Source organism: Paracoccus binzhouensis, assembly GCF_016446475.1.
Taxonomy (GTDB): domain Bacteria; phylum Pseudomonadota; class Alphaproteobacteria; order Rhodobacterales; family Rhodobacteraceae; genus Paracoccus; species Paracoccus binzhouensis.
On the sequence record NZ_JAEHFP010000002.1, the window covers coordinates 1 to 111708 of the forward strand.

The 111708-nt window shown below is 65.9% G+C and carries 120 protein-coding genes and 1 pseudogene (1 of these 121 only partly in view); 38 read left to right on the forward strand and 83 right to left on the reverse strand.

Annotation, left to right across the window (positions count from 1 at the left end):
* Nucleotides 1-23 precede the first annotated feature (23 nt).
* Nucleotides 24-805, forward strand: a protein-coding gene (locus tag I9P22_RS01005) for an IS5-like element ISPko5 family transposase (protein WP_152367113.1) whose coding sequence is annotated in 2 segments (ribosomal slippage) — nt 24-354 and nt 354-805 — 783 coding nt in all. Because the reading frame shifts where the segments join, the coding sequence is not laid out codon by codon here.
* Between the two features lie 88 nt (nt 806-893).
* Here I9P22_RS01005 and I9P22_RS01010 read toward each other — a convergent pair.
* Together I9P22_RS01010 and I9P22_RS01015 are read right to left on the reverse strand one after the other, a co-directional pair.
* Nucleotides 894-2276 (reverse strand): sensor histidine kinase, encoded by a 1383-nt coding sequence (locus tag I9P22_RS01010; RefSeq protein ID WP_018000059.1) that lies wholly within the window; start codon nt 2274-2276, stop codon nt 894-896.
* A 10-nt stretch (nt 2277-2286) separates the two neighbouring features.
* A complete protein-coding gene (locus I9P22_RS01015; RefSeq protein ID WP_018000060.1) occupies nt 2287-2958 on the reverse strand; it encodes a winged helix-turn-helix domain-containing protein in 672 nt (223 codons plus the stop codon).
* A 165-nt stretch (nt 2959-3123) separates the two neighbouring features.
* Between I9P22_RS01015 and I9P22_RS01020 the strand changes: the two genes are divergently transcribed.
* The 3 genes and pseudogenes from I9P22_RS01020 to I9P22_RS25010 all read left to right on the forward strand — a co-directional run.
* The gene (locus I9P22_RS01020; RefSeq protein WP_157403981.1) at nt 3124-4653 is read left to right on the forward strand and encodes an ArnT family glycosyltransferase; all 1530 of its coding nucleotides are present in this window, start codon (nt 3124-3126) and stop codon (nt 4651-4653) included.
* Between the two features lie 8 nt (nt 4654-4661).
* Complete coding sequence (locus I9P22_RS01025) at nt 4662-5666, forward strand: glycosyltransferase family 2 protein (RefSeq protein ID WP_081614999.1); 1005 nt, start codon at nt 4662-4664, stop codon at nt 5664-5666.
* Nucleotides 5660-5962, forward strand: a pseudogene (locus tag I9P22_RS25010) (GtrA family protein); the annotation flags it as partial. The gene I9P22_RS01025 and the pseudogene I9P22_RS25010, both read left to right, overlap by 7 nt.
* A gap of 34 nt (nt 5963-5996) precedes the next feature.
* Here the strand turns inward: I9P22_RS25010 and I9P22_RS01035 are convergent.
* From I9P22_RS01035 to I9P22_RS01065, 7 genes are all read right to left on the reverse strand, one after another.
* Nucleotides 5997-6236 carry a D-Ala-D-Ala carboxypeptidase family metallohydrolase gene (locus I9P22_RS01035; protein WP_018000064.1) on the reverse strand — a complete coding sequence of 80 codons (240 nt, stop codon included), beginning with the start codon at nt 6234-6236 and terminating at the stop codon, nt 5997-5999.
* Nucleotides 6237-6308: 72 nt separating this feature from the next.
* The gene (locus I9P22_RS01040) at nt 6309-6584 is read right to left on the reverse strand and encodes a DUF6127 family protein (RefSeq protein ID WP_026155384.1); all 276 of its coding nucleotides are present in this window, start codon (nt 6582-6584) and stop codon (nt 6309-6311) included.
* Nucleotides 6585-6609: 25 nt separating this feature from the next.
* On the reverse strand, nt 6610-6930 hold the full coding sequence (locus I9P22_RS01045) for a phage head closure protein (RefSeq protein ID WP_199257575.1): 321 nt from the start codon (nt 6928-6930) through the stop codon (nt 6610-6612).
* 2 nt (nt 6931-6932) lie between these two features.
* Nucleotides 6933-7472, reverse strand: coding sequence for a head-tail connector protein (locus I9P22_RS01050; protein ID WP_010399407.1), 540 nt, complete (start codon nt 7470-7472; stop codon nt 6933-6935).
* Nucleotides 7473-7526: 54 nt separating this feature from the next.
* Nucleotides 7527-7967: a hypothetical protein gene (locus I9P22_RS01055; protein WP_199257576.1), complete on the reverse strand. Its 441-nt coding sequence runs from the start codon at nt 7965-7967 to the stop codon at nt 7527-7529.
* 80 nt (nt 7968-8047) lie between these two features.
* The gene (locus I9P22_RS01060) at nt 8048-9334 is read right to left on the reverse strand and encodes a phage major capsid protein (protein ID WP_199257577.1); all 1287 of its coding nucleotides are present in this window, start codon (nt 9332-9334) and stop codon (nt 8048-8050) included.
* Between the two features lie 10 nt (nt 9335-9344).
* Complete coding sequence (locus I9P22_RS01065) at nt 9345-10211, reverse strand: head maturation protease, ClpP-related (RefSeq protein WP_199257578.1); 867 nt, start codon at nt 10209-10211, stop codon at nt 9345-9347.
* Nucleotides 10212-10360: 149 nt separating this feature from the next.
* Between I9P22_RS01065 and I9P22_RS01070 the strand changes: the two genes are divergently transcribed.
* On the forward strand, nt 10361-10804 hold the full coding sequence (locus I9P22_RS01070) for a hypothetical protein (protein ID WP_036747617.1): 444 nt from the start codon (nt 10361-10363) through the stop codon (nt 10802-10804).
* 30 nt (nt 10805-10834) lie between these two features.
* Here I9P22_RS01070 and I9P22_RS01075 read toward each other — a convergent pair whose 3' ends face one another.
* The 11 genes from I9P22_RS01075 to I9P22_RS01125 all read right to left on the reverse strand — a co-directional run bounded on the left by I9P22_RS01075 (nt 10835) and on the right by I9P22_RS01125 (nt 20965).
* Nucleotides 10835-12130 carry a phage portal protein gene (locus I9P22_RS01075; protein WP_233253124.1) on the reverse strand — a complete coding sequence of 432 codons (1296 nt, stop codon included), beginning with the start codon at nt 12128-12130 and terminating at the stop codon, nt 10835-10837.
* 27 nt (nt 12131-12157) lie between these two features.
* Nucleotides 12158-13930: a terminase large subunit gene (locus I9P22_RS01080; RefSeq protein WP_199257579.1), complete on the reverse strand. Its 1773-nt coding sequence runs from the start codon at nt 13928-13930 to the stop codon at nt 12158-12160.
* A complete protein-coding gene (locus tag I9P22_RS01085; RefSeq protein WP_062563244.1) occupies nt 13914-14384 on the reverse strand; it encodes a phage terminase small subunit P27 family in 471 nt (156 codons plus the stop codon). Before I9P22_RS01085 ends, I9P22_RS01080 begins: the two co-directional genes overlap by 17 nt.
* Nucleotides 14385-14435: 51 nt before the next feature.
* Nucleotides 14436-14681, reverse strand: coding sequence for a DUF7220 family protein (locus I9P22_RS01090; RefSeq protein ID WP_199257580.1), 246 nt, complete (start codon nt 14679-14681; stop codon nt 14436-14438).
* Nucleotides 14678-16054, reverse strand: coding sequence for a site-specific DNA-methyltransferase (locus I9P22_RS01095; RefSeq protein ID WP_199257581.1), 1377 nt, complete (start codon nt 16052-16054; stop codon nt 14678-14680). Before I9P22_RS01095 ends, I9P22_RS01090 begins: the two co-directional genes overlap by 4 nt.
* A 110-nt stretch (nt 16055-16164) precedes the next feature.
* On the reverse strand, nt 16165-16509 hold the full coding sequence (locus tag I9P22_RS01100; protein ID WP_199257582.1) for an HNH endonuclease: 345 nt from the start codon (nt 16507-16509) through the stop codon (nt 16165-16167).
* Nucleotides 16510-16647: 138 nt separating this feature from the next.
* A complete protein-coding gene (locus I9P22_RS01105) occupies nt 16648-17031 on the reverse strand; it encodes a DUF6362 family protein (protein WP_199257583.1) in 384 nt (127 codons plus the stop codon).
* Nucleotides 17028-17648 (reverse strand): crossover junction endodeoxyribonuclease RuvC, encoded by a 621-nt coding sequence (locus tag I9P22_RS01110; protein WP_456299605.1) that lies wholly within the window; start codon nt 17646-17648, stop codon nt 17028-17030. The genes I9P22_RS01105 and I9P22_RS01110 overlap by 4 nt, the downstream gene beginning before the upstream one ends.
* Nucleotides 17649-17658: 10 nt before the next feature.
* Nucleotides 17659-20016 carry a phage/plasmid primase, P4 family gene (locus I9P22_RS01115; protein WP_199257584.1) on the reverse strand — a complete coding sequence of 786 codons (2358 nt, stop codon included), beginning with the start codon at nt 20014-20016 and terminating at the stop codon, nt 17659-17661.
* Complete coding sequence (locus I9P22_RS01120) at nt 20013-20759, reverse strand: hypothetical protein (protein ID WP_199257585.1); 747 nt, start codon at nt 20757-20759, stop codon at nt 20013-20015. The genes I9P22_RS01115 and I9P22_RS01120 overlap by 4 nt, the downstream gene beginning before the upstream one ends.
* The gene (locus tag I9P22_RS01125) at nt 20759-20965 is read right to left on the reverse strand and encodes a DUF6511 domain-containing protein (protein WP_199257586.1); all 207 of its coding nucleotides are present in this window, start codon (nt 20963-20965) and stop codon (nt 20759-20761) included. Before I9P22_RS01125 ends, I9P22_RS01120 begins: the two co-directional genes overlap by 1 nt.
* A gap of 228 nt (nt 20966-21193) precedes the next feature.
* Here I9P22_RS01125 and I9P22_RS01130 point away from each other — a divergent pair, with 228 nt between their 5' ends.
* The 14 genes from I9P22_RS01130 (at nt 21194) to I9P22_RS01195 (ending at nt 37869) form a co-directional block, all read left to right on the forward strand.
* Nucleotides 21194-22384, forward strand: coding sequence for a hypothetical protein (locus tag I9P22_RS01130; protein WP_199257587.1), 1191 nt, complete (start codon nt 21194-21196; stop codon nt 22382-22384).
* On the forward strand, nt 22356-23513 hold the full coding sequence (locus I9P22_RS01135) for a hypothetical protein (protein WP_199257588.1): 1158 nt from the start codon (nt 22356-22358) through the stop codon (nt 23511-23513). The genes I9P22_RS01130 and I9P22_RS01135 overlap by 29 nt, the downstream gene beginning before the upstream one ends.
* A gap of 163 nt (nt 23514-23676) precedes the next feature.
* Entirely contained in the window at nt 23677-24288 is a 612-nt protein-coding gene (locus tag I9P22_RS01140; protein ID WP_199257589.1) for a sigma-70 family RNA polymerase sigma factor, read from the forward strand.
* A 176-nt stretch (nt 24289-24464) separates the two neighbouring features.
* Entirely contained in the window at nt 24465-24758 is a 294-nt protein-coding gene (locus tag I9P22_RS01145; RefSeq protein WP_199257590.1) for a hypothetical protein, read from the forward strand.
* Nucleotides 24755-25651, forward strand: a complete 897-nt coding sequence (locus I9P22_RS01150; protein ID WP_199257591.1) for an ATP-binding protein — start codon at nt 24755-24757, stop codon at nt 25649-25651. Before I9P22_RS01145 ends, I9P22_RS01150 begins: the two co-directional genes overlap by 4 nt.
* Before the next feature lie 2 nt (nt 25652-25653).
* The gene (locus tag I9P22_RS01155) at nt 25654-26283 is read left to right on the forward strand and encodes a hypothetical protein (protein ID WP_199257592.1); all 630 of its coding nucleotides are present in this window, start codon (nt 25654-25656) and stop codon (nt 26281-26283) included.
* Between the two features lie 11 nt (nt 26284-26294).
* Complete coding sequence (locus I9P22_RS01160; protein WP_199257593.1) at nt 26295-27977, forward strand: DEAD/DEAH box helicase; 1683 nt, start codon at nt 26295-26297, stop codon at nt 27975-27977.
* A gap of 196 nt (nt 27978-28173) precedes the next feature.
* Nucleotides 28174-28629: a DUF2924 domain-containing protein gene (locus I9P22_RS01165; RefSeq protein WP_199257594.1), complete on the forward strand. Its 456-nt coding sequence runs from the start codon at nt 28174-28176 to the stop codon at nt 28627-28629.
* Nucleotides 28626-29948, forward strand: a complete 1323-nt coding sequence (locus tag I9P22_RS01170) for a recombinase family protein (protein WP_199257595.1) — start codon at nt 28626-28628, stop codon at nt 29946-29948. The genes I9P22_RS01165 and I9P22_RS01170 overlap by 4 nt, the downstream gene beginning before the upstream one ends.
* Nucleotides 29945-30325, forward strand: a complete 381-nt coding sequence (locus tag I9P22_RS01175) for a hypothetical protein (RefSeq protein ID WP_068767562.1) — start codon at nt 29945-29947, stop codon at nt 30323-30325. Before I9P22_RS01170 ends, I9P22_RS01175 begins: the two co-directional genes overlap by 4 nt.
* 71 nt (nt 30326-30396) lie before the next feature.
* Entirely contained in the window at nt 30397-32835 is a 2439-nt protein-coding gene (locus I9P22_RS01180) for a type I restriction-modification system subunit M (RefSeq protein ID WP_199257596.1), read from the forward strand.
* Nucleotides 32832-34052 (forward strand): restriction endonuclease subunit S, encoded by a 1221-nt coding sequence (locus I9P22_RS01185; RefSeq protein ID WP_199257597.1) that lies wholly within the window; start codon nt 32832-32834, stop codon nt 34050-34052. Before I9P22_RS01180 ends, I9P22_RS01185 begins: the two co-directional genes overlap by 4 nt.
* A 30-nt stretch (nt 34053-34082) precedes the next feature.
* Nucleotides 34083-37169, forward strand: a complete 3087-nt coding sequence (locus I9P22_RS01190; RefSeq protein ID WP_199257598.1) for a type I restriction endonuclease subunit R — start codon at nt 34083-34085, stop codon at nt 37167-37169.
* Between the two features lies 1 nt (nt 37170).
* Nucleotides 37171-37869 carry a M48 family metallopeptidase gene (locus I9P22_RS01195; protein ID WP_332908984.1) on the forward strand — a complete coding sequence of 233 codons (699 nt, stop codon included), beginning with the start codon at nt 37171-37173 and terminating at the stop codon, nt 37867-37869.
* Between the two features lie 332 nt (nt 37870-38201).
* On the opposite strand, the gene I9P22_RS01200 is transcribed toward I9P22_RS01195, so the two are convergent.
* The 8 genes from I9P22_RS01200 to I9P22_RS01235 all read right to left on the reverse strand — a co-directional run bounded on the left by I9P22_RS01200 (nt 38202) and on the right by I9P22_RS01235 (nt 46041).
* Nucleotides 38202-38903, reverse strand: coding sequence for a VIT1/CCC1 transporter family protein (locus I9P22_RS01200; RefSeq protein ID WP_174033615.1), 702 nt, complete (start codon nt 38901-38903; stop codon nt 38202-38204).
* A complete protein-coding gene (locus I9P22_RS01205; protein ID WP_199257705.1) occupies nt 38900-40807 on the reverse strand; it encodes a heavy metal translocating P-type ATPase in 1908 nt (635 codons plus the stop codon). The genes I9P22_RS01200 and I9P22_RS01205 overlap by 4 nt, the downstream gene beginning before the upstream one ends.
* A gap of 5 nt (nt 40808-40812) precedes the next feature.
* Nucleotides 40813-41793 (reverse strand): FAD:protein FMN transferase, encoded by a 981-nt coding sequence (locus I9P22_RS01210; protein ID WP_199257600.1) that lies wholly within the window; start codon nt 41791-41793, stop codon nt 40813-40815.
* Nucleotides 41774-43981 carry a PepSY domain-containing protein gene (locus I9P22_RS01215; protein ID WP_199257601.1) on the reverse strand — a complete coding sequence of 736 codons (2208 nt, stop codon included), beginning with the start codon at nt 43979-43981 and terminating at the stop codon, nt 41774-41776. Before I9P22_RS01215 ends, I9P22_RS01210 begins: the two co-directional genes overlap by 20 nt.
* 11 nt (nt 43982-43992) lie before the next feature.
* The gene (locus I9P22_RS01220; protein ID WP_199257602.1) at nt 43993-44463 is read right to left on the reverse strand and encodes a DUF2271 domain-containing protein; all 471 of its coding nucleotides are present in this window, start codon (nt 44461-44463) and stop codon (nt 43993-43995) included.
* Between the two features lie 38 nt (nt 44464-44501).
* The gene (locus I9P22_RS01225; RefSeq protein WP_199257603.1) at nt 44502-44876 is read right to left on the reverse strand and encodes a hypothetical protein; all 375 of its coding nucleotides are present in this window, start codon (nt 44874-44876) and stop codon (nt 44502-44504) included.
* A 186-nt stretch (nt 44877-45062) separates the two neighbouring features.
* Nucleotides 45063-45734: a cytochrome b/b6 domain-containing protein gene (locus tag I9P22_RS01230; protein WP_199257604.1), complete on the reverse strand. Its 672-nt coding sequence runs from the start codon at nt 45732-45734 to the stop codon at nt 45063-45065.
* Nucleotides 45727-46041: a PepSY domain-containing protein gene (locus I9P22_RS01235; RefSeq protein WP_199257605.1), complete on the reverse strand. Its 315-nt coding sequence runs from the start codon at nt 46039-46041 to the stop codon at nt 45727-45729. The genes I9P22_RS01230 and I9P22_RS01235 overlap by 8 nt, the downstream gene beginning before the upstream one ends.
* Before the next feature lie 144 nt (nt 46042-46185).
* Between I9P22_RS01235 and I9P22_RS01240 the strand changes: the two genes are divergently transcribed.
* Complete coding sequence (locus I9P22_RS01240; protein WP_199257606.1) at nt 46186-46845, forward strand: response regulator transcription factor; 660 nt, start codon at nt 46186-46188, stop codon at nt 46843-46845.
* A complete protein-coding gene (locus tag I9P22_RS01245; RefSeq protein WP_199257607.1) occupies nt 46842-48200 on the forward strand; it encodes an ATP-binding protein in 1359 nt (452 codons plus the stop codon). The genes I9P22_RS01240 and I9P22_RS01245 overlap by 4 nt, the downstream gene beginning before the upstream one ends.
* Nucleotides 48201-48378: 178 nt before the next feature.
* On the opposite strand, the gene I9P22_RS01250 is transcribed toward I9P22_RS01245, so the two are convergent.
* The 15 genes from I9P22_RS01250 to I9P22_RS01320 form a co-directional block, all read right to left on the reverse strand.
* A complete protein-coding gene (locus tag I9P22_RS01250) occupies nt 48379-48636 on the reverse strand; it encodes a hypothetical protein (protein ID WP_199257608.1) in 258 nt (85 codons plus the stop codon).
* The gene (locus tag I9P22_RS01255; RefSeq protein ID WP_199257609.1) at nt 48633-49307 is read right to left on the reverse strand and encodes a YcbK family protein; all 675 of its coding nucleotides are present in this window, start codon (nt 49305-49307) and stop codon (nt 48633-48635) included. The genes I9P22_RS01250 and I9P22_RS01255 overlap by 4 nt, the downstream gene beginning before the upstream one ends.
* Nucleotides 49308-49376: 69 nt before the next feature.
* A complete protein-coding gene (locus tag I9P22_RS01260; protein WP_199257610.1) occupies nt 49377-49664 on the reverse strand; it encodes a DUF6127 family protein in 288 nt (95 codons plus the stop codon).
* A gap of 19 nt (nt 49665-49683) precedes the next feature.
* Entirely contained in the window at nt 49684-50760 is a 1077-nt protein-coding gene (locus tag I9P22_RS01265) for a DUF2793 domain-containing protein (protein ID WP_199257611.1), read from the reverse strand.
* Between the two features lie 10 nt (nt 50761-50770).
* The gene (locus tag I9P22_RS01270) at nt 50771-54736 is read right to left on the reverse strand and encodes a baseplate multidomain protein megatron (RefSeq protein WP_199257612.1); all 3966 of its coding nucleotides are present in this window, start codon (nt 54734-54736) and stop codon (nt 50771-50773) included.
* Between the two features lie 9 nt (nt 54737-54745).
* Nucleotides 54746-55192, reverse strand: coding sequence for an NlpC/P60 family protein (locus I9P22_RS01275; protein WP_199257613.1), 447 nt, complete (start codon nt 55190-55192; stop codon nt 54746-54748).
* Nucleotides 55189-56073: a DUF2163 domain-containing protein gene (locus I9P22_RS01280; protein WP_199257614.1), complete on the reverse strand. Its 885-nt coding sequence runs from the start codon at nt 56071-56073 to the stop codon at nt 55189-55191. The genes I9P22_RS01275 and I9P22_RS01280 overlap by 4 nt, the downstream gene beginning before the upstream one ends.
* On the reverse strand, nt 56070-56696 hold the full coding sequence (locus tag I9P22_RS01285) for a DUF2460 domain-containing protein (RefSeq protein ID WP_199257615.1): 627 nt from the start codon (nt 56694-56696) through the stop codon (nt 56070-56072). The genes I9P22_RS01280 and I9P22_RS01285 overlap by 4 nt, the downstream gene beginning before the upstream one ends.
* Nucleotides 56696-59113, reverse strand: coding sequence for a phage tail tape measure C-terminal domain-containing protein (locus I9P22_RS01290; RefSeq protein WP_199257616.1), 2418 nt, complete (start codon nt 59111-59113; stop codon nt 56696-56698). Before I9P22_RS01290 ends, I9P22_RS01285 begins: the two co-directional genes overlap by 1 nt.
* Complete coding sequence (locus I9P22_RS01295) at nt 59106-59264, reverse strand: DUF7697 family protein (protein ID WP_233253141.1); 159 nt, start codon at nt 59262-59264, stop codon at nt 59106-59108. The genes I9P22_RS01290 and I9P22_RS01295 overlap by 8 nt, the downstream gene beginning before the upstream one ends.
* Nucleotides 59265-59332: 68 nt before the next feature.
* On the reverse strand, nt 59333-59770 hold the full coding sequence (locus tag I9P22_RS01300; protein WP_199257617.1) for a hypothetical protein: 438 nt from the start codon (nt 59768-59770) through the stop codon (nt 59333-59335).
* 2 nt (nt 59771-59772) lie between these two features.
* The gene (locus I9P22_RS01305) at nt 59773-60714 is read right to left on the reverse strand and encodes a phage tail tube protein (RefSeq protein WP_199257618.1); all 942 of its coding nucleotides are present in this window, start codon (nt 60712-60714) and stop codon (nt 59773-59775) included.
* A gap of 24 nt (nt 60715-60738) precedes the next feature.
* A complete protein-coding gene (locus I9P22_RS01310; protein ID WP_199257619.1) occupies nt 60739-61158 on the reverse strand; it encodes an acyl-CoA transferase in 420 nt (139 codons plus the stop codon).
* A gap of 32 nt (nt 61159-61190) precedes the next feature.
* Nucleotides 61191-61718, reverse strand: coding sequence for a hypothetical protein (locus I9P22_RS01315; RefSeq protein ID WP_199257620.1), 528 nt, complete (start codon nt 61716-61718; stop codon nt 61191-61193).
* The gene (locus tag I9P22_RS01320; protein WP_199257621.1) at nt 61715-62956 is read right to left on the reverse strand and encodes a helix-turn-helix domain-containing protein; all 1242 of its coding nucleotides are present in this window, start codon (nt 62954-62956) and stop codon (nt 61715-61717) included. The genes I9P22_RS01315 and I9P22_RS01320 overlap by 4 nt, the downstream gene beginning before the upstream one ends.
* Nucleotides 62957-63105: 149 nt before the next feature.
* On the opposite strand from I9P22_RS01320, the gene I9P22_RS01325 reads away from it, so the two are divergent.
* Nucleotides 63106-63330, forward strand: a complete 225-nt coding sequence (locus I9P22_RS01325; protein WP_115981999.1) for a DUF2188 domain-containing protein — start codon at nt 63106-63108, stop codon at nt 63328-63330.
* 46 nt (nt 63331-63376) lie between these two features.
* Here I9P22_RS01325 and I9P22_RS01330 read toward each other — a convergent pair whose 3' ends face one another.
* From I9P22_RS01330 to I9P22_RS01365, 8 genes are all read right to left on the reverse strand, one after another.
* Nucleotides 63377-64006 (reverse strand): DUF6441 family protein, encoded by a 630-nt coding sequence (locus I9P22_RS01330; protein WP_199257622.1) that lies wholly within the window; start codon nt 64004-64006, stop codon nt 63377-63379.
* On the reverse strand, nt 64003-64314 hold the full coding sequence (locus I9P22_RS01335; protein ID WP_199257623.1) for a head-tail joining protein: 312 nt from the start codon (nt 64312-64314) through the stop codon (nt 64003-64005). Before I9P22_RS01335 ends, I9P22_RS01330 begins: the two co-directional genes overlap by 4 nt.
* Nucleotides 64314-64649 (reverse strand): DUF2190 family protein, encoded by a 336-nt coding sequence (locus I9P22_RS01340; protein WP_199257624.1) that lies wholly within the window; start codon nt 64647-64649, stop codon nt 64314-64316. The genes I9P22_RS01335 and I9P22_RS01340 overlap by 1 nt, the downstream gene beginning before the upstream one ends.
* Nucleotides 64650-64726: 77 nt before the next feature.
* Nucleotides 64727-66793, reverse strand: coding sequence for a prohead protease/major capsid protein fusion protein (locus I9P22_RS01345; protein ID WP_199257625.1), 2067 nt, complete (start codon nt 66791-66793; stop codon nt 64727-64729).
* A gap of 5 nt (nt 66794-66798) precedes the next feature.
* On the reverse strand, nt 66799-68355 hold the full coding sequence (locus tag I9P22_RS01350; RefSeq protein WP_199257626.1) for a phage portal protein: 1557 nt from the start codon (nt 68353-68355) through the stop codon (nt 66799-66801).
* Nucleotides 68355-68564 (reverse strand): phage head-tail joining protein, encoded by a 210-nt coding sequence (locus I9P22_RS01355; RefSeq protein ID WP_055456516.1) that lies wholly within the window; start codon nt 68562-68564, stop codon nt 68355-68357. Before I9P22_RS01355 ends, I9P22_RS01350 begins: the two co-directional genes overlap by 1 nt.
* A gap of 43 nt (nt 68565-68607) precedes the next feature.
* Entirely contained in the window at nt 68608-70614 is a 2007-nt protein-coding gene (locus I9P22_RS01360; RefSeq protein ID WP_199257627.1) for a phage terminase large subunit family protein, read from the reverse strand.
* Nucleotides 70562-71122 carry a hypothetical protein gene (locus tag I9P22_RS01365; RefSeq protein ID WP_113439569.1) on the reverse strand — a complete coding sequence of 187 codons (561 nt, stop codon included), beginning with the start codon at nt 71120-71122 and terminating at the stop codon, nt 70562-70564. The genes I9P22_RS01360 and I9P22_RS01365 overlap by 53 nt, the downstream gene beginning before the upstream one ends.
* Before the next feature lie 114 nt (nt 71123-71236).
* Here I9P22_RS01365 and I9P22_RS01370 point away from each other — a divergent pair, with 114 nt between their 5' ends.
* Both I9P22_RS01370 and I9P22_RS01375 read left to right on the forward strand, forming a co-directional pair.
* Nucleotides 71237-71461, forward strand: coding sequence for a hypothetical protein (locus tag I9P22_RS01370; protein WP_045449885.1), 225 nt, complete (start codon nt 71237-71239; stop codon nt 71459-71461).
* 98 nt (nt 71462-71559) lie between these two features.
* A complete protein-coding gene (locus I9P22_RS01375; protein ID WP_199257628.1) occupies nt 71560-72105 on the forward strand; it encodes a DUF3489 domain-containing protein in 546 nt (181 codons plus the stop codon).
* A 52-nt stretch (nt 72106-72157) separates the two neighbouring features.
* Here the strand turns inward: I9P22_RS01375 and I9P22_RS01380 are convergent, their stop codons facing one another.
* The 20 genes from I9P22_RS01380 to I9P22_RS01475 all read right to left on the reverse strand — a co-directional run bounded on the left by I9P22_RS01380 (nt 72158) and on the right by I9P22_RS01475 (nt 87230).
* Complete coding sequence (locus tag I9P22_RS01380; protein WP_133675938.1) at nt 72158-72382, reverse strand: DUF7220 family protein; 225 nt, start codon at nt 72380-72382, stop codon at nt 72158-72160.
* Entirely contained in the window at nt 72379-73704 is a 1326-nt protein-coding gene (locus I9P22_RS01385; protein WP_113439566.1) for a site-specific DNA-methyltransferase, read from the reverse strand. The genes I9P22_RS01380 and I9P22_RS01385 overlap by 4 nt, the downstream gene beginning before the upstream one ends.
* Nucleotides 73705-74173: 469 nt before the next feature.
* Nucleotides 74174-74692 (reverse strand): GNAT family N-acetyltransferase, encoded by a 519-nt coding sequence (locus I9P22_RS01390; RefSeq protein WP_199257629.1) that lies wholly within the window; start codon nt 74690-74692, stop codon nt 74174-74176.
* Entirely contained in the window at nt 74689-74964 is a 276-nt protein-coding gene (locus I9P22_RS01395) for a type II toxin-antitoxin system TacA family antitoxin (RefSeq protein ID WP_199257630.1), read from the reverse strand. The genes I9P22_RS01390 and I9P22_RS01395 overlap by 4 nt, the downstream gene beginning before the upstream one ends.
* Nucleotides 74965-75018: 54 nt before the next feature.
* Nucleotides 75019-75474: a DUF6362 family protein gene (locus I9P22_RS01400; protein ID WP_199257631.1), complete on the reverse strand. Its 456-nt coding sequence runs from the start codon at nt 75472-75474 to the stop codon at nt 75019-75021.
* A complete protein-coding gene (locus tag I9P22_RS01405; protein ID WP_045449863.1) occupies nt 75471-75668 on the reverse strand; it encodes a hypothetical protein in 198 nt (65 codons plus the stop codon). The genes I9P22_RS01400 and I9P22_RS01405 overlap by 4 nt, the downstream gene beginning before the upstream one ends.
* Nucleotides 75665-76198, reverse strand: a complete 534-nt coding sequence (locus tag I9P22_RS01410) for a crossover junction endodeoxyribonuclease RuvC (protein ID WP_233253126.1) — start codon at nt 76196-76198, stop codon at nt 75665-75667. Before I9P22_RS01410 ends, I9P22_RS01405 begins: the two co-directional genes overlap by 4 nt.
* Before the next feature lie 434 nt (nt 76199-76632).
* Nucleotides 76633-78951, reverse strand: a complete 2319-nt coding sequence (locus I9P22_RS01415) for an AAA family ATPase (protein ID WP_332908985.1) — start codon at nt 78949-78951, stop codon at nt 76633-76635.
* Nucleotides 78918-79685 carry a hypothetical protein gene (locus tag I9P22_RS01420; protein ID WP_199257632.1) on the reverse strand — a complete coding sequence of 256 codons (768 nt, stop codon included), beginning with the start codon at nt 79683-79685 and terminating at the stop codon, nt 78918-78920. The genes I9P22_RS01415 and I9P22_RS01420 overlap by 34 nt, the downstream gene beginning before the upstream one ends.
* Nucleotides 79672-80070, reverse strand: coding sequence for a hypothetical protein (locus tag I9P22_RS01425; RefSeq protein WP_199257633.1), 399 nt, complete (start codon nt 80068-80070; stop codon nt 79672-79674). Before I9P22_RS01425 ends, I9P22_RS01420 begins: the two co-directional genes overlap by 14 nt.
* Nucleotides 80070-80480: a DUF6511 domain-containing protein gene (locus I9P22_RS24445; protein ID WP_197052979.1), complete on the reverse strand. Its 411-nt coding sequence runs from the start codon at nt 80478-80480 to the stop codon at nt 80070-80072. The genes I9P22_RS01425 and I9P22_RS24445 overlap by 1 nt, the downstream gene beginning before the upstream one ends.
* A gap of 3 nt (nt 80481-80483) precedes the next feature.
* Entirely contained in the window at nt 80484-82187 is a 1704-nt protein-coding gene (locus I9P22_RS01435; RefSeq protein ID WP_199257634.1) for a DEAD/DEAH box helicase, read from the reverse strand.
* A gap of 7 nt (nt 82188-82194) precedes the next feature.
* Nucleotides 82195-82791 (reverse strand): hypothetical protein, encoded by a 597-nt coding sequence (locus I9P22_RS01440; RefSeq protein WP_199257635.1) that lies wholly within the window; start codon nt 82789-82791, stop codon nt 82195-82197.
* Between the two features lie 17 nt (nt 82792-82808).
* Nucleotides 82809-83696 carry an ATP-binding protein gene (locus I9P22_RS01445; RefSeq protein ID WP_199257636.1) on the reverse strand — a complete coding sequence of 296 codons (888 nt, stop codon included), beginning with the start codon at nt 83694-83696 and terminating at the stop codon, nt 82809-82811.
* Nucleotides 83696-83992: a hypothetical protein gene (locus I9P22_RS01450; RefSeq protein WP_199257637.1), complete on the reverse strand. Its 297-nt coding sequence runs from the start codon at nt 83990-83992 to the stop codon at nt 83696-83698. Before I9P22_RS01450 ends, I9P22_RS01445 begins: the two co-directional genes overlap by 1 nt.
* Entirely contained in the window at nt 83989-84477 is a 489-nt protein-coding gene (locus I9P22_RS01455; RefSeq protein ID WP_199257638.1) for a hypothetical protein, read from the reverse strand. The genes I9P22_RS01450 and I9P22_RS01455 overlap by 4 nt, the downstream gene beginning before the upstream one ends.
* A gap of 12 nt (nt 84478-84489) precedes the next feature.
* A complete protein-coding gene (locus I9P22_RS01460) occupies nt 84490-84699 on the reverse strand; it encodes a helix-turn-helix transcriptional regulator (RefSeq protein ID WP_050474479.1) in 210 nt (69 codons plus the stop codon).
* Nucleotides 84700-84866: 167 nt separating this feature from the next.
* Nucleotides 84867-85805 carry a hypothetical protein gene (locus tag I9P22_RS01465; RefSeq protein WP_199257639.1) on the reverse strand — a complete coding sequence of 313 codons (939 nt, stop codon included), beginning with the start codon at nt 85803-85805 and terminating at the stop codon, nt 84867-84869.
* Nucleotides 85789-86976 (reverse strand): hypothetical protein, encoded by a 1188-nt coding sequence (locus I9P22_RS01470; RefSeq protein ID WP_199257640.1) that lies wholly within the window; start codon nt 86974-86976, stop codon nt 85789-85791. Before I9P22_RS01470 ends, I9P22_RS01465 begins: the two co-directional genes overlap by 17 nt.
* A gap of 11 nt (nt 86977-86987) precedes the next feature.
* Nucleotides 86988-87230 carry a DUF2188 domain-containing protein gene (locus I9P22_RS01475; protein ID WP_045449871.1) on the reverse strand — a complete coding sequence of 81 codons (243 nt, stop codon included), beginning with the start codon at nt 87228-87230 and terminating at the stop codon, nt 86988-86990.
* Nucleotides 87231-87325: 95 nt separating this feature from the next.
* On the opposite strand from I9P22_RS01475, the gene I9P22_RS01480 reads away from it, so the two are divergent.
* The 6 genes from I9P22_RS01480 to I9P22_RS01505 all read left to right on the forward strand — a co-directional run bounded on the left by I9P22_RS01480 (nt 87326) and on the right by I9P22_RS01505 (nt 91953).
* Nucleotides 87326-87694 (forward strand): helix-turn-helix domain-containing protein, encoded by a 369-nt coding sequence (locus tag I9P22_RS01480; protein ID WP_233253127.1) that lies wholly within the window; start codon nt 87326-87328, stop codon nt 87692-87694.
* Nucleotides 87691-88623 (forward strand): ImmA/IrrE family metallo-endopeptidase, encoded by a 933-nt coding sequence (locus I9P22_RS01485; RefSeq protein ID WP_199257641.1) that lies wholly within the window; start codon nt 87691-87693, stop codon nt 88621-88623. Before I9P22_RS01480 ends, I9P22_RS01485 begins: the two co-directional genes overlap by 4 nt.
* Nucleotides 88624-89037: 414 nt before the next feature.
* Complete coding sequence (locus I9P22_RS01490; protein WP_199257642.1) at nt 89038-89547, forward strand: DUF2924 domain-containing protein; 510 nt, start codon at nt 89038-89040, stop codon at nt 89545-89547.
* Complete coding sequence (locus tag I9P22_RS01495) at nt 89544-90881, forward strand: recombinase family protein (RefSeq protein WP_199257643.1); 1338 nt, start codon at nt 89544-89546, stop codon at nt 90879-90881. The genes I9P22_RS01490 and I9P22_RS01495 overlap by 4 nt, the downstream gene beginning before the upstream one ends.
* Nucleotides 90878-91267: a hypothetical protein gene (locus tag I9P22_RS01500; RefSeq protein ID WP_199257644.1), complete on the forward strand. Its 390-nt coding sequence runs from the start codon at nt 90878-90880 to the stop codon at nt 91265-91267. The genes I9P22_RS01495 and I9P22_RS01500 overlap by 4 nt, the downstream gene beginning before the upstream one ends.
* 89 nt (nt 91268-91356) lie before the next feature.
* Nucleotides 91357-91953 carry a sce7726 family protein gene (locus I9P22_RS01505; RefSeq protein WP_050474486.1) on the forward strand — a complete coding sequence of 199 codons (597 nt, stop codon included), beginning with the start codon at nt 91357-91359 and terminating at the stop codon, nt 91951-91953.
* Here I9P22_RS01505 and I9P22_RS01510 read toward each other — a convergent pair.
* The 7 genes from I9P22_RS01510 to I9P22_RS01540 all read right to left on the reverse strand — a co-directional run bounded on the left by I9P22_RS01510 (nt 91907) and on the right by I9P22_RS01540 (nt 99903).
* Nucleotides 91907-92992 (reverse strand): beta family protein, encoded by a 1086-nt coding sequence (locus tag I9P22_RS01510; protein WP_199257645.1) that lies wholly within the window; start codon nt 92990-92992, stop codon nt 91907-91909. The two genes, I9P22_RS01505 and I9P22_RS01510, sit on opposite strands and share 47 nt — an antisense overlap.
* Nucleotides 92979-94256 carry an XRE family transcriptional regulator gene (locus I9P22_RS01515; RefSeq protein ID WP_199257646.1) on the reverse strand — a complete coding sequence of 426 codons (1278 nt, stop codon included), beginning with the start codon at nt 94254-94256 and terminating at the stop codon, nt 92979-92981. Before I9P22_RS01515 ends, I9P22_RS01510 begins: the two co-directional genes overlap by 14 nt.
* The gene (locus I9P22_RS01520; RefSeq protein ID WP_050474489.1) at nt 94253-94732 is read right to left on the reverse strand and encodes a DUF6932 family protein; all 480 of its coding nucleotides are present in this window, start codon (nt 94730-94732) and stop codon (nt 94253-94255) included. Before I9P22_RS01520 ends, I9P22_RS01515 begins: the two co-directional genes overlap by 4 nt.
* Nucleotides 94733-95451: 719 nt before the next feature.
* Entirely contained in the window at nt 95452-96894 is a 1443-nt protein-coding gene (locus tag I9P22_RS01525) for a GntP family permease (protein WP_148912982.1), read from the reverse strand.
* 6 nt (nt 96895-96900) lie between these two features.
* Nucleotides 96901-97983, reverse strand: a complete 1083-nt coding sequence (locus I9P22_RS01530; protein ID WP_148912981.1) for a patatin-like phospholipase family protein — start codon at nt 97981-97983, stop codon at nt 96901-96903.
* Nucleotides 97984-98032: 49 nt separating this feature from the next.
* Nucleotides 98033-99382, reverse strand: a complete 1350-nt coding sequence (locus tag I9P22_RS01535; protein WP_199257648.1) for an MgtC/SapB family protein — start codon at nt 99380-99382, stop codon at nt 98033-98035.
* Between the two features lie 128 nt (nt 99383-99510).
* Nucleotides 99511-99903: a hypothetical protein gene (locus I9P22_RS01540; RefSeq protein WP_148912979.1), complete on the reverse strand. Its 393-nt coding sequence runs from the start codon at nt 99901-99903 to the stop codon at nt 99511-99513.
* 385 nt (nt 99904-100288) lie between these two features.
* Here I9P22_RS01540 and I9P22_RS01545 point away from each other — a divergent pair, with 385 nt between their 5' ends.
* The 8 genes from I9P22_RS01545 to I9P22_RS01580 are packed head-to-tail and all read left to right on the forward strand — an operon-like array spanning nt 100289 to nt 107236.
* On the forward strand, nt 100289-100783 hold the full coding sequence (locus I9P22_RS01545; protein ID WP_199257649.1) for a Na+/H+ antiporter subunit E: 495 nt from the start codon (nt 100289-100291) through the stop codon (nt 100781-100783).
* Nucleotides 100770-101057 (forward strand): monovalent cation/H+ antiporter complex subunit F, encoded by a 288-nt coding sequence (locus I9P22_RS01550; RefSeq protein WP_199257650.1) that lies wholly within the window; start codon nt 100770-100772, stop codon nt 101055-101057. Before I9P22_RS01545 ends, I9P22_RS01550 begins: the two co-directional genes overlap by 14 nt.
* Nucleotides 101054-101353 carry a cation:proton antiporter gene (locus tag I9P22_RS01555; RefSeq protein WP_148912977.1) on the forward strand — a complete coding sequence of 100 codons (300 nt, stop codon included), beginning with the start codon at nt 101054-101056 and terminating at the stop codon, nt 101351-101353. The genes I9P22_RS01550 and I9P22_RS01555 overlap by 4 nt, the downstream gene beginning before the upstream one ends.
* On the forward strand, nt 101350-102294 hold the full coding sequence (locus tag I9P22_RS01560) for an MnhB domain-containing protein (protein ID WP_148912976.1): 945 nt from the start codon (nt 101350-101352) through the stop codon (nt 102292-102294). The genes I9P22_RS01555 and I9P22_RS01560 overlap by 4 nt, the downstream gene beginning before the upstream one ends.
* A 7-nt stretch (nt 102295-102301) precedes the next feature.
* Nucleotides 102302-102622, forward strand: a complete 321-nt coding sequence (locus tag I9P22_RS01565; RefSeq protein WP_148912975.1) for an NADH-quinone oxidoreductase subunit K — start codon at nt 102302-102304, stop codon at nt 102620-102622.
* A complete protein-coding gene (locus tag I9P22_RS01570) occupies nt 102619-104076 on the forward strand; it encodes a complex I subunit 5 family protein (protein ID WP_199257651.1) in 1458 nt (485 codons plus the stop codon). Before I9P22_RS01565 ends, I9P22_RS01570 begins: the two co-directional genes overlap by 4 nt.
* Entirely contained in the window at nt 104073-105551 is a 1479-nt protein-coding gene (locus tag I9P22_RS01575; RefSeq protein WP_148912973.1) for a complex I subunit 5 family protein, read from the forward strand. Before I9P22_RS01570 ends, I9P22_RS01575 begins: the two co-directional genes overlap by 4 nt.
* Complete coding sequence (locus I9P22_RS01580; protein ID WP_199257652.1) at nt 105548-107236, forward strand: complex I subunit 5 family protein; 1689 nt, start codon at nt 105548-105550, stop codon at nt 107234-107236. The genes I9P22_RS01575 and I9P22_RS01580 overlap by 4 nt, the downstream gene beginning before the upstream one ends.
* A gap of 239 nt (nt 107237-107475) precedes the next feature.
* Here the strand turns inward: I9P22_RS01580 and I9P22_RS01585 are convergent, their stop codons facing one another.
* From I9P22_RS01585 to I9P22_RS01605, 5 genes are all read right to left on the reverse strand, one after another.
* Nucleotides 107476-108150 (reverse strand): YcbK family protein, encoded by a 675-nt coding sequence (locus I9P22_RS01585; protein ID WP_199257653.1) that lies wholly within the window; start codon nt 108148-108150, stop codon nt 107476-107478.
* Between the two features lie 76 nt (nt 108151-108226).
* Nucleotides 108227-108514, reverse strand: a complete 288-nt coding sequence (locus I9P22_RS01590; RefSeq protein ID WP_233253129.1) for a DUF6127 family protein — start codon at nt 108512-108514, stop codon at nt 108227-108229.
* Nucleotides 108515-108533: 19 nt separating this feature from the next.
* Nucleotides 108534-109613: a DUF2793 domain-containing protein gene (locus I9P22_RS01595; protein ID WP_199257654.1), complete on the reverse strand. Its 1080-nt coding sequence runs from the start codon at nt 109611-109613 to the stop codon at nt 108534-108536.
* 75 nt (nt 109614-109688) lie between these two features.
* On the reverse strand, nt 109689-110069 hold the full coding sequence (locus I9P22_RS01600) for a hypothetical protein (RefSeq protein ID WP_199257655.1): 381 nt from the start codon (nt 110067-110069) through the stop codon (nt 109689-109691).
* A gap of 53 nt (nt 110070-110122) precedes the next feature.
* Nucleotides 110123-111708 carry the 3' portion of a baseplate multidomain protein megatron gene (locus tag I9P22_RS01605; protein WP_199257656.1) on the reverse strand. Its footprint extends 2380 nt past the window's final position, so the window shows 1586 of its 3966 coding nt (coding positions 2381-3966); the start codon falls outside the window, past its right edge; it ends in the stop codon at nt 110123-110125.

Consider the following 111708-nt stretch of genomic DNA (forward strand, 5'->3'; position numbering starts at 1 on the left):
TCAAGATCATCTCTACGTGGGAGGTGACCTTGGCACGCAATCTGATGTCCGACGACGAATGGGCATTCTTTGAGGGCTTCATCCGAGCCGTCCGGCATCCGAACGGGCGCAAGCCTGCGGACCATCGACTTGTTCTGGATGGCATTTTCTGGGTCGCGCGGACCGGTGCGCCCTGGCGGGACCTGCCAGAGGAGTTTGGCAAGTGGTCATCTGTCTACCGGCAGTTCCGGCGCTGGACGCTCGCCGGGCTGTGGGAGGACATCCTGGATGCCTTGAACCACGCGAAGCTCGCGCCCGACAAGCTCCAGATGATCGACAGCACTGTGATCAGGGCCCACCACCATGCGGCCGGCGCAAAAGGGGGACTCCGAAAGAGGCTCTTGGCCGTTCAAGAGGTGGGTTCTCGACCAAGATCCATCTCCGCGTCAACGGCGCTGGCCTCCCGATAAGGACCGAGATCACGCCCGGGCAGGATTCAGACTACACGGGCTATGATCTGGTGATGGCCGACAACCTTCCGCAGCCCGCCGTGTTGGTCGCCGACAGGGGCTATGACTCTGATAAAATTAGAGAAGACATCGAGAGCCGTAACGCGCTGCCCATGATCCCCATGCGAAAGAACCGCAAGGTGCGCAAGGTCGTCGACATGACCATCTACACCTTGCGCAACATGGTCGAGCGTTGTTTCAACAAGCTCAAGAACAGTCGCCGCCTGGCAACACGCTACGACAAAACCGCAGACAGTTTCCTCGGCTTCATCGACATCGCCTGCATCAGGCTCTGGCTTCGCCATTTGTCAACATGACCTAACTACGACAAAACCGCAGACAGTTTCCTCGGCTTCATCGACATCGCCTGCATCAGGCTCTGGCTTCGCCATTTGTCAACATGACCTAGTAATCTTCGCGAGCAACAGGCGGAAACGAGACCAGAACGCACAGGCCCGGATGATTATCGTTCAGTGTCAACACCGCGCCATGCAATTCGGCAATCGCCCTGACCATACTGAGGCCCAAGCCATTGCCCGGGGTCGTGCGACTCTTTTCGAGGCGAAAGAAGCGGCGGAAAACCTTGTCCCGTTCCTCAGCTGGGATGCCCGGACCATTGTCGGAAACCTGAAGCAGGGCGCTGTCATCCACCCTCGACAGCGTGACCTCGATCCGCGTGTCTGATGGACAGTGACGCAGGGCGTTTTCAACGAGATTTGCGATCATCTGGGTGAGGAGTTGCTGATCGCCCTGAACCATCGCGTCCTGATCTTCGATGTCAAACCTCAGCGTTTGACCGTTTTCTTCGGCGACGGGACCGTAGGCGTCTTCGATCCGGGCGAGGATCGGGGCAAGAGGGGCTGCGGTAAACCGACCTGACCGCTGACCGGCTTCGATCTGCGCGATCCGCAGCAGGGCGTGGAATGTCTCGATCAGATCGTCGGCGATCTCCACGGCTTGTTCCGCATCTTCCCTGATCTCGGAAGTCAGGTCGGGCGTATTCCGAAGCACATCCAGCCGTTGTTTGAGGCGCTGCATGGGCGTGCGAAGGTCATGGGCGATATCGGCTGAAATCTGTTTCTGGCTTTCGACCATCTGCTGAAGCTGTGTGATGGTGCGGTTGATTTCATCTGCCATACGGGCAAGGTCATCGCCATCGCTGCCAGTGGTGGGGACGCGTCGATCCAACTGCCCCAGTGCCACCGATTTCAGCGTCGTGGCGATCTGGGTCAGCCGCCGTTCGGTTTTGCGGCCGACAATGATCCCGGCCAGCAAACCGGTAAGCAGCAAGAGGATAAAACCTGCAACGAATCCGCGGCCTAAAACCTCGCGCAGCTCTTCAAGAAAATAGGTGCTTGTGCCCAATGTCAGCCGGTTCGGGCCGAGTTGCACCGAGTGAAGCAGATAACCCGTCACATCTTCATAGCGGGGCTTGTCGGCTTGGATTGCATTGACCGGGACGTAGTCGCTGCTGCCTTGCCGGTCGATGGCATTGACATTTCCGACCAGAACGTTGCCGTCCGCGTCCTGAAGCAGATAGATCCGATAATCCTCGAAGTTGAACCCGTCAAATCCGCCCAGCTTTGCCTGAACCGCATCCAGACCTTCGCTTTCGTAAAGATTGCCAAAACCGGCTGCATCGTCCGCAAGTTGGTCTAGCACCCACTCGCTGATTTCCCGATCCGCGAAGTGGTAAGTCAGACCAAAGACGAGGGCAGTGATGATGGCGTAAAGTGCGGCGAAACGCAGAGACAACCGCGCCGAGGTCGAGCGCAGGAAGTGAAACATGCCGAGATTCCTAGCCATGCAGGCTATACCCGGCCCCGCGGACGGTATGGATCAACTCGATCTTGAAGGGCCTGTCCACTTTGTTACGTAGCCGGCTGATATGGGTCTCGACGACGTTGGTTTTGGGATCGAAATGGAAATCCCAGACTGATTCCAGCAGCATCGTGCGGGTCAGTACCCGGCCAGCATTGCGCATCAGATATTCCAGTAGCTTGAACTCGCGAGGCTGCAGGTCCAGAGAAATGCCCGCCCGCGTGACCGTACGGCGGATCAGGTTCATTTCCAGATCGGCCACCTGTAAGACGGTTTCCTCGGCTTTCAGCGGCGGCCTGCGAGTCAGCGCTGCCAGCCGCGCTGACAGTTCCTGAAACGAGAATGGCTTGACGAGATAGTCGTCCGATCCCGCCTCAAGCCCCTCGACCCGGTCATTGATCCCGTCCATCGCCGAAAGGATCAGGATCGGCGTCTCGACTCCTGCGCCGCGCACGGATTTGATCAAGGTCAGCCCATCCAGACCTGGCAACATGCGGTCAAAGATCATCACGTCGTAACTGTTGTCCAGCGCCGACAGGAAACCATCGCGGCCATTGTCGCAGTGATCGACCAGATGCCCCTGCGCCCGGAGGCTGGAGGCAATGTAGTCGGCCGTTTCGGGATGGTCCTCGACCACAAGGACGCGCATGGCTGCTGCTTTCCGTATTCTGTCTGCCCGCAGGGATAGCCCACTGTGCGGTTGGGTCAAGACGTCGGGACATTACGGATTGGTATAGTTCCGGCAACGGCCCGGACAGATCGTTCCTGGTAGATAGCTGCTGACACGAACCGTCAGCCGATCGAGCAGGACAAGATGACAACAATAGACGAGGCCCATGTGCGCCAGCACGCGGCGGCGACCCGAACCCGCCCAAATGTGCGACCGACGCTGTGTGATATGCAGTTGGATAGCCCGACCCGCCGGTTTCTGGTGGCAGTTCTAACGGCGTTCGGGCTTCTGCGGCTCTGGGCAATGTTTGCCGTACCTTTCTCCGACACGACCGAGGCCCGCTATGGCGAAATCGCCCGCAAGATGGTTGAAACCGGGAACTGGCTGACACCGCAATTCGACTATGGCGTGCCGTTCTGGGGCAAGCCGCCGCTGCATACCTGGCTATCGGCAGGGGGAATGCAACTGTTCGGCGTGAACGAAGCGGCCGCTCGGTTGCCGATCATGCTGACCGCTCTGGCGGTTCTGTTTCTCGTCTGGCTGTGGGTGCGTGATACCGTCGGGCGCAATACGGCGTTGGTTGCGATGACGGTGCTTGCGACGATGGCGATGTTCTTTGGCGCTTCGAGTTTCGTGATGACCGACATGCCGATGGTTCTTTGCACGACGCTGGTCATGGTCGGATTCTGGCAGGCGGTCGGTGATGGCAACAGGCGTTGGGGTTATGGCGTCTTTCTAGGGCTGGCAATTGGAATGCTGGCCAAGGGGCCGGTGGCGGTTGTGCTGAGCGGCATTCCCCTGATGCTGTGGCTGGCCCTGACATGGAACTGGCACCTGCTGCGCTTGCTGCCATGGGCGCGCGGCATGGCATTGCTGATAGCGCTGGTCGCGCCTTGGTATGTCGCCGCCGAAATCGCCACACCCGGATTCCTGCGCTACTTCCTCATCGGAGAGCATGTTCAGCGTTTCCTAACCCCCGGCTGGCAGGGCGATCTGTACGGGTCTGGCCATCGGGAAGCCAAGGGCATGATCTGGCTGTTCTTGCTGATGGCAGCCCTGCCATGGAGCTTGGTTGCCACCTTGCTACTGACCCGCCTGGACAAGACGGTCACAATGTTCCGGCAGGATCGCTCGGGCTGGCTGGTTTATCTGTTGCTCTGGGCATTGTCGCCTTTGCTGCTGTTCACGCCCGCATCCAATATTCTCGCCGCCTATGTCCTGCCCGGCCTTCCAGCTGCCGCTGTCTTGCTGGTGGTGCTGTTCACGCAGGTGTTCGAGGCCCAACCGAGCCGTGCAACTCGAACAGGATTTGCCATCGCGACATCGGTAATCTTCGCGTTTTTCCTGGCGCTGATCTCGGGCGCGGTTTTCGCGCCGCAGAAGATCCGATTGAAATCCGACAAGCGGCTCGTTGCGGCCGCCAGCACAGCGATGCCCGATGCGCCGCTCTATACCCTCGGCGGGCGCAGCTACTCGGCCGAATTCTATTCGCGGGGCAAAGCGCGCGCCATTGATCCCGCAGATTTCGCGCGACTGGCCGGCAGCGGTGCATCGGCGGCTTTTTCGGTGCCTCCGACCATGGCGTTGGAGGCGGCGACATTGGGTCTTGAAAACTTGGGAGAATATGGGCGGCACGTCCTGTTCGTCACCCGACCGACGAACGAGGTGAAATGATGGGCCGCATGCAGGATATCAGTCGCGAAACGGCAAACATGAGGCCGCGCGCACTCGATTCAGGGCCATTGGCGCCCGATCTATCCTTTGTCATTCCGGCATATAACGAGGCAGAAACAATCGCGGAAACGCTGACACGGGTGTCGCGCAAGGCGCGCAGGCTGGTGCTGCATTCCGAGATCGTTGTCGTCGATGACGGCAGCAGCGACGAAACGCTGGAACTGGTCACATCCGGCCAATGGGACCTGCCGGTTCGCCTGCTGCGTCTGTCGCGCAATTTCGGCAAGGAACAGGCGATCATGGCTGGGCTGCGTCATGCGACGGGCAAAGCCGTGGTAATTCTCGACGCCGACCTGCAAGAGCCTTTGCGCTATGTCGATACGATGCTGGAGCGCTACCGAGAAGGCTATGAGATCGTCTACGCCGTCCGCGCCCATCGTGATGACGAAAGCTGGTTGAAGCGCCGCTGCACCGCCGCTTTTTACCGCTTCCTGAATATCGGCAGCGAGGTGTCAATGCCTGCCGGAGCGCGGGATTTCCGGCTGATGGATCGAAAGGTGGTCGATGCGCTTTGCGCCCTGCCCGAAAGAAATCGCTTCATGAAGGGGCTTTATGCTTGGGTCGGTTTCCGCTCGCTTGCCATCCCGGTCGAGTTGCAGCCACGCGGCGGGGGCAGCTCCAAGTTCCGCTTCCGCGGGTTGCTGAAACTGGGCATGACCGGGCTGACCGCTTTCACCGACTGGCCATTGCGCATGTGGACCGGCATCGGAATGATCCTTGCCATGCTGTCGATCCTCTACGGGCTGTTTCTAGCCAGCCGCACGCTGCTGCTCGGCCATGCTGTGCCCGGCTGGTCCACGCTGGCAGTGGCGATCTTCTTCTTCAGTGGTATCCAGTTGATGTCCATCGGTGTGTTGGGCGAATATCTGGCGCGGGTCTTCAGCGAGGTGAAAGGCCGCCCCGGCTATCTGATCGCCGAGGATGTCACGATTGCCGCGTCACGCGAATGTTAGGCGAGGTCGTGCGGTTCGCCCTGACCGGGGGTGCAGCAACGCTTGTCCATCTGGGCGCCGCGATTGGCCTTGTCCAGTTTGGCATGCTTCCGCTGATGAGCAACGCCGTTGCTTTCGTGATTGCCTTCATGGTCAGTTTCTTGGGTCACCATCTGTTCACCTTCGCCGGACATGGCTCGGCCGCGACCCAGACCTTCGGACGGTTCGCTGTGGTGGCGGCAATCGGATTTCTAGCAAATGAAACCGTCCTGTTCCTATTGCTGGGCATCGGCTTGTTTCGTCTCGAAGCTGCCGTTCTGATCTCGACCGTCTTTGCAGCTATCTGTACGTTCATCCTGTCGCGCACTTGGGCGTTTGCAGGGAGCGGTTGTGCTCGGGGCTGCGATAGGCCGAGCGGACGATCAGCGGCTTGCCGAGGCGATCACGCAGCGCCTGCAGTCTGTCGAGCGGCGGCGCGTTGACGAGCAGCTTGCCAGTGCCGCGGCAGGCGATTTCGGCTGGGCTGAAGTTCGGCCAGCGCCAGGCACCGTCGGGCACGTCACGCCAATGACGGTAGAAGGTCGTGGTCATACGCGTCCTCCAAACGGAAAAACCCGCCTTCGAGGGCGTGTGTTCTGAACAATTGATCGACGGCAACGCGCATTACGGCCCGCTGCCAAAGATCCTGAGCTTGAGAACGATGCCGGCGAGCAGCGTCAGCATCACGCCGGTTGTGATCATGCGGACTGCCGTCTGCATCGCGGTGCGGCGCACCAGTCGGATGCAGTCCACCAGGGAGCGGAGGTCGCGGATGTCGAGCGCGGCTTCATCGCCATCGAGGCCAAGGTCAGCGAGGGCCCGTTTCGCGCCTTGCTCGGCGGCCCGGACCAACAATGCTTCCAGTTCGGCATCCGACCGATCAGAACTGTGCGGTGTCATCGGCGCCTCCCGCATCCTACGCCTCTCACGCCTCGGCCAGCATCTCGAGATAGGCGCCGCCCTCACTGGGCCGAGGGTCTTCCTTCAGGTCGAAGATCACCGCATCGATGACGGCGCGCCATTCGGAGGTGATGGCGCGGGTCTCGGCGCTGGCACGGACCGTCAGGATAGCCGGCGACTTCGAGACCAGCCGTGCCTGCATGACGGCCTCGGAGCCGCGCAGATAATGAACATGGCACCAGAGGGTGAAGCGATCCTCCCACCCTTGGATCAGCATCCCGTCCGGATCGGGGATCATCACAGCCTGCTGGAAGGTGACCCGGCGCCGCAGGCGTCCGGCAACCATTCTCACAGCCGGATCCTGCGATAGGGGGCGAGCAGCGCATCGACCGCCATGGGCAGCGCCGATGGACTTGCCCCAAGGCTGACCGCCTCGCGATGCTCATACCAATGCGCGATCAGCAGCAGCATGGCCTGACGGATTGCCGCAGGCACATCGGCGGGGGCGCCATAGCCGGCGGTGAAGGTGATGGCCGCGGGGCGGCCGAAGCCGGCCAAGGGTCGCAGCAACAGCCGCTGGTCCTGCAGCGCGATATGATAGTCGAGATCAACGCCCGCGGCATCGGTGAACACCGCGCTGTCGATCTCGCTGTCCGGAAACGGCAGCAGGATCGGGCCGGTGAGGGCATCGAGGTCCATCTGCCAGGATTGCGTGACTAGGCAACGACCGAGAATGCCGGCAGGGCCGTCCAGCCAGGCGGTGGCCGCATCGATGCTGTGCTGGATCAACAGATCCTCGTCATCATGATCGACGCGGAGCTGGGCCTTGGCTTCGGCCAGCGTGATCGGCACCGCCGCAGGCGCCGTAATGCGGGTGAGCGTGAACATGGTGAAATCCCTGATGCAGAGCGCGGGCGGCCTTCACCGCCCGCGACATTGCCATCACGCCTGATCGGCCTGCGGGTTGATCTGGCCGTGGCCCTTGATCACCAGCGCGGCGACGGGCGTGCCGGTGGTATGGGTGCCGGAAAACGCCGCCAGCAGCTTGAGGTAGCGCCTGGTCCCGACATAGCCAAAGCGGTAGACTGCGGCGGTGGCATGGGCCGCGACCAGCGCCTTGACGATGCCACCTTCACCGACAGCCGCGACCCCCAGCAGATCATCCACGGTGACCGCCTCGTAGCTGCTGTCGTCATCGGAATGGATCAGGGTGAACTCGATCTTGTCGGTGTCGCTGAAGGTGATGCCGCCCGCGCCAATGGCGAGGATGATCTCGGCACCGTCATGACCGCGCAGATCAATGGCCACGGGGGTGCTGTCGTCGGTGAGCGTGGCCACGTCGATGGCCGCGGCCACCGAGAGACTGGAATGCAGATCCTTCATCGGATCCTCCTGTGCAGGAATGTGGGTGGGAAGACGCGGGCAGAACCCTGCCGCGCGCGCGCCTTGGTTCAGCCGGGCGATCAGCTGGCCGCGATCTTCAGCAGCTTGATGGCATCAAAATTCTGCACCCCGCCACCGACGCGCTTGGTGGTGTAGAAATGCACATAGGGCTTGTTGGTGAAGGGATCGCGCAGCACCCGGATGCCGAAGCGGTCGACGATCAGATAGCCGCGCCGGAAATCCCCGAAGGCGATCGGGAAAGCTCCGACGGCAATATCGGGCATGTTGTCGTCATCGCTGATCGGATAGCCGAGCAGCGTCGCCGGCTGGCCAGCCTGGACCGGGGGCTGCCAGAGATAGAGTTCCTCGGTCTTCGACTTCAGCTTGCGGATCGCCGCCTGCAGCGAGCGGTTCATCAGGAAGCGCGCATTCTGCCGGTAGCCCTGCTTCAGCCCGTAGACGAGGTCGATCAGCGCATCGACGCCGTTGTGGCTGGCATCGGTCAATGCGGCCGCGACGCCCGAGGCGGTGTAGCCGATCTTGCCCCAGGCGTAAGAGGCATTGGCGACCGTGTCATAGGCCAGGATGCCGCGGGGCCTGTTCACCCCGTCGCCGGTGATGAAGGCGGCAGCCTCGGCCTCGGCGAAGGCAGTCGAGACTTCTTCGGCCAGCCAGGCAGCGATATCGACCCTTGCATCGTCGAGCAGGGTCTGGGTCGCAGCCGGGTTGGCGTAGATCTCCATCGCCGGGAAAGCCAGTTCAGCGAGCCTCGGGGTGGCGGTCTCGGGGCGAGCCTGACGCTCGCCGACCCAGCCGGCCGCGGCGCCGCCCTGATTGACCAGCTTCTTGTAGCTGCCGGCCGAGATCGAGATGACACTGGCAATCGCGCGCATGGCCGAGACCGAGCCCAGCACCCGGTCGATAATCTGTTCCATCTGGTCGGGGACGACATAGCCACCGTCGGGATCGCTGTCGGTGCGGAGCGCGGCCTTCACCTCCAACTCCCGCAACCCGGCCTCGACGCCGCGGCGGAAGAACTGGTTGAAGGCGCGGGCGTGCTCGCGGGTCTCGGGGCTGTCCGCCCGATCTACGCTGCCACCACCGCAGCCGAGCCTGGCTGCCGCCAGCATGGCATTTGTCTCGTCGAGCGCGCCCTGAAGCCGGGTGATCTCGGCATTGATGCGTTCGACCTTCTCGGCCTGCACCACATCGGCGAAGCGGGCGTTGATGCCGTTGATCTCGGCCTGATGCTCGTCCTTGAAGGCGGCGAAGGCACGGTTCAGGTCGGCGAGGATGGCGTTCGCGTCGCCGGTCTCGGCGCGCACGCGAACGGCCCCGTGGATGCGGGGGGATTTCTGGATGCCCATGGGGGTCTCCTTATGAGCGGATGGTATCGATGAGCTGCCGGATGGCGCTCAGGGGGATGCCAGCGTTCTGCGTGGCGGGTTCGGCAGCGTTCCGCGTGCCGGTGAGGTCTCTCAGCATCGCGCGCCGCGCGGATCGCGGGATACCTTGCTGGGCCAGTGCCGCGTCTATGCGGCGCCGGGCCTGAATGTCGGGGCGCGACTGCGCGCCGCTCTGCGGTGACTGCGCGGGCAGGCCAGCGGCCGAACCCTCGACCATGCCGTCGGCCATCCCGGCCGCAATCGCCTCCTCGGCGCTGAGAAAGGTCTCGGCATCCAGCAACGCGACAATCTCGACCTGTGGCCTGCCACTGCGGGCGGCATAGATCCCGGCCAGCGCGGCATCGAATGTCTCGAAGAGCGCAGCGGCCTCAGCCATATCGTGGCGATTGCCGATCACCACGCCCCAGGCATTGTGCAGCATCAGGAAGCTGCCGGGGCTCATGCGGATCTCGTCGCCGGCCATGGCGATGATGGAGGCCGCCGAGGCCGCGAGGCCCAACACCTCAACGGTGACCGCGGCCGGATGGGCGCGCAGCAGGTTGTAGATGGCAATGCCCTCGAACATGTCGCCGCCCGGCGAGTTGATCTGCACCGTCACCGCCTGCGGGCCGATCCTGCTGAGCGCCGCTGCGATCCGGCGCAGGCTCACCCCGCCGCCCATATCATCCTCGCCGATCACGTCGAAGATGGTGATGGTGCTGTCGCTCTCGGTGACGGAAGTGACCTGCACGGCGACCGGCGTTTCGGCCCAGCGGACCAGCGCGTCCGATGGCGCATCGGCCTGGAACGCCGCGGGGCGCGGCAAGACCGGTCCGGCCGGAAGATCACGCAGGCTCATCAGATGGTCCTTTCGGATGTGTGCGGCTCATAGCTGAGCAAGAAAGACCGGCAGTTTCCTGCCGCTCTCCGCGCCTCAGGCGCTTGTGATGGATAATCAGCGGCGGTTGTCGTTTATCTGTTCAACCAAGAGTATGACGGAGCAGACCCATGCGTATTTTCCAGAAACTGGCCGTATTGGCCGTCACCGCCGCCACCGTGGTCGCTGTGCCGGCCTCGGCAGACCCGGGACGGGGCAAAGCCCATGATCGTGACCACTTCCGGACCAGCCAGGCAAGACACTGCCCGCCGGGGCTGGCGAAGAAGAACCCGCCCTGTGTTCCCCCCGGCCAGGCCAGAAAATATGACGATCGCAGGGATTTTGATCGTCACCGGCACCATGAGCGTCGGCGGCACCATGACCGCTACGGGGTCCGGATCGGCGATATCCTGCGGATCGACGATTACCGGGTCATTCGCGATCCTCGCAGGATGAATCTCGAGACCCGTGACGACTGGCGCTATTACCGCGATGGCCATCGCGCCTATCGGGTTGATCGCGAGACCCGGAAGATTCTCTCGGTCATCGAGTTGATCGACGCCTTTACCAACTGAGGCAGCGCCGGCTGCATTCCGGCCCCGAGATCAGGGATCGGCTTGGGCGTCGGGATCGATAGATTCGTTCTCCGCCTTACCGGCTTCTGCCGTCATGTTGGGCGGCGGATAATAGATGTCGCCGCCGTCACGTGGATTCTGGTCCTCGAGCGCGCGGATCTCGTTGGGGCTCCACACACCCCATTGCAGACCCTTCACATAGGCCTCCCAGCGCGCCCTGATATCGCCCTTGACGAGGGCTGCGCGGTTGAACCGGGCATAGAGCAGATCATCCGCGCCGATCAGGTCGCGGTCGATCGCCTCCTCCCACATGGTCAGGTGATCCTCGAGCGTCCAGGCCACGAAGCCGATCGACTGCTGCTCGATGCCGGTGCCCCAGCTGGTGGACTTCTCGGTATCGCCGATCATATGCGGCGGCACCCCGAAGAACATGGCGATGTCGGTGCGGCTGAACTTTCTGCTCTCGATCCATTGCGCATCTTCGGCGGTCATCGCGATGCGGGCGTAATCCATACCTTCCTCAAGGATGAGGTGCTTGCCTTCCTGGTCACCGCCGGCGCGGAATGCCTCGAGCCCGGCCTTGAGATTGGCCACCGCCTCGGGTCCGAGCTTCTGCGGGTGCCTGAGCACGCCCGAGACCCGGGCGCCATTGCGGAAGGTGGTGGCGCCATGATCCTCCATCGCCAGGGCCAGCCCGATGGTCTCGCGGGCATAGGCGATGGGTGAGACACCTCGCACCCCATCCAGCGTCAGCCCGACCAGATGCAGCACCTCGTCCTGCGCCAGCCGCAGACGCCTTCCATCGGGGCGGGTATAGAGAAAGCTCAGCGCCAGGTCCTTGTCCTGCACCACCTCGACCCGATCCGGATGCAGCGGGATCAGCGCCTGCACGGTGCCGCGCGAGCGCACGATCATGGCATAGGCATTGCCGCGCAAGAGCAGATGCGCCTGCAGCATGCGCCGGAACTGCGATGGCGTTTGCCAGCGATTGGGCCTTCGCCGCAGCAGCTGCCAGATCGGGGCATCCGAGGCATCCTCGCGGGTCCGGGCATCGACCCGGCGCTTGATATGCAAGGGCAGCGTTGCCACCGCGCCGGAAATAATGCGCACGCAGGCATAGACTGCCGCCACCCGCATGGCACTGTCCGGCGTCACCGCCATGCCGGAGCCGCTGGCTGCGCCGGCCCGGAGCGCCGCATCCAGTTCGGCGGCAGAGGTGATGACCAGCCCGCCGCCGGCTTCATGGACGGACGCGCGCGGTGATGGGGCGTGCGGAGGCGAGGCCGCAGGCGGGGCGCCTGCAAACCAGCGGGACCAGAAGGACATGGGCATTCTTTCCGTAAGACGGGTAGCCTACAGCACCAGGATGCTGCGGCTGTCATAGACCGAGCGGCCGGCATTGACGTCGCGCAGGAGCGCCCGGCCGAGGGCGTTGCAGATCGCGACAATGCCGTCGATGCGCTCCGAGGAGCGTTCCTTGTCCGGCTTGATATTGCCGGCCGGATCATGGCGCACGGCGACATTCGAGGCATTCCAGCGCAGCACCGGATGGCCGCCATGCCACAAGAGCCGCGACACCGAGAGCCGCTCAAGTTCCGCGGTCGGCGCCGCCATGCTCAGAAACCCCTGACCGAACTGCACCAGGTTGATCCCCTCATCCTGCAGATGCTGGACGATCTCTCCGGCGAAGGTGCGGTCGTAAGAGAGCTCGCGCAGATCGTAGCGCCCCGCGAGTGCGATGATCTCCGCCTCGATGAAGCCAAAATCGGTGGCATTGCCGGGGGTGGCCACAAGGAAGCCCTGGTTGCGCCAGGTATCGTAGGGCACCCGGTCGCGCTTGCCGCGGCGCAGGATGTCCTCCTCCGGCACCCAGAAACGGGGCAGCACGATCCATTTCTCGGCGAGAACGCCGAGCGCAGGATCCAGCGTCGGCGGAAACAGCAGCACGAATGCCGAGAGATCGTTGACCCGGGCCAGATCCAGCCCGCCATAGCACTCCCGGCCCAACAGCTTTTGTTCCAGATCATCCAGCCCGACGCGGATATCTCGCCAATCAGCCCCGTCACCCGGCCCGCCCTCGGCCCAGACGCCCATGTCGAGCCAGCGGGTGACCTGTTCGGTCCATTCATTCAGCCGCAGCCGCCGGATGGCGTTCTGCTGCGCCGGCATCTCGCGAGCCTCGTCGATCTGGCGCTTCAGGTCGTCCGGCTTCACCGTCACGCCAAGACTCGGATTGGCCTTCACCCAGACCGCAGGATCAGTCCAGTCATCGCCCGCGTCGATGGTGGCGATATAGGCAAACCAGCTATCGGCCGTCTCATGCGGCACAGACCCTTCCAGCGCCTTGACCGAGAACTCGTGATGCTGGCGACAGACCGAATGGCGGTCATGGCCGGCGGTGGTGATCTCGACGATCAGCGGCTGGCGCCGGGCACCGGTGGCGGTGTTGAGCTTCTGGATGATCTCCGGTCCGGGATGTTCATGCACCTCGTCCACGGCGGCCAGATGCACGTTGAGCCCGTCCATCTTGCTGGCATCGGCCGAGAGCGGCCGGAACCACGACGCGGTGGGCAGCACCGCGAGGTTGTTCACGGTGCGCGTCACCCGCGCTGACAATGCCGGACTCGCCGCCACCATGCGCTCGGCCTCGCCGAACACGATGCGCGCCTGATCGCGGGTGGTGGCCGCGGCATAGACATGCGCGCCGGCCTCACCATCGGCGATCAGCGCGTAGAGCGCGATGCCTGCGAGCAGCGCGGATTTGCCATTCTTGCGCGCCACCTCGACATAGGCAGTGCGGAACCTCCTGAGCCCATCAGCGCGTTTCCAGCCAAAGACGGATCCGACCACGAATTGCTGCCATGGCTGCAGCACAAAGGGCTGGCCGGCCCATTCCCCGGTCGAGTGCCGCAGATGGGTGAAAAACTCGATCGCGTGCAGCGCGGCGGCGCGGTCCCAGGAGAGACTGCGGGTCTTGCCGGTCTTCAGGTCCTCCAGATGCCGTGCGCAGGCGAGCTTGACCAGCCGGCCGGCGGTGATCTTGTCGCCGATGACCGCCTTTGCATAGGCGGTGACCGGGCACGCCGGTGCCTTCCGAGCGGTACCAGATTTACGCGCTGCTGCCACGGTTCAGATAATCCTCGAACGGGTCGCGGGTGTCAGTCGGTTCAGCCATGCGCACCCGGGTGCGGCTGGATGGCGTCATCCCGAACTCACTCTCGATCTGGCCCATCTGCGCGAGGCATTTATTGGCCACCGCCAGGAACGGGTTCTGGATGATATTCCCGCCCACGGTCTTCACCACCGGGCCGCGGCGCTTGACCTCGGCCTCCGCCTCGAGCCAGCGGCGCCAGATCACCACGTAACGGGCCAGCGCGCCGACATCGAGTTCGGTCATCACCCCATGCCGCGCCAGCAGCGCGGCCATCTCGGTGAACTTCGCGGCAGCCGCTTCGTCGAGATGCTCGGGCGGGTCCGGGGTCGCGACCACCGGCTGCGGCTCATCCGGGTTCAGCCGGTGCGACCGGGCCGTGCCCTTGACCAGTTTGAGCTGCGTCGGCAGTGGCTTGCGACCCGCCATGATCCTTGTCCTTTCCGGCTGTTCTCCTCCCGCAATGCTGATGAATCGGGCTTATCCCCGAGAGTCGGACTCGTGCTCACCGCCACCGACCCGCATAGCCTCGAACACCCGCCGCAAGGCGAAGGAACGCACTATCGATACGATGGTAAAAATCCCGCCCATCGCCATGGTCTGCGTCAGCGTGACGTGCAGCCCGAAGAACGGGAAGATCAGGATCTGCGTGGCGACGGCAACGCCATATCCGACGATGACATTGGCGATGGACTCGACCAGCGACATGAGGCGTGATTGTTTCATGCTGCCTTGCTCCGGCGGCGCTTGCGGGGGGCGGCGTCACCCTCAGCGTCGTCATCCGCTTTCTCGGCCCCGGCATCATCGCCCAGCCGCTCGGTCCTCACCTGCGCGAAGGTCCGGCCGTCGCCATCGAGGATCGCGTCCTTGCCGGTCACGGCCTGCCAGCGTTCCACGGCGACATCGACATAGGCGGGGCTGATCTCCATCGCGAAGACGCGGCGGCCGTTGACCTCGCCCGCCATGATCTGCGAGCCCGAGCCCGAGAAGGGCTCGTAGCAGAGGCCGCCGCGCGCGACATGCTGGCGCATCGGGATGCCGAAGGCATCGAGCGGCTTCGGGGTCGGGTGATCGGGGCGCTCGTCCCTGGCGAAGGACGGCATCTCCCAGGTCGAGGGCAGCGTCTGATCGGCGACCTTGGGCGGCCGGTTCGGGCGACGCCAGCCCATGAAGCAAGGTTCGTGCTTCCAGAGATAATGCGACCGGGTGAGAACACCGCGGTCCTTCACCCAGATGATCTGCTGATGCACAAACGCCCCGGCCTTTTCCCAGCAGGCTTCCAGCATCGCCTGCCGGCGCGAGGCATGCCAGCAATACCAGGCCGCATCCTCGGTGATCGCCTCGGCCACCGCCGCCGCGATGAAACCGTCATAGAGTTCTGCCCCTTGGCTCGAGTCATCCCAGGTCGTGCCGTAGGACGCCGACCAGTCCTTGTTGCGGGTCGGATGATTGGAACCGTCGTAATCGACCAGATAGGGCGGGTCGGTCGCGAACAGCACGGCGCGCTCGCCATTCATCAGCCGGCGCACATCGTCGTGGGATGTGCTGTCACCGCAGAGCAGCCGGTGATCGCCGAGCAACCACAGATCGCCGGTGCGCGAGGCCGGATGACGCGGAGGCTCGGGGATAATGACGGGTGGCGTCGACGTCTCGTCCTCCGCTTCCGCGCCGGCCAGCAGTCGGTCCAGTTCGCCGTCCTCAAAGCCCATGATCCCGAGATCGAAACCAGCCTCCTTCAGGTCGGACAGTTCCAGCGCCAGCAGCGCCTCGTCCCAGCCCGCATTCAGCGCGATGCGGTTGTCGGCCAGCACCAGCGCCCGGCGCTGGCTCTCGGTCAGGCCGGTCAGCCTGATGGAGGGCACGGCGTCCATGCCAAGCTGGCGCGCGGCCAGTACGCGACCATGGCCGGCGATGATGGTGCCGTCCTCGGCGATTAGCACCGGGTTCACGAAGCCGAACTCGCGGATCGAGCCGGCGATCTCGGCCAGCTGCGCCTCGGAATGGGTACGGGCGTTGCGCGCATAGGGCACAAGGCTGTCGAGGCTGAGATATTCGACGGCAAGCTGACGATCGGACACGGCTGTATTTCCTTGTTGCATGGGCCGCTACCCCCCCCCTCGCCATTTTGGCCACGGATGCAGAAAGCTTGGCGCCTGGTCCGGGGCTGGAAGGCCCCAGAGATTTACCCTCCCCCCGGGGGGGCGGTGGTTTATGGTTGGCGGCGGGCGTTGCCGAAGCCGCCATCCTCGGCAGCGGTCTTGCGGCTGTGACAGGACGCGCAGAGCGCCTGCCATCCGTCCTGATCCCAGAACCGCTCGGGATCGCCCCGATGCGGGACGACATGGTCCACGGTGTTGGCCGGGGTCAGTCGGTCTCGGCGCTGGCACTCGGCGCAGAGCGGGTGGCGGGCGAGGAACATCCGCCGCGCGTGCTGCCAGCGAGCGGATTTGTAAAGCGCCCGGATGGCGGGGTCGCGTTTGCGGTCGGCGTCGCGATCGGCCTCACGCTTGTCACGCGTCCCCACCGGGCGATGGATGGGCGGGCGCACAGGCATGGGATGCCCTCGCAAGTCGGATGAAACGGGGAGGAAACGACCGGTGGCGCTCCGAGGCGCTCTTCTCCCGATCATATCCTGTTTATAGCACCGGCATGTTGCAGATGTCGAAGGAAAAAGTGTTGCAACACATTGGAGTCACTGCGCATTCAGGCGCGCGGCGATCTTGGTCAGCGCCAGCTGCCAGCGCCGCCACGCGGTCGTGCGGTCGCACCCCAGCTCGCCGCTGATCTGCTTCCACGGCACCCGGGCCGCCCGTGACCAGACCAGCTTGCGCTCGGACACCTCGATCCAGAGGACCCAGCCGAAGGTCTGCTCGAGCCTCGTGATCGCCGCGGCCGAGGGCCAGACCCGCATCGGCTCGGGTTCCATCGCCGCGATCTCGCGCTTCGTCCGCAGCACTTGCGGCCAGGCGCCGAAATACCCCCGTGCCTTCACCGGCGGCAGCTTGCGCAGCGTACGGAACGCTTCCTCGAAGTGATCCGCCACGTCATCGGCGGTCCAGGAACCGCGCCGGGTCATGCCAGGCCTCCGTTCGTCTCGATCGCCCAGAGCAGGATGGCGATGGCATCGGCCTCGTTGTCGCCCTCGGGGCTGAAGCCCTTCGCGCGGGCAGCATCGATCATGGCCTGCTTGGGCGCGTTGCCCTTGCCAGCGGCGTGGCGTTTGATCGTGCCGACCGGAACGCCCTCGTATGGCACGCCGCGCAGCTCGGCCCATGCGGTCAGTGTGGCCATCAGCCCGCCATAGACATGGGCCGCGTCGGTGCCGGCGTGACGGCGGACCTCCTCGAACCAAATTGTCGCGATGGGACCAGAGAGCCGGTCCAGTTCGGTCAGCCAGTTGGTGAAGCGCAGATAGCGCATGCCACCGCCGTCGAAACGGCCGGGCCGGAAGCTGACCGTGCCGCTGGTGATCAGACCGTCGTGGCCGCGCAGCGCCCAGCCGGTGGTGGTGCCGAGGTCGAGCGCGAGGATGCAGCGGTCCGCTCCATCAACGCCATGAAGACCGGGGGGAGCGGTGACGGGTGTGACGGATGTGACGGATGGTTCCCTATCCGCTCCACAGGCGCGCGCATGCGCGCGCGTAACGGTCATATAAGTATGATCCGTCACATCCGTCACACCATCTGGATTCATTGGCATTTTCCTATTCTCCCGAGAAAAGGTCAGAGTTGCTGTCATTGGGGGCGATGCCGCGAAACCCCTTGGCCGCACGGGTGTTGTGGCGCTCGAACCCACGCACGATCAGCGCCTCCGAGAACCGCTTGACCGAACCGGCGAATTCGCCGTTCGTCTCGGCCCAGGCCTTCCAGTCCGCGAACATCGTGGTGGTGGCCGCGCTCAGGTGCGATCCGAGCGAGCAGCGTTCATCGATCCAGCGACCGATGGCGTCCTCTGCCTCGAAGTAATCCTCGGTCGCGGCCATCACGGCGGGCGGTGGGCGCAGCCCCGTCCGCTGCCATTCGATGCAGCCTTCGAGCGCCCATGCGAGGATCCCGTCGCGTTCGGCGAGCAGCCTGTCCGCCAGGTGCTTGTCGCGCCGCGCGGGCGGGATGGTGACGGTGAACGGCACCATGTGCAGGCGCCGCTTCATCGCCTCGTCGACGTTGCGGATGGAGGGCTTGTGGTTGCCGACGATCAGCAGCTTGAACTGCGGGATGAACTCGAAGAAATCCTGCCGCATGAAGCGGGCGGTGATCTTGTCGCCCCCGGTCAGCGCCTTCAGCTTGCTTTCGGCCCAGCGGCTGCCCTGTTCGGTCTCGATGGAGGTCACGATCCGCGCACCACGCAAACCCGCCATGTCGGTCGGGTGGCGATCGCCCTGCGTGGCCATGAACATGTCCATCGGCGCGACGGTGGCGTAGTCGCCGAGGATGGCGGTCAGGGTGTTGGCGAAGACGGATTTGCCGTTGGCACCGGTGCCGTAGAGAAAGAACAGCGCATGCTCGGTCGTGACGCCGGTCAGGCAATAGCCCGCCATCCGCTGCAGGTAGGATTGCAGCTCGCCGTCCCCGCCGGTGACGGTCTCCAGAAAGCCCAGCCAGACGGGACAAGTGTCGGCGACGGACGCACCGGCGATCCTGGTCATGAAGAGGCCGGGATCATGTGGCCGGGATGCGCCGCTCTGGAGGTCGACCACACCGCCCGGCGTGTTCAACAGCCAGGGATCACGGTCCCACGGTTCGGTCGTGGTCGCGTGGCGGCGGTCGGAGCGGGCGAGCCGCTCCACGGCCGAAACCGTCGCCGCAGTGGAGAGCTTGGCCTTGAGCTTTGCGGATCCGGCGCGCGCGGCCGCCTCGCGGCAGATCATCCGCGCCAGATCGAAGGCCTGCAGCGTCTCCTCGCGCCGCCAGAGCTTGCCTGACCAGGTCAGCCACTGTCCCCAGCCCGCGACGTAGCGCCAGGTCTCGGCATGCCGGACGGCGAAGGTGGCGGCGAGCGCGTCCTCGGTGAAACGCACCGGCACGGGGCCGTCGTCGTCGCCACCGGCCGGGCCGCCGCCATCGCACCCGCCATCCTCGTCGTCGAGATCGCCGTTGCGGGCGGTGTCGCGTTTCCAGAGCCGTTCTGCTTCCTCGCGCAACCGGGCCTCCGGCCAGGGAGGCGAGACGCGGGCCGCGTTGTAGGAGACGATTTCTTCCCAGGCCTGTTCGCGCGGCACATGGCCTTCGCGGGCGCGGCGGATCCAGTAGCCCATCACCCGCGACAGCGCGTCGAAGCGCGTGGTGCCGTCCACGCCGCCTTCGCGGACCTGACGGCCGAAAAGCTCGGTGACGCTGCCGCGCTCGGGGGCGGCCATGTTGAAGTCGAGCCCGGCCTCGCCTTCGAGCGGCGGCATGGCAATGATCGCCTCCAGCAGTTCACCCAGATCGTAGTCGCGGGGATCGTGGTGCAGGATCTCCACCAGCCGACGTCGGCCCTGTTTGGCATGGATCGATCCGGCCACACGGATCGGCTGGTGGGCGGACCGGAAGGACGGATCGCCGCCGACTTTGGCGGCGATCATGTGCCGCGCCCGACAGACCGTGCCGATGTCCTCGCCTTCGGCGGGTTCGGACAGGCGCCAGTAGAGGTGCAGCTTGCGCTGGCCCTCGGCGGTGACTCCGCCGGACGCCACTTCAAGCGTCGGGCATCCGAGATGCTGCACGAGGTGGTCGCGTTTCGCGCCGATGTCGCCATGGTCGAGATCGACCAGCACGACCTGCGTCTGCACGATGCTTTCCGCCTTGGCGTCGCCGGGGGCGGACACCGTGCCGGGCGCCACGAACAGTGCCATGCCGACGCTGCTGGCCCATGTGGCCTGCAGCGCCAGTTTCGCGGCAAGCGTGGCGTCCGCTTCGATGAAGGGAACATGTGGCGGACCATCGCCCGCGCCTTTCTCGGCCAGAGCACGGACCGGCACCCAGCCGTCGCAGTAGCCGAACACGACGTCGGCATAGATCGCGATCATTCCGGCGTCGGGCGCGACGTCGTCGGGCGCGATGGTGTCGGACGGGACCGTCATGCCCAGCACCGTTCCCGCCACGCACAGAAGCGGCATTCGAAGTGGTCGGGATCGGCCGTGTGGCGGGGAAGAAGTTCGCCCGCATCACAGGCGCGCAGGATCGTCACCGCCTTGTCGCTGGCGGACTGGGCGAGTGCGGCATCGAACGGCACGAGTTCGTGCCAGATCTCGCACGTGTCCTTGTTGATCGCCGTGAAAAGCGCGGGCGCCTCGGTCAGGCCGAGATAGGCCTGGTAGAGCGCGATCTGCGCGGCATAGACCGGCTTGGCCTTTCCGACGCCGTGCTTCGCGATTTCCCGCCAGTTCTTGGCGTTCGCCGATTTGCACTCCCAGAGCGCCGGGACCGCCATGCCGTTCGGCGCGGCGACCACCACGCCGTCGGCATGCCCTTGGACCCGACCACCGACGACCGAGAAGCCGAACTGATCGCCATGGCGATTGCGCGTGCGAAGGTCGAAGCCCGCCTGGCGCAGCCATTCGATGGCCAGATCTTCGAGGACGTGCCCGAGCGCGAATATGCGCAGAGACTGGCCCGAGAATCCGGCGCCCGGGTCCTTCGGCGTCTTCAGGTATTCGTATTGCAGCCTGCGCTGGCAGATATCGCCGAGCCGGCTGCCGCCGAGGTAGTCGCGCGCGGAGCGTTCAGCCTGTTCCGCGACGAGGGCATTGTCGATGCAGGTGTTGACGGTATCCGCAAAACTGGGCGGCTTTTCCCGATGGTTGAAGTCGAAACCGGAGTCCATCAGAACGGCACCTCCGGATCGGGCCGGGGTGCGCTGGCCATCATCGCTTCCTGGAAGCCATCGACGGCGGCCGTTGCGAGTGCGAGCGCCTGTGTCTCGGTGAGATCGGCGAACCGCGTGGTCCAGCCGATCTCGGCCATCAGTTCGGCCATGTTCTTCAAGGCGGCGCGCAGCGCGGCCTGTTCACGTTCATCGGGATCGATCATGCGCAGCCCTCATGTGCCGGGGCCGCATGCGGGCATGGATGGATGTCAGCGCGGCGCGCGAAGGGGATTGTGGTCATGGGAGAGCTCCAGATGCTCTCCTCACCTACCGGCTGGCTGTCCTGACTGTCGGATGTGCGGTTCGGAACACTTCGGGAACATGGACTTGTGCGTTCACAACTCTGCCGATAGCCTGAAATTTCCCCGATTCACCCTGGAGCCGCGTCGCGCATGGCGTCATTCAACCCGAGAAGCTTCACCAACCCTGATCGCCTCAAGAGCATTTCGCCGAAGCACCTACTGAAGTTCTTCGCGACGTGGGCGGAATATTTTTCGGCGCGGGGTTTTGAACTTCCGGTCGAAGCGGATGAGGATTTTCCCTACGACGATCTTGCTGCAGTGTTGATGAAGCCCGACGAAAACGTGCCGCCCGAAATGGTCGACGCCCTTTTCTACGTGCACGAGACCGCGACCAAGGAAACCGCCGAGGAGTTGATCGAGGCGGCAGGACGGGCTGGTCTCACGATCGAGGCCGGTGAGGAACCATCCGATGCGGACATCGCCCTGCAGATCTGGCTCCAGAAACCTGATCTGCTGCGACGTCAGCATGCCGAGACCGTGGCATTCACACGTTCGCGTTTCATCTATTTCGCGGGGCACAGCGGCAAGCCGCGACCGGCTCCGGACCCGACTGGCGAACAGACCGCCATCATGCAGGAGCAGATGGACGAGTGGTTCGACCGCAAACGCCGCGGCAAGGGCTCGCGGGTTTTTGCTTTTCCACGCGGGACGAAGACGTGGTTCATGGTCCGGCATGGCGAGCCGATGCGGCGCGAGGGGCGACATCAGGATGATGGCGGATCGGGGATCGCCTACTACCGACCGCAGAAGCACGACGTCGTCATCTATGACGGCGAGTCTGACGAACTTGCCGTCAATGCAGGGACGAAAGGCGAGACCGAGCTCTACCTGCGGACGTTCGGCGGGGTCATCTTCGGGGACGAGGAGTACTTCGATCGCTCGAACCGCTTCACCCTTGATCCGCTGCTGGAGAAGGGCGAGAAATCGCTCGACAACGACACTGTCTCCGAGATCGTCAAGGTGCGCCTGATCGAAATCGAACGCTTCTGGGGCGGAAAGGCCAAGGAGAAGGAGGTGCGCAAGGCGAACGACCTCTTCATGGCCTGGGACGACAATTGGGAGCGGCGCCTTGCGGGCGGTTCCATCGACCGGGCCGTTTTCAAGGTCAAGTTCGATGGGGATGGCAAGGAGCGGACGGTTGCCATTCTCCCGCCGAGCCTCGCGCGCTATGACCGTGATGCCGACAGCGATCTGATCGACCGCTGGCTCAAGGATCAGGGATTTTGCCGCCCCAACGTCGGAGATGAGGACGATGACGTCGGCGTTCTGGAGGACGATTGAGCGCGTTCCCGGTCACGCGACCGACACGCGCGACTGGAAGGTGGACCTGACGGATTGCTGGACCCAGGTCGAACGCTACCTTCCGGAGACCTCCAAGTACGCAGAACGTATCGACTATCCCTGGCCCGGAGGGGAACATTGCCCGCGCCATGTCGTGCGACATGCCGGCGGCTCGGTCCGTGCCGTCTGCAGCGATCCGGGGCGACTCTGCGAAACCCTCGACATCAATTCCGACGATATCCGCATCCGTGAACTCGACCGCCGCAGACTATTCGCCGACATTGCCACGGCGCTTGGCCTTGTCGTTTCCACCGCGCCTTCGCGCGGGGCGGCCCTTCTGCACATCGGCGATCATGCCATTGCCGCCGGCCGGAGTTTTCCGGTGTTCGCTGCGCTCACAAGCCCGCGCGCGCCGCTCAGCCGGGCAGACGTCCTCGACATCGATCGCCGCAATCTACCATTCGTCCTGCTGGTGACATCGCTCGGCGCGATTGACCCGGACGTTTCGGCCTTTCTTGCGGCACGGCAAGGGCGTGTTCTGACGTGGGCCGAATGCCTCCATTTCGCCCTCGCACCGCGCAAGGGATTCGTCGCTGCCATGCCACTTGTCGATCTCTTCGCGCCCGAGATCGCGGCACTGGCGAACGCAGGTGACGTCGCCCAGCGTCCGGTGATGACTCTGCCTGCGAATGCACGGTGGTCCGATCTGCGCTTCGCGTTTCGCGAGGAGGCCGTGCTCAACGTCAGCTATCTTGGGCAGGCTCCGGCGCGCCTTGAACCGGACCAGATCGGCATGCGCGATGAGCGGAACGGCAAGCCGAACCGCCAGTGGCGGCTACTCCTTGTTTGCGCCGCACTTGGCGGGGCATTGCCTCGGTCCTTTCCGATTTCCACCATCAAGGGGCGCCGCCCGGCGAGCGATATCGTTCGCATTCTCGGGCAGTTCCAGCGTGGTTACGAAAAGCAGCGCCAACTTCTCGCCGCAGCACTGCGTGAGCGGTTCGGGATCGACGAGGACCCGTTCTCAGGCGCTGACGATTGTTACGAGGCACGGTTCCTAGTCGATGCAAGCAGTCTGAAGCAGGGCCGATCCGACCAGCGCGACCGAAATTTCGCCGACGACGACTGACTCTTTCCAAACTTTTTTCATCCCACCCAACCCCATGAAACCGCAAGGTTTCGTGGGGTTTTTGCTTCTCCGATCCCCCTGATTTCGAGGCCCTCCAACGAATTTTCGCCGGTCCCGGTCACTCGGGCCGCGTGCCCGTCCACCTGGACGAAGGCGAAACTTCATGGAGCGTTTCCACCCCATTTGCGACGCGCGCTCGCGCGTCTCCCGCAACATCACCATTCGCGCCGAACGGCTGGCCCGCTCGGGTTCCGTCCCCGGAATGGACGCCGAGGACATCAAGCAGGATCTGCGGCTGCATCTCTATCGCCGGGACGGGAAGTTCGATCCTTCCCGCGGTCAGTATGACACTTTCGCCGACCGCGTGCTGGCGAACCGCATCGCCACGTTGGCCGCACCGACCGAACGGCTGCGGGCCGAACGGGCTTGGATCGACTTCGACAGCCCCGCCGAGGGGCGCGGCGATGACGAGATGCTGCCGCTCGCGGAAACGCTGCCCGACAGCGCGATGCCGCATGCCGCCGTCACACGCGCAACGGACGAGGCGTTCGGGCTGGTGCGAGATGTCCAGCGGCTCCTTGCTGGCCTGACCCCGACCTGCCGCGCCCTCGCGCTGGCGCTGATCGACATGTCGCCGACGGAAGCGGCCGAAGCCCTCGGGATCCATAGGAGCACCGTCTACGCACGGCTCGCCACCATCCGGACGGCGGCCGAGGCGCTTGATCTCGCGGCATATCTCGGCACCGCCCCGACAGTCTCGGAAGCCCGCCGGTAGGTGACAACAGGACCGGCGATGACCCGGTCCGCCAGTTTCATGCCGGGCCCTCGGAGGAATGCAACACCCCCACGCGGGGAAACACTCCGACCGCAAGCTCCAGGGCGGCGTCAGGCCCGGCAGCAGTCTTCCCGACGATCCCTGGACAGCAACCGACGACAACACGGAGCGTCACCATGTTCAAGACTACCCCTCTGAAGCGCCTGCGCGAACTGCGCTGGCTGGAAATGCTTCCCGACAACATCGACGTCCCGGCGGTCTTCGACAGGCCGGACCAGGTCGTGCCGATCGAACGCGCCACGGTGGACGAGATCGAGTTTGCCCTTGTCGCCCTGGCGCGACAGCAATCCGACCTCTACAGCCTGACCGGCGCGCTCGGTGACGTGCTGAAGATGGCGCGCCGTCAGGGCGCCTGTGGAGCGGACAATGCCATCTCGGCGGCCGCGCGCGATCTGGAGAGCGGCAAGTGAGCGCCCCGTTCGGCGGCGGGCCGCTCCGCATCATCACGGCCGATGAACGCCTGCGCGAGGCGCGCGGCATCAAGGGGGTGCTCACGGGCACCTCCGGCATCGGCAAGACCACGCAGCTGCTGACCCTCGATCCGCAGCGAACGCTTTTCCTGAACCTCGAGGCGGGCGAGTTGGCCGTGCAGGGCTGGCCCGGCGACGAGATCCGCATCCGCGACTGGGAGGTCGCCCGCGATCTGGCCGCCTGGATCGGCGGCGCCAACCCGGCGATGCGGGACGACCAGTCCTATGGGCCAGGGCACTTCACGCGGGTCTGCGCGGCCTTCGGTCCCGCCAGCCAACTCGACAAGTACGACACGGTCTTCGTCGACAGCATCTCCGTCGCCTCTCGCATTTGCCTTCAGTGGTGCAAGGGCCAATCCCAGGCCCAGTCCGACCGCACCGGCAAGCCGGATCTCCGCGCGACCTATGGGTTGCTCGGCCAGGAGATGATCGGCTGGCTCACACATCTGCAGCACACGCCCGCCAAGAACATTTGGCTGGTCGGTCTTCTCGACCGCAAGCTCGACGACTTCGGCAAGCCCTTCTTCTCGATGCAGATCGAGGGCTCGAAGACCGGACTCGAACTGCCCGGCATCGTCGACGAAGTCGTGACCCTGACCGAACTGCGCCCCGAGAAGGGTGACCCGTTCAGGGCGTTCATCTGCACCACGATCAACGATTTCGGGCTGCCTGCAAAGGACCGCAGCGGCCGGTTGTCGATGATCGAGCCCGCTCATCTCGGGCGGCTCATGGCGAAGATCCGTGGTCCGCGCCCAGAGGGCGCCGCCCGCCTGAACTTCGATCTGCCCGCGGACGCCACCGCACCCAATCCCCCGACGACGAAAGGAGCATGACAATGGCGAGCGACATGGATTTCAACGGCGCGGACACGCAGGATGCCGCTTTCGACCTCATCCCGGCCAACACGCTGGTCAAGGTCTGCCTCACCGTCCGCCCCGGCGGCGCGGGCCCGGAAGGCTGGCTGACTCAGAGCAAGACGAGCCCGGCCCTCTACCTCAACACCGAGGCTGTCGTGATGGAGGGGCCGTTCGCGCGGCGTCGCATCTACACCCGCATCGGCTTTCGCGGAAAGGCTGCGGGCGGTCCCGGCGACGACACCTACGGCAACCGCGGGCGCGCCATGATCCGCGGCATCCTCGAATCCGCCCGCGGTGTGCGTGCCGATGACCAGTCGAACGCCGCCCGCGCCGCGCGGATGATCCGCAGCCTCGGCGAGTTGAGCGGGCTGGAGTTCGTGGCGCGCATCGGCATCGAGCGCGACAAGGACAAGCCCGACGACACCGGGCGCAACGTAATCAAGGCCGCGCTCGGCGCCGACCATGCCGAATACGCTCGGGTGATGGGCAGCGTACCCCAGCCAACGCAGCACGGTCAGTTCACCGCCTCGGGCCCGCAGCTTGCGGACAACGGCATGGGTCAGACGGGCGCGTCGTCCTCCGGCTCCGCGCCCTTCTGGGCACGCTGAGGGGGACGGCCATGATTCCACGCGACTATCAAAGGGCGGCGGTCGATGCCGCCCGCGACCGCACCGCCGCACATGGCAACACCATGCTGGTGCTGCCCACCGGGGCGGGAAAGACCGCCATCGCCGGTTTCTACATCGGCGAGGAGCTGGAGCACCGCAGACACGACCGCGTCCTGGTGCTGCAGCACACCGACGAGTTGATCGATCAGAACCGCAGCGCCATCGGCACTGTCACCGGACTGGCCACCTCGGTGGTCAAGGCCGAGCAGGACGACTGGGACGGCCGCATCGTCTTCGGAAGCGTCCAGACCCTGGCGCGCGCCAACCGGCGCGAGCGGATGGCGCCGGTCTCGCATCTCGTCATCGACGAATGCCACCGCTCCGCCGCGCAAAGCTACCAATCCATCATAGACGAGGCCCGGGCGCTCAATCCGGAGATCAAGCTGCTCGGGCTCTCGGCCACGCCGGGTCGCGGCGATGGCCGCAGCCTGCGCCGCACCTTCAGCAATGTCGGCTATCATCTGAAGATCGGCACGCTGATCGGTCGCGGTCTCCTGGTGCCACCGCGCACCTACACCATCGATCTCGGCGTCGAGGACGAACTGGCCGGGCTGGGCGCCACCGCGGGCGATTTCGACATGCGCGGGGCAGACAAGGTGCTGAACCGCTCAGTGCTGAACGAGGCCGTCGTCGAACACTGGCAGGCGAAGGCAGCGGACCGTCGCACCATCTTCTTCTGTGCGACGGTCGACCATGCCGATGCGGTTGCCGCGGCATTTCGCACGGCCGGCGTCACGGCCGAGACGATCTCGGGCGAGATGCCATCGCGGACGCGCGCCGACCTCATCGCCCGGTTCGACAGGGGCGAGGTGCAGGTGCTGACGAACTGCATGGTCCTGACGGAAGGGTTCGACAGCCAGCCCGTCGGCTGCATCGGCATCCTGCGCCCCATGCTGCACAAGGGCACCTTCATCCAGGCAGTCGGTCGCGGCCTGCGGCGGGTCGATCCCGCGCGTTTTCCCGGCATCGTGAAAACCGACTGCATCGTTCTCGACTTCGCGGGCGCGGCGCTCCGGCACGGGTCGCTCGAACAGGAGATCATCCTCGACGAGGACGATCCTGAGCCTGGCCAGGCACCGTGGAAACTGTGCCCGACCTGCGAGGCCGAATTGCCGCTTGGAGCATCGGTCTGTGATTTCTGCGGTCACGTCTTCACGCGGGAACGAGCAGAGGCTCGACTGCTGACCGCCTTCGACATGATGGAGATCGACCTGCTGGAGCGGTCCCCGTTCGCCTGGTGCGATTTGCATGGCGACGGCCAGGCGATGATGGCGAGCGGGTTCAATGGCTGGGCCGGGGTGTTCCATGATGGCGCGCTCTGGCACGGGCTCGGACAGCCGAAAGGCAGGGCGATCCGGCCGCTCGCCATCGGCACCCGGGTGCAGGCACTCGCCGCCGCAGACGATTTCCTGCGCGCCACCGAGACGGGGACCGCCTCGATCAAGAGCCGTCGCTGGCTGAACGACCCGGCGACGATGAAACAGATGGACCTGCTGCAGCGCGCGGGGCACGAGGCCAACGGACTGGATTTCAGCCTGTCGAAATACGCCGCCAACTGCCACCTGAACTTCCGCTGGAACCGTGGCGCGATCACCGCCGCCGTTCTTGGCCGTGCGGAGCGGTCGGCCGCATGAAACGCCCCAATCCGCTCCCGCCCGACCAGATGACGCCCGCAGAGCGCCGCGCCGAGCTGTGCGGCCTGCTGGCGCTCGGGCTGGTCCGGTTGCGGATGCGGGATGGGGGCGAAGTATCTGACGATAGTGGAGAACGTTGCCTACACTATCCGCCCGACCAGTGCCGTCATGCAACTCCAACGCACCGGAGAAATGCATGAACAAGCCCGATCCCATCCCCGCGCGCCTGGCCGCGCTGAAGACCACGCCGACGCCTGACCTGAAGAAGCAGTGGCGCGATCTGTTCGACAGCGAGCCGCCGCCGTTCAACCGTCGCTATCTCGAGTCCCGACTGGCATACCGCATCCAGGAACTCGCCTACGGCGGGCTGAAGCCCGAAACGATCCGGCGCCTGGAGCGGCTGGGCGAGGAACTGGATGGCGGGGACAAGAGGAAGCGCGGCATCCGCGCCGACCGTGACCGCCCGATCACGGGCACGCGGCTGCTGCGCGAATGGCAGGGTGTCGAGCAGGTTGTCACCGTCACCACCGACGGCTTCGAGTGGCAAGGTCGGCCGTACAAGTCGCTGTCCGCCATCGCCCGCGCCATCACCGGCACGCGCTGGAACGGGTGGACCTTCTTCGGGCTGAAGAACCACAGGGGGCGGACATGACGAAGCCGCCCGAGAAATCGAAGGTCGTCCGCAAGCTGCGCTGTGCGGTCTACACCCGAAAATCCTCCGAGGAAGGGCTGGAACAGGAGTTCAACAGCCTCCACGCCCAGCGTGAGGCATGCGAGTCCTACATCGCCAGCCAGCGCTCCGAGGGCTGGGTGCTCGTCCACGATCAGTATGACGACGGCGGCATCTCGGGCGGCACGCTCGAACGCCCCGGCCTGAGACGGCTGCTGGAGGATATCGAGGACGGGCTGGTCGATGTGGTCGTCGTATACAAGATCGACCGCCTCAGCCGCTCGCTGGCGGATTTCGCCAAGCTGGTCGAGGTGTTCGACCGGAACGGGGTGACGTTCGTCTCCGTCACCCAGTCGTTCAATACGACCACGTCGATGGGGCGGTTGACGCTGAACATCCTGCTCAGCTTCGCCCAGTTCGAACGCGAGGTCACAGCTGAACGCATCCGCGACAAGGTCGCCGCCAGCCGGAAGAAGGGCATGTGGATGGGCGGGGTGCCGCCCTTCGGCTACCGCGTCGAGAACCGAAAGCTGGTGGTCGACGAAGAAACCGCCGAGCATGTGCGCTGGATCTTCGCCCGGTTCCTCGAAATCGGCTCCTGCACGGAACTGGCGCGAGAGGTCGGCGCACGCGGCATCCGGACGCCGCGCGGCAACCGGATAGACAAGAAATACATCTATCGGATGCTCAGCAACCGCGCCTACATCGGCGAGGCGGTGCACAAGGGCGACAGCTATCCCGGCGAGCACGACGCCATCATCGACCGCGAGATTTGGGACAAGGTTCACGTCATCCTGCAGGAGAGCCCGCGCAAGCGCGCCGCGCGCACCCGCGCCGACACGCCCGCGCTGTTGAAGGGGCTGCTGTTCGGCCCCGATGGCGCGGCCTTCTCGCCGACCCACACGCGCAAGGGCGGGCGGCTGTATCGCTACTATGTCAGCCAGACGGTGCTGAAGCATGGCGCGGGGGCATGCCCCATCGGTCGCGTGCCAGCGGGCGAGATCGAAGCGGCCGTCATCGAGCAGTTGCGCGCCGTGTTCCGCCAGCCTGAGATTGTCGCGGGCACATGGAAGGCGGCGCGGGTGCAGGACGGTGAGATCACCGAGGCCGACGCGCGCGCGGCGCTGATTCGGCTCGACCCGCTGTGGGACGATCTGTTCCCGGCCGAGCAGGCGCGCATCGTGGCGCTGCTGGTCGAGCGGGTCGAGATCGTCACGGAAGGCCTGAACGTCCGGCTGCGTATGGACGGACTGGCCGGGCTGGCGCGCGAAATCACCGCCGACATAGGAGCAGCCGCATGACCCGCGCCACCCCGGTCCCCGATACTGTCACCATCCATGTCCCGTTCCGCCTCGTGAAGCGTGGGGGGCGTAAGGAGATGCAGTTGCCCGAAGGCGCGTCCACCCCGCGCCGCCCCGATGACGCACTCGTCAAGGCACTGGCCCGCGCGTTTCGCTGGAAGCGGATGCTGGACTCGGGCGAGTTCGCGTCGATTTCCGAACTGGCTGAGATGGAAGGGATCGCCTTCACTTACATGGCTCGCCTCTTGCGCCTGACCCTTCTGGCGCCAGATATCGTTGAGGCGATCCTGGATGGAAGGCAGCGGCCGGAGTTGACACTTGCGCGGGTTCTGGAGCCGTTTCCGGTTGAATGGTCAAGACAGACATCGGATAGATAGCGCAATCCCCTGAGCACCCTATCCAAACCGTGCTGCCAAGAGGGGGCATCAGAAATTGGCAGGGGCATCAAATGGCCATCAAGAAGAGCGACATATACCGATCCCTTTGGGAAAGCTGCGACCAGCTTCGCGGCGGCATGGATGCCTCGCTTTACAAGGATTACATCCTCACCCTCCTCTTTGTGAAATACGTCTCCGACCGCGCGGGCCAGCCCGACGCGTTGATCGAGGTGCCGCCAGGCGCATCCTTCGATGACATGAAGGCCCTGCGCGGGTCCAAGAACATCGGCGAGGGGATGGACACGATCATCGCCCGCATCGCCGAAGAGAACGACCTCAGTGGCGTGATCGACCGGGCCTTCTTCAACGACGCAGAGAAGTTCGGACGCGGCCAGAAGATGATCAACACGCTGACCGCGCTTATCAACATCTTCAGCAGAGAAGAACTGAACTTCTCGAAGAACCGGGCCGACGGCGACGACATCCTCGGCGACGCCTACGAATACCTGATGCGCAACTTCGCGACCGAGGCGGGCAAGTCCAAGGGGCAGTTCTATACCCCGGCCGAGGTCTCGCGCGTCGTCGCCGCCGTGGCGGGCGTCAGCCGCGCGACCAGCCCGAAGCAAACCGTCTACGACCCGACCTGCGGCTCGGGCTCGCTGCTGCTGAAAGCTGCCGAGACCGCCCGCGTGCCCATCACCATCTTCGGGCAAGAGATGGACATCGCCACCCGCGGCCTCGCGCGCATGAATATGATCATGCACAACCGCGCCACAGCCGAGATCGCGCAGGGCGATGTCATCGCCGAACCGCACTTCCTGGCCGACGCCCACACCCTGCAGACCTTCGATTTCGTTGTTGCCAACCCGCCCTTTTCGGCCAAGGCTTGGGCCGCCGGGCTGACCTCGGAAACGAAGTACGGCCGGTTCGACGATGGCGAACCGCCCGCCAAGAACGGCGATTTCGCCTTCCTCCTGCACATCCTCGCCTCGATGAAGGCCACGGGCTCGGGCGCAGTCATCCTGCCGCATGGTGTCCTCTTCCGTGGCAATGCCGAGGCGAAGCTGCGCGAGAAGATCCTGAAACGGGGCTACATCAAGGGCGTCATCGGCCTGCCCGCAAACCTATTCTATGGCACCGGCATCCCCGCCTCGATCATCGTGCTCGACAAGTCCGAGGCCACCGCCAACCGCCCCGTCTTCATGATCGACGCCTCCAGGGGCTTCATCAAGGACGGCAACAAGAACCGCCTGCGCGAGCGGGACATCCACAAGATCATCGACGCCTTCACGCGCGCCCAGACGATCCCCGGCTATTCCCGCCTCGTCCCCTTCGACGAGATCGCCCGTAATGACTTCAACCTCAACATTCCCCGCTACATCGACGGCTCCGACCCCGAGGATCTGCAGGACATCACCGCCCACCTGCATGGCGGCGTGCCGGAGAGGGACATTGACGCGCTGGGCGAGTTCTGGGCCGTCATGCCCACGCTGCGCGCCACGCTCTTCGGGCCGAACCCGCGCAAGGGCTACGCCGATCCGCTGGTCGTCCCCGATCAGGTGCGCACGACCATCCGCAACCACCCGGATTTCGCGGCCTTCCGCGCGCAGGTCACCGCCATCCTGAAAGGCTGGATCACGGCCAACACCCCCCTGCTTATGGGCATCCAACAGGGCGACCACCCGCGCGACCTGATCCATACGATTGCCGAGGATATGCTGGCCCGCTTCGACGCCGCGCCCCTGATCGACAAGTATGAGGCCTATCAGCGCCTGATGTCCTATTGGGCCGCCACCATGCAGGACGATGTGTTCATCATCGCGGGCGGCGGCTGGCTGGCGGCGCGTGATCTGCGCGAGGCGCGCAAGGAGACCAGCGACGACGGCAAGGTGAAGTGGCTGGAAGAGGGCGACCTGACGGTGAACAAGGTCCGCCTTGTGGCCGATGTGATCCCGCCCGCCTTGATCACGGCGCGCTTCTTTGCTGTCCTGAAGGCGACGCTGGATCAGGCCACCGCAAGGGCCGAGGAACTGGGGCGCGAGATCGAGGAACTGGCCGAGGAACACGGGGCCGAGGGCGGGCTGTTCGAGGACCTTCTGGCCGACGGCGGCAAGCTGACGGCGGGCGGGGTGAAGGCGCGTCTGAAGGACAGGACCATCGAGCCGGATGAGAAGGCCCTGCTGAAAGAAGCGGCCAAGCTGTTCGAGGGCGAGGCCGAGGCGAAACGCGCGGCGAAAGAGGCCGAGGCCCGGCTGACCGAAGCGGTGCTGAAGAAATACCCCACCCTGACGATGGGCGAGATCCAGACCCTTGTGGTGCAGGACAAGTGGCTGGCCGACATCACGGCGGCCATCGGGGCCGAGGCCGAGGCGCGGACGGAGACGCTGACCGCCCGGGTGCGGGTGCTGACCGAACGCTATGGCCAGACCTTGGCCCAGATCATGCAGGATCTGACCGGGCTGGAGGCGCGGGTGGCCTTGCATCTGGCGGCGATGGGGGTGGCGGGATGAGTGGGGCTGTTGCCTCGGGATGGCATGAAGTTCCCGTTAGAAAAATTGCATCAATCATAACCGGCCCTTTCGGCACTCTATTGAAGGCATCCGAATATGGTGGGCCGGATGGTGTGCCCGTGATCTCTGTGGGTGAAATTCGTGATGGCTTCCTGCGCGTAACAGACGAAACGCCTCGCGTAGAGGCAGAGGTTACAGGCAGACTGCCTCAGTATCTTCTTAAGGAAGGAGATATCGTATTCGGGCGAAAGGGCGGAGTCGAAAGGTCGGCACGGGTCTTACCCGAGCATGTAGGCTGGTTTCTCGGCTCAGACGGCATTTCAATCCGAGTGAAGGATGGCCTGAATAGCATCTTTTTCGGTCATGCGATGCGGAGCAAGCAAGTTCAGGGCTGGCTTCTTCAAAATGCATCCGGAACCACCATGCCGTCACTCAATCAGGCAATCCTCGGATCGGCCGTTATCCGATATCCAGACGACCCGGACGAACAACAGGCCATCGCCGCCGCGTTGTCGGATGCGGATGGGGTGGTGGCGGGGTTGGAGCGGGTGATCGCCAAGAAGCGCCTGATCAAGCAGGGCGCGATGCAAGACCTCCTCACCGCCCGCCGCCGCCTCCCGGGGTTCTCGGGGGAGTGGGAGGAGGCCACGATTTCAGACGTTGCACATGTTGACCCAGAGGCTCTCGGCGCCGGAACCCCAAAGGACTATGCCTTTCGTTACATTTCTTTGGAGGATGTTAATCAAGGAGTTCTCTCCGGCTGGGCAGATGTCGCCTTTGGATCAGCGCCGTCTCGGGCGCGTCGCATCCTTCAGAAAGATGATGTGCTCTTGGGGACAGTCCGGCCTAATCTGAAATCCCACATGCTTTTCGACCGACCCGGCTCGGATTGGATCGGTTCCACTGGCTTTGCCGTTCTGCGACCACGCACCGAAAAGTGCATCCCCGGCTATCTTTTCGAGTTGATCATGAGCGATGTGATCGGGCGGCAGATCGACGAGGTTATCGCCGGTTCGAATTATCCCGCAATCAGCAATTCGGACGTTCGCAAGTTGAAGGTTTTGCTGCCCTCCGTTGACGAACAGAAGGCAATCGCTGCTGTTCTTCGTGACATGGACGCCGAAATCCAGACCCTCGAGTCCCGCCTCGCCAAGGCGCGGGCGGTGAAGGAGGGGATGATGCAGAATCTTTTGACAGGGCGGGTCAGGCTGGTCTGACTGGGTGACAGTTTCCAAGGGGGTATTTCCATGGCCATCGGCGATCCGGAACGCGCCACGCAGAACCGCATGATCGCGCAGATGTGCGGCGATACCTCTGGCACGGTCGGCGGCCTCGGCTGGCGTTACCTTGGCGACTGGCACAAGCGCCCCGAAAAAACCGGACAAGCCAACGCCAATATCGAGCCCGCCCTGTTGCGCCCCTGGCTGCTGGCCCGTGGCCATGACCCCGAGGTTGCAACCAAGGCCATTGCCGAACTGCAACGCGCCGCCCGGATGGACGGGCTGAAGCTCTATGAGGCGAACCGCGCCACCTATGACATGCTGCGCTATGGCGTTCAGGTCACCCCCGGCCCCGGCGAGGCCCCGGTCACCGTGCGCTTCGTCGATTGGGACAACCCCGCCGCCAATGACCTCGGGCTGGCTGAAGAGGTGGCGATCACCGCCAAGAACCCCAAGGCCTACAACAAGCGCCCCGATCTGGTGATGTATGTAAACGGCATCGCGCTGGGCGTGGTAGAGCTGAAGAAATCCACCATCGATCTGGGCGAGGGCATCCGCCAGACACTGGACAACCAGCGCCCCGAGTTCATCCGCCATTTCTTCACCACGGTGCAGATCACATTCGCAGGCAACGACATGCAGGGCCTGCGCTATGCCGCGATCCAGACCCCGCAGCCCTATTGGCTGGCCTGGAAAGAAGAGAGCGCGACCGCAAACCCGCTGGACCGCGACGTGGCCCAGATGCTGACCCCCGCGCGGTTCTTGGAGCTGATCAACGATTTCATCCTGTTCGATGCAGGCATCAAGAAGGTCGCCCGCCCCAACCAGTATTTCGCCGTGAAGGCCGCGCAAGAGGCGGTGGCGGCGAAGAAGGGCGGGATCATCTGGCAGACCCAGGGCTCGGGCAAGAGCCTGATCATGGTCATGCTGGCCCGCTGGATCCGCGAGGCGCGGCCCGATGCGCGTATCCTGGTGGTGACAGACCGCAAGGAACTGGACGAGCAGATCGAGGCGGTGTTCGGCAACACCGGCGACAAGGTGCGCCGCGCGAAATCCGGCGCCGACCTGCTGGCGGCACTGGCCGACCCGAAGGATCGGGTGGTGTCCTCGCTCGTTCACAAGTTCGGGCGGCGGGAAGAGGATGAGTTGGGCACCATGATCGCCGACATCCAGCGCGGCCAGATCGGCGCACCGGTGGGCGAGTTTTTCGTCTTCATCGACGAGGCGCACCGGACCCAATCGGGCAAGCTGGCCCGCGCGATGCGGTCGATCCTGCCGGGTTCGGTGTTCTTCGGCTTCACTGGCACGCCGCTTCTGCGGTCGGACAAGCAGACCTCGCTCGAGGTTTTCGGCCCCTATATCGGCACACCCTACCGCTTCAACGAGGCGGTCGAGGATGGCGTCGTGCTGGACCTGCGGTATGAGGCGCGCGATATCGACCAGCGCGTGGCCTCGCCCAAGAAGATCGACGAATGGTTCGAGGCCAAGACCAAGGGCCTGACCCCGGTGGCCAAGGCGACCCTGAAACAGCGATGGGGCACGCTGCAGCGCGTGCTGTCCTCGAAGGATCGCCTGGAACAGATCGCCAATGACATCATCATGGACATGGAGTTGAAGCCGCGGCTCAAGGCTGGCCGCGGCAACGCGATGCTGGTGGCGGGCTCGATCCCCGAGGCGTGCAGGCTGTTCGAGATCTTCCGCAATTCCGGCTCGGATCTCGCCGGGAAATGCGCCATCGTCACGTCCTACACCCGCAACGCCTCGGAACTGACCGGCGAAGAGGCCGGGATGGGCGAGACGGAAAAGCAGTACGTCTATCGCGTCTATGACCGGCTGATGACCGATCTGGGCACGGATGAAGAGGCCTATGAGGCCGAGGCGCTGCGGAAATTCCGCAAGGAACCGGCGCAGATGAAGCTGCTGATCGTCGTCAGCCGCCTGCTGACCGGTTTCGACGCACCGACCGCGACCTATATCTATATCGACAAGCAGATGCGCGACCATGGGCTGTTCCAGGCGATCTGCCGGGTGAATCGCCTCGATGGGGACGACAAGGATTACGGCTATGTCGTCGACTACAAGGATCTGTTCAAGAACATCGAAACGGCCGTCGAAGATTACACCTCTGGCGCCTTCGACGCCTTCGATGCTGCCGATGTCGAGGGGTTGATTTCCTCGCGGGCCGAAAAGGCGGGCGAGGATCTGATGACCGCGCGCGACGCTTGGTTCGGGCTGCTTGATCCGGTTGAACAGCCCAAAGGCGACGACCAGGTGCTTGCCTATTTCTCCAGTCCTGGCGGGTGGGAGACCGATCCGCAGGCCGAGGAAAAGGCCCGGCGGCGTCAGGCGCTTTACAAACTGGCAGGGGCCTATGCCCGGGCGTTCGCATCGGTGGCCGATGATCCCGCAGCCTCGGGCGTGAACGACTTGCAGCTGGGGCAGTACCGCAACGAGGTGGAACGGGCGATTTCGCTGCGCGATGCGGTGCGCCTGCACAGCGGCGATGCTTTGGACATGAAGCAGTTCGAGCCCGCGATGCGGCACCTGATCGACACCTACATCAAGGCGGACGAGTCCGAGGTGATCTCGCACCTGGACGACATCAGCCTGATCGATCTGGTGGCGAGCAAGGGGGCGGCAGTCGAGGGGGAGTTGCCGAGTTCCCTGAAGAAGAAGCGCGAGAACGTGGCCGAAGCCATCGAGAACAACGTGCGCAGGCTGATCATCGACGAAACGCCGGTGAACCCGAAGTTCTACGAACGAATGTCCGAGCTGCTGACCGACCTAGTCAAGAAACGTAAGGACGACGCCATCGCCTACGCGGAATACTTGGAAAAGATCGCGGAACTGGTCAGGGCGGTAAAGGCCGGGCATGGCGGCGAATACCCGTCGACCATGACCACACCGGGGCGCAAGGCGCTCTTCGACAACCTTGCTCAGGACGAGGCCACGACGATGGCGGTCGATGCCGCGATCCGCAGCACGGCTCAGACGGGATGGCGCGGCAACAAGATGAAGGAGCGGATGCTGCGGCGAAAACTGCTGGAGATACTCGATGCGGAGGACGCCGTGGACAGCATCATCGAGATCATTCGGTCGCATGATGAATACTGAAGTGATCGAGATCGCCGGGCTGTCGGTAGAACTGGTCCGCAAACCGATCAAGAACCTGCATATCGGGGTCTATCCTCCGGCCGGTCGCGTGCGGGTCGCTGCCCCTCCAGCCATCAGCGAAGACGCTGTCCGGGTGGCGGTTGTGACCCGGCTCGGCTGGATCAAGAAAAAGCAGCGCGAGTTCGAGGGTCAGGCCCGCCAATCCGAACGCCGGTATGTCTCAGGCGAAACCCATTTTGTCTTCGGGAAACCGCTCAGGCTTCTGGTCCAGCCGACCGACAAGAACCGCTGCGCAATCCGTCCAGACGCTTCGGATCGCCTGACGATGTTGGTGCCAGCAGGCTCAACGCCCGATCAGAATGCACGCAGGATGTCGACGTGGTACCGATCGCAGCTGCGGGAAAAGGCCGCTCCCCGTATTGTCAAGTGGTCGGATCGGCTGGGCGTACCGGTACCGCGGTGGGGCATCAGGTTGATGAAGACGAAGTGGGGCAGCTTCAATCCCGAAAAGGGGCTCGTGTGGCTGAACCTCGACCTGGCGAAGAAGCCTCTGGCCGCCCTCGACTACGTCATCCTGCATGAAATGGCCCATTTCGTATCACCGCGACACGACGAGCTCTTCTTGAACACCCTCGATCGAAACATGCCGGGGTGGCGACAAATCCGGTCAGACCTCAACGCGCTTCCCCTGTCGGATTGAAGCTCGCTGCAGGAGTTCGATTTCTGTTCCATCTCACGAACGCCACCGGCGTCGAAGTGTTCAGGTGGCGCGAGGATCTGCCCCTATATTTTCAATCGGTTACGGGCTCTACACCGGATGCTCGCAGTCGAGAGGTCCGGAGAATATCGGGCTTCAGAGAACCATTCCGGCTGCTGCAGCGAGGACGCCAGTGCAAAGCCAAGCGCGCATAACCCTCGAAAGCAACGGGAAAATCCGGCCGAGGCGGGATCGGGAGAACGATTCCTTGAAGGGAAGTGGCGGAGGGGATGGGCCTGACGTCGAACCTTCTCCACCCAAAAACCCAGTAATTGCTAGCCCACCGTGACGCCAAACAGCGCCCCCACCGCTGCTGTCGCAGCCATTGCGAGAGCGCCCCAGAGGGTGACCCGCGCAGCGCCCCGAATGATACCAGCGCCGCCGGCGGATGCGCCCAGACCGCCGAGGACCGCGAGGCCGACGATCGTCAATGCCGCCACGAACAGCGCAATCGACGTTTCAGGCGCCAATAGAACGACGATCAGCGGAACGACCGCACCCACGGCGAATGTGAGAGCTGAGACCAGCGCCGCCTGGATCGGGCGTGCCGTCACGGTCTCGGAGATGCCGAGTTCGTCGCGGGCATGCGATCCGAGCGCGTCGCGTTCGGTCAGCTGGTGGGCCACCTTTTCCGCCAGGTCGCGATCCAGCCCCCGTTCTACGTAGATCCGGGTGAGCTCCTCGAGCTCTGCCTCAGGCGTTTCCGCCAGCTCGCGGGTCTCGCGGGCAAGATCGGCTTGTTCCGCATCAGTCTGCGAACTGACCGAGACGTATTCGCCTGCGGCCATGGACATCGCACCGGCCACGAGGCCAGCCAGCCCCGCGATCAGGACCTCCGGCTTTCCCGATCCTGCCGCGGCGACGCCGACCACGAGGCTTGCCGTCGAGACGAGCCCGTCGTTGGCGCCGAGAACGGCGGCCCGCAGCCAGCCGATGCGATGCACCATGTGGATTTCGGAATGCGAGAGGCGGCTCATGGCGTGGCTCCTTGCGCGATGTCGTCCTGCCCGGAGGAGACAGCCTTTGGTTTCGGAGTGGTGGGTTCATGGGGCGCGATGCGCAGCGCACGGAGGGCGTTCAGGATAACTGCAACGTCGATGACCTCCTGCAGGAGCGCACCCTGCACCGGAGTGAGATAGCCGAAAGCCGCCGCGATCATGCCCATGACCGACAGCCCGATCCCGGCGACAACGCTTTCAACAGCGATGCGCCGCGCGCCGCGCGCGATCTCGATCCCCGGCCCGAGCCGGTCGATACGGTCGACCAACAGCACGACGTCTGCCGCCTCCGCCGATGCAGCGGCCCCGCGTGCGCCCATCGCGACACCCACATCGGCCGCCGCGAGGGCCGGCGCGTCGTTGACGCCGTCGCCAACCATCATCACGGGCCCGCGCTTGCGCTCGGAGAGAACCAGCAGAACCTTCTGGACGGGCGTGAGCCCGGCGCGCAGCCCGTCGAGGCCAAGCCCCTCGGTCACGCGCTCGGCCACGTCGGCGCGGTCGCCGGTGGCGAGCAGGATTCGCGCGATCCCCTCGCCGCGCAGCCCGTCGAGCATGGCGCCCGCGCCGTCGCGCAGGGGATCGGACATCACGAGATGCCCCGCCATGCGCCCGTCGACCGCGACCGCGACGAGGACCGACCCGGCGGCAATGGCCGAATGATCGCCGGGCCTCCGTCCGACGCGGGAGGCGACGAAGGCATCGCCGCCGACGATGACCTTCCGGCCCTCGACATGGCCCACGACGCCTTCACCCGGGATCTCAGCCACGTCCGACGGAACCGGCAGCGTGAAGCCGCGCGCCTTCGCGGCCGCAACGATGGCCTGCGCCACGGGGTGCTTGGACGCCTGGTCGAGCGCCGCAGCGAGGCGCAGTATGTCGTCCTCCGCCATCCCCTCCTGGCTATCAATCGAGACGATCTGCGGCCGGCCGTCCGTCAGCGTGCCGGTCTTGTCGAGGATCAGCGTTCGGATGCGCGCCATCGTCTCGAGCGGTCCCGCGCCCTTTATCAGCACCCCGAAATGCGCGGCACGCGACAGCCCGGCCACCAGCGCCACAGGCACGGCCAGGATCAGCGGACAGGGCGTGGCGACGACGAGCACGGCGACGGCCCGGATCGGGTCGCCGGTGAACCACCATGCAGCGAAGGCAATGCTGACCGTGACCGCCAGAAACCCCAGCGACCAACGGTCGGCCAGCCGCGACATCGGCGCCTTCGAGGCCTGCGCCTCCTCGACCAGCCGGACGATCCCGGCATAAGTGCTGTCCTTGGCTTCTCTCGTCGCCGTCAGATCGAACGCCTCGCCTGCGTTTGTGGAGCCGCTCATGGCTTCGGCGCCGTGGGCGAGGCGCACTGGCAGGGACTCGCCCGTCAGCGCGGAGGTGTCGACGAAGGCCGTCTCCGAGGCCACCGTGCCGTCCACCGGCACCACGTCGCCCTGACGGATCAGGAGGCGGTCGCCGGGCGCGATGTGGTCGAGCGGGATCTCCTCCAGCCCGCCGTTGCGGTGGCGGGTCGCGGTCCGCGGCACGCGGGAGAGGAGGTCGTGCATCTCGCGCCGGGCGCGGCCTTCGGCGAAGGCTTCGAGGAATGTGCCGCCGGAATACATCACCGCGACCACCGCCGCGGCGAGGGTCTCGCCGAAGACGAGCGCCGCCGACATCGACAGCGCTGCGACGATATCGAGGCCCACCTCGCCGGAGCGCAGGCTGCGCAGAATCTCGACCACGAGTGCAGCGAGCGCGGGAACGACGCCGGCGATCCAGATCAGGTTCGCTGCTTCGGGTCGGCCGGAAAAGTAGAAGGCAAGTCCCGCAATCAGGCCGGTCGCGGCAATGAGCAGGATAGCGGTCTTGAAGCGGTCGGTCCGTGTCGTTTCCATGCGGCTCATCTCCCCTCGGCTGAGGCGATTGCCGCTGGCTCTTCGGAAAATAGTCGTCCGACTCCCACGCCCCGTGCGCTGGCATCATCATCGCGCAAGAGAAACAGGGCGTCGAGCCCGCTTCGTCTTGCGAGCGCAGCACCTTTGTCCGGCCCAAGCACCATGAGGGCCGTCGCCCACGCATCGGCCTCGGCACAGGTGCGGGCCACGACGGTGACGGAGGCCGGCGACGCGATCAGCGGCACTCCCCGCCTCGGGTCCATTGTGTGCGACAGGCGGCGCCCCTGCACCTCGACCCAGTGACGGTAGTCGCCCGAGGTGGCGACGGCGGCATCCTGCAGCGCGAGGATCGAATGCGGCGTCCGGCGCTCGGCGTCCGGCGCCTCGACCGCGATGGTCCACGCCTCACCGTCCGGCCGGAGGCCCATTGCACGCATCTCTCCATCGATCCCGACGAGGGCATCGGAAATCCAATGATCGCGCAGCGTCTCGGCGAGCCGGTCGACGCCATAGCCTTTGGCGATGCCGTTGAGGTCGAGCTTCAGGACTGCGGCCTTGCGCACGCGGGCGTCGTCCATCTCCAGCACCTCATGTGCCGGGCGGCGCGAGGTTTCCATCGCGGCGCGGATGCCATCCGGCGCGGCGGCCTCCGGTCCGAAGCCCCAGGCTGTCACCGCATCGCCCATGCCGATATCGAAGGCTCCGCCCGAGGCACGCCCGATCTCGAGGCCGAGGCGCAGCACCTCGGCGAGACGGGCTGGAACCGTCACCCATTCTCCCACCGGCGCCGCATTGAGCTGCATCAGGTCGCTGCCCGGGTTCCAGGTCGACATCTGTCCGTCCACCTCGTCCACAGCCGCCTGCAGCGCCGCGCGGATCGGGGCCGGGTCGAAGTCCGGCTCCGCGAAGAACAGCGCCGACCAGCGCGTGCCCATGGTCGCCCCATTCAGGGCGTGCCTCGTCAGCTCAGTAGACATCTTCGACATACCGCCCCTCCGCCTTCAGGACCGCCGGCGTCAGCCCGGAGGTCGCGAGGATCTCGGCCAGCGCCTCGGCCACGCCGGCGGCCATGTCCCGTCCGCCGCAGACCATCACGCGCGCGCCATTGCGGATGAGCTCTGCGACCTGAGTGGCCTCGCTGCGCAGCGCGTCCTGGACGTAATGGGGACGCGCCCCGCGCGAGACGGCCGTGACCAGCCGGCTTACACGCCCTTCGTCCTGCCATCCGGGGAACTCCTCGCCGTAGAAGAAATCGCTATCGGGATGGCGCATGCCGAAGAACAGATGGATCGGCCTGCGGCGCGTATTGCCGCGCACAAAGCCCGCGAGCGGCCCGATGCCGGTCCCTGCGCCGATCAGGATCAGGGGCGCCCGGCTTCGGCCCGGACGGAAGCCGGGGTTGGGGCGCAAGAAGGCGCTCACCGTGTCGCCAGGTTCCAGCGCTGTGAGCTGACCCGAGCAGAGGCCGCCGGGAAGCTTCTTGACCACGATCTCGATGAAGCCGTCGCGGCGTCCGGAGGCGAGCGAGTAGAGCCGCGGGACGAGACTTCCCTCCGGAAGGACGCCGATCAGGTCACCGGCCTCGAACCGCGCGAAGCCGTCGCCTCGCAGCCGTTGCCAGAGTGAGACGTGCGGAAGCGCGAAACGGAGGATCGCCGTCGGGGCCTGCACCTCGGCGCCGTAGTCGCGGCGCGATACGAGGGTCAGCGTCTCGGTTTTCGGCAGAACCGGCTGATGCGACAGTTCGAGCGCAATGCCGAGAGCGTCTCCCAGCGCACGGCCCCAACGGGCGAAATCCTGCGGCGATTGCCGGTCGATTGTGTCGAGCGGCAGAAGCTCGGGCCAACCCTTCGCCTGCGCCGCTGCCGCGACGTCCCTTGCGAAGGCGCAATAGGCCGGAAAGCTGCGGTCGCCGAAGCCGAGCACCGCCAGAGAAATGTCCGGCGCCCGGTCGGAAGCGTTCAGCCGGTCGAGAAAGCCCTTCGCCGAGGCGGGCGCCGCGCCGTCGCCATAGGTTGCGGCGAGTAGGATGATCCGCTGGGCCGTAGCGTAGCGTTCTGGCGCGAAGGCCGACATCGGTGCTGTGTGCACCTTCTGCCCGGCTTGCGTCAGTGCGGTGTGGAGCGTGGCCGCAAATCCCCAGGTGCTGCCGCCCTCGCTGCCGACGAGCAGGATCGTCTCGGCACGTCCCGCGGGCTGATTGCTTCGGATGCGCGGCCGCCCCCTCCGTCCCGCGAGCCAGACGACAACGCCAGTCACGCCCATGGCCGGGACGCCGAGCGCCATCAGGCCCAGAACGAGGCCAAGCGTCGCCGCACCCTGTCCGGTGTGCAGCATGTAGATGGTTTCCGAAACGCGTTCCCACCCGGTCAGGTCAGTCCAGGCCAGCAGCGCCCCGGTGCCCTGATCGAGATACCCGGTCCCACGGTCGGTCTTCAGCGTGAAGACGTCCGTAGCGTCGCCGGGATAGGGAAAGCTCAGCTCGCGCAACTCGGCGACGGGCGTCTGCTGCAGTGTGGCCATCCGGTCCAGCGCGAACCCCGTCTCTCCACTGACTTCGGTCGGGGCGGCCGCTATGGCGCCTCCATCCGGCAGAAGATCGAAGGTGGAGGCCGTCATCCAGAGGGCGGTCGTGGAGGACAGAACGAAGCCGACGACAGCAATCCGGGCGATCTCGACGTGCAGCCTGCCCGCGAGCGGTCCGCGCAAGCGCGCGAACCAGTGTCGCCAGCTTCCCGCCCGCCGCGCCACCAGCGCCGCGCCGGAGAGCGAGAGGATCAGCATCGCGGCAGCCCCTGCAGCCATGGCGATGCGCCCGCCGTCGCCGAGGAACAGCGAACGGTGCACGTTGGTGAGCCAGCGTTCGGCCTGGTTCGGGTCGGCCGAGGCAACGCCCTCACCCGTCGCCGGGTCGATCACGGCAGCGCCCGGCGCGCCCTGGTCGAACCAGTAGGCGGTGATCCGGCCCGAGGGTGATCGGCGGATCTGCTCGACGCCCGGATAGACCGCCTGGATGCGGTTCGCGAGGGCGGCGACCGTGAGCCCGGTCTCCGCCTGCGGGGCGGCAAGCCGTTCGGCCGCAGGGAAGACCGACAGCGCCGCGCCGCTCAGACTCAGGACGGTGACGAGCGCGAGGGCCAAGAGACCCGGCCAGCGATGGAGTGCACGGATCATGGCCCCGATCCTCACATGTCGTAGGCGAAGCTGGCGATGTAGCGGCGGCCGCCCACCGGCGTGCCCGCGCCATCGGTCGTGAGCGGGACGGCCACTTCGTTCGGGCTGTCGCGCATGTCCTCGACCGCCGCGTCGATGTGGAGCGTGTAGCCCGCGTCGAAGAGCGCGTCGGCGAGGTCGAGCGTGATCTCGAGCGTGCGGCCCGCGCCGACGCTGGCGCCGGTGATGCCGTTCACCTGCGCGGTGTCGCCGCCGGTGGCGCGGTACCAGTCGCTGAGGTGCTCGTAGTACTTGGACTTGCCGCCAGCCATCCAGAGACTGCCGACATAGGCGCCCGAGGTGTCGGTGACGTAGAGCGCGAGATAGGCCCCGTCGCCGCCGTAATTGTTGAGGGTCGTGGTGAGCGTCACCGGCCGTGCCATGGCCAGGCCGGGGAGCGTCAACGCGGTGGTCAGCGCGAGCGTTGCGAGAAACGATTTCATCGGGATGATCCTTTTTGGCAGAGGAGCTTGAGAGCGGTTCAGTTGACCTGAACCTGCGGCGGCGCACCGTTGCCGAAGAGGCCGTTCTGCGGAGGGGCGACCGTGCCGGCGGGCGCGGGATTGCGAGCGCCACCGCGGCAATCGTCGTCGTCATCGTCGTCGTCGCAGTCATCGTCGTCATCGTCATCGTCGTCGTCGTGGCCGCGACGAGAACCGTCCCGCCAACGGTCGTCATCGTCGTCGTCATCGTCGCTTGCGAGAACGAGCGGCATCGCTTGCGGGGCGTCATCGAAGAGAGCGGCGACGGACCGAAGGACGCTATCGGGCGGGGATTGCATCGCGCTCCAGGCGGGGACGCCGATCGCGGCGGTCAGCGCCGTGGACGCGACCAGAAGTGTCAGGGTCTTCTTCATGGCAGGGTCTCCTTTTGTCTGCTGGAGACAATCTGGAGATCCGACCTGAGGGCTTCCTGACGCGTCGGCGATTCCCGCTTCAGCTTGCTGTCAGGAAGAAAGCGGCTTCCGAAAGAAAAAGGCCCCGCCCGTGAGGGCGAGGCCAGGCGGGGCCGAAGGGACGGTCGGCCTTGGGGTTAGGTACCGTCAGGCGATGTCGGCGGGACCGGGGCCGCGCTTGTCGCCCGTCACCATGGCGCGCGCCAGGTTCTCGTGGTGCCGGAAGGAGGCCAGCACGACACCGCCCACATGCAGCGCGGCGAGCAGCAGCATCAGGTTGGCAAGCGTCTCGTGGACCTCCTTCAGCGGTCCCTCGACCTCGCCCGGCGCGCCGTATTCCCGCTCGTCGCCGTCGTCGTCGGCCCATGCGGGTGCCACGATTGCGGGCATGGACGGAAGCATCGCCAGACGGGCCTCGTCCTCCATGAGCCAGCCGGTGAAAGCCGTACCGGACAGCGTGACCAGCAGCGCCACGATCATCGCGGCGCCGGCCGGATTGTGGCCGAGGTAACGCCGCTCGCGCCCGCGGGTCATGTCCCCGAGATAGGCCAGCGTTTCGCGAGGCCCCCTCAGGAAATGGGCGAAGCGCGCGTAGCGACTGCCGACGAGGCCCCAGACAAGCCGGAAGGCCACCAGACCTGCGACTGTATAGCCTGCGATCTCGTGCACGGTTTGCAGCTCGTCCGCAGTCAGCCATGCGGTCGCGAAGGCCGCGACCAGGCCCCAGTGGAACACCCGGACCAGCGGGTCCCAGACACGGACCTTGCTGCTCGGCGCCGCGTTCTTTTCCGGCGCCGGGTGTGAGGTTGCGTCAGTCATCGTCGCCTCCTTCGCGATCACGGCGGGGGCGATCGTCGTCGTCCTCGTATTCGAACTCGATCACCTGCAGCGTCGCCGGATGAACGGTCACCTCGATCCGGCGCCCCTCGGCGTCGCGGCCGTCGATCTCGTAGCAGCCGTCGTCGATCTTGATCCTGCGCACCGTCCAGCCGTTCTCCTCGGCCAACCGGGCGACGGCGTCGCGCGGCTGCCAGTCGGCCATCGGCACGAAGCAGTCGTCGTCCGCCAGCGCGACACCGGCCGGAACGAGCGCGAGAAAGCCGAGAATTGTCAATGTCTTCTTCATGGGTCAAACTCCTCGCTGCGGCCATCTTGACGAAATTCATGCGCGGCGAAGCTGACGGCAGCCTGAAGGGACGCGACCACCCGCTTCAGCTTCGTGTCAGCCAGACGGATCATGGAGGGTCATCGGAAGAGGACGGGAACGAGCATGCGCATCCTGCTGATCGAGGACGACACGGTGCTTGGCGCCGCGGTGCGCGACCAGATCGCGGCCGATGGCCAGTCGGTGGATTGGGTGACGCGCCTCGATGCGGCCGGAGATGCGGTAAAAACAACCTCCTACGACCTGATCCTTCTCGACCTGATGCTGCCGGACGGTCGCGGGATCGGGTTCCTCAAGGGCTTGCGCACGCGCGGAGACGTGACGCCGGTCATCATCCTGACCGCGCTCGACCAGGTGTCCGACCGGATCGAGGGGCTGAACGCGGGCGCCGACGACTATCTCGTGAAGCCCTTCGACCTGGCCGAACTCACCGCCCGCATCGGCTCGGTCGCTCGACGCTACAGCGGCAACCCGAACCCCATCGTCACACACGGGCCGCTGGAAATCGATCTCGCCGCCCGCAGCGTCCATCGCGACGGCAAGGCGGTGCAACTGACCGCAAGGGAATGGGCGCTGTTCGAAGCCTTTCTCGCGCGCCCCGGTCAGCTTCTGTCCAAGGCGCAGCTGGAGGAGAAGCTCTACGCCTTCGACGCCGAGGTCGAGAGCAACACGATCGAGGTCCATGTGAGCCGCCTGCGCAAGAAGCTCGGGGCTTCGGTCATCGAGACCGAGCGCGGCATGGGCTACAGGCTGGGCCGTCCATGAGATGGCCGGCCAGCCTTCAGGGCCGGCTTGGTCTGTCGCTCGGCCTGGCGCTGACGGTGCTGTGGCTGCTCGCGGCGACGGTGACTACCGTCATCGTCCGGGGCGAGCTGGACGAGGTCTTCGACAGCGCCCTGCGAGAGACTGCGGAACGCATCCTCCCGCTGGCGGTGACCGACATCGTGGGCCGCGAAGATCAGGGCGTGACGCAGCGGCTCTCGCCGATCCGGGAGCACGACGAGTTCTTCACCTACCTCGTGCGGGATGCCGAGGGGCGTATCCTGCTGCAATCCCACGCGGCCGATGCGGCGGTATTCCCGCCTTGGGACGGACCCGGGTTCCGGCAGACCGCCACCCACCGGTTCTACAGCGACGCAGCGCTTCAGGACACGATCCGGATCACCGTGGCCGAGCCGCTGGCCCATCGCGCGTCGGTCGCGCGTGAGATCCAGATGGGCCTCGGCCTGCCGCTGCTGATCGTCCTGCCGGTCGCGCTGACGGCGGTCATTCTCGCCGTCCGTTTCAGCCTCGACCCGCTGCGCCGGTTCCGCGCACGCCTCGAGGCGCGCGGCGCCCGCGACCTGTCGGAGGTTCCCGCCGAGGGGCTGCCGAGCGAGATCGGTCCGCTGGCCGAGACCCTCAACGGCCTTCTGGCCCGCTTGCGAGAGGCCTTCGAGGCCGAGCGCAGTTTCGCCGCCAACGCCGCGCACGAGCTCAGGACACCGCTCGCGGGCGCCATCGCGCAGGCGCAGCGGCTCCGGTCCGAGACCCGCGATCCCGCCACTGGGGCGCGCGCGGCGGAGATCGAAGCGACGCTCAAGCGCCTCACCCGGCTGTCGGAACGCCTCCTACAGCTGGCGCGGGCGGAAGGCGGGCGCCTGCGGATCGACCGCAGCGCGGATCTGCGCACTGTCGCGCGAATCGTGGTGGACGACATCGCACGCGCGGACGCGCCGGGGCGCATCGCGCTGAACCTACCCGACGCAGCTGTCATGTCGGACATTGACCCCGATGCCTTCGCTATCCTGTGCCGGAACCTCGTGGAAAACGCTCTCCGTCACGGAGCCGGAGATTTGGCTGTCGAGGTGACGCTCACTGCGGACGGCCGCCTTGTTGTCGCGAACGATGGTCCCGTGGTGGCGCGCGAGATGCTCGACCGCCTGACGGCACGCTTTGAACGGGCGAACGCAAGCACCGATGGCAGCGGGCTTGGCCTAGCCATCGTCGCGGCCATCGCGAACCGGATCGGAAGCTCTCTCGTTCTGAGATCGCCGCGGCCTGGTGCATCTTCCGGTTTCGAGGCATCACTCATTTTGCCGACCGATAGCCCCGGGTTCGGCGCCGGGCGCGACGCGTAATCCGCGACAAGTGCCGGAGGATCAGCACACCCGCGCCTGTTCCCGCAACACCGCGTAGTCGCTCATCATCTCTGCGATCGCCGAGCCCTCCGGCAAGAGGTCCAGCTCCCCTGCCGCTCGCGCCTGGAACTTCCTACTGTACTCGACGACCGGCGGACACGCCCCTGGCCCGCTACCGTCAGAACCGACCGTCGCGCAGCCGCTCAGCCAGATCGTCGCGAGAACGAGGACGGCGCGCCGCTGCCTCGAGCATTCGCTTTTGGGCGTCATAGGTTTTCTCCATGGTTTCGAGCTGCTCGGTCAGTCGGCCGGCGCGCTCGCCGGAGCGGCGCAGGGACAGCAGGAACAGCAGGATCGCGAGGGCCGTGACGCCATAGCGGAGCCCCGTGCGCATCCATGCCGATCCGGCGAGCGCGGCGAGGTGCCCACCGATCACCGCCGCCCCCGGCGCCAGTCGTCGAGTCGGGCGTAGATCGTGACCGCGATGCCCCCGAGCGCGACGGCGATGAACACCCAGCGGAGCGTGTCGAGGTACGGCACCAGCGGCAGGATAGCGGTCTGGGTCTCGGCCAACACGCTCTGGGCGACCTCGACGCCGGCTGCGCCCAGCGTAGCCACTCCGGCCGCGCCTCCACCCTTCATCGTGCGGCTGTCAGCCAGCACCTCGCGCGCGGGGGGCGTCTCCGCTGCAAATGCCGTCGCCCGGCCCGGGAACCGCTCGCCCCACTTACGCGCGGGGCCAAGATCGACATGGATGAACCCCGAGCGCGGATAGAAGCCGAAGCCGAGGAACCCGACCTCGCGCGCCGCGGCCTCGAAGGTCATGGGGTCGTGGTTCGCCATGGCGATGTCGAAGGCGGCGCCGTCCATGTGCTTCGACCGGGTCGCGCCGCCGACGGCGCGGTTGTGCTCGGGGCTGCGATAGGCTGAGCGGACGATCAGCGGCTTGCCCAGCCGGTCACGCAGCGCCTGCAGCTTGTCGAGCGCGGGTTCATTGACCAGCAGCTTGCCGGTACCTCGGCAGGCGATTTCCGCAGGCGAGAAGTTTGGCCAGCGCCAGGTGCCCTCAGGCACGTCGCGCCAGTGGTCGTAGAACGTCGTGGTCATGGGGTCCTCCGAAAACGAAAAACCCGCCTCGTGGGCGGGTGCTGGTGGGCTGATGGTTGTGTTGAGCGGCTACGGGCTGCCGCCGAAGATCTTCAGCTTGATGGCGATGCCCGCGAGCAGCGCCAGCATGACGCCGGTGGTGATCATGCGGACGGCAGTCTGCATGGCGGTGCGGCGCACCAGCCGGATGCAGTCCACGAGGGAGCGAAGATCGCGGATGTCGAGCGCGGCCTCGTCGCCGTCGAGCCCGACATCGGCCAGCGCGCGCTTCGCGCCTTCCTCGGCCGCCCGGGTCAGGATCGCCTCGAACTCGGCATCGGGGATGCGCACGAAGCCCTCGGATCGGGGTGGTGTCATCGGATCCTCCTTCTGCCGCTTAGCCGATCTTGCAGCCCCAGAAGGACGTGTGGTCGGCGGCGAAATAGCCGTCCGCCACGCGGAAATACCCCTGCAGCTCGACGGTATCGCCGGCCGTCAGCGGGACCATGGTCTGCAGCCAGATCGCGGTGGCGAGCGAGACGTGGGTGGCGGAGGTCTCACCCATCGAGCCGCGGATTTCCGTCGTCCCGTTCAGCACCAGCCGCCCCCGCATGCGCGCGGTCGTGCTGGCGTTGACCTTGTAGAGTAGCGTCGCGCCGAAGAGGTAGGTGCCGTCCACGGGCGCCACGAAATGGTTGTTCGTGGCGTCGAAGGCGCCCTGGTCGTTGTAGTCGGTGTTGTTCAGGCCGATCTTCGTCCAGGTCCCGACGCCGACATAGTTGTCGTAGTTGGTATACGCCTTGAACCTGGGCAGCCGGGGCTGGTCGACGATGCCGGTGGCGTTGTCGACGCTGAGCCCGTCGAAGAAGGTGCTGCCGTCGGCCGAGACCGCCAGGCGGAACCTGTCCGAACCGAACAGCCCAACCAGCGCCTTGGTGACGAAGCCGGTCTGCAGGGTCAGCCCGAGATCGTCGCCCGCGGCCTCCTTGTTCATGGTGTAGAACAGATCGCCCGTTCCGCCCTCGGCCACGGTCTTCGCCGTCCAGAGCGCCGCATTGAGCTTGGCCGAGAACGGGTTCGAGGCGTCGGCCGTGGTGCCGATCCCGAGCAGTGCCATGTTCTGCAGCGTCGATGGCGTGGTGCCGATCCAGCCCGCGCCGTCGTAGACCAGCAGCAGGCCCTCGTCCTCGACCCATGCGCGCCAGCCGGTGCGCGGCGGCAGACGCAGCCAGGCGCCGTCGGTCCAGAGCGCGACGTTCAGATCCCAGCCGGACCAGTCGCCCGTCGCGCCGGAGCCGACGATGTGGCGGTCGCCATCTGCAGGCGAACCGGGTGGCGCTGTCAGATTCCGGTCGAGGACAGAAAGCTGGACGAGCCCGTCGAGGATCCGCAGCGCCTCGTTGTGGGTGACGTGCTTCTGCGCCTGTGCCGCGAGGATGTAGGGCAGCAGGAGATGGGTCGTGGCGTCGGACATGGGTTGGCTTTCAGAACGTGAGCGTGACGGTTTTCGGCGCGCCCCGCCCGCCCAAGGCGGAGAGCTGGGAGATGCGGACGTCGAGCGTGTCGCCGGGGCCGAGCGGCGCGCCCCAATCGGCGGTCTGCTGGGCGGCGGTGTAGACCGCGCTGGTGGTGGCGGTGCTCAGCACCCGCTTCACGGTGGCGCCGTCGAGGATCTCGACCTCGTAGGCTTCGATCTCCTCGGCCAGCGGCACCTCCAGCCCGCCCCAGCTGTCGGCCGCGAGTGCGCGCGACCGGCGCGTCCAGCGGATCGCCAAGTCGCCGGGTGTGCGGGGTTTTCGCCACGGCTGCTCGACATGGGCGACGGAGAACGGCCGCAGTCCGATGCCTGCGGGCGTGAAGGCTTGCGCCACGTAGGTCTCGTCGCTGACCGGGCGGCTCGCCGGGCCGATGCGCCAGTTCCACGGGATGCCGAGATCGGCCTCGGCGATTGGCAGGGACGCCAGCGCGGTGTCCAGCACGACGACCCGTGCGCCTGCCGGAGCCGGGTTGCCCATGGCGCCCTCGGTGCCACGCTGGCCGCGAAGCAGGCGCGTCAGGCTGTAGCGTCCCGGCGCGAGCAACTCGGCCACGCCCGCCTGCACGATCTCCCAGACGCCGGGCGCGCTCTCGATGGCCAGCGCGTTCGCTCCGCCGAAGAGGGTCAGGTCCGTGACGCTCTCCAGCGTGCCGGTCAGCAGATCGACCACCAGCGCATTGCCGAGGTCGAAGCGAGACGTGGGCCCCGCGTAGAAGTCCGTGACCAGCATCCCGATCCGGGCGCGGCTGCCAAACGTGGTCAGCAGCTCGAAGCCATCGGTCGAGGGGCTGCGGAACACCGCCATCTCGCCGGGCCAGGGAACCGCGTGAGCGGCGACCAGTGGCCGGTGTGCCGGCTGGTCCTCGGTCAGCTGCGGCAGGTCCATCAGTACCGCATCCGGCGCGCCGAACACCACGGCGCGCGTCAACGACGCCGCGCGAGGGTCTCCGGGCGGCAGATCGTAGGTCGCTCTGTCGTGGCGCACCGCCTCAATGCCGCGTGCCTCGGCGTCGGCGATGGAGACGAGCCGCAGATCGATCAGCCTCCCGTCATGTGAGAGCCGGATCGCATCGGCCGGATCGAGCGCGAGACGCGACGGCGGCAGACGGAACGCCGCGGTCTCGCGCCCCACCCACGCCTCCATCAACGCACGGCGGCAGCGGCGCTCGGCCTCCTCGGGCGGCACGGCCATGGGGAAGGACTCAGAGGCTATGCGAGTCGTATCCACGGTGATGCGCCGCGCTTCGACGAGGGCCGCGTCGTAATCCTCGTCGGCGCGGGCGACCTGCCATTTCAGCGCCTGGGGCAGTTCGGTCTCCTGGCCGCGCGTCAGTTCCAGCACGTCGCCCTCGCGGGCGGCGACCAGATCGTCGGGTGTGAGGGTCGCGACAGACGCCCGGCCGCGCATGACGAAACGGATAACGCCCTCGGTCTCGACCGCGTCGAAGCCGAAGTGGCGCGACAGCGTGGTGATCGAGGCGCGCGGGCTTTCGAGCGCCGTGATGGCGTAGCCCTCAACCGCTCCCCAGAGGCCGGAGACGTCGATGCGGTCCTCGGGCAGCCCGGCGCGGAGACAGAGGTGCCGGACAAGGGCCGCCAGCGACACCGCCCCGAGACGTCCGGTCAGCCAGTGCCCGAGCCGCCAGTTCGCGCCGTCCGTCCAGACGTCGGTCAGGGCCGGAAAGAACGGGTATGGTCGCGCGTCCCAGGTCCAGGCGGCGCATTCGGGGACATGCACCATCCGGCCGCCGTAGACCGAGGACACCGGATTGTTCACAGCCTCGCCCCACCAGAGATACGTCGCCTCGAGATAGGCCCGCTGAATGGCGTCATCCCGCCAGCCCCGCGAGAAATGCGGCGTGAAGCTCTCGGATGACTTCGGATCGAAGAAGACGTTCGGCTGGTTCGTGCCCCGGTCGATGGCAGGGCAGCCGAGCTCGGTGAACCAGATCGGCTTTGACTCCGGCGTCCATGCCGTCGGCGTGCCGCTCTCCACCCCGCCCGGGCGGTCGTAATGCGCGTTCGACCACCAGGCGCGCAGATCCTTGTAGCGGAACACCCACGGCTTGTCGGCGGCGCCGTCGGTGATTGCGGTCCGGATCTGTGCCGAGCGATCGGCCGCACTGGCATAGAACCAGTCGAAGCCTTCGCCGCCCGCGATGTTCGTCTGCAGGTAGCCGCGGTCGTAGATCGCAGGCCAGCCCTCGGCCGCGTCGGCATGCTCGAACCCGTCCCGCCAGTCGGAGAGCGGCATGTAGTTGTCGATCCCGACGAAATCGATCTCCGGGTCGGCCCAGAGCGGATCGAGGTGGAAGAGCACGTCGCCCGAGCCGTCGCCGGGCTGGTGCCCGAAATACTCGCTCCAATCCGCCGCGTAGCCAATCTTCGTCGCGGACCCGAGGATCGAGCGGACATCGGCAAGGAGGTCCCGATACGCCTGCACCGCCGGATAGGTGGCCGCGCCCGAGCGGATCGTGGTCAGTCCCGGCATCTCGGTGCCGATGAGGAAGGCGTCAACGCCGCCCGCCGCCGCGCAAAGATGGGCGTAGTGCAGCACCATGCGCCGCAGGCCCCAGTCGCCGGATGGCCCGGTCCACGCAACCGACTGACCCGAGACGCTGAAGCTGGCGGGCGTGGCCGCGCCGAACAGCGCCGCGACCTGGTTTGCGGCCGTGGCGGTCTTGTCCACGGTTCCTGCGAACCCCGCAGCGGGCGAGCAGGTGATCCGGCCCCGCCAGGGGAAGGCAGGCTGGCCAGTCTCTGCGGCGTTGTCGGAATACGGGTTCGGCAGCGTGTTGCCCGGCGGCACATCCATCAGGATGAAGGGATAGAAGGTCACCCGCAGCCCGCGCGCCTTCATCTCCTGGATCGCCTGCACGACGGCGAAGTCGGACGGCGTGCCGCCGTAGACCGGGCGGCCCTGGTCGTCGCGGCTAACGAGGAAGGCGCTGGCGCGGCTGACGCCATTGACCGACCAGCTGGCGGGCGTGGTCGACTTGGCCGACACCTCGACGCCCGGCCGGACCTTGCACGATCCCGCGCGCAGGTCGTCGCCGAACCAGGCGACTACGAGACTGACGCTCTCGACCGCCGGCGCCATCGCCTGCAGCCGGTCGAGGGCCTCCACCATGTCGGTGGAGTCTGCCAGCGCGTTCAGGTTTTCGGCCTGTGTCCCGCCGCCGTCGGTTTTGCGGATGGCCTGCGTGGCGTAAGTGAACTCGCCCGAGGCCGGGATCATCGTCACGGCCTGCACCAGCCCCTCGGCGGTGTCGGGATCGGCCAGCGGGCAGAACACCTCGAAGGAGAGCTGCGGCAGGCGGTTCCCATAGGTGGAGAGCGCCAGTTCCTCGAAGACGACATAGGCGGTGCCGCGATAGGCGGGCGTGTTCGCCGTGCCCATCCTGGCCGCGATGAACGGGTCCGCCGTCTGCGCCTCGTCGCCCGGATACCAGCGCCAGGTGACGCCGGAGAGGTCCATCGGCTTGCCGTCGGCCCAGATGCGCCCGATGCCGGTGATCGGCCCCTCGCAGAGCGCCACGGCGAAGGAGGAGTAGTACAGATACTCGGTCGTCTTGACCTTGCCGCCCCCTCCGCCCTTGCCGCCACCCTGCGTGGTGGTCTTGGTCTCCTCGCGGAAGTCCGTCGCCCAGATGATGTTGCCGCCCATGCGCATGCGCCCGTAGAGGCGCGGGATCACCGCGCCTTCGGTGGCCGAGGTGATGCGCAGCGTGTCGAGCCGCGCGCCCTCGATGCGCTGCGTGGGCGCCAGCGACGAGATGATCCAGCTGTCGACGACAGAGCCGATACTGGAGCCGATGAAGCCGCCGATGGTCGCGGCACTCACGCCGAGGATCGCCCCGCCGATCGAACCGCCGATGGCGGCGCCGGCCGCGCCGAGGACAAGCGTTGCCATGATCGGGTCTCAGCGTTGCGGGAACAGGAAGGCGAAGGCGATGCGCCGCCGCCAGGAATGCGTGAGCGGTTCCTCGGTCACACCGAACCGCTCATAGGCGTGGAGGAAACTGTCGGGCCCGGTCAGGATGCCGACATGCTTGGCGATGGCGCGGGGCTTCATGCGGAACAGCACCAGCGCGCCGGGGCCGGCCTCTACGGGAGGCACCTCGATCATCATGGATCGCGCGCCTTCCACCAGGACCTCGCGCGGGCCCGCCTCGCCCCAGTCGCGGCTGTAGGGCGGGATCGGGAACGGCTCGGGGCCGACGGCCTCGCGCCAGACGCCACGTGCGAGCCCGAGGCAGTCGCAGCCGACGCCGCGGAGGCTCGCCTGGTCGTGATACGGCGTGCCGAGCCAGGAGCGTGCGATGGCGATGACGCGCTCAGGATCGGCCGATGCGAGAGGTTGCGTCACAGCACGCCTCCGTCGTGGCCGCCGTCCTTCGTCGCGTAGCGCAGGACCGCGTCCTGACCGGGGATGTGCGGGAAGCCCCGGAAGTTGGCCGTGTTGGCGAACTTCGCGCCGCAGGTTTCCATGCGCTTGTCGCAGCCCGCACGGATGGTGAAGGCATCGCCCTCGGAGATCTCGCGCACCGGTGCCTCGAGCAGGGTCAGCACAGCGATGCCGTCCGTGACATCATGGCCCAGCACCTCGGTGCGCCGCCCCGCGTTCGCGCCGGAGGTCCATTCGACCGTGCCGAAGGTGAACCAGCCGGCCTCAAAACTGCCGAGCACTGAGGCAGTGAAGGCCCGGTCGCGCAGCACGTCGATCACGGCGCCCGCGCCCTTGAACGCCGGATTCTCCAGGCCGACCCCGCAGCGCGCGTCGCCGAGCGCGGCATCGCAGGTTGCCTGAAAGGCCCGTCCGACTGTCTGGCCCAGCACATGGGCGAGCGAGCGGACCTCGGCCACAAAGGCCAAGCGCCCGCGCCGGATCTGGCCGATGGCGCCGCGCCGCATCAGCACGCGCTGGCCGGTGTCGGCCCAGTTCACCCGCCAGACCTCGACCTCGGCGTTGTCCCAGCGCCCATCGAGAATGTCGGTCTCGGTGATCCGGTCCGAGGTCAGCACGCCTTCGGCGTCCTGCGCATCGACCGACAGGTCCGAGCCCGAGCGCACTTCGGACGCCGTCAGCCCGCTTTCCGGCTCGAAGTCGGTCCCGTCGAAGCTGAGCGTCCGGTCGTGATCGGTGAATCCGAAGGCGACGCCGTCCGCGCGGGCGATCCGCCAGCACCAGGCGAGCGTCGTCGTGCCCTCGTCGAGATGGGCCTGCAGGGCGGGATCGAGGGTCTTCATCGGCGCAGTTCCAGAAGCGGAATGGAGGTGATCGAGCCGAGCCGCTCGAGGTCGAGCGTCACGTCGAGCGCATCGGTGTCGAAGCGGACGGGCACGTCGAAGGCGAAGCCCGCAGTGACGGCGACGCCCGCGGCCGGCGCGGTGTCGAAGGTCACGACCCCGGTGGTCGTATCGACGGACCAGTCGTCGATCTGCTCAGCGCCATCGAGCGCGACCCGCACCGTGCCGGCGACCGGCTTGGCGATTGTCCGGGTCCAGGTCTGGCTGCCCGAGGCGTAGTGCTTGACCAGCTGGAAGGCGGTCGTCGTGCCGTCGCCAGTGCCGATCGACTGATCCGTCGGCGACGGCGTGCCCGAAGGCAGGCAGGACTTGTGATCGCCCCAATCCTTGAACCGGAAACCGTGCAGGCGCCCGTTGCGCGCCTCGAAGAAGGCGACGACCGCCGCCAGATCGTCGGCGCGGCGAATGCCGTAGGCCACATCGTAGCGGCGGCGCGAGTTTGCCCAGCTGGCGTTGCGCTCCTCGTCGCCCGAGGCGAGCTCGACGATCTGGGTGCGCCGCTCCGGTCCACCGCGCGCGCCGCGACTGATGTTGTCGGGAAACCGGACCTCGTGAAACGCCATTACATGCCTCTCCGCCCGAGCGACACGGCGCGGGCGATGTCGGCCGCGACCTGCGTCCGGGACTGCCGGAAGCTCTCGGCGTCGCGGGCCATGATGGTGACGTTGACGCCGCCGCCCGCGCCGTAGCTCTGCGCCTCTCGGCGCGACAGCACCCGCTCGCCGCGCTGCAGGATCGCGGGCACCTCGTCGTGACGAAGTCCGGCCATGCCGCCAGCATGCATCCGGGGCGCAGCGGCGAAGGCCATGGCCGGGACCATCCGCGAGGGTCCGGCCGATCCGACCATCCCGCCCGCATGCAGGACGTTGGCGAAGATGCCGCCCGCGCCGGAGAGAACGCCCGAGAGCGCGTTTGCGATCGGTCCGAGGATGAACCGCCGTGCCGCCAGCTGGGCGAGATCGGCGAGCAGCGAAGTGACGAGATCGCGGAAGTTCAGCTTGCCGGTCTTCACGAACTGGCCGACGGCGTTCTCGGCCGACTGGAAGGCGCCGACGAGGCTCTGGCCGATGTCGCCGCCGATGTCGCGCGCCTTGCTGGCGTAGTCCGACAGCGCCGCCGTGACCGCCTGCCAGCCGGTGAGGGCCGTCTCGACGTTGGGTGCGCCCGCGGATGCTGCCGCGCCTGCGGCAGCGCCGGCATCGGTCGCCGCCTGCCCGGCGCCGTCGAGCGCGGTCTCGAACCGCTCCGCCGCCGCCGTGGCCTCGGCCAGCGCATCGGCGCCGTCCTCGTCAGTGCCGCGCACCGCATCCCGCAGCGCCTGCCAGCTTTCGAGGGGCGCGCGGGCACCTTCGGCCAGATCGCGCGCGGCGCCGCGATAGAGGTTCGCGGACTCGAGCGCGCGGTTTGCCGCCTCGGTAAGACCGAGATCGGGTGCGGTGAGCGGGTTGTTCTCGAAAGCCCGGTCGAACGCCGCCTGCGCCGCCGTCGTGGCAGCGTTGGCCGCACCCTCGAAGCGGTTCTCGATCTCGCCGAGATCGAGGTCGGGCACCAGCGAGATGCGCCGCTCGGACCCGAGCGCTTCCAGCCCCTGGTTGATCCCGCCAATGAAGCCGTTGATGCGCGAGACCACGCCGTTCAGCATGGCCTCGACGCCGTCGACCAGGCTGTTGGCCGCCTGAAACGCGAGATCGCCGATGGCGGCGGGCAGCAGACCCCAGATCGCCTTGATCGCCTCGTAGGCGCCCTCGAACGTGTTCGCCGCCGTGTTGCCGAAGCCTACCACGCTCTCGATGGCGCTCTGCATGCCCGAGGCGGCATCCGCCTTCAGGTCGAAGAACATCGCGGTGGCGGCCGCACCCGCCGCACCGGCGCCCATCCTGATCCGCTCCCAGACTTCGACCGCGAGGTCCTTCAGGAGCGACATCGCCTCGCCGAAACCGCCCGCGCCGGAGACAAGGCGGGTGAACTGGTAGACGAGCTCCCCCGCGCCGACGATCAGCGCGCCGATACCGGTGCGGATCAGCGCGCCCCGCAGCACGACGAGCGCAGTGGCGAGACCTCGGACGGAGAGCGCGGCTGCGGCCATGCCGGCGATCCAGCGTCCCGCGAGGAAGGCGGCGAAGGTCGCGGCATAGGTGGTCAGGCGACCGATGTTGTCGAAGAGGCCGCGAATGGCGATGCCCAGCGGTCCGGTGCGGCTGGCGACCGCCGCCATGGCGTTGGCGACCGCTTCCAGCGCGGGGGCTGCAGCGACGGCCAGCTGGTTCGACAGCCCGCGCCAGATCAGCCCGAGCCGAGAAATGGCATCGTTCGTGCGCTCGATCTGGTCGGCATCCTGCTCCGACACGACGACGCCGAAGGCGAGGACATCCTCCGTCGCCTGGCGCAGCGTCGCCGTGTCGATCCGCGACATGGCGATCGAGCCTTCCTCGCCGAAGAGCTGGCCCGCGACGGCCGCGCGCTCGGCCGCTGGCACAAAGCTCTCGATGGCCGCGTTGATGGCGCCGACGCGCTGATCCAGTGGCAGGGCGATCAGCTCGTTGGCCGAGAGCCCGAGCCGGTCCAGCGCGTCGGCGGCAGGGCCGCTCCCGGCGGCCGCCTGGCTGAGACGGCGCGTCAGATCCTTGGTGGCCTGTTCGATGCCGGACATCGAAACGCCCGCCAGCTCGCCCGCGCGCTCCAGCGTCTGGATCGAGGCGACGGTGGTGCCGAGGGACTGCGCGAGCTTGGCCTGCGCGTCGATGGTCTGGAGCCCCGAGCGGACCATGGCGATGCCAGCGGCGGCGGCGGCCGCCACGGCGGCTGCGGCGGCCACACGCACCCGGCGCGAGAAGGACGCGAGCCGGGTGTTGGCCGCTTCCATTTCCCGGCTGAGCCGACCGAAACCTCGGGCACCGGCTTCACCGACGCCTTCCAGTTCGGCGCGCACCTGCCGACCACCGACCGCCGCAAGGCGGACGCTGACGCGTTTTTCAGCCATTGGGGCTTTCCATCTGTTCGTTGAGTTTGGCCACCATCACCGCTTCGATGACGGGCAAAAGTTCGGCCATGGCGAGCGGCGGCACGCCGAGCGCGTCACCGAGCGCCAGCGCGGCCGACATGTCCCAGCCGACGACTGCGCCGGGCAGCACCCGCAGCTGCCCCCCGAGACGGCCGACAAGGTCCCAGACCTGCCAACCCTCTGGCGTTTCAGGACGGTTCAGCCGCGCCGGGCAGTCCGGGCAGGCTTGCGCACAGGCCTCGCAGTACCGGTCGCCCCCGCCGAAGGACCATTCGGCGAGAGCGCGGAGGCGTTTTTTTCCTGTTCCAGCAGCAGACCCTTGGAGACGTAGGTCAGCTGGAAGGCTTCGAAGATCGGCCAGACGTCGAGCAGCGCGTCGATGGTCTCGGGGCTCGGGTCGATGGGATTGCCGTCGGCATCGCCGATGCCCTCCCAGGCAAGCACCGCACGGCGCGCGAGCGCCTTGGCGAAGGCGACGGCGCGTTCCTCGTCCGACGCATCCTCGGTCACCGACTCGACGGCGGGATCGCTGCGCGTCGCCACCATCAGCGCGGTGGTCAGCGGGCGCAGCTGCACCCGAACGCCGGGGGCGAGCTCATGCCAGCGCGGGGCATTGGTCAGGTCGAGCGTCAGCATCCTCAATACACCTCGATGTCGTTGATCAGGGTTGCCGTGCACATCCGGCCGACCACGCTGTCGCGCGCCGCCTGCCAGTCGAAGGTCGCCTGCACGCCCTGCGGCCCGGAAATCTCGATGCGCGGGCGCGGCAGGTAGACGGCGTGCACGGTGAAGGTGAAGCTCTCGCCCGAGGGCAGGACGTAGGCGAACTCCATCTCACAGGCCTCGCCGTTGATGGCCTGCGTCACCATCGTCTGGTCGGCGAACCGCACCTCGATCCGGCCGGTCAGCGCGGCGATGGACGGGTCCGCGCCGTCGATGCGCCCGTCCGAGCGGATTGTCTCGATCCGGTCGAGATTGTTGGCATAGGTGATCTCGGCAGAGACCACGTTGCCGAGCGCCGTGCCATTCCGCGTGATCGATCCGTTGAAGTGACCGAAGCGCTTGAGCTCCAGCGCGGCGGGTGTTCCCGCGCTGGTCGTCGTGCCCACCGTCTCGCCCTGCGCCACCAGACGCGCCGTGGCGGTCAGCAGCCCCGAGCGCTGCATCTGCCAGGTGATCTGGTCGAGCACGCAGCCGGAATACATGGCAAAGCGCGGCACCTCCGGCATGCCGGTCTCGATCGACATGCTGGGCAGCGTCCAGGACCCCGACTGGAACTCGTGGCTGTAGGGCGCCTCCGCGCCCGTGGTCGTGGGTGTCCCGAACGCCGCCTTCAGCCAGAAGCCGAAGGCCTCGGCGTCGAGCGGCACGACGACATCTCCATCGGCGGTTACCGCGTCCTTGATCGGCGCCAGCGGATCCCGGCCGTATCCCAGCAGCTCCGAGTTCAACAGCGGCTGCTCCGCCCCCAGCGACGTACTGGCGAAGGGCATGCGGGTGAAGCCGCTCGCGGGCGGCGTTCCATAGGTCGTCTCGAACGCAAGCGCCATCTGCGCCCGCGCCCCCTGGGCTCGTGCCATCGTGTTCTCCTCGGGTTGTCGGGGTCAGCCGAGCGGATCGGCCGTGGAATAGTGCAGGACGACCGGGATCACGGCGGCCTTCAGGCTCGCCGCGCCCTCGACCGGCAGATCGACCGGGCGCGGCGCTTCAGCCTCGACCCAATCGCAGAGCCCGCCAAGCGTGCGGTCGGCGGCAATGGCCGCGCCGATGCTGGCGGTCAGCGCGTCGAAGGCGGCGTCACGGTCGGCGCCCTGCACGACCGCCTCGATCTCGGCGTGGTGCTGGTAGTGATAACGCAGCGGTGAAAGCGTCACCTCGGGCTCCCCGGGCTCGCCGTCGCGCAGGATCAGCAGCCCCTCGGCCGGAACGCGCTCGGGCAGGACGTCGCCGCGGAGCGCGGTAGCGGGCAGTGCCGAGAGCCGCGCATGCAGCGTGGCGAGGATGGTTTCGCGTGGGGTGGGCATGTTTCCGTCTTCGTGCGGAACCGACAATAAGGTCAGAGAAGGTCGCCGAAGCTCGCGATCTTCAGCCTGAAGCGGTGGTTCGCGGCCCAGTCGTCCTTAATGGCGTCAGCCTCCTCGACGCTCAGAAGGCCTTCGACAATCATCTGAACCGTCAGATCGACGGTCCCGAGAACCACGAGACCGCCATTGATGCGACGCGCTTCGTTCGCTGCGCGCCTATCGTCCAGAGCGAGACCGGCGCCGATCGAAATGGCGTGTGCGATAGTGGCACTTTCACCGATGCCGAGGCGTTGCGTGCCAGTCAGTTGTCCGAACATCTCCAGGGCAGCGTCGTCCTCCACGCGGCAGACTTCGCAGCATCCTGCGGCAACTGCGGCTTCGAAGCGGGCGAGCTGATCCAAATACACATCGGTTATTTCGCCAGCAGCATGATCTGTGACCAGGAACTGTGGAGACAAATCCCGGATGAGATCCATCCGGTCAATCCGGAGGAAGTTCACCAGAACAGACGTGTCTGTAACGAGGAGAACGGATGGCGGCGCAGGCATCTTGGGCGTCACTCGGCTCGCGCTGCTTCAGCAAGCTCTAGCAGCTTGCGCCCGTCAACGCCGACGGTCTTGCCCACATCGAGAAGTCGTCCTCGGGAGATTTCGCCGAGCCGATACGCCTCAAGCGCCAGATGAGCCACGCGGCCCCGAAGCTCTCGGGTTCCTCTCTTGCCACTTACCGGTGCCTCGAGATCCTCAAACAGGTCCAGCGCCCGCAGGTAGTCCCTCCCGGCCTCCTCCTGCTCGGATGACAGAAGCAGGACGCTCTCCGGTTGATTGATGTAGCGAAGGCTCTTCAGACGATAGACCGCCGCCTGATAGCTCACGCCGAACCTGTGCGCGATGAAAGCGACATCCTGAAAGCCGATCGTCTGGGAGCGCGGAGCCGGACGCAGCTGACCCTGAATGCTACCGCCGGTCGCTACATCGAAGACGATCTGATCGGTGCGCGCCGGCTGGCCCTTCCCGAGCTGGCGCAGTTCCTCTTCAAGCCCCACTTCAGGAAGCAGGAAGGCCGCGGCGAATGCATTCGCGCGCTGCTCGATCCTTTCGCGGCTGTTGTCGGCGCTGCTGACGCCGACGACCCTGTTGCGATCCATCAGGGCATGCGCGTACTCGTGCGCCAGCGAGAAACGCTGGCGGGCGCGCACATGTCCCGCATTCACGAGCACTGCCATGCCGATGCTCGGATGATGCAGGAACAAGCCAGACATGGTGTGCGGGAGATCGACGACCGATGCCCAGATTCCCTGATCGCCGAGCAATTCCGTCACGTCGGCAATCGGGGCGCTTCCAAGCTCAAGTCGCCTTCGTTCCTGTTCAGCCACACGCTCGCCCTGAGCGACGGCTTCCCCGGTCGATCGCGGTACGGGCTCACGATATGCTGGCGGCCCATCCCGCTCCTCGCGCCCCAGCAAGCTCTCCAGGCTGATACCTTCGCGGCAAATTTGTACACAGCGGTCCACCTCGATCCGCACCTCCGGATCTGCGTCGAGCCCGGGGGCAATTCGATGCAGCGCCACGACGACATCTTCTTCGGCGTCCGGCACGTCCGCGAGAAACCAGCTGACAGGGCGACGATAGAGATCCGCTAGGCGCGCAAGTTCCATGGTGGACACTGAGCGGTTCCCTCCTTCGATCTGAGTGACGGCCGTGCGGGGAAGGCCAAGCGCTTCGGCAGCGTCGGCCTGACTGATTGATGCGAGTTCTCGTGCCTCCCTCAGTCGACGAGACATTTCGGTGCGGTTCATGACGGGTTCCTCGGTGTGCGTGTCGGGCTTCTCCCGGCCCCCACGTGGGGACAAGATAGGCTGATCGCACTATAACGTCAAATTCTTACTTGAACGTTCGATTGCCGCACACCACATCATGGCCATGCCACCGAAAGGAGGTGATGGGCATGGCAGGCAAGAACCAGCACGTGGTTCGGCGCGAGGACGGCTGGGCAGTTCTCGGCGCCGGCAACAGCCGCGACACGGCGCGCTACGGCACGCAGGCTGAGGCAATCGACCGGGCCACCGAGATTGCGCGAAACCAGCAGAGCGAAGTTCTGATCCACGGGCGTGACGGTCGGATCCGCGAGCGTAACAGCTACGGAAACGACCCTTTCCCGCCCCGCGGCTAAGAACGGCGCGGAGGACCCTCGGGGCCCTCCGCGCACCAGCTTGTTTTCAAATCCGCTCCTCCACCCAGTTCACCACGATCAGCCCCGGCACGCTGTCCAACGCCCGGTCTGCATCCCGCGCCAAGTCCAGCCGCTTCGGCAGCTTGACCTGCGGCACCAGCAGGAAGATCGGCGCGGTGACCTTGCCGCGCCCGGTCTGAGAGCGCGACACCACCGCTTGACCCTTCGTGTTCAGCCGTCCCTCCGCCACAAGCAGGCTCGGGCCCGTCCGGCGATAGACGAACCGCAGGCGCAGCCCACGACGCCGTTCCCATTCGCCGGGCGTGATCCGGCCGCCGCGCAGGGACTTGCCTGCGGCGGGCAGCGGGATGGCGAGCCAGAACCCGTTCTTCGAGCGGATCAGCGGGCCGGTGTCATGCGCGCCGACGATGACGGGGGCCTTCGACCAGACCAGCGCCGCGGCGTCGAGGCTCTCGCCCGACCTCGGGAAGTTCTGGCTGCGGATGGAGTTGGCGAGCCGCGTGCCGAGCCCTGCGCCGGTGATCTGCAGCCGCCATGCGGTCTTAAGCCCGGTCCCGGCCTCGCGCATGGCGGCCGTCACCGCGCGTTCGCCCGCCGCGACCTCGGCCGCCATCATCGCGACGATGTCGGGATCGATGTCGAGCTTCAGTTTCACGCGGGCCTCAGATCGACGGTCCAGACCAGCCGCTCGCGGTCGCGAACCGGCTCGCCCTGGACGAGGAAGGCGTCGCCATCGATCTCGATGCGGTCGCCGGGACGCGGGGTCGCCACCTCGGCGACGCGCAGGTCGATCCGCGTGGTCTCGGACCAGAGCCGCGCATCGCCGAAGTCGGTGATAGCGTCGGCGCGCCGGGCGACGATGCGCACCAGCACGGGCGCGCCGCCGTCGGCGATGTAGACCGCATCCCGGCCGATGTTCGGATCGGCGAAGAGCGCACCCACGGCGGCAGCGAAGGCGCTCATCAGAACGCCGCGTTCAGGCGCACCCGGCCGATGGTGTCGCCTGCGCCGCTGGCCACCGCTTCCACAGCCACACCGATGAGGGTGCTGTCAGTGGCGACCGTGGTGCAGCGCTTGTTGGTGTCGTCCCAATAGACCTTTGCGCCGACGGTCCAGGCCTGGGAGCCGACCTTGGTGATGTCGAACACGCCGACGAGCGCGGTCTCGACGGGCTCGCCGAGGGCCGCCGCTCCGGAGGCGATGCCGAAGATGGAGCCGACGAGCAGGCCATCGCCGGAGGCGACGGCATAAGGCGCGGTCAGGGTGATGGTGTTGCCGGGCTGGACGTAGTTTTTCATGGGGAGGATCCTCGTGGAAAGACGAAGGGCGGCCCGTGAGGACCGCCCGTGTGTCAGGTTTCAGCATTGGATGCGGGTTACGCGCCCGGGTTCTTGTAGAGGCCGCGCCAGTCGATGGCCTTGGCGCCGAAGTCGAGGCGGCACTTGATCTCGACGCCGTCGACGTCGAAGCCGTTGCGGGTCTCGATGTAGGCGCCCTGCTGGCCTTCCAGATAGGCGTATTCGATGGTGTCGATCTGGTTCGGGCTCGCCGCCAGATACCAGGCGGTTTCGCTGGCGGCATCAAGCCGGGGCTCGCTGATCGGCGCCAGCGTGCGGATCGATTGCGGCACGACATTCCCGCTCTGCGCCGGCACGAGGTTCTGGGCGACCAGTTGCTCGGCCTTCAGTTCTAGCGAGGCAGGGACGATCAGGAAGGCGGGACGGACGTTCAGCACGGTCTTCTTGTCGAGCCCGGTCTGCTTGGCCATGGCGGCGCGGGCCGCACCGACGCTGCTGACATCAAGCGCCGCCCCGGTACCTGCCAGGTTCTTGTGTGTCGTGTGGAACAGCGCCGTGCCGTCGGCCATGGCCGGGTTCGAGGTGACGATCCCCCAGACCACGTCCGACTCCAGCTGGGCGATGGAGTTGCCGTACATCGCCGGGATGCGGGTGAAGGCGTCGAGATCGTCGTTGATCAGGACCTGCCGGGTGATCGCGACCACCCGGCCATAGGTCTTGACCTTGTAGCTCTCCTTGCTCTCGCCCAGCGTGCCGCGCTTGAACTCGCCGCTCTCGCCTACCTCCAGCAGCTGCGGCGCCTCGCCAAGCTGGACCCGGTGCATCGCCTTGAAGTCGGTGGCGAGCACCTGGCGGCAGAACAGCATGAAGGTGCGGGGATAGGCCTCGTAGGCCTGCCGCAGGGTCTTGTTGGTGACCGCCGACAGGATCTCGGGGAAGTCCGATGTCGAATGCAGCGCCCGCGTCGCCACCTCGTCGCGCGACAGGCCACGGGTGTTCACCCCGGCATTGCCGAGGCTTTCGCGGGCGAGTTCCAGCAGCGTCATGCCGCGATACTGGCGCGCAGCGTCTTCCAGCTGGAACAGACTCGGGCTGTAGCGGTGCAGCAGCGCATTCGCCACCGCGTCGCGGCGGGTGATGCGCTCGTCGCGGCCACCCAGCGGGACGGAGACATGGGGGAAGGTCCGGGTCTCGTCCGACTTCGCCGCGACCTGATCGAGGATCAGGCGGCGGGACTCGTCGACGCTGACGCCGCGCTTGACCAGATCCTCGGCGAAGCCGCGCTCGAGGTTCAGGCGACCGGCCAGATCGTAGATGGTCGAGACGCGGTCGCGCTCGGCCTCGCGCGCGCGGGTGGCGACCGCTTCGGTGTCGGGCGCTGCGGGAGTGTCGGTCGTCTGAAGTTTCGGCTGCGCGCGGGTTTCGCTGGCGGCGACCTTCGGGGCGGGCGCAGCCGCTTTCGGCTCGGTCATGGCGGTGTCCTCGGTTTCGACCGGCTCGGTCGGCTGGGTGGTGGCGGGGGTGGCGGCGTCGCTCGCCGGCGTCTGGGTCTGCTCCGTCATCGGGATGGCTCCTGTCGGGCTTGAAGGGGCGTCCCGGCGGTGAAGGACGCAATCGTGAAGGGGATGCTGGGCGCGGAAGCCCGCGGCGGGATCGGCGCCGACCGCGACCGCGGAGACCTCGAAGGGTGTCCAGTCCACTGCCCGCCAGAGTTCGCGCGCGGCCTCGGGTTTCGAGACTTCGAAGCGGTGGACCTGGTAGCCGATGGAGACCGCGCGGATGTGGCCTGCCTGAATGTCGCGCCAGATCGGCTCGACATCGGCGCGCTCGCTGATCCGCACCAGCGCGATGCCGCGTCCGTTCTCGATCCGCGCCGAGCCCGGCACGACCGAGCCGATCACCGCGTCGAGCGTGTCGAGCTCGTGCACCTTCAGGAACGGCGCGCCCGCGTTCAGCCGGTCGAGCCGGACATGGGCGGGGTCGAGGCTCAGTTCCTCGTCGTAGGGCTCGCCGAAGAAGGTGGCGCGGCGAACGCGCGCGCCGGCCGACCAGACCACCTCGACGGTGCGGCTGTCGGCGTCGGCCGTGTTCGGCGCAAGCTCCGCCGACCGGCGCATGGCCGGCAGTTCGATCATCGTGTCCATGAAGGTCAGTCCTGTTGGTCGGCCTGCGCCGGGTCTGTATCCGCGTCGGCGGTCGGGTCGTCGGTGTCCGGTTCGTCGGCGGCCGGATCGGTTGCCGGGTCGCTGGTCTGCGCGCTGCCGGTCTTGGTGACGCGGCGCGGGTCGCTGTCGAGCACCAGCCCCAGCGCATCGAGCTTGGCGTTGGTCGCCGCGATCTCGGCCAGCACGGCGTCGGGATTGCGGCCCTGCCGGGCGATCACCTCGGCCAGCGTCATGGTGCCGGAGCGGATCGACAGCAGGTTCGCCATCGCATCCTTCTGCGGATCGACCGCCTCGAACTTCGGCGGCGACCATTCCACCGGCACGGTCGGCGACGGGATCTGGCCCGCCGCCCATGCGGCTTCGGTGAACCAGCGCCAGACGGGCGCGCAGAACATCGGAATGAACAGCTGCCACTGCACGGCGTCGATCTGGCGGCGGAACTCGACGAGCCCGGCCCGGATCGAGGAATAGTTGACCTGGGAGAGGTCCCCGGTCAGCAATTCATACGGCACGCGGAACCCGGCCGAGATCGTGTGCAGGCTCGCCCGCTTGTACTCGCCGTAGCCGCCGGTCGCCGCGGGCTGGTTGAAGCGAATGTCCTTGCCGCCACGGGCATAGGCGATCAGCCCCGGCTCGAACTGCTCGACCCGGTTGCCATCGGCATCGACCACGGCGGGCGCGATGCCCTGCTGCGCCTCGTCATCCCCGAAGACGATGGCGGTGACGCAGGCCTCGGTCTTCTTGCGCACGATCTCGGCCACCTCGTAATCGTCGAGATCACGCAGCGCCCGGATGACCGGCGCGCCCCATGGAACGCCGCGCGCCTGCGTGCGCTGCTTCTCGTAGACATGGGCGATATCGGTCGCCGGGACCGGGCGCGATCCGAGCCCACCGTTCAGCGCACCCCACGCGTTGCCCGGGTGCTCGGCATGGAGCCAGTAGGCCCGTCGCTTGCCGACCGGGTCGAACTCGATCCCCTGCACCAGCCGCCCGGCGCCGAGGGCGCCGGATTTCGTGGCATCGAGGAAATCCGCCTCGAGCACCTGAAGCTGCAAGGGCACCGGCAGGCCGTCCGAGGATCGCCGCAGGCGACGACGCACCAGCACCTCGCCCGCTTCGATCATCTCCCGGCAGATCAGCGTCTGCAGTCCGTAGAAATCGAGCTGGCCATCCGCATCGCAGGCCTCGGCCCATCGCTCGAAGAGATCGTCGACGCGGCGGTCCAGCGCCTCGTCGCCACTGGCGGCGCGCGGCATGATGCCCGCGCCGACGATATTGTTCACCAGCACCGCCACGGCCTTGGCCGCATGCGGGTTGTTGCGCACGAGATCGCGCATCCGGTCGCGCAGCAGCGCCCCGGCCATGCCGATCTCGGTATCGGCCGAGGATGCGGGCGCGCGCCAGCCATCAGTGCGACGCCCGCGCGCAGCGCCGTCATAGCCCCGCGCGAGCGTTTCGAAGGCCTGCCGCGCCAGCACCCGACGCGCAGCAGTTCGTGGGGCGACCGACGCGATGGCGCGGTCGAACCAGTTCACGGCCATCACCTGTCCCCGCGCGAGAAGCCTGCGAGACCGGCCACCGGCAGCGGCCGGCCGACACCCGCGATGGCGCGCTCGATGATCCGGATGCGGGCGAGTAGATCCTCGGCCGAGCCGTAGTCGACGGACTTGCCGTCATAGCTGACCCGGGTGGTGCCGCTGGCATAGGCCCGGCGCAGTGCCGAGAGCTCGGTTTCCGTCCAGTCGGTCATTGCCTGTTTCCCTGTCGGGCCATCAGCCCTCCACGCCTCTTGTTCAAAACCATCCTCCGCGCCGCCCAAGCCAGTCGGAGCGGCGCTTGCCCTGCGGGGCCTGTCCCGGCCGGTTGATCTGCCCGGCGGGATCGGTGTCACCGAAAGGAGCGGCCCCGAGTTGATCTTCGAGGTCGCGCCATTTCGCCTCAGACCACCGATCCGCGCCCGCGATCCAGGCGGCGGCGCGGGCGTAGACCCGGCAATCCAGCGCCTCGTTGCGTTCGCGCAGCTTCTGCCAATCGAGCTTCGCGAAGCCGCGCTTGGTGCGGACGGTCACCAGCTGTTCGGCCACGAGCTGCTTCAGCCATTCGTTCTCGACCCAATGCGGCAGGTGGATCGTGCCGGGCGGAAAGGCCGCACCCTCGGCCCGTTCCTCGGTCGTCGGTCTCTCCAGCCGCAGGAAGCGGTAGGTCTCGGCCTTGAAGGTCGAGACGGCCACCGTCCAGAGCCGGGCGCCGCGACGCAGGCGCTTCCCGCCCTCGGTTGCATCCACGAATGTGGGGCCGGAGACCGGGCTGGAGCGATTGAAGCCTTCGAGCCCCTTGACTGGCGCGACCTGTGCAAAGCCGACTTTGCGCGACCAGGCATAGACGGCCGGGGCTTCGTAGCCCGTGTCGATGGCGAGCCGCGCGATCCGAAGGTGCGCTCCGTTTTCATGCGGCCACGACCGGTCGAGGAGTGCCGTCAACTGGTCCCAAGCATCATGCCGATCCGGCCCGCCCTCGATCACGACGTGATCGACGAGCCAGCTCTCAAGCCCTCGGCCCCAGGCCCAGACATCGACCTCGATGCGGTCCTTCTGGACATCCGCGCCCGCCGTCAGGAACAGCCCGCCCGCTGGCACCGTGCCTGGCTGCCACTCCTCGCGGCGATCGTATAGCCGCTGCCAGTCCGGCGCCTCTCCGGTTTCGATCCATGTCTCGCCGAGGATCGTGTTGCGGAACGCCTTGATCGCCTCGTCGGAGCCTTGCGCCGCCTCCCAGCTGCGCGCAATCCGTGACCAGCTGAGCCAGCCGACAGGTGAATAGAGCGCCGAGAGGTGGTAGCCAACCGTGGTGGGATCAGCGGCGACAGCGGTCGCCCGCCATTCGCCGCGCTCCAGCATCGCCGTCTTGTGGTGCTCCGCGATGGGTTGATCGCAGCTCTCGCAGAGATACTCCGCCGTCTCCGGCTTGCCCTTCTGCCAGCGCAGCCGATCGAACTTCATCCACTGCATCGCCCGGCAATGCGGGCACGGGACGAAGTAGCGCCGCTGGTCGGACGCCTCGAACTCGCGCTCGATGCGGCTGAGCCCCCGGATCGTCGGCGTCGAGATCAGGAACACCTTGCGCCGGTGGGCGAAGGTCAGCGACCGTGCCTCAGCCAACGTCACCGGGTCGCCTTCCTCGTCGGCTGAGGCCGGATAGGCGTCGACCTCGTCGAGGAAGATGTAGCGCGCCGGGGTCGAGCGCAGCCCGACCGCCGAGTTCGCGCCCGTCATGATCAGGATGCCGCCCGCGAATTCCTTGGACAGCATCGTGTTCCCGGCATCGCGGGATCGGGCCGGTTTGACCCGCTCCCGGAGCTCGGGACTTTCGTCGATCAGCGGGTCGATCCGCTGGCGCGAGTTGCGCTTGGCCAGTTCGACCGTGGGCTGGACCGCCAGCATCGGGCCCGGGGCCTGATGGATGGCGAAGCCGATCCAGTTGTTGCCGGCTTCCGTCGCGCCGACCTGCGCAGCCTTCATGAACACGACCCGTTGCGCCGCGTCGCCGGGTGACAGCCGGTCCATGATCTCCCGCATGTAGGGCGTTCGCATTGTGCGGTAGCGCCCCGGTTCGGCCGAAGCGCGGGACGCCAACATCCGGTGCCGGTCCGCCCATTCCGAGACGGTGAGGTCGGGATCCGGTCGGATCCCGTTGCCCCAGGCGCGCAGGATCTCAGCCGCGCCTTCGAAATCCCTCAGGCCATCTTCATCACCGGAATTCGGGCCGGACCTCGGCGAGTTCGTCGAGGTGGGCGCGTACATGTTTCTCCAAGGTCTTCTGCATGGCGGCCGCCTCCACGCCGAGTTCGGCCGCCATCAGCGCCGCCGCGCGAGCCGGCCAGTTCACCCAGGCATCGCGCTCCTCGCGTGCCAGCCGGAACACGACCGCAACTGCCCGGGCGCGGTCGACGAGTTCTCCCTTGAGCTTCTGAAGCCGGATGCGCCGCTCCTGGGCCTTCAGCACCTCATTCGCGGTCTTGGCCTGCAGGAAGGTCGTGCCGCTGCCGACGGGCGGCGCGGCAAGCCCTTGTTCCCGCAGAGTGTCGCCAACGGCGGACACGGCCGCGTCGGGTACCGGCTTGAGCTTGGGCGCCGTGGTGCGCCGGGACTTCGACGGGTCCGTCATCGCCGCCCGGCGTGCATCGCTCGCCTCAGCGTCGATGCTGCCATCCTCATGGAGGACCAGCCGTCCAGCCGCCTTCGCCTTCTGGATCGCGCCCCGCGAGAGACCGACGCGCGCGGCGTATTGGCGCTCGCTCAGCCCCTGCATGGCGTTCTCCGACTATTGTTCAGATTCAGGTGCTTATCGAGTTGATAAGCGGTTCGGACAGAGCGAACGTGGCTTTCAAGACCACGCTGCAACTCGCCACGAGGAGCCACAGAGATGACCCGACGCGCCACCGACAACTCGAAGGCACTCGACGCCTTCATCGCCGCCAAGCTGGAGATCGACAGCATGCTGGAACGCCTCAAGGCGCTCAGCGACGACCACTTCGAAACCAATCCCGACGAGATCAACTGGGGCCATGTCGGCTCCCTGAGCCACTACCGCGACAAGCTGCGCGAGATCACCGACATGGCGTTCCGCGAGGGCGAGCACGCCGGGTGAAATCCTGCACCTGCCTGAACTCCGGCCGCGCCGTGCCGCGCGGCTTGGGGTCGTAGAAGGGCCGCGACGGTTGCGGTTCAATCCAAGGAGACGACCCCATGACCAAGCTCACCGACACGCAAGCCGTAATTCTCAGCGCCGCCGCTCAACGCGACAGTCACAATGTCCTGCCGCTTCCCGGTTCCCTGCGCGGAGGCGCCGCCACCAAGGTGGTGGAGACGATGATCGCCAAAGGCTTCATCGAGGAAGTCGATGCCGACGTCCGCAAGGGCGAGCTTATCTGGCGCGAGACCGGGGACGGTCACGCCACCACGCTGGTGGCGACCGACGCAGGCCTCGCCGCCATCGGCATTGAGCCCGAGGGCACGAGCACCGCGCCTGCGAGCGCGCCAGACACCCCCGCCGAGCAGCAGGCTGCGCCCACGACGCGAACACCGCGCGAAGGCACCAAGCAGGCCGCGCTGATCGCGATGCTCCGCGCGCCGGGAGGCGCGACCATCGCCGAGATTGTCGCGGCCACCGGCTGGCAGCCGCACACGGTGCGCGGCGCGATGGCGGGCGCTCTCAAGAAAAAGCTCGGTCTCGAAGTGGCCTCCGAGAAGATTGATGGCCGCGGGCGGGTGTACAGCCTCCCGCCGGCTTGAAGGCGATACATTCTCCAAGCTTGATACCGCCGCCCGATCCGGGCGGCGGTTTTCATCTGGCATGGCGCAACCGGATTTCCTCGAACAGCCGACGCAGCGCGTAGGAACGTCCAATGCTGACCACCGTGAAAATGCCACCCATCATAAGATTCTGCGCCAGTGTGGTGTGCAGCCCGAAAATCGGGAAGATCAGGATCTGGGTCACCACCGCCACGCCGTAGCCAACGGCGACATTGGCAAGGGACTCGATGAGAGACATGGCACGGCTCTGTTTCATGCTGCATCCGTTTCGGCTGAAGCAGGACTGAGCCGCTCGTCCTTCACCTCGACGAAGGTCCGGCCGTCGCCGTCGAGGATCGCATTGCGCCCAGTTTCCGCCTGCCAGCGCTCCACGGCGACATCGACATAGGCTGGGCTGATCTCCATCGCGAAGACGCGGCGCCCGTTGGCCTCGCCCGCCATGATCTGCGAGCCGGAGCCAGAGAATGGCTCATAGCAGAGCCCGCCGCGAGCCACATGCTGGCGCATCGGTATCCCGAAGGCGTCGAGCGGTTTCGGCGTCGGGTGGTCGGGGCGCTCATCCTTGGCGAAGGACGGCATTTCCCACGTCGAGGGCAGCGTCTCCTCGGCGACCTTCGGCGGACGGTTCGGGCGCCGCCAGCCCATGAAGCAGGGCTCGTGCTTCCAAAGGTAATGGGACCGGGTCAGGACGCCGCGGTCCTTCACCCAGATGATCTGCTGATGGACGAAGGCGCCGGCCTTCTCCCAGCAAGCCTCCAGCATCGCTTGGCGGCGGGACGCGTGCCAGCAATACCAGGCGGCGTCCTCGGTGATCGCCTCGGCCACTGCTGCGGCTATGAAGCCGTCGTAAAGCTCCGCGCCCTGCGAACTGTCGTCCCAGGTGACGCCGTAGGATTGGCTCCAATCCTTGTTCCGTGTCGGGTGGTTGGAGCCGTCGTAGTCGACCAGATAGGGCGGGTCGGTGGCGAACAGGACCGCACGCTCGCCGTTCATCAGACGGCGTACATCCTGATGGTTCGTGCTGTCGCCGCAGAGCAGCCGGTGATCGCCGAGGATCCATAGATCGCCTTTGCGCGAGGCCGGATTGCGCGGCGGCTCGGGGATGGTCACGGGCGGAACCGAGCCGCCAGCCCCGCCGTCTTCATCGTCTGCGTCCGGGTCGAGGGCGAGGAGCTTGTCGAGTTCGCCGTCGGAGAATCCGACCAGTGATAGATCGAAGTCCTCGGCCAGCAGTCCCTGCAGCTCGGCCGACAGCAGCGCCTCGTCCCAGGTCCCGAGTTCGGTCAGCTTGTTGTCCGCGATCCGGTACGCCCGGCGCTGCGACTCGGTCAGATGACCGAGCACGATCACCGGTGCCTCGGTCAACCCGAGCTGCGTGGCAGCCAGAACGCGACCGTGGCCCGCGATAAGCTCCCCGTCCTCGGCCACGAGGCAGGGCACGGTCCAGCCAAACTCGGCCATGCTGGCGGCGATCTTGGCGACCTGCTCCGTGCCGTGCACCTTCGCGTTCTTGGCGTAGGGCTGGAGGCGCGAAAGCGGCCAGGTCTCGATCCGCTCGGGGGCGAAGCTCAGCGTCATGTGTCGGATGGGTCCGTGGATCGAAGTGGACACCTGTGGTCCTGGACTCCGGATGCCGCGCTGGACTCCGTGAGGGGTCCAGCGGGCGCGACGGGCGTCCGGCCATCAGGCGCGTGTTCGTTGGTGGTTTCTCGGGATCTGCATGGATCCGGATGCCGGGTGGCTTCCCAAAAATCCGGCCCTGTCGCTGGCGATCCATCGCGCTTCGCCCGCCAGCATACGATTTCCGCCAGGAAGGACCCGCGAACTCGTATGCACAGACGATGTTGACGTGAACGGGCATCGGTCCATAACGAAAGGATCAACGCGGATCCTTTACTTGGATCGGTTCCAGCGAAAGGATCCGTGCGCTCGTGATCGCGACGCGCGCCTCTCCCGAGGATAGCCAGAATCTACCCAAGAACTGGGGTTTTCGTCTCTTCGAAAAGTGTCCGGCGGACACTTTCCGCTTCGCGTCGCGAGCTTGCGATCATTCGCCGAGGAGCGCTCGCAGATCTTTCATCAGCAGGAAGAGATGATAGGGGTCGGTCGGACTCGGCTCGAAGTCGAACTGCTCGTACCAGGCGCGCGCTTCATCGTCCTTGGCATGAACGAGAAGCGCTCGGATACCTGCAATTTCGGCAGCTTGAGCCGTGCGCAGCAGTGCATCCTTGAGCAACGCTTTGCCCAGCCCCTTTCTATGCTCGGATCGGTCAATGGCAAGACGAGCGAGGAGCATCACTGGGATCGGATGACGGGCAAGCCCTTTGCCGACACGACCGGGAGCGTCGGCATGTTCGACGGCGCCGACCGCGAGGCTGTAGTAGCCCACAACACGCTGCTCGCCGCGGCAGACGACATAGGTCTGAGCGCTGCCCGCTTTCTGGTTGACCAGAGCGTGGCGTTGCAGGAAGCGGTCGAGAGGTTCCTTGCCGGAATTGAACGCATCGAGGTCGTGAGAGGCATCGAGCTTTTTGACGGCAGAGAACGCTTTGTTCTCCGCCGTCACTCAAGCACGCTCTTCTCGGCAAGCAGTTTGGCGAGGCGCGGCTTGCTCTGGACGGGACGATCGAGAACATCCTGAAAAGCTTGCCACTGGGCATCATCCAGCCGGAACATACGCCGATCGACGAGCGCTTCCTCGGCGGCATGAATGCCCGCCTCAAGCAGGAACTCCGTCACGTTCTTGTGCGAAAACGTGGCTGCACGCTGCAGCAGCGCCTTCATGGTCGGCGTGGTGCGCACTTCGATACGTTCGGACTTAGCTTCGGCTACGGACATGGCTGATCTCCTGTCCCAATTTCTGTATCATACGGACAACGTACGGACAAGAAGTTAATTGGGATGGCTGGTCGGGTCCTCGCAAGCCCCTTTGACCATCTCAATCACATAGCGCCGCGATCGGAGCCGGGGGACTTTACGACGGTTCAGCCGCCACGCGATCACGCAGAGCGCATAGAGCCAGTGCTCGTGCGCCGCCGACCGCTGCAATCCGACGGTCCAGCAGATGGTTTTCCATCGCTCGCCGTAGGCGCGCAACCAGACGATCTTGCCGTCGATCGGATCCAGTCCCACCGTCCAGGTCAGCGTCTCCTCCATCCGGCTGATCGCGGCGGGTGACGGGATGACGCGCATCGGCTTCGGCTCCTGTCCGACCTTGTCGGCGAAGCTATGGATGACCTCCGGCCAGACGCTGAAGTATCCCTGCCGCCGGGGTTCGGGCAAGCGCTTGAGCACGAAGGCCGCTTCCGCGAGACGTTCCTCGACGAGGCTCGGTGTCCACAGGGTCATCGGCGCGCCTCCTTCGCCTGATCGCGGTCGCCATAGAGCTTCTCGCCGAGTTGCCGGACGAGCTCACGCTCGGGCCAGGTCAGCCGGTCGTCATCGAGAGAGACCGCGAGGACACGCTGCTCGCGCCAGCCATCGCGCTTGACTTCATCGGGTGTACGGCGCTGGCCGCCATATCCGCGTGGCGTCCACCTCACAGCACACCTCCCCGGGTCTCCATCGCCCAGAGCAGGATCGCGATCGCGTCGGCCTCGTTGTCGTCGGCGGGTTGGAACCCGCGCTGGCGCATCGCGGCGAGCACGGCATCCTTGCCGGCGTTGCCCTTGCCCGTGGCGAAGCGTTTGATGGTGCCGACAGGAACGCCCTGATAGGCGACGCCCTCACGCTCGCACCAAGCGGTCAACGTCGCCAGGAAACCGCCGTAGAGGTGGGCGGCGTCAATGCCGATATGGCGCCGGACCTCCTCGAAATAGATCGCGGCCAACCCACCGCTGTCATCGGCCAGTTGTTCGAGCCAGTGCTGGAAGCGCAGGTAGCGCATGCCGCCGCCGTCGTAGCGGCCTGAGCGGAAGCTGGCGGTTCCGCTGTGCACGATCCCGCCCGCCAGGCTCGCCCAGCCCGTGGTGGTGCCGAGATCCAGGGCGAGAATGGCGCCGCCCGCGGATGTCGAGATGACCGGGGCCGGATGGGGCGCGCTCTTGGGGAGGGGTGACGGGCACTGGCTCATGGTGGTGGGTCCTTCTCGTCTGATGTCGGTGAGGGGATGAACGGCACGGCGACCGCGCGCGCGAAGCCCCTGGGGGTGGGAGTGGGAGAACCCGCTCGGCGCGGTTCTCCCCCACCCCCGAAGGGGGTGGCTTTCACCCCCACAACTTCGAGAGCGCAGCAACGCGGTGAATCTGTTGGAGAAATCGAAGTTGGGACGGCCCATACTGTGGGTCGCGTTCCCAACTTGGATCTGCGAAAGGCCGCGCAGGGGAGCGCGCTGGAGCCAAGGTAGTTGGGACGAGATTTCCCAACTTGAATCTGCGCGGGACGGCTGGGGGGAGCGCGGCGGCGCGAAAGGCAGCGAAAGTAGTTGGGAAGCTGGCCGCCCAGCTCGCCGCAACTTGCCACAACTTGATTCTGCGTAAGTCCGCGTGATCGGGGTGAGCTGGCGCATCACGAGGCCTCCTCCGTCTGATAGACCCAGACCAGAGGGTTCTCGACCGGCAGCGCCGCGCCGCTCTGCGGGCATTTGTAGGTGCTGGGAAGGACTGGGATCCGGACGGGCACGACCTCGCCGGTGTCGGGGTCCGCCGTCTCTTCTCCGGTCGGGAACGTCATGCCCTCGACGCAGAGATAGCCGAACTTCGAGCGCGAGGTTGGCAGACCGAACGGCGCGCCATCGCGAACGAACTTGATGAAACCCTTTGTGGCCAGCACGCTGATCCGTTCGCGGATCGTGTCCTTGCCGCCGAGCCCGGCCTGGTTCTCGAAGCTCTCGGCGAACTGCAGCGCGGTATAGAGCCGGCCGGCTTCGGCCTCATCGAAGAGCAGCTGAAGGATCACGTCGTGTTTGCGCGCGCGCTCGGCGTCGAGCTTCTCGCCGAACTCGCGACGCACGAGCCTTGTCTCCGAGCGGTCGATCGCGATCCAGCGTCCGTCCGCCTTGTCGACGATCATCGGCTCGATGCCGGGGCCGTTGCGCAGTTCGAAATGCAGCATCCGCTCCGGTCGGTCCTCGTCGGGCCGGTGCATGATCACGCCGGAGGTGTAGAAGCTCCGGAGGCTGCCCGCGCCCGAGAGCGCCATGAACGGGTCCTCGACGAGCTGCTTCTTGGTGATCTTGCGGGTGTGATGGCAGAGGATCAGGCCGGCATCCGGGGCTACGGCGTCCCGCAGCGCTTCGACCCGCTCCTGCAGGAAGAAGAGCATTGCGGTGTTGTCGTTCTCCCCGCCGCCGTCCGGGCCGCCATCGAAGAGATTGCGGATCGGGTCGATGCAGAGGATGTCGGGCGCGCCATGGCCGTAGTGGGCGCGAACGGCGGCGATGGTCAGGCCCACGCCGCCGGCGTCGAGCAGCATGCGGACCTTCGGCGTAGCGACGAGATTATCGCGCGCCGCGGCCAGGAGCGCCGGCTCGATCCGGATGGCCTGGAGGCGCTCCCGGAGGTAATGGTACTGGATCTCCGCCTGCAGATAGAAGATCCGCAAGGGCCGACTCGGCGCAAAGCCGAGGAAGGGCACGCCCGCCGCCATGTGGACAAGCAGACTGATCAGGAAGTCGCTCTTGCCGACCTTGGGCGCGCCGCCGAGCACCAGCATCCCGCCGGGCGTCAGCAATCGCGGCGCGATGATGTCGTCGGGCATCGGGCTCACGTCGTCGAGCAGCGCGCCGAGCGTGAAGAGCGGCAGCGCGGACATCGGCGGCACGGCGATCCGTTCGAGGGCCGGCCCATGGCGCTCTTCATGCAGCCGCCAGAGGCGCTGTGCTTCCGAGGCGAGACGTTCGAGCGGCCAGCTGGGACGGAGCTGGGCGGCGTTGTACTGGCAGATCGCCTCCCACGCGTCGTCGCGGCTCATGCGGCCCTCGTGCGCCATGCGGACGTAGTGGCCGATCGCGGCGCTCGCCCCCTGGAAGCGGGTCCAATCGTCCGATCCGCCTTCGCGGACCGGCGTCGTCAGGACATCGGTGATCGACGGTTTGTCCGTAGAGGGGCCTGGCTCGGATCCGACCCCGGCAAGCGGCGGCATGTCGGCGACGAGTTCGGCGAAGTCGCGCAGATGGACCTCGACCCGCGGGCTATGGCGGCGGATGTTGACCAGCCGCTTGAACCCGCCCTTGTGATAGACGGAGCCGGCCAGACGGATCGGCTGGTGGGCCGATCGGAAATGCGTGTCGCCGCCGACCTTGACCGCAATGTCGCCGCGCAGCCGACAGAGAAGCGCGATGTCCTCGCCCTCGGCCGGTTCACTCAAGCGCCACCAGACATGCAGCTTGTCGAGACCGTCCGGCGTCCGGCCGCCGCTTTCGACGAGCAGTGTCGGCTCGCCGAGATGCCGGATGAGGTGGTCGAGCTTGGCGGCGATGTCACCCGCGTCGAGGTCGACCAGGACCGTCTGCATCTGCTGGACATCGGCGGCCTTGGCCTTGCCGGTCTCGGCGACCGTTCCCGGCACCACATAGAAGGCCGCCCCTTCGCGTGCTGCCCAACCGGCGAAGGAAACCGCCTTCTCCAGCAAACTGTCGTCGATCTCGATCCAGGCGTTGTGGGGTCGGCCGTCAATGCCCTGGCCCTTGTCAACGAACCCGCGCAGCGGCACCCAGCCCTCGCAGTAACGGAAGACGACATCGAGAAAGACGGCGATCTGCTCTGGATCCGGCTCGATGTCGAACGGATCGGCCTGCGGCGCGGCGTCGTTGAAGTCGCGCCAGGCATCGAGGGAGACGACCTTGTTCTCGCTCATGCCGGCAGCCCCCAGCAGCGTTCCGCCCACGGGCACATCCGGCACTCGTGGAAGTCACGGCTCGTAGCGATGCGCGGCAGCAGATCCCCTGCATCCGTCGCCTGGAGGATCCGCACGGCGCGGTCGCTCATGCGTTGGGCGAGCCCCGCGTCGAACGGCACGAGTTCGTGGTGCAGTTCGGCGGTGTCCTTGTTGATGGCGGTGAAGAGCGCGGGATTGTCGGAGATGCCGGGGACCTGCGCTTCCATATAGGCTTGGTAGAGGGCGATCTGGGACGCGTAGACGGGCTTCGCCACGACCACGCCCTTGGCCACGGTCTCGCGCCAGTTCCTGGCGTTCATCGTCTTGCATTCCCAGAGCGCGGGAACGCCGATGCCCAGCAGCTGGGGTGCGGCGGCGACGATCCCGTCGACATGACCACGGATGCGGCCACCAGCGACCGAGAAGCCGAATTGCTCGCCGTCCGGACGGTTGCCCTTGCGGGAATAGAGATCGAACCCGGCACCGCGCAGCCAGCGGATGGCAAGATCTTCGAGCGCGTGTCCGATCTCGAAGATCCGCAGAGACTGGCCGGAGAACTCCTGGCCCTCATCCTTCGGCGCGCCCGCGAACTCGAATTGCAGAGCGCGCTCACAGCCGTGTCCGAGGCGGGAGCCGCCCAGATAGTCGCGGGCTGGCCGTGTCACTTGATCGGCGGTGAGCGCCCGATCGACGGTGGCGTTGACCCGGTCGGCAAAGCTGGGACGGCGGTTATAGTCCAGCATGCTGACCTCCCTCGTAGCTGCGGTGGGCGAGCCCGTGGCAGGTCGAGCAGAGCCATTCGACCGCGAGCGGCTCGAAATAGTCGTGATGATAGGCTTCGAGTTCGGTCACGCAGCCGCAGCGCTGACACCAGACCGGCACGATGATCCGGCACGCCTTGACTGCACTCCTGACGATGCCGTGCGCCTTGTTCTTTTCAGCGTGGCGCAGCCGATACCGGCGCTGCGCCTCCCGATGCCTTTCGGGATCTCGGAAGTTCTGCGCGTAGGCACGCTGATATTCCCGGCGGCAATCCCGGCACCAAGCCTGTAGACCATCGGGGCTCCGGCGCCGCACGCCAAACTCTACCGCCGGCTTCTCTTCACTGCATTTGCTGCACGTTTTCATCAGAACGGCACCTCCGCGTCGGCGTCGGCTGCCATGGCGTGCATGGCGTCCTGGAAGCCGCCGACGGCGACCTCGATGAGCGTGAGCACCTGCGCCTCCGTGAGGTCGGAGAAGCGCGCCTGCCAGCCGATCTCCTCCATGATCTCGGCGACCGGCTTCATGGCGGCGCGGATCGCCGCCTTCTCCTGTTCGGTGAGATCAACCATGGCCCAGCGCTCCCGCGCCAAGCGCGTCCAGAAGCCTTGGCAGGCCATCGAGCAGAACCAGACCGAGGGGCGCGGTTGCTTCGAGCGCACCGGGTCGAACCAGCCAAAGCCACGGGTGGGTCGCCGGCAGACAGCACAGAGCGTTCCACGCGGATGCCAGAGCCGCCGCCGGTCCTCGGCCGTGGTGGGGGAAACAGATGCCATGGCTCATGCCGCCCTCCCTATGGCTGCTTCGGGCGCGGCATCGGCCGCCCCGAAGACGAGGGAGCGGATGGCGTCGCGGTTGAAGCGAAAGGCCAGCAGCGCCGATGCCTGGTAGCGGGTGAGCCCGAAGTCCTGCCGGTAATCCGGCGGCAGGAAGGCGAGCTGCCGGTCGGTGGGCGGCTGGTTCAACCAGCGGCGCGTCTTGTGCGCGCTCTCGTCGCTCTCATGCTCGTTGAGCCAGTCGTCCGCCGCCGCCAGGCAGACAGTGCGCTCGCCCATCGCCAGCAGGTGAGGCCGCTGCTTCTGCAGACCGCCGATGCCGTACCAACGGCCGTTCAGGAAGAAGACACCGCCCCAGGCATTGAAGCCGTTGGCGATGAGCGCGGCATCGTCGCCGAACAGATCGCACCAGCGGAAACTCGACCGCTTCAGCAGGTCGATCTCGGACATCACGAAGTCGCCGAGCGGCGCTGCTTCGCCGCCTTCGGGACGCTCCCAGAGGTGCCCACACAGCGGGCATTCGATAGTGGCGAGCGGCACGATGGCGCCGCAGTCCGGGCAATCCTTGGTGGGCGCCTCGCCGGAGGGCTCGCGACCGTCCAGGTCGACGTCCTGTTCCAGCGATCCGTGCATCAGAGTCGAGGTGCCGAAGTCGAGCACGATGCAGTCGGTCTTGATGATGCCGGGATGCTCCTCGGGCGAGACCGTGCGCAGACCGCGACCGACCATCTGGATCATGGTCGACTTGTAGGAGCTCGGCCGCAGCAGCACGACGCAGCTCGTCGGCGGGTGATCCCACCCCTCGGTCAGGACGGCGACATTGACGACGACCCGCAGCTCTCCGGCGGCGTAGGCGTCGAGGTTCGTCTTGCGGTCTGTATCGGCCATGTCGCCGTGGATCAGCCCGGCGGAGACACCGGCTGCGTTGAAAGCGGCGGTCACGTTGCGCGCGTGGTCCACGGTCGAGCAGAACACCACCGTCTGGCGCTCGCCCGCCTTTTCCCGCCAGTGGCGGATGACGGCGTCCGTGACCGGCGACCGGTTCATGATCGCGTCGACCTCGGCCATGTCGAAATCGTCGGCCGTGCGGCGCACCTTGGTGAGCTGGTCCTGGACGCCGACATCGATCACGAAGGTTCGCGGCGGCACGAGATGCCCGGACGCGATGAGCTCCCCGATCCGGATCTGATCGGCGACGTTGGAGAACACCGGGCGCAGACCGCGCTTGTCGCCCCGATTGGGTGTCGCCGTGACGCCGTAGACCCGGCACTCGGGATTGCGCTGGAGCGCGGTGTCGATGATGCGGCGATAGCTGTCGGCGGCCGCGTGGTGCGCCTCGTCGATCACCAGGAGGTCGAGCGCGGGCAGCTGGTCGAGATTGCCCGTACGCGCCAGCGTCGGCACCATGGCAAAGGTGACCTGGCCGTTCCAGGACTTCTCCTTCGCATCGACGACCGAGGTCGTGATGCGGGGATTCACCCGGCCGAACTTGCTGCGGTTCTGAGCGGTCAGCTCGTCGCGGTGGGCGAGCACGCAGGCCTTGGCGCCCGTGCTCTTCGGGGTTTCGCCGACCATGCGACCGACGACCCCCGAGAGCATGATCGTCTTGCCGGCTCCGGTCGGGGCGACGCCGAGGGTGTTTCCGTGTTCGCCGAGCGCGCGGACACTGCGCTCGACGAACTGCTTCTGGCGGGGACGCAGCAGCATGGCCGCCTCACTGCGCCCAGGACGGGCGCGTGCCCGCCGCCGGTGCTGAAGATTGGGACATGGAGGGCTGGGAAGGCTGAGCCTGCGGCTGCGGTGCCGCACCGGGCACGCCCATGAGGGCGGCATAGTCCTTGTGATCCGGCGTCACGGCCGCGCGGATCTCGTTCTTCTCCTCGCCGTTGGTGTCGGTGCCAATGTCGATCCGCGCCACGAACTCCAGGCCGTCGAGATCGGCAAAGCCGCTGATGCGACGCGCGGCCTGGGCCTGAGCGGACGTGTCCATGTCCGAAATGCCGCGCGCAGAGTTGAGCATGCCGCGGATTAGGCTGCGGCCCATGTTCGCCCAGTCCGGCCCCTTGGGGCTGTAGAGCCCGATCAGGGTGAAGATCTTGCGCCGGGCGTAGGGCCCTTCGAGAACCGTGAACTCGCCCGAGAGATAGACCGAGCCGGTGGTTCCCCGCGTGGCGTATCCGCCGGTCCAGCCCTGCGCCGGATCGTCGAATCCGCCCGGGCGGATCGTCAGGCGCACCTTGGCCAGCGTGCCCTTGGGGATGATGTTGCTGTTCTGCTTGGCGTCGTTGAAGTCGTTCCAGGATCCAGACATGACTGGGGTCTCCTCGTTCAGGCGTCTTCGGAATGGGTGGGTGCGTCGGAGGTCGGCGCGGTCGCGGCCGGGGGCGCGCTGCGATAGGCCAGCCGCTCGGAGGCGGGCTTCACGGGGCCGCGGATCTTGGCCATCAGCCGGCCGAGATGCGGCTCCTCGATCAGGTCGAGACGGCCGGATCGATCCTTCGCCGGGAAGTTCCAGGGGTTGATCGTCTGGCAGACGAAGGCACGGTACGGCGCGCCGGACTCGTCCTTGATCTCCGCCATCGTCAGGACTTCATCGACGATGCCCGGCAGCTCGAGGCCGGTCTTCGAGCCGTCGATCTGCGGCTGGAAGATGCGCCGATTGAAGTCGTCGAGCTTCTCGTCGAGGATCCCGACGAACCAGACGTTCTTCGCCCGCGTGTGCTGGAGATGCGTGAGCCACGCGATCATCTCGCGGCCGTGCAGGCCATAGGCGCCGCGGACATCGGGCTTGCCGGTCTTCTCCGAGAACGCCTCGGGCTGCCCCTTGCACCATTGGAAGCAGAGCCGCCCGGCGACGGTGATCGAGTCGATGAAGACCGTGTGATAGCGGTCGAGCGAAGCCGGATCGCCGAAGCGCTCGCACACCGCCGCGAAGTGGGCCTCGCTGTAGACCTGGTCGTCTCGCAGCGCCGGATTGGGGCCGCCGATGAAGACCGCGAAGTCGCGGCACTCGGCCCATGTGCGCGGCCGGACGCTGTCGCCGGACCATCCCTCGATGGCGAGGTCGCCCGCCTCCAGGTCGATGAACAATGTAGTGGCGGGGTCGAGCGTCCAGAGAAGCGAGGTCTTGCCGATCCCGGACTTGCCGAAGATCGTGCCCTTGATGCCGCGCGGCTCGGCGAGCCGCTGATCGGCGGAGATGATCGGGAGGGCCATCACTTGCCTCCCTTCGCCGCGATCAGGGCGTCGATCGCGACGTCCGCTCCCAGCGCGCCGGCCTTGCGGGCTTCGTCGTGGAGGGTGCGCACCGCATCGAACTCGCGGTAGAGCGCCGATGCCTGCTCATTCAGCCCGATGAGGGCGAAGGCCAGGTCGTCGATCGAGGCCGCCACGACCGGCTTGACGGTCTCGTCGCGACGCTCGCCAAGGGCCGGCACCCGGATGGTCTCGGGCAGCTTGTCCAGCCCGTAATGGTGCTCGCGGAGCACCGCGAGCTTCTTCGTGATGCTCATGACGTCACCTCGGTGTTCAGGGAAAGACGGAAGCTGGGCTTGCCGGTGCGGACGGTGCGCGCGTCCTCGAAGGCGGAGCGGATGTGGCTCGGCCAGGCCGCGTACTTGCGCTCGGGCACCTTGATCGCGACATCGACGTATTCTGTAGGGTCGTCGCCCTCGGCCCGGATGCGTTCGACGAGAGCGGCGAGCTTGTCCTGGTCCCAGTCGACGCGCTTCGGCAGGTCGGCGATCACGGTGACCGCGCCGTCGTCGAAGCGGATGGTCCCGGTGTCTTTGCCGGCGGCCTGCCGTGCGGCGTGGGCACGATCGCCGTACTTCAGCGCGACGGCCCCATCGAGCCAGTCGCAGACGGTCTTGGCGCGGCGCAGAGCGTCGGCGGCCTCGTCCTGCAGGAGGGCGAGCTGCTCGGCGGACAGAGCGGCGATGTCGCCGACAGACATGCGACGGAGCTCATCGAGGGAGATGCGGTTGGAGATCGTCATGACCGCCCCCCCTCACGCCGCAGGCTTGCTGGGGTGGTCGGCGGTGCTCGCCCGGATCTGCTCGCGCTCGTACTCCTCGACGTCTTCGAGGCGATACACGACGCGACCGCCGAGCTTGACGAAGCGCGGGCCTTCGCCTGTCCAGCGCCACCGCTCAAGCGTGCGGTGACTGATGTTCCAGCGCGCAGCCAGGTCGATCTGGTTGAGGTGTTTCGTAGCCATTTGTGTCTCCTTGGGTTCCTGTCGAAAACCTGCGGAGAGGATGGCTGCCGGGCGGGTAGGAGCCGGGAAGGAGCCAGGTAGGGCTCAGGGTAGGAATCGGGGAAAGCGGCTCAGAAATGAAAAAAGCCGCCCACCGGGCGGCCTTTCAGATGAGAGAGTTCAGGTCATCAGAGGAACATCCAACAGCGGCCATGCTCCTCGCTGATGAAATCACGCCATTCAGATCTTCCGGAGAAAGCCTTGGCCAGCGTGTTGACGCTGGTGCTGTATCCGGCGCTCTCCAGAACCTCGGCGGTCAGAAGTTCCGGGTTGCCCGATTTCCAAGCGTCATAGAGTTGCCGGATGATCGCGCGCTGTTTCGATCCAGAGAATGCATAACGTGTTCCGCGAACGGTGAGGGATGCTCCGTCGGCCGCCATGGTGATCAAGTCGTCGTTCAGCTGTGAGCCCGTCGCGACGCGGGCGGCCAATAGCTCGGGAGCGATGGCAAGACCGTTGTGATCGGCAACGTCTCGAACGGCGATGAGCGTATGACCGAGGTGCACGTCAGTCGGCAGGCGATTTCCAGCTGTGAAGCTCAGGACAACTCGCAAGCCGGGTGCCGGACGCTTGCGGGCAGCATCGATGAAACTTCTCCATATCGTCGGATCGCCGAGCCGACGGCCAATCCATACGGAACTGCGTTTGCTGCGTCCCGGTAGTCGCGCGTCGCCCACTTCCCAGAGAAGATCGGGCACGAGTTCGACTGGGTCTGATCGCGGCGACAGATCCAGCCGCTCCACCAACTGGCCGATCAGCTTGCTGAAATTGACGCGGAACGTCGCCAACTGATCACCGGGAACACTCACCCACCCAGCTGTCGGGCTGAAATACCCATATGCCCGATGTTCAGGTGACCAGATCAGATTGACGGGCTCGTCCTCGTGGTCGACGAGTGAAACGGCTGCCCGCGAGTGATCTTTCGGCTGAAGGATCCCAGCCGCCTTCAGCGCTGGCGCGACCCGCCCATAATAGCCGTCGAGGACCGAGCCGCTGATGACCGCATCCGGCGTCTCGATCACCGACAGCAATAGGTCCGCCGCCCCCCGATCAATCGACGACGACACCGCCGTCTCCGGAAAGGATGCCCCAGCGCCGGAGGTACTTCTCGCCGATCAGCTGCTCCTCTTCAGTCTGGTCCTTGAGATTGCAGCCATGCGGCATCGTGATCGTCAACGGCAGCGTCCGACCGCGTTTGGCATCGCCCTTGGGATGGAATTTGATCGAGAGTTTGGCCTGTGTCGCCACCCAACCGCCAGCCAGCGGATCGTTGGCGCCGAACCGCTCTGCCGACATGCTCCAGATGGTGCGGTCGGCCTTCCGAAGACATTCCAGCGTGACGCGCTCGCCCACATTGTCGATGGGCATCAGACGCAGCTGCTTGACCTCGACGGACTCGATCCCATCCTCCGGGTCGGTCGGAAAATCGAAACGATGAAGCAGAACCGCGAGGTTGTAGGTGCGGAAGGGCACCTTCTCGCTCTGGAACTCGATCCCCAGCAGGTCGCGCGCCATGAAGCAGACCATCTCCTCGCGGCTCTCGCGGTCGTTGGCGACGACTTCGATGACGCCGGTCGCCGGTTCATACGTCATGGCCGCCTCAAATACGGGACGGCGGGCGCGGCGGACGAGCGTTCCCGCGTCATCGAACGCCAGGAAATCGTCGAGGAGGCCTTCGCGGTAAATTGCGATCTGGACAAGCTCGCAATCCTCGCCGTCGAAGGTCGGCCGGTAGCGCCCGAAGATATCGATGTGGATGTTGTTGGAAGCGAACCGTTCGCGCAGCGCCGCCTTGAAGGCATCGATGGATGCCTCGTCCCGACGCAAATCGAGATTCGGCTCGCCGATGAATCCGTCCCAGCTCCGACCACGGCGCCGCTCATCGGTGTAACGGACCTCCTCGGCATGGCGGAACCGAACCGGTTCGTTCAGGAACATCCAGAGCGAACGCGCATGGCCATTTGCCAGATCATCGAGCACCGTGCGGTCGTCGATCACGCTGTAGAGTGCGGTCTGCCCCGCATCATCGGCCAGGGCGCTTACCCGCTCGGCGTCATTGACGATGCGGGCGCGGGCTTCGTCGTCCAATTCGTCGACGGCCCGCAAAGTGACGCGGGCGACTTCCGGCTCGGGCGCCTCCCAATCGACCTCGGTCGGAAGCTCGATGCCGGTGTGGTGGAAATAGGCCTGCAGCGACGAGGCAGGCATGTTGCGGATGAAACTCGTCACTGAGGCCATGGCCGATCTCCTTAGCCCTTGATGTTACGGGGGTCGTTGCCGTGGGAATCGGACTGGCCGATCCGGCCATCCTGATTGTGGATCTTGAACTCCGTCCCAGCGTTGCGGCTGATCTCCCGCCCACGGTCGATCGCCTCCCGCTTCGTGTCGAAGTGCCCGCTGGCGCGCTCGGCGCCGCCGCGGCGGACATCCCATCCGCCATTGGGATTGGGGACCACGTGATGGGTGCCCGAACCGTTACCTGCTTTAGCCATGACGGCCTCCTGTCCCGTGAAAGCGCGAAAGTGGGTTCGTTACTACGAACTTGCGCGCAAGATAGGTATTGCAGGTGCGGCGTGTCAAGGACTAGATGTATCGCGATAACGAACCCGACGGACAAACAGGAGAACACCCGGTGCCAACACCCTTGGGAGAGCGCGTTCGCGAGCTCAGACTGAAGCGAGGATTGACCCTGGAGGCGCTGGCCGAAAGGGTCGGATCCAGCAAGAGCTACATGTGGGAGATCGAGAACAAGGACGTCGCGCGCCCTTCCGCTGAGAAGCTTCACCAGATCGCGGCCGCCCTTGAGACGACGACTGACTATCTGATTTCCGCCGACGAAGTCACCGAAGCGGACGCGACAGACACTGCCTTCTTTCGCAAGTATCAGAAGATGAATCCGAAGAGCAAAGAGAAGCTTCGCGAGATGCTTAAGATCCTGGACGATGAGGATGAATGAGCAATAGCGGCAGAAAATCGCCTAGAAAGGCCGCGAACGATCTGACTGTGCTTCTCCGCACGGTGCTGGGAGAAGACCGGTTCCCCGTGGACGTGGAGGCGCTGGCGCTCGAAGTCTCCCGAAACCACGAAGACCCGATTACGGCAGTGAAGGGCGTCGACATCGACGGCTTCGAGGGCATGCTCCGGGCACGGCGCAAGAAGCCCGGTTGGCAAATTCTCTACAACACTCAGCCCCGCTACCGCGGACGCGAGCGCTTCACGATGGCTCACGAGTTCGGGCACTACTTGCTGCACCGGCGCCCGCTGACCGCAGCGCACTACCATAACGGCGAGCTCTCGGACGATTTCGACTTCGAGTGCCTTCCGCTGCAAGCCAACGGCTGGAAGGACGCGGAGAAGCAGCGTGAAGAAGAGGCCGACACCTTTGCCTCCTTCCTGTTGATGCCGATCGACGACTATCGGAACCAGGTCGGCGGTCAGGAGGTAACTCGCGACCTCCTTGGCCATGTGACCAACCGGTACGGAGTTTCGCTTCTTGCGGCCGCGCGCAAGTGGATCGAATTCACCGACACCCGAGCGGCCATGGTGGTTGCGCGAGACGGATTCGCGTTGTGGGGCAGAGCGAGCACGCGCGCCTACAGAAGCGGTGTGTTCATTCAATCGGGCATGCCGATTCCCGACGGCTCCATCATGGCCATGGGGTCGGCGTCGCAGCACACCAGTTCTCAGCGCCCGGTGGCTTTGCCAGCCGGCATCTGGACATTTAGTCGGGGCTCCGAACCCGTCCGAGAACTGACCTTCTTCTCTGACCGGCTCGGTTTGGCGGTGTCTCTTCTGCAGTTCGATCGCACCGTCGATGGATCTGAGGTCGAGGACGAAGAACCTTGGGATAGCTACGACCAGTTCACCCGCGATGATTCGAGGTAACGACCCGACAATGCTGCGGGCAGCGCCGCTCCGGGCGACTTGCACAGATGTTCACGCTGGAAAGGCCTGACGAACGGCTTCGATCTACTTCTAATGATTCCGCCGTGGCGCGATAAGCCATTGAATCTTATTGCGTATCTTCGTTTTGCGACTACCGTTTCGCCAATCATCTTCTGTTGCGAACGGTCTCATGCAAGACGCCCGATCCGGTCCGAACCCTCTGTTGCCCGTCCGTCTGTCGGCGGGCGAACGCCTCGATGAACTCGCGCAGATTCTTGCCGCGGGGCTGAGGCGTATACTGCCGGAACAGTCCAGTTCTTTATCTGCACCTGGCGAAGACAGTTCATTCGACATTCTCGCCCTCAAACGCCGTGTTGGTCGTCGCAAACCGAGCAACCGAGTTGGAGGGCAATGATGCCAGGGACAAAGAGAAAGACTGACGCCGCACCATGGCAACAGGGCAACCGCGATGCGGCGCACGCGGGCGTGGTCACGCAGCTTGCAGCGCTGAAGCGAATGACGGTGGTCGAGCTGAAGGCGAAGTGGGAAAGCCTCTTCGGTACACCCGCTCCGAACAATAGCCGCAGTTACCTCGAGCTGAGGCTCGGCTACCGGGTCCAGGAACTGACCCTCGGCGGCCTGACCCGCGAGACGCGGCGGACGCTGGACTTGCTGGCTGACGAAATCGAGGGCCGGGCTGGGCGCAAGACGATCATCGCGGATCCCCGCAACCCCGTGGTCGGAACCCGCCTCGTGCGTGAATGGGACGGGGTAGAGCACACCGTCACGGTGATGAAGGACGGCTTCGACTGGCAGGGGCGCAAGTTCAAGTCGCTCTCGGCGGTGGCGCGGGCGATCACCGGCACGCAGTGGAACGGCTACCGCTTCTTCGGCCTCCGCGAGGCGCGGAGGGACGACCGATGAGCCGTCATCAGGAAGCCGTCGCGGTCGTTCCGCGCCGCCAGCGCTGCGCCATTTATACCCGCAAGTCGAGCGAGGAAGGGCTCGACATGGAGTTCAACAGTCTCGACGCCCAGCGCGAGGCTTGCGAGGCCTTCGTGACGAGCCAGAAGGCGGAAGGCTGGGCCACCATTCGCGAACGGTACGATGACGGCGGCTTCTCCGGTGGCACGCTGGAGCGCCCCGGCCTGAAGCGCCTTATTCAGGACGTCGAGGCCGGTCTGATCGATGTGATCGTGGTCTACAAGATCGACCGGCTGTCGCGCTCGCTGATGGATTTCGCCAAGCTGGTCGAGATCTTCGACCGCAATCAGGTGACCTTCGTTTCGGTCACGCAGTCGTTCAACACCACGACCTCGATGGGCCGCCTGACCCTGAACATCCTTCTCAGCTTCGCACAGTTCGAGCGGGAGGTGATCGGCGAGCGCATCCGCGACAAGGTCGCGGCATCCCGCAAGCGCGGCATGTGGATGGGCGGTCACGTCCCGCTGGGCTACGACGTGCGCGACCGCAAGCTGGTCGTCAACGAAGCGGAAGCCGCGACGGTCCGGATGATCTTCGAGCGCTTCGTCGCCATCGGCTCCGCTACGACGCTGGCGAAAGCGCTCGCGGCCGAGGGTGTGCTGAACAAGCGCGGCAAGCCGATCGACAAGGGATTCCTCTACAAACTGATCAACAACCGGGTCTATCTCGGGGAAGCCGTCCACAAGGGCACGGCCTATCCCGGCGAGCACGAGGCCATCATTGATCAGGTCCTGTGGGACAAGGTGCACAGCATCCTGCAGGAGAGCCCGCGCCTGCGGGCGAAGAACACCCGCCGCCAGACGCCGGCTCTGCTGAAGGGGATCATCTTCACCGAGACAGGCACGGCGATGACGCCGACGGCGACGAAGAAGGGCACGCGCCTCTACCGATACTATGCGTCGATGGACCTGATCCGAAACCGCCCGACCGGCGACGCCTCGGGCCCGCTGCGCTTGCCCGCCGGCATGGTCGAGGACGCTGTCGTCGGCGAAATCCGCCGCATGATCCGCGCACCCGAAGTCGCGGCGCGGACCATAAAGGCTCTTCGCGACGAGAACTCGACCGTCGATGAGAAGGCGGTCGTCCAGGCGCTCGGCGAGTTCGACCAGCTCTGGGCGGCGCTCTACCCGGCGGAGCAAACCCGCATCGTCCAGCTTCTGGTCGAGCGGGTGACCGTCGGCGAAGACGGCATCGCCGTCGATCTGCGCCATGAGGGGTTGGGCTCGGTCCTGCGGGACATGATGGCCCCCCGCCAGACGGAGGCCCACGCATGACCGACTCGACGAACACCATCCGGGTCGTCATCCCCCTGACGATCCGCAAACGCAATGGGCGGCCGAAGATCCTGCCGCCTGACGAGGTGATCTTGCGGGATGGGCGGACGCAGGATCCGCATGTGCTGCGCGCCATCGCCCGCGCTTGGAGCTGGCGGCGGCAGCTGGAAACGGGGGCCGCTTCCACGATCCAGGACATCGCCACCGCTGAGAAGGTCTCCGACCGGTTCGTAAGCCGGATGATGCGGCTTGCTTATCTGTCGCCAGATGTGGTCGAAGAGCTCATCATCCGGCGTGCACCCCCTGCGCTTTCTCTTAACGAGCTTATGGCGGTGGCCCAGCGACCATGGACGGAGCAACGAGAAGTAGTGTTTGAAAAGGCGTAATCTTCATAAGCCAAGAGATCGTTTGAAGTGAAACGGCGTTGTTTGCACTCTGATTTTGGGCGATAAGAGTATGGGGGAAATGTTTTGTTATGACTAGGGTCGAAACCACGGACGCCGATATTCGTCGAGCGCTTCATACCAAGCGCTTGCGCCAACTCAGAGCCCGTCCGGACACGCTGGTGATCGATGAACTCGGCTTGGCGCACGCAAAGAGCCGAATCGATGTCGCCGTCATTAACGGCTGTATCCATGGCTATGAAATCAAGAGCGCCAAGGACACCCTAGTCAGGCTGGCTACCCAGATCGATATCTACCGGCAGACACTACAGAAGCTGACTATAGTAGCTGCGCCGAAGCACGTGGCCGGCATCATGACCAATGCTCCTGAATGGTGCGGCGTAATAGCGGCCGAGCAGGGTCCAAAAGGCGGCATCGCCTTCCACGTGTTGCGAAACGCCGTCGCCAACCCTGATATCGATCCGGTAATGATGGCGCATCTTCTCTGGCGTGATGAGGTCATCGAGCTGCTGGACCGGGCGGGATATGCGCCGAAGGACCTCAGGCGACCGAGAAAGCAACTCTACAAGATGCTGTGCGAAGCCATGACCTTGCCCGAAATCACGGCTTCCATTCGAAGCTTTATGGTGCAGCGCCGGACGTGGAGAGATCATCCAGCACATGCGTGATGTGGTGGTTGATCGTCACGAACTTCCACCAGGGCTGATTGCTGGGCCCTTTCGTTTTCGTAGCGCATTTGGCGATGTAGTCATCGCCGCTTGAGAACCCCGCGCCGCTGAACTTGCCGGACGCCAGGATCGAGGCGCAGTGGTCGTGCATCTGCCCCGGATTGTCGCGGAACGCCCCACCCTTGCGGACCTCCCAGACCGTTGGAGCCGTGTAGACGAGCTTGCCGGCCGACTTGATCTTGCGCATGTCCACCGGTGTGAATTCCGGATGAACGATGGTGTAGTCGCCGTAATTGGGCTGCCGCATCCCGGCCGGCATCTTGCCGAGCAGCGCCTGATAGAAGAGCCAGTCATGGCGCGGGAGCTGGTCGGCACCCTTTGCGACATCCTTGAACGTCTCAGGAATCGCCGTGCTGATGATCACGAAATTGCGAAAGGCGTGGAGATCGCCAAGCTTTCGCATAGCCGCGATCAGCGCACCCGCGAACGCGTTATAGGGCTCGAAATTCGGCGCCCCGAGATCGATGACAAGATCGATATCATCGAGCAACAGGCCAATCGATGCGGCCAAACCCTCGATCCGCGTGCGCGCATCCGGCTTCATCAGATCTTCCAGCCGGATCGAGATCGCAGCTCCAAGGCCATCGACGGCAACGATCGCCCCGATGGATGCCACCATGGCCGGGAAGGCATCGAGGGGAACGGCCGGTACCGCATTCGCCTGGAATGCACGGAGCGCTTCGAAGACGTAAGTGAAAATGTCCCGGCCATCTCCCATCGGTTTATTCGAGATACTGGGATGAACGCCGACCCAAGCCGGCCGCTGCCCCCATTTGGCATTGAAGCGGGCGGCAAAGGGGTGAACGTGCTCCTGAACAGTCTTCTTCGGCTGCCATAACTCGAAGTCGAATTCGACCTCCGGAATGGTAATGTACGGCACGATACGGTCCTTGGCGGTTGCGCCAAGCCTAGCGAGCGCCTGATACTCGCCTTGCCGCCAACGCAACGCCGGAACATACATATCCTTAGTCAAGATCATCGCCCGCCTCCTCAAGCTGCGAGCGCACCTGACCCAGCCCGATCAGATTGTTCAGAATGGTATAGTTGCCGCGCTCCTTCCTGATGCGCCCGGCAATGATGCTTGGATCGATGCCGATCGTATCCGCGTCGATTCTCACGGCCTCTTCTGACAGGGCAAAGCGGGAGAGGCACTGATCCCACAGCTCTTCCGGTATCAGCGCATCGAGCGCAAATTTATCGGCCTCCGCCTCGATCGCATCGCCGCCGTTACCGTCTTCCTCGTCGAAGAAGTCGAAGCGCAGACCGTCGAAGAGATGCAGGAAGACGTGGCCAAGCTCGTGCATAAGCACGAACCAGAAATTGTCCAGTCGGTCATGGCGCAAGGTGAGGCCAACGACCGGTCTCTCGCCATGAGCGAGCATGGCCGCGCCGTCGAGATACGACCCCGGAAGGTGGCGCTCGACGATTAGCACAATGCCTTTCTCGGCCAGCAGATCTCGGGCGCGCTTCGGCCCGTCGGTGCTCTTGGTGAGACGCACCAACTCCGGCAGCCACCGGTCATCGAGTTCAAAGGCGCCGATCTCTTCTGCTTCGATCTTGGAACGCGCGCGCTCCAGAATACGCGCCTGCCAAGCGAGCAGTGCGTATTCGTTAGGCACGTTTCCACTGTGCATCTTCTTGCGATGGAGAGCCGTTGCGAATTGCGGGCCGGCCGCATGCAGAAAATACTCCTTCACGCGCTCGATCGGGTTTGCGCCACGCGGTACATCGAACCACTTGCGCTTGATCATCTCTTTGTAGGGAAGCTGACCCCAAACAACATCGTCGGCATCACCCCAAGCGAAGACCGAACCGCCCACCTGCTGGGGTCCCTCGAAGCTTCCTGACGCCTTTACACCGAGCGCCTTCGAAATCTCGATCAGCCGCCCGAGGCTCGCACCCATGTAGTCTGTGGCCTCGTAGCGCTGCACCTGTTGCGGCTTCATGCCGAGCTTTTCGGCAAGGTCTGTCTGGCTCATGCCGGACGCAATCCGCGCCTGCACCAGCACGCGCGGCAGCTCTTCGAGCGCATAGGTTTTCGAGAACGAGGCCTCGCCGGACTTGAGGAGGTCGTATTCGGCAAGCTCCGCCTCAATATCGGCGATCTGGCTCTTGAGCGCGTCGATCTCCGCCTTCCTAAGCCATGCCTGATCCGTCGTGCGCACTTCCGCAGCGGCAAGCGCATCTCGCAACTTCGTAAGTTGCGCGCTCGAAACGCTGTATTGTTTGTCGCTGTAGATCATGGCTGCACCTTCCCTAGGAGAAGCGGATCGGCCGAAAGTGAAATGGAAATGATCCCTTTCTGATTTCCTGTGAAACGATCCAGTTGGAAAAAATCAACGAAAGCCTGCCCGACATCCGCGCAAATCATCGAGGACGGAAAGAACTCACCCTTGAATGCCGCTTTCTGCGCTGCCCGTCCGTTTTCAAATTGCCGAAACACAGGATCGAGCTTGGCAGGATCGACCCCTGTGGGGTCCCAGCACGCATCAAAGTCGCCCGGCCTAGGCTTGCCCGTGACATAACTACCGTCGAGATATACCGTCGGACATCCGGCCGCCCGCAGCTTGCTGGAGGCGAGCACAAGTCCGTTGAAAAGTTCGCGCCGCCAGGAATTCGTAGCGAACGCCGCCGCCACGTCTTCGAGACTGGCCTCATGTGCTCCAGGGGGTAGTACTGTCCACGGGGAGCCGGGTATTGGAACGAGGGCAGGAATCATGCTTACAACAATAATGTTGTAAGCATCGAATTACAAGTCGGAAATTTGCGCGGTATGGGTGGGGCGGAGACGCACGCAGAGCATCTGACGCCGAAGGTGTACAAATACCTCATCATCGGGAACGCGCCGCCGACTCTCATATTCAATGACCTGATCGCGGTTGTCGATCGTCAGTGGGGGCGGGAGCAGATGAGCATGATGTCGGCGGGAAGCGTCGAGGCGCGCTGAAGAGCCGGCCCGGCCTTGCCAACTAAGGTCCATTTCGAACAACTGCCCGTAGCCCCGCCTTGAAACGCCTACCGAGCATTTTTTGGGCGGACACGCCAGCCGAAAGAACGGCTGCAGAAGATGCAGCCGAGCAGAGCGCGAAACCGCTGAAAACGCAGGCCTTCGCGAAGCCGAACCGTACCGGACGAGGTTCGCTCGGTTAGAGACGGAGGGCTGTTCGGAGACGGGAATTGGACCCGGCGCCAGTCTCCGGGGTTCGGGCATCTCCGCTAAACGCCTTTGAAACAGAAAGAAAAAGGCCCCCAACGGGAGCCTCATCTCGAGTTCGCTACAGGATAATGGCGGAGGGGATGGGCCTGACGTCCAACCTTCTCTTGTGGCGAGCTGCCTCTCCACGCGGATGACGATGCACGGAGGTATGCTTGCACGCGCGCCACCGGCCTCTGGCGGAATACCTTTGCAGGCCGGGCTGACTTGACTGGGATTCCTTCTCAGAAACTCCCCAGCAACGTTCCCAGGGTGATCAGCACGATCAGCGCGATGATCGGCACAACCACGGCGACGACGGCAATGTCAAAATAGGCCTCGCGGTGCGTCAGGCCGCAGATTGCCAGCAGCGTGATGACGGCACCGTTATGGGGCAATGCGTCGAGCCCGCCGGTGGCCACCGCAGTCACCCGGTGCATCAGGTCGGGCGAGATGCCTGCGGCCTGGGCCGTCTCCAGATAGACGGCGCCGAGCGTGGTGAGCGCAATGCTCATGCCACCGGAGGCCGAGCCGGTCATACCGGCGAGAAGACTGACCGAGACCGCAACCGAGATCAGGGGATTGTCGCCGCCGATGTCGACCACCGAATCGCGGATCAGGGCGAAGGCCGACAGCGAGGCGATGACGGACCCGAATCCGACAAGGCTCGCGGTGTTGAAAATCGGCAGCAGCGAGGCGTGGGCGCCGGCGTCGAGGGTGGTGTTCAGCCTAGGCAGGCGCGACCGGTTCACGGCAATCATCACTAGGATCGAGATGACCAGAGCAACGATGATGGACCAGATGCCGCGCACCGAATCGATTGTCGTCGCGCCATATTCTGAAGCAGCAAGGTAGTCAGTGTTCATGGCCGGGATGACGAGGGTGGTGAAGGCGAGATTGACGGCAATTACTGTGGCAAGCGGCATTGCCGCCAGCATCAGGGACGGCAGCTCGGCCGGACGCGCTTCGGCGGAGATTTCGGCAATGTCGAAGCCTTCGGCCGCGGCGCGGTCGCGCAAGGCCGTGGCGGCGAGCGGTGCTGTGTCCGGGTGATCGCCATAGCCTTCGGAGGTGGCCCGCGCCCGTCGCTCCAGCCACAGTTGGCCAAGCGCAAACATGATCAGGGCGGTCAGGATGCCGAGCCCCGGCGCGGCAAACGGCGAAGTGCCAAAATAAGGCATCGGGATGGCGTTCTGGATCGCCGGCGTACCGGGCAGCGCGGTCATGGTGAAGGTGAAGGCGCCAAGAGCGATGGTGCCCGGTATCAAGCGCTTGGGGAGGTCGGCGCGACGGAACACTGCAGCAGCGATCGGAAACACCGCGAACGCGACGACGAACAGCGATACCCCGCCATAGGTCATCGCCGCGCAGGACAGCACCACGGCAAGGATCGCACGTTCGCTGCCAAGCTTGCGGATCGTGGCATTGGCCAGAACCTCAGCACTGCCGGAGTCCTCCATCAGCTTGCCAAAGATGGCGCCGAGCAGGAAGACCGGAAAGTACTGGACGATGAAGTCGCCCGCCGCCACCATGAAAATCTGGGTGTAGCTGGCAAGCAGGGGCCGTTCGAGCGAGGCGAGCACGGCGAGCATGGCAAGGCCCGGCGCCAGGATCAGCAGGGTTACGCCGCGATAGGCGAGATAAATGAGCCCACCGAGCGCGGCGACGACAACCAAGATGCCATACATTGGCGACTACTCCGCTGACCGGTTGGTGCTCGACCGCTCGGGCGCCCTAACCAGACGAAGCGAGTCGGCGAACAACGCGTCGAGATCGAAGGTGGAGCGTACACCGATCCCGTCATAATTCGCCTTTAGCCACTGGTGCGCCCAAGCCCGGCCGCGCTCGTGCAGGTGGGTGAGGAATGTCCATTCGGCGTTGAGCTTGCTCGAGGAGTCCAGATCCTGTAATTCTTCAGCGGCATGGATCAAATGAACCCGCATGTCGCGGTATCGCTCCGTCTCAATTCCCTCCGCATCGATAAGCTGGTGCAGCAGCTGGATCGCCCGCAGATCCTTGATGAGGCTGGAATTGAAGCTGATCTCATTCACTCGGTTGAGAATATCCCGCCCCGTTCGCGGCAGTTCGCGGCGGGTCATCGGATTGATCTGGACGATGACCATGTCGCGACAGTCGGTCTGGTCGACGAGGGGGTGAAGCGCCGGATTGCCGATGTAGCCGCCGTCCCAATAGGCCTCGCCGTCGATCTCGACCGCCTGGTACACCGATGGCAGACAGGCCGAGGCCATGATCGTTTCCACCGACAGATGCGGCTGGGTAAAGACGCGCGCCTGGCCGGTCCGAACGTTGGTGGCGGTGACGAAGATCTTCGGAATCGCGCAGGAATTGACCCGATCGAAGTCGACCGTGCTGGCAACAAGGTCGCGCAACGGGTTGATATTCAGCGGATTGAGCTCATAGGGCGAGAACAACCGCGTCATATTGTCCAAGTACAGATAGCCGGGCGACCTGTCGAGGTTGAAGTTGCTGGTGAGCCTGTTCCACCAGTTGCGCTGCACCGGCGAAAAGCGCGCCGCATCGCTCACCGCCCGCCAGAAGGCGGCGAGCGCATCGCGCGCTCCGTCCCGGCCGCCCTGGTGGAACCCTTGCGCCAGCACCACGGCATTCATCGCCCCAGCGCTGGTCCCGCTGATGCCTGCGATCTCCAGCCGTTCGTCTTCGAGGATGCGGTCGAGCACACCCCAAGTCAGCGCCCCGTGGGATCCGCCGCCCTGAAGCGCCAGATCGATCGTCTTTGTGGGCTGTTGCTGGGCCATATCGCTCTCCACACATAGCACTTTCCCTGTCAACGCCGCGGCACGAAGCTCACTCCGTGATCATGCTGCTGATGGCGGCTGCAAACCACCACCCTGCCCAGACGGCGGCGGCGGTCAGCAGCAGGCCGCCGGCGACAGTCCAGCCGAACGGCGTCGCCCCTCCGCGAAGGGCCAGGACGATCCGCACACCGGCATTCACACTGATCGCTGCTGCCAGCGGCACGACCGCCTCGGATGCCGGCAACTGCCCGGCCAAAACCAGCGAGGCCAGCGCAACAGCGGCGGAACTGGTGCTGACGAGGCCCGCGAGTGCGGCTGACCACAGGACCGCCTCGCTCCCGAATTGATCATTCAGCAACGCGGAGACGACGATGACCGTGGCGACGGTCAGGGCAAAGCTGATGGCCGCCCGGATGCTGAAGATGCGGCTGGGAAGGTCGAGACCCTCACGCTCTCTTGGCCCGTCGCGCGATCCGAAACGCGCAAGCGCCGTCCCGTAGAGCAGCGCCACCGCGGTCGGGACGATCAGGATCGGCGCTGACAGAGCAAACATCGAAGGGCTGAGGAAGAGCAGCACGATCCCTGTCTGCACGAGCGAGGAGACCGACGAGAACGTGACACCCGCAGCGGCCGGATAGGTGTCGACCGGCCGATCCTGCACTTTCTTCGCCATTGCCACCACGGTCGCGGTGCTCGAGACGAGCCCGGACAGGAAACCGCTCAGTGGCAACCCCAGCCTTGCGCCGAACACCCGGGTGGAGATGTGGCTGACAGCGCCGATCGCCATCACCAGGATGACGATCACGAACAGGTTCTGCGGGTTGATTGCCCCGCCCGGCCCCAGGCCTTCGTTCGGCAGGATCGGCAGGATCAAGAGCGTCGAGACACCGAGGATCAGACCGTCGCGGACCTCGAAATCGTTGAGCACCGAGCGGCTGAACTCGCGCAGAACCGTGCGGGCCGCCAACAGCGCCGCCACGAGGACTCCCGAAGCCGCCGCGAGGAAGGTGTGCTCGATCGACAATGCACCCAGCATGACCACGATCAGCAGCGCAAGGCTGGTGGTCAGACCCGCCTGCCGATCCGGCAGAGACAGATGCGTCACCATGCGCAGGCCGCCGATGACGGCGATGGCGACGGCCAGCATCGGCCACCCTCCGGCAATCTGACTCAGCGCGCCGGTCAGCGAGGCGAGCGCGAAGGTGCGCACGCCTGCCGGGGCGGGGCCTCCGGGCTCTCCTGCATTGCGCTCGCGCTCGATCCCGATCAGTAGGCCGATGCCCAGGGCTTCGAGCAGCAATAAGGCCTGAGAGGTTTCCAAGTTAATTTCACCATTTGTTGCCGCATCCAGCAAAACGACTGGTCGCGCGGTAGGCGGTTCATACTGCTGCCGCAGCAACGGCCCCACCTTGAACCTTGGGCAATGCCGTTTGGCAACGGACTTCTGTCCATGAGAGGAGAATTCTTACCGCGCGCGAACGGTCGTGGCCCATCTGAGTGCCGAGCAGTCGGCGTTCATGCAAGCCATCACCGCATGCGCTCGGCGAACGCCAAGGCCGGAGCAGGGCCGTCGACAATACAATGGGCAAAGTGAGCGTCGAGGGTGGCATCGTGGCCCGCGAGCTCAAGCCCGGTCTGCCGAACGACAAGCAGCACGAGCTCGCGGCCGAGCGGAAGCCAGGGGTGCGGCCCGAAACTGCCCTCGCTCGCGATCGCCACGCGCGCATTCGGGCCATGCTCGAAGGCCGCGGCGATCTTGCCGAGCGCGGCGTCAAGCTGCGTCCCGGTCCGCTCGATCTCACGGGTGAAGGTCCCGAACCGGTCGGTGTCAAAGCTCGTTAGCACAATGCAGTCGAGGCCCAGCGCCTCGGTGAGCAACGGGGAAATTGCGCGTTCCTCGCCGCGCATGGTGGCGATCACCGCCCGCCCGCCGGGCGGATCGGCGGGTCCGTGGGACGGAGTCCGCGCGAGTCGGAGGGACGAATAGGCATCGTCTGCATCAACCCGTGAATAAAACGAAACTGCGCACGGTGCCTGACTGATTTATTGACCTAAATCTGGAGTACCGTTTTAAAATGTACGCTTTCGGGTCGCGATCAGCAAGCGTTTCCGCTGGCGACTGGCAGTCGCCCGTTGCGCGATTTTTTCTTGGAAACGTGCTGCTAATGCTTCTTTCCAGTTGTGCTAAACCAAAAAACTCCTTACTAGTCAGTCTTGGTCGATCATTTCCATGCACTACGCGACTGGACCATCGGGTGTCGGTGGGTGTGAAGATTGGACTCAGATCATGCAAGTGCATTCGTCAGTGGCACGCCTCGTCACCTTCTCCCTCTTCTGGCTGGCGCTGACGGGCGGCGTGACGGATGCGCTTTACCACGGGGCGCCAGCGGTTCTGCTGGCAACATGGGTTAGCCTGGTGCTGTATCCGGCGACACAACCGGGGATCCGGCTGGGGTGGGCAGTCCTGTACGTGCCCCACCTCCTGCTCCGCGGCTTCTGGGGGGGGCTGGATGTCGCGCGGAGGGTGCTCGACCCACGTCTGCCGGTCCGGCCCGGGTGGTTCCGGATTCCGCTCTCAACGAATATCGTCGAGGTGAATGCCGTGCTTGGCGGGGTCGTCAGCGTTCTGCCCGGCTCATTCGCTGCAGGGGTCCGCGGCGGCGCGCTGGAGGTCCACGTGCTTGACATTGACGATTTCGACACGCGCAGCCTGGAAGCAGAGGAACGCCGCGTGCTTCGCCTGTTCGGTGCCCCTGTCGCCGCCCCGCGCCACACCGGAGGGCATCGTGGACACAACTGACCATTTCATGCTCGCCGCCATCGCCCTGCTGCTCGCGCTGGCGCTGGCGCTTTTTCGCGCCTGGCACGGACCACGGGCGATCGATCACGTGATGGCCGCTCAACTCGTCGCGACCAGCGGGGTCGGCGTGGCGCTGACGCTGGGCGCGGCCAGGGACGACGCATCGATGCTGGACGCCGCGTTGGTGGCGACGGTGCTAGCGTCGGTGGCAATTCTCGCCTTCGTGCGCGAGCGCCGGAGCACTGGGCGCAAGCCGCGAGAGACACAGCCATGACCCTCACGGACTACCTCGTACCCGCGCTTCTTTACGTCGGTGTATTCTTCTATGCGGCCGGATCGCTGGGGCTGCTCAGGTTCCAAGATGCCGAATTGAGGCTGCACGCGCTCACCAAAGCCGACAACGTCGGTCTGGGTTTCGTGGCGCTTGCCGCCGCGTTGCACTGGGGCTCGGTTGCCGCCGCCGTCAAGATCGCCGCCGTCTGGCTGTTCGCGCTCATGGCCGCCGGAGCGACCGCGCAGCTGATGGCTCGCCGTGCGAAGACTTCGGCCGAGCGGGGCTCCGACGAATGACGCTGGCCTTCGACATGATCCTCTGTCTGATGATCGTCGGCACTGCCGCCGCGGCGCTGCTTATGCGCAACGCGCTGGCGGCGATCGTCTTCTTCATCGTGCTCGGAAACTTGCTCGGTCTGGCATGGCTCGCGATGGACGCTGTAAATGTCGCGATGGCGGAAATCGCCATCGGAGCGGGCGTCACCGGAGTTCTGCTGATCCTAACGCGGCAAAGGCTGATGGCGCTTGGCGACGACCTTGTCAGCGCCGAGATGCCCGGCTGGCTTCGAACCGGTGCACTGGTAGCCTGCGCTGGCTTCGCGGCACTGATCGGATCCGCAGTTCTGAGTGTCGCGCCCGCCGACGACTTGGGTGGGTCGATCGCCGCGCTGATGCCGGGCCTTGGCATCGAGAACCCGGTGACTGGCGTGCTTCTGGCCTTTCGCGCCTACGATACCTTATTGGAAGCTTTCGTCCTGCTGGGCGCCCTTGTGGCGGTCTGGTCGCTCGCCCCTCGCGGTGCTTGGCCGCAGCGGCCCGCGGCGCTGGCACTGGCGGAGAATGGGGGACATGGCGTGGCCGCAGCTTTCGGTCGGCTGCTCTTGCCCCTGGCGCTGGTCATGGCGGCCTACCTGGTCTGGGCGGGGTCGGACCTGCCGGGCGGAGCGTTCCAGGCCGGAACCGTGCTGGCGGGCGGTCTGATCATCGCCGCGATCGGCGGCGCGGTTTCATGGCCGCGCGCCGACGACCGCTACCTCCGCGTGGCTCTGGTGCTTGGCCCGGCGGTCTTTCTCATTATTGGCCTGGCGGGCATCGCCCAGGGCCGGTTCTTGTTCTATCCGCCAGGCTTCGAGAAGGCCTTGATCGTCGCTATCGAATACAGCCTTGCGCTGTCGATCGGCGTTACCCTCGCGCTGCAGGTGGCCGGACCGCCGGTGGCGCCCGATCACGAAGGCTGACCGAGGCATGACGGTGCTCCTGCATCTTTACCCATTGACGGGCGTGGCCTTGGTGGGGCTCGGCTTTTATGGATTCCTGATCCTGCGCCATCCGCTGCGTCAGATCCTGGCCGTAAACGTGGTTGGCGCAGGGATCTTTCTTGTCTTGGGTGGCCTTGGACGCGGGGCTGCCTCGACCGACCCTTTCCCGCAGGCGCTGGTGATCACCGGAATCGTCGTCGCCGTGGCGCTTACTGCCTTCGGCGCGGCGCTGATTCTGCGTGTGGCCGAGGATGAGCGTGCGCCGGACGACAAGGCGGCGGCCAAGACAACCGACGACCACACATGAGCCCGCTCGACCTGCTTGTCGCGGTTCCGCTCGCCCTAATGATCGCGGCCTTGCTCCTTGGCACCTGGGTGCGCTGGTTACTGCTTACGGCAATCCCGGTCATGGCGGGCCTCACGGTCTGGCTGTTGCTGCTGCCAGAGGGCTCGGCACATGTGGTCGGCGACTGGAACCTGCCGCTGGGAGTTCAATTGCGCGCGGATGGGGTTGCACAGCTGATGGTGGGCGCCATGGCTGCCTGCGCCTCGATTGTTGGACTGTATGCGCTTCATGAATTCGCACCTGGCCCGGACCGATCGGAAACCGCCCACGGCTATGCCTTCTGGCCGCTCTTCTACCTGTTGTGGGGCGGAGCGAATGCCGGGTTCCTGAGCACCGATCTCTTTAACCTTTACATCGCGTTGGAGATGGTCAGCCTGGCGGCGGTGGCGATGGCGGCGATGGGCTCGTTGCGCGCGGCCTTGCGCTATTTCGTGATCGCTCTGGTCGGTTCACTGGCCTACCTGCTGGGCGTGGCCCTCCTGTTCGCGAATTATGCGACGGTGGATGTGACGCTCCTGGCCGAGATGGCGCGGCCTGACCTCGCGACCAAGACGGCGCTCGCGGTGATGACGGCGGGGCTGCTGATCAAGGCGGCGGTCTTTCCACTGCACGGCTGGCTGCCGCCGGCGCATGCAGCAGCACCCGCCCCCGCCAGCGCCCTGCTTTCGGCGATCGTCGTGAAGGTGGGCTTCGTGATCCTGCTGCGCCTGTGGTTCGAGGCATTCCCGGCCATCGTCGCTCCTGCAGGGCTGGAGGTGCTCGGCTGGCTCGGTGCGCTGGCAGTCCTTTACGGCTCGGTTCAGGCGATCCGGCAGGACAGCCTGAAGGCCCTCGTGGCTTATTCGACCGTGGCGCAAATCGGCTATCTCCTGCTGGCCTTCCCTCTGGTCGCGACTGCGGCAGGGAGCGGCGGGGCTTGGGCCGGGATGACGATCCACGCGATTGCCCACATGCTTGCCAAGGCGGCGATGTTCCTTGCCGCGGGTTTGATGCTCAAGGCCGTCAACGGCCACCGTCTCAAAGACCTTCACGGGCTTGCGCGGGCGATGCCGTTGACCGTTGCGGCATTCGGGCTGGCTGCGGTGTCGCTGATGGGCCTGCCGCCTTCGGCCGGCTTTATCGCGAAATTTCTCCTGCTCGAGGCCGCAGTGGAGCAGGGCGCCGTGTTCGCCGCCGCCGTGCTGATCGTCGGCGGGTTGATGGCCGCAGTCTACCTATTCAACCCGCTGGCCTGGACCTTCGCCGGCAGCGACACGCCAGTGGTCGAGGCGACGGCCCCGCTGCGCACCGCCGCACCGCTGGCGTTGGCGCTTCTGGCAGTGTCTCTAGGGTTCGCCGGACAGGCGATGGTCGATGTCGCTGCCAGTGCGACCTCGGCAAGGCTGCCGGCGGCTGTGGCGGTGGATGTCCGATGATCCATTTCCTCCCCCTGCTGTTGGTCTTCCTGCCCTTCGTTCCGGCACTGATCAGCTTCGCCCTGCCCGACCGCATGGCGGTATGGCGCGACGTGACCAACATCAGCTTCGCCCTGATCAAGCTGGGGCTCGTGGGCTTTCTCCTGCTGGCAGCGCGGGAGGGCGTGATCACGGAATGGCGCTACGAGTTCCTGCCGGGCCACGACTTCATCCTCCGGGCTGATTCAATCGCGCTGCTGTTTGTCACCCTCTCGGCCTTCCTGTGGCTGATCACAACGGTCTTCGCGATCGGCTATTTTGGGCGCGGCCCTCACCTCGCGCGCTTTTTCGGGTTCTTCAACCTCTGCGTCCTGGCTGCGACCGGCGTGGCCATGTCGGGCACTACGATCACGTTCTTCCTGTTCTACGAGCTCCTGACGTTGGCGACGTGGCCGCTGGTCGTCCACCGGGGTGACGAGAAGTCTCTACGCGCGGGGCGCATCTACCTGATCTACACCCTGGCTGGCAGCGCCGCCTATCTGGCGGGCATCGTCTGGCTGAGTTCGCTCGTAGGCAGGGTCGAGTTCACTGCGCCGCCTGACCTATCCGGTATTCCGCGGCTCGAGCTCACGCTAATCTTCATCCTTTGTATCGGCGGGCTTGGGGTCAAGGCGGCGCTCATCCCGTTTCACGGATGGTTGCCCGAGGCCATGGCAGCACCCGCGCCGGTCAGCGCGCTTCTGCACGCCGTGGCCGTGGTCAAGGCCGGCGCCTTCGGGATATTGAGGATTATCTACGACGTCTTCGGCATCGAGACGGTCTCGGATCTCGGTCTCGCCACGCCGCTCGCCATGCTGGCCGGGGCGACGATCCTCTACGGGTCGTTCCGCGCCCTGATGCAGAATGACATCAAGAAGCGGCTCGCCTATTCGACGGTAAGCCAAGTCAGCTACATCATTCTCGGCGCCAGCCTGATCGGTCCCTTCGCCATCATCGGGGCGTTGGTGCATCTAGTGCATCAGGGGATCATGAAGATCACCCTGTTCATGTGCGCGGGCACACTGGCCAACCGGATGGGGATAAAGTCGGTGACGGATCTCGACGGCGCCGGGCGGGCGATGCCGGTGACGATGGCGGCATTCAGCATCGGTGCGCTTGGCATGATCGGCATTCCGCCGACCGCAGGCTTCATCTCGAAATGGTACCTGGGATTGGGCGGGCTGCAATCTGACGCGCGATGGGTCATCGCTGTGCTGGCGGGATCGTCGCTTCTGAACGCACTCTACTTCCTGCCGCTTCTCTATCGCGCCTACCTGCTTCCACCACCCGAAGGCCGGTTGCCGGTGCGGGAACTGGACGGCACCTGGAATCGGATGCTGGTCCTCCCTGCCGCGTTGACCGGCCTGACAGTGCTTGCAGCCGGACTCTTTGCGACTTTCCCGCTCAGCCCCCTGAGCTGGGCCGTGCTGATCGCAGAGAGGGGATACCTGAAATGACAACCGAAGCCACCCTTCTGCTGCCGTTCGTGATCCTCTGGCCGCTCCTTCTAGGTGTCCTGTGCCTAGTGCCGAAACTTGGGCCGAGGATGCTGCCGACGCTGCCGCTCGGGCCGCTACCGGCACTCGCCGCCGTGTTACTGGCGCCGCGAGACGACACCTTCAGCGTGAGATGGATCCTGCTCGACGGCGGGCTACGACTGACAGACACGGGCGCGATGTTCCTGGGCGGTGCCGGGCTGGTATGGCTCTGCGCCGGGGTCTATGCCCTGCGCTACATGCGCGGCGATCCGCGGGCTCCAACTTTCGTACTGTTTTGGATGCTTGTCCTTGCCGGAAATCTGGGGGTATTCTTGGCGGCGGATCTAGCAAGCTTCTACGTCTACTTCGCGCTGGTGTCGCTGGCTGCCTATCCGCTCGTGATCCATGATCGCAAGCCAGCCTCAATGTGGGCCGGGGCAGTCTACATCATCCTTGCGGTGATCGGTGAGACGGCGTTGCTGGCAGGGTTCCTGATGGCCGTCGAGGCGGCGGGGGGAACCACCCTTATCGACAAAGTCCGCGTGAGCCTTGCCGCTCCAACGGCCGATCCTTTGGTCCAGTGGCTGCTGATCGCGGGATTCGGCATCAAGGCGGGTCTGGTGCCGCTGCATGTCTGGCTTCCGGTGGCGCATCCGGCGGCGCCGGTTCCAGCCTCGGCGGTGCTGTCGGGCGCCATTGTCAAGGCAGGTGTTTTCGGACTGGTAACATTTTTGCCGTGGGGTCAGGCGTGGCCGGTCAGCGGGACTGTGCTTGCCCTTGCTGCGTTCACCGGGCTATTCGCAGCGGCACTTTACGGCGCGATGCAGCGCGATCCCAAGACCGTGCTGGCCTATTCAACCGTCAGCCAAATGGGGCTCCTGATGGGCGCGATGGGCGCGGCGCTGGCGGCGGGCCTGCCGGCTGTCTCGGTGCTCCCGGCGGTGTCGCTTTATGCACTGCACCATGGGCTCGCAAAGGGGGCGCTGTTTCTGGGCGTCGGCGTCGCCGGCAAGGCGCGTGGCGCGTCGCGGGTTTTGGTCATCGCGGTCCTTGCACTGGTCGCCTTGTCGATCGCCGGGCTGCCTTTCACCGCCGGGGCCTTGGCGAAATCGGCGATCAAGGGCCCTGCGGGCGACTTTGGCGCGACGTTAGTCGGCCTCTCCGCGCTAACGTCGGGGCTTCTGCTTGCGCGCTTTCTGTTTACTCTGCCCAAGGCTGAAACGGCAGATCGCCCCCCCGGTCTCATGGTCGTGCCGATGGTGACGCTGGCCGCCGCTGCGCTCGCCCTGCCGTGGTATCTCTATACTCCGGTGATGGGCATGGCGCCCTACGGGACGATCGACCTACTAGCGCTCAGCGCCAGCGCCTGGCCCCTCGGGCTCGCAGCGGTTCTCGTCATCGCCGCGGTGGGAACCGGATTGCGCGCCCCGTCGCTCCCCGAAGGCGACCTGCTCGGAGTGGTCGCGAGGTTCAGCGCCCGTGCGGCCGCTGCAACTCAAGCCGCCGTATCGGCGGGCGGGTCAGAGAAGCCGGTCGAGAAAGGAAAGACCTTACCGGTGATCGCTGAGGGGCTGGAACGGCTGGAGCGGTTGATCAACGACCACGCGGCGACCTCGGTCACCCTGATTCTCGTCGCGTTGGGCCTATTCGCCGCGCTTGCCTGACGGCCCGCCAGCCGCCCCGCCCCGGGCCAGATGCACCGGAATTGGAAGGTGTCGCCGCAGACAGCGGAGTACTCTTCTGGAGTGGCCGTTCGTCATGTCGTTGCGCTGTTCCATGCCCGCAGGCCGGGCGGTACGACAGATCGACGGCAGGAACAGGCAGACCGCGCGGTCGACAGCGCCGTAGCGCAAAGCCGTCCGCATCCACGGGCTGGCGGCCAAACCGGTTAGGAGCGCGGCCATCACCGCCGCCCCCGTTTCCAGTCATCAAGGCGGGCGTAGACTGCGACGCCGATGCCCGCCAGCGCAACGGCGATGAACACCCAGCGCAGCGTGTCGAGATACGGCACGAGCGGCAGGATGGCGGTCTGAGTCTCGGCCAGGACGCTCTGCGCGACCTCGACGCTGGCCGCACCCAGCGTCGCCACGCCTGCCGCGCCACCGCCTCTCATCGTGCGGCTCTCGGCCAGCACTTCGCGTGCGGGCGGAGTCTCCGACGCGAAGGCCGTTTCCCGGACCGGGAACCGCTCGCCCCACTGCCGTGCCGGGCCGAGATCGACATGGATGAACCCCGAGCGCGGATAGAAACCGAAGCCGAGGAAGCCGACCTCCCGTGCCGCCGCCTCGAACGGCACCGGGTCGTGGTTCGTCATGGCGATGTCGAAGGCGGCCCCGTCGAGGTGCTTCGACCGGGTCGCGCCGCCGACGGCGAGGTTGTGCTCGGGGCTGCGATAGGCGGAGCGGACGATGAGCGGCTTGCCCAGCCGGTCGCGCAGCGCTTGCAGCCTATCGAGCGCGGGTTCGTTGACGAGCAGCTTGCCGGTGCCCCGGCAGGCGATCTCTGCGGGGGAGAAGTTCGGCCAGCGCCAGTTCGACTCGGGCACGTCCCGCCAATGGTGGTGGAATGTCGTCGTCATGAGAGTCCTCCAAAACGAAAAAACCCGCCGGGGGGGGGGCGGGTGTATTGGGCAGATGGATTGATGCTTCGCGCGGCTACGGGCCGCCGCCGAAGATCTTGAGCTTGATGGCGATGCCCGCGAGCAGCGCCAGCATGACGCCGGTGGTGATCATGCGGACGGCGGTCTGCATCGCCGTGCGGCGCACCAGACGGATGCAATCCACCAAGGAGCGCAGATCGCGGATGTCGAGCGCGGCCTCCTCGCCGTCGAGGCCGACATCGGCGAGCGCGCGTTTCGCGCCTTCCTCGGCCGCCCGCGTCAGGATCGCCTCGAATTCGGCGTCCGGCATGCGGATGTAGCCTTCGGATCGGGGTGGGTTCATCGGTTCCTCCTTTCGCCGCTCAGCCGATCTTGCAGCCCCAGAGGGACGTGTGGTCGGCGGCGACATAGCCGTCAGCAGTGCGGAACGAGGCCTGCAGCTCGACCGTGTCGCCCGCGGCGAGTGGGGTCATGGTCTGCAGCCAGAGCGCGGTGGCGAGGCTGACATGGGCGGCGTTGCCCGCCTCGCCGAAGGAGCCGCGAACCTCCGCGGTCCCGTTCAGCACCAGCCGCCCGCGCAGGCGCGCCGTGGTCGCGCTGTTGACCTTGTAGAGCAGCGTCGCCCCGAAGAGGTAGGTGCCGTCGACCGGGGCGACGAAGTGGTTGTTCGCGGCGTCGAAGGTCCCCTGATCGTTGTAGTCGGTATTGTTGAGGCCGATCTTGGTCCAGGTGCCGACGCCGACATAGTTGTCGTAGTTGGTGTAGGCCTTGAAGCGCGGGAGCCGGGGCTGGTCGACGATGCCGGTGGTGTTGTCCACGCTGAGCCCGTCGAAGAAGTTGCTGCCGTCGGCGGAGACCGCGAGGCGGAAGCGGTCCGAACCGAACAGCCCCACCAGCGCCTTGGTGACGAAGCCGGTCTGCAGCGTCAGCCCGAGATCGTCGCCCTCGGCCTCCTTGTTCATGGTGTAGAACAGATCGCCGGTCCCGCCCTCGGCCACGGTCTTCGCCGTCCAGAGCGCCGCGTTCAGCTTGGCCGAGAACGGGTTCGACGCATCCGCTGTGGTGCCGAGCCCGAGCAGCGCCATGTTCTGCAGCGCTACTGGTGTAGTCCCGATCCAGCCCGCGCCATCGTAGACGAGCAGCAGCCCCTCGTCCTCGACCCACGCGCGCCAGCCAGTGCGCGGCGGAAGTCGCAGCCAGGCGCCGTCGGTCCAGAGCGCGACGTTCAGGTCCCAGCCCGCCCAGTCGCCCGTCGCGCCCGAGGCTACAATGTAGCGGTCGCCATCGGCGGGAGAACCGGGCGGTGCCGTCAGATCCCGGTCGAGGACCGAGAGCTGGACGAGCCCGTCGAGGATCCGCAGCGCTTCGTTGTGCGTGACGTGCTTCTGGGCCTGGGCCGCGAGGATGTAGGGCAGCAGGAGATGGGTCGTGGCGTCGGACATGGGCGGTCTCCAGAACGAAGAACGCCGCCTGCATGGCAGGCGGCGGATAATGGCGCGGCGATCGGCGGTGGCGGGCTACCCGCGTTCGGGCGTCTCCGCTGGAATGGCCGAGAGAACCGGATCGGGCTTCGGCGCGTCCCACTTTGCGGTCATCGCGGCCCAGCGATCGATCTCGGCCCGGAAGGCCGGATCGTCGATCCGCAGATGAAAGGTGTAGAGGCGATCCACGATCTCGCGCATCAACGCGCGCATCTCGTCGTCATTGATCCGCGAGACCTCGGACCAGGGTATGCGTCGGCCCACGGCGTCCTCCACGATGACGTCGCTGCCATCACCCGTGTGCGAAACGGGCGTGAGGCCGGCATGCAGGGTCTCGAGCTGCGTGTTTCGCACGCAGGCAACGGCCATCACTCTGGCAAGCTTGGCGGCAATCCGGTCTTCGTCCTCGGGGCGCATGGCCCGAGCCTACGACGCCGATCGCGCATAGTGCCAGAACTGATTGCGCTACCTCAGAAGCTCAGCGTTACAGCCTTGGGCGCACCCCGCCCGACAAGGGCGGAGAGCTGATGGATGCGGATGTCGAGCGTGTCGCCGGGGGCGAGTAGCTCGCCCCAGTCTGCGGTCTGCTGGGCGGCGGTGTAGACAGCGCTGGTGATCGTGCTGCCGAGCACACGGTTCACGGTGGCGCCGTCGAGGATCTCGACCTCGTAGGCTTCGAGCTCCTCGGTCAGCGGCACCTCAAGCCCGCCCCAGCTGTCGGCGGCCAGTCCGCGGGACCGGCGTATCCAACGGATCGTCAGATCGCCGGACGTGCGGGGCTTGCGCCACGGCTGCTCGACATGGACGACGGAGAACGGCCGCAGCCCGATGCCCGACGGCGTGAAGGTCTGCGCGACATAGGTCTCGTCGCTGACTGGACGGCTCGCGGGGCCAATGCGCCAGTTCCACGGGATACCAAGGTCGGCCTCGGCGATCGGTAGCGACGCCAGCGCAGTGTCCAGCACCACGACCCGCGCGCCCGCAGGCGCCGGATTGCCCATGGCAACCTCGGTGCCGCGCTGGCCGCGCAGGAGCCGGGTGAGCCGATACCGACCCGGCGCCAGCAGTTCGGCCGCGCCCGCCTGCACGATCTCCCAGACGTCGGGCGCACTCTCGATGGCGAGCGCATTGGCGCCGCCGAACAGCGTCAGGTCGGTGACGCTTTCCAGCGTGCCGGTCAACAGGTCGACGACCAGCGTATTGCCGAGATCAAAGCGCGAGGTGGGGCCCGCGTAGAGGTCCGAGACCAGTGTCCCGATCCGGGCGCGACTGCCGAACGTGGTCAGCAACTCGAAGCCATCCGTGGAAGGGCTGCGGAACACCGCCATCTCGCCGGGCCAGGGAACCGCGTGCGCCGCAATGAGGGGCCGATGCGCGGGCTGGTCCTCGGTCAGTTGCGGCAGGTCCATCAGCACCGCCTCCGGCGTGCCGAACACGACCGCCCGCGTCAGCGAGGCCGCGCGGGGATCGCCGGGCGGCAGATCGTAGGTCGCGCGGTCCTGGCGGACCGCCTCGATGCCGCGCGCCTCGGCGTCGGCGATCGAGACGAGCCGCAGATCGACCAGCCGCCCGTCATGCTCCAGCCGGATCGCGTCGGCCGGATCGAGCGCGAGCCGCGAGGGCGGCAGACGGAACGCCGCCGTCTCGCGGCCCACCCACGCCTCCATCAGCGCGCGGCGGCAGCGGCGTTCGGCTTCCTCGGGCGGCACGGCCATCGGGAAGGACTCGGACGCGATCCGGGTCGTGTCCACGGTGATCCGTCGCGCCTCGACGAGGGCCGCGTCGTAGTCCTCGTCGGCGCGGGCGACCTGCCATTTCAGCGCCTGCGGCAGCTCGGTCTCCTGGCCCCGCGTCAGCTCCAGCACGTCGCCCTCGCGGGGGGCGACCAGATCGTCGGGCTCGAGGGTGACGACCGACGCCCGGCCGCGCATGATGAAGCGGATCACGCCCTCGGTCTCCACCGCGTCGAACCCGAAATGCCGCGACAGCGTCGTGATCGAGGCGCGCGGGCTTTCGAGCGCCGTGATGGCGTAGCCTTCCACCGCGCCCCAGAGGC

Coding starts and splice junctions, on each gene's coding strand:
- I9P22_RS01010 (WP_018000059.1), bottom strand. CDS start 2,276: ATGTTTCACTTCCTGCGCTCGACCTCGGCGCGGTTGTCTCTGCGTTTC.
- I9P22_RS01015 (WP_018000060.1), bottom strand. CDS start 2,958: ATGCGCGTCCTTGTGGTCGAGGACCATCCCGAAACGGCCGACTACATT.
- I9P22_RS01020 (WP_157403981.1), top strand. CDS start 3,124: ATGACAACAATAGACGAGGCCCATGTGCGCCAGCACGCGGCGGCGACC.
- I9P22_RS01025 (WP_081614999.1), top strand. CDS start 4,662: ATGCAGGATATCAGTCGCGAAACGGCAAACATGAGGCCGCGCGCACTC.
- I9P22_RS01035 (WP_018000064.1), bottom strand. CDS start 6,236: ATGACCACGACCTTCTACCGTCATTGGCGTGACGTGCCCGACGGTGCC.
- I9P22_RS01040 (WP_026155384.1), bottom strand. CDS start 6,584: ATGACACCGCACAGTTCTGATCGGTCGGATGCCGAACTGGAAGCATTG.
- I9P22_RS01045 (WP_199257575.1), bottom strand. CDS start 6,930: ATGGTTGCCGGACGCCTGCGGCGCCGGGTCACCTTCCAGCAGGCTGTG.
- I9P22_RS01050 (WP_010399407.1), bottom strand. CDS start 7,472: ATGTTCACGCTCACCCGCATTACGGCGCCTGCGGCGGTGCCGATCACG.
- I9P22_RS01055 (WP_199257576.1), bottom strand. CDS start 7,967: ATGAAGGATCTGCATTCCAGTCTCTCGGTGGCCGCGGCCATCGACGTG.
- I9P22_RS01060 (WP_199257577.1), bottom strand. CDS start 9,334: ATGGGCATCCAGAAATCCCCCCGCATCCACGGGGCCGTTCGCGTGCGC.
- I9P22_RS01065 (WP_199257578.1), bottom strand. CDS start 10,211: ATGAGCCTGCGTGATCTTCCGGCCGGACCGGTCTTGCCGCGCCCCGCG.
- I9P22_RS01070 (WP_036747617.1), top strand. CDS start 10,361: ATGCGTATTTTCCAGAAACTGGCCGTATTGGCCGTCACCGCCGCCACC.
- I9P22_RS01075 (WP_233253124.1), bottom strand. CDS start 12,130: ATGTCCTTCTGGTCCCGCTGGTTTGCAGGCGCCCCGCCTGCGGCCTCG.
- I9P22_RS01085 (WP_062563244.1), bottom strand. CDS start 14,384: ATGGCGGGTCGCAAGCCACTGCCGACGCAGCTCAAACTGGTCAAGGGC.
- I9P22_RS01090 (WP_199257580.1), bottom strand. CDS start 14,681: ATGAAACAATCACGCCTCATGTCGCTGGTCGAGTCCATCGCCAATGTC.
- I9P22_RS01095 (WP_199257581.1), bottom strand. CDS start 16,054: ATGCAACAAGGAAATACAGCCGTGTCCGATCGTCAGCTTGCCGTCGAA.
- I9P22_RS01100 (WP_199257582.1), bottom strand. CDS start 16,509: ATGCCTGTGCGCCCGCCCATCCATCGCCCGGTGGGGACGCGTGACAAG.
- I9P22_RS01105 (WP_199257583.1), bottom strand. CDS start 17,031: ATGACCCGGCGCGGTTCCTGGACCGCCGATGACGTGGCGGATCACTTC.
- I9P22_RS01110 (WP_456299605.1), bottom strand. CDS start 17,648: ATGAATCCAGATGGTGTGACGGATGTGACGGATCATACTTATATGACC.
- I9P22_RS01115 (WP_199257584.1), bottom strand. CDS start 20,016: ATGACGGTCCCGTCCGACACCATCGCGCCCGACGACGTCGCGCCCGAC.
- I9P22_RS01120 (WP_199257585.1), bottom strand. CDS start 20,759: ATGGACTCCGGTTTCGACTTCAACCATCGGGAAAAGCCGCCCAGTTTT.
- I9P22_RS01125 (WP_199257586.1), bottom strand. CDS start 20,965: ATGATCGATCCCGATGAACGTGAACAGGCCGCGCTGCGCGCCGCCTTG.
- I9P22_RS01130 (WP_199257587.1), top strand. CDS start 21,194: ATGGCGTCATTCAACCCGAGAAGCTTCACCAACCCTGATCGCCTCAAG.
- I9P22_RS01135 (WP_199257588.1), top strand. CDS start 22,356: ATGACGTCGGCGTTCTGGAGGACGATTGAGCGCGTTCCCGGTCACGCG.
- I9P22_RS01140 (WP_199257589.1), top strand. CDS start 23,677: ATGGAGCGTTTCCACCCCATTTGCGACGCGCGCTCGCGCGTCTCCCGC.
- I9P22_RS01145 (WP_199257590.1), top strand. CDS start 24,465: ATGTTCAAGACTACCCCTCTGAAGCGCCTGCGCGAACTGCGCTGGCTG.
- I9P22_RS01155 (WP_199257592.1), top strand. CDS start 25,654: ATGGCGAGCGACATGGATTTCAACGGCGCGGACACGCAGGATGCCGCT.
- I9P22_RS01160 (WP_199257593.1), top strand. CDS start 26,295: ATGATTCCACGCGACTATCAAAGGGCGGCGGTCGATGCCGCCCGCGAC.
- I9P22_RS01165 (WP_199257594.1), top strand. CDS start 28,174: ATGAACAAGCCCGATCCCATCCCCGCGCGCCTGGCCGCGCTGAAGACC.
- I9P22_RS01170 (WP_199257595.1), top strand. CDS start 28,626: ATGACGAAGCCGCCCGAGAAATCGAAGGTCGTCCGCAAGCTGCGCTGT.
- I9P22_RS01175 (WP_068767562.1), top strand. CDS start 29,945: ATGACCCGCGCCACCCCGGTCCCCGATACTGTCACCATCCATGTCCCG.
- I9P22_RS01180 (WP_199257596.1), top strand. CDS start 30,397: ATGGCCATCAAGAAGAGCGACATATACCGATCCCTTTGGGAAAGCTGC.
- I9P22_RS01185 (WP_199257597.1), top strand. CDS start 32,832: ATGAGTGGGGCTGTTGCCTCGGGATGGCATGAAGTTCCCGTTAGAAAA.
- I9P22_RS01190 (WP_199257598.1), top strand. CDS start 34,083: ATGGCCATCGGCGATCCGGAACGCGCCACGCAGAACCGCATGATCGCG.
- I9P22_RS01200 (WP_174033615.1), bottom strand. CDS start 38,903: ATGAGCCGCCTCTCGCATTCCGAAATCCACATGGTGCATCGCATCGGC.
- I9P22_RS01205 (WP_199257705.1), bottom strand. CDS start 40,807: ATGGAAACGACACGGACCGACCGCTTCAAGACCGCTATCCTGCTCATT.
- I9P22_RS01210 (WP_199257600.1), bottom strand. CDS start 41,793: ATGTCGAAGATGTCTACTGAGCTGACGAGGCACGCCCTGAATGGGGCG.
- I9P22_RS01215 (WP_199257601.1), bottom strand. CDS start 43,981: ATGATCCGTGCACTCCATCGCTGGCCGGGTCTCTTGGCCCTCGCGCTC.
- I9P22_RS01220 (WP_199257602.1), bottom strand. CDS start 44,463: ATGAAATCGTTTCTCGCAACGCTCGCGCTGACCACCGCGTTGACGCTC.
- I9P22_RS01225 (WP_199257603.1), bottom strand. CDS start 44,876: ATGAAGAAGACCCTGACACTTCTGGTCGCGTCCACGGCGCTGACCGCC.
- I9P22_RS01230 (WP_199257604.1), bottom strand. CDS start 45,734: ATGACTGACGCAACCTCACACCCGGCGCCGGAAAAGAACGCGGCGCCG.
- I9P22_RS01235 (WP_199257605.1), bottom strand. CDS start 46,041: ATGAAGAAGACATTGACAATTCTCGGCTTTCTCGCGCTCGTTCCGGCC.
- I9P22_RS01240 (WP_199257606.1), top strand. CDS start 46,186: ATGCGCATCCTGCTGATCGAGGACGACACGGTGCTTGGCGCCGCGGTG.
- I9P22_RS01245 (WP_199257607.1), top strand. CDS start 46,842: ATGAGATGGCCGGCCAGCCTTCAGGGCCGGCTTGGTCTGTCGCTCGGC.
- I9P22_RS01255 (WP_199257609.1), bottom strand. CDS start 49,307: ATGACCACGACGTTCTACGACCACTGGCGCGACGTGCCTGAGGGCACC.
- I9P22_RS01260 (WP_199257610.1), bottom strand. CDS start 49,664: ATGACACCACCCCGATCCGAGGGCTTCGTGCGCATCCCCGATGCCGAG.
- I9P22_RS01265 (WP_199257611.1), bottom strand. CDS start 50,760: ATGTCCGACGCCACGACCCATCTCCTGCTGCCCTACATCCTCGCGGCA.
- I9P22_RS01270 (WP_199257612.1), bottom strand. CDS start 54,736: ATGGCAACGCTTGTCCTCGGCGCGGCCGGCGCCGCCATCGGCGGTTCG.
- I9P22_RS01280 (WP_199257614.1), bottom strand. CDS start 56,073: ATGAAGACCCTCGATCCCGCCCTGCAGGCCCATCTCGACGAGGGCACG.
- I9P22_RS01285 (WP_199257615.1), bottom strand. CDS start 56,696: ATGGCGTTTCACGAGGTCCGGTTTCCCGACAACATCAGTCGCGGCGCG.
- I9P22_RS01290 (WP_199257616.1), bottom strand. CDS start 59,113: ATGGCTGAAAAACGCGTCAGCGTCCGCCTTGCGGCGGTCGGTGGTCGG.
- I9P22_RS01300 (WP_199257617.1), bottom strand. CDS start 59,770: ATGCTGACGCTCGACCTGACCAATGCCCCGCGCTGGCATGAGCTCGCC.
- I9P22_RS01305 (WP_199257618.1), bottom strand. CDS start 60,714: ATGGCACGAGCCCAGGGGGCGCGGGCGCAGATGGCGCTTGCGTTCGAG.
- I9P22_RS01310 (WP_199257619.1), bottom strand. CDS start 61,158: ATGCCCACCCCACGCGAAACCATCCTCGCCACGCTGCATGCGCGGCTC.
- I9P22_RS01320 (WP_199257621.1), bottom strand. CDS start 62,956: ATGAACCGCACCGAAATGTCTCGTCGACTGAGGGAGGCACGAGAACTC.
- I9P22_RS01325 (WP_115981999.1), top strand. CDS start 63,106: ATGGCAGGCAAGAACCAGCACGTGGTTCGGCGCGAGGACGGCTGGGCA.
- I9P22_RS01335 (WP_199257623.1), bottom strand. CDS start 64,314: ATGAGCGCCTTCGCTGCCGCCGTGGGTGCGCTCTTCGCCGATCCGAAC.
- I9P22_RS01340 (WP_199257624.1), bottom strand. CDS start 64,649: ATGAAAAACTACGTCCAGCCCGGCAACACCATCACCCTGACCGCGCCT.
- I9P22_RS01345 (WP_199257625.1), bottom strand. CDS start 66,793: ATGGACACGATGATCGAACTGCCGGCCATGCGCCGGTCGGCGGAGCTT.
- I9P22_RS01350 (WP_199257626.1), bottom strand. CDS start 68,355: ATGGCCGTGAACTGGTTCGACCGCGCCATCGCGTCGGTCGCCCCACGA.
- I9P22_RS01355 (WP_055456516.1), bottom strand. CDS start 68,564: ATGACCGACTGGACGGAAACCGAGCTCTCGGCACTGCGCCGGGCCTAT.
- I9P22_RS01360 (WP_199257627.1), bottom strand. CDS start 70,614: ATGTACGCGCCCACCTCGACGAACTCGCCGAGGTCCGGCCCGAATTCC.
- I9P22_RS01365 (WP_113439569.1), bottom strand. CDS start 71,122: ATGCAGGGGCTGAGCGAGCGCCAATACGCCGCGCGCGTCGGTCTCTCG.
- I9P22_RS01370 (WP_045449885.1), top strand. CDS start 71,237: ATGACCCGACGCGCCACCGACAACTCGAAGGCACTCGACGCCTTCATC.
- I9P22_RS01375 (WP_199257628.1), top strand. CDS start 71,560: ATGACCAAGCTCACCGACACGCAAGCCGTAATTCTCAGCGCCGCCGCT.
- I9P22_RS01380 (WP_133675938.1), bottom strand. CDS start 72,382: ATGAAACAGAGCCGTGCCATGTCTCTCATCGAGTCCCTTGCCAATGTC.
- I9P22_RS01385 (WP_113439566.1), bottom strand. CDS start 73,704: ATGACGCTGAGCTTCGCCCCCGAGCGGATCGAGACCTGGCCGCTTTCG.
- I9P22_RS01395 (WP_199257630.1), bottom strand. CDS start 74,964: ATGTCCGTAGCCGAAGCTAAGTCCGAACGTATCGAAGTGCGCACCACG.
- I9P22_RS01400 (WP_199257631.1), bottom strand. CDS start 75,474: ATGACCCTGTGGACACCGAGCCTCGTCGAGGAACGTCTCGCGGAAGCG.
- I9P22_RS01410 (WP_233253126.1), bottom strand. CDS start 76,198: ATGAGCCAGTGCCCGTCACCCCTCCCCAAGAGCGCGCCCCATCCGGCC.
- I9P22_RS01420 (WP_199257632.1), bottom strand. CDS start 79,685: ATGCTGGACTATAACCGCCGTCCCAGCTTTGCCGACCGGGTCAACGCC.
- I9P22_RS01425 (WP_199257633.1), bottom strand. CDS start 80,070: ATGAAAACGTGCAGCAAATGCAGTGAAGAGAAGCCGGCGGTAGAGTTT.
- I9P22_RS24445 (WP_197052979.1), bottom strand. CDS start 80,480: ATGGCATCTGTTTCCCCCACCACGGCCGAGGACCGGCGGCGGCTCTGG.
- I9P22_RS01435 (WP_199257634.1), bottom strand. CDS start 82,187: ATGCTGCTGCGTCCCCGCCAGAAGCAGTTCGTCGAGCGCAGTGTCCGC.
- I9P22_RS01440 (WP_199257635.1), bottom strand. CDS start 82,791: ATGTCTGGATCCTGGAACGACTTCAACGACGCCAAGCAGAACAGCAAC.
- I9P22_RS01445 (WP_199257636.1), bottom strand. CDS start 83,696: ATGGCCCTCCCGATCATCTCCGCCGATCAGCGGCTCGCCGAGCCGCGC.
- I9P22_RS01450 (WP_199257637.1), bottom strand. CDS start 83,992: ATGAGCATCACGAAGAAGCTCGCGGTGCTCCGCGAGCACCATTACGGG.
- I9P22_RS01455 (WP_199257638.1), bottom strand. CDS start 84,477: ATGACGATCTCCAACCGCATCTCCCTCGATGAGCTCCGTCGCATGTCT.
- I9P22_RS01460 (WP_050474479.1), bottom strand. CDS start 84,699: ATGGCTACGAAACACCTCAACCAGATCGACCTGGCTGCGCGCTGGAAC.
- I9P22_RS01470 (WP_199257640.1), bottom strand. CDS start 86,976: ATGGCCTCAGTGACGAGTTTCATCCGCAACATGCCTGCCTCGTCGCTG.
- I9P22_RS01475 (WP_045449871.1), bottom strand. CDS start 87,230: ATGGCTAAAGCAGGTAACGGTTCGGGCACCCATCACGTGGTCCCCAAT.
- I9P22_RS01480 (WP_233253127.1), top strand. CDS start 87,326: ATGTATCGCGATAACGAACCCGACGGACAAACAGGAGAACACCCGGTG.
- I9P22_RS01485 (WP_199257641.1), top strand. CDS start 87,691: ATGAGCAATAGCGGCAGAAAATCGCCTAGAAAGGCCGCGAACGATCTG.
- I9P22_RS01490 (WP_199257642.1), top strand. CDS start 89,038: ATGCCAGGGACAAAGAGAAAGACTGACGCCGCACCATGGCAACAGGGC.
- I9P22_RS01495 (WP_199257643.1), top strand. CDS start 89,544: ATGAGCCGTCATCAGGAAGCCGTCGCGGTCGTTCCGCGCCGCCAGCGC.
- I9P22_RS01500 (WP_199257644.1), top strand. CDS start 90,878: ATGACCGACTCGACGAACACCATCCGGGTCGTCATCCCCCTGACGATC.
- I9P22_RS01505 (WP_050474486.1), top strand. CDS start 91,357: ATGACTAGGGTCGAAACCACGGACGCCGATATTCGTCGAGCGCTTCAT.
- I9P22_RS01510 (WP_199257645.1), bottom strand. CDS start 92,992: ATGATCTTGACTAAGGATATGTATGTTCCGGCGTTGCGTTGGCGGCAA.
- I9P22_RS01515 (WP_199257646.1), bottom strand. CDS start 94,256: ATGATCTACAGCGACAAACAATACAGCGTTTCGAGCGCGCAACTTACG.
- I9P22_RS01520 (WP_050474489.1), bottom strand. CDS start 94,732: ATGATTCCTGCCCTCGTTCCAATACCCGGCTCCCCGTGGACAGTACTA.
- I9P22_RS01525 (WP_148912982.1), bottom strand. CDS start 96,894: ATGTATGGCATCTTGGTTGTCGTCGCCGCGCTCGGTGGGCTCATTTAT.
- I9P22_RS01530 (WP_148912981.1), bottom strand. CDS start 97,983: ATGGCCCAGCAACAGCCCACAAAGACGATCGATCTGGCGCTTCAGGGC.
- I9P22_RS01555 (WP_148912977.1), top strand. CDS start 101,054: ATGACCCTCACGGACTACCTCGTACCCGCGCTTCTTTACGTCGGTGTA.
- I9P22_RS01560 (WP_148912976.1), top strand. CDS start 101,350: ATGACGCTGGCCTTCGACATGATCCTCTGTCTGATGATCGTCGGCACT.
- I9P22_RS01565 (WP_148912975.1), top strand. CDS start 102,302: ATGACGGTGCTCCTGCATCTTTACCCATTGACGGGCGTGGCCTTGGTG.
- I9P22_RS01570 (WP_199257651.1), top strand. CDS start 102,619: ATGAGCCCGCTCGACCTGCTTGTCGCGGTTCCGCTCGCCCTAATGATC.
- I9P22_RS01575 (WP_148912973.1), top strand. CDS start 104,073: ATGATCCATTTCCTCCCCCTGCTGTTGGTCTTCCTGCCCTTCGTTCCG.
- I9P22_RS01580 (WP_199257652.1), top strand. CDS start 105,548: ATGACAACCGAAGCCACCCTTCTGCTGCCGTTCGTGATCCTCTGGCCG.
- I9P22_RS01585 (WP_199257653.1), bottom strand. CDS start 108,150: ATGACGACGACATTCCACCACCATTGGCGGGACGTGCCCGAGTCGAAC.
- I9P22_RS01590 (WP_233253129.1), bottom strand. CDS start 108,514: ATGAACCCACCCCGATCCGAAGGCTACATCCGCATGCCGGACGCCGAA.
- I9P22_RS01595 (WP_199257654.1), bottom strand. CDS start 109,613: ATGTCCGACGCCACGACCCATCTCCTGCTGCCCTACATCCTCGCGGCC.
- I9P22_RS01600 (WP_199257655.1), bottom strand. CDS start 110,069: ATGCGCCCCGAGGACGAAGACCGGATTGCCGCCAAGCTTGCCAGAGTG.